78 protein-coding genes and 2 tRNA genes (1 of these 80 cut by a window edge) are annotated in these 84088 nt (G+C 40.7%); 34 read left to right on the forward strand and 46 right to left on the reverse strand.

The window, feature by feature from the left end; translation table 11 throughout:
• From V7K79_RS21735 to V7K79_RS21755, 5 genes are all read right to left on the reverse strand, one after another.
• On the reverse strand, positions 1-87 hold the beginning of the coding sequence (locus tag V7K79_RS21735; protein ID WP_335050287.1) for a helix-turn-helix domain-containing protein. The gene continues 207 nt to the left of window position 1, outside the view; 87 of the gene's 294 nt are visible here — the first part of the coding sequence; it begins with the start codon at positions 85-87; the stop codon falls past the left edge of the window.
• An 85-nt stretch (positions 88-172) separates the two neighbouring features.
• Positions 173-469 (reverse strand): type II toxin-antitoxin system RelE/ParE family toxin, encoded by a 297-nt coding sequence (locus V7K79_RS21740; protein ID WP_335050289.1) that lies wholly within the window; start codon positions 467-469, stop codon positions 173-175.
• Positions 470-514: 45 nt separating this feature from the next.
• Positions 515-1843, reverse strand: coding sequence for an ATP-binding protein (locus V7K79_RS21745; protein WP_335050291.1), 1329 nt, complete (start codon positions 1841-1843; stop codon positions 515-517).
• Positions 1844-1936: 93 nt separating this feature from the next.
• The gene (locus tag V7K79_RS21750; RefSeq protein WP_335050293.1) at positions 1937-3274 is read right to left on the reverse strand and encodes a tellurite resistance TerB C-terminal domain-containing protein; all 1338 of its coding nucleotides are present in this window, start codon (positions 3272-3274) and stop codon (positions 1937-1939) included.
• A gap of 62 nt (positions 3275-3336) precedes the next feature.
• Positions 3337-4686, reverse strand: coding sequence for an ATP-binding protein (locus tag V7K79_RS21755; RefSeq protein ID WP_335050295.1), 1350 nt, complete (start codon positions 4684-4686; stop codon positions 3337-3339).
• Between the two features lie 87 nt (positions 4687-4773).
• Here V7K79_RS21755 and V7K79_RS21760 point away from each other — a divergent pair, with 87 nt between their 5' ends.
• From V7K79_RS21760 to V7K79_RS21775, 4 genes are all read left to right on the forward strand, one after another.
• The gene (locus V7K79_RS21760) at positions 4774-5094 is read left to right on the forward strand and encodes a TMEM14 family protein (protein ID WP_335050297.1); all 321 of its coding nucleotides are present in this window, start codon (positions 4774-4776) and stop codon (positions 5092-5094) included.
• 646 nt (positions 5095-5740) lie between these two features.
• The gene (locus tag V7K79_RS21765; RefSeq protein WP_335050299.1) at positions 5741-5938 is read left to right on the forward strand and encodes a hypothetical protein; all 198 of its coding nucleotides are present in this window, start codon (positions 5741-5743) and stop codon (positions 5936-5938) included.
• 255 nt (positions 5939-6193) lie between these two features.
• Entirely contained in the window at positions 6194-7435 is a 1242-nt protein-coding gene (locus V7K79_RS21770; protein ID WP_335050301.1) for a phosphotransferase family protein, read from the forward strand.
• A gap of 111 nt (positions 7436-7546) precedes the next feature.
• The gene (locus V7K79_RS21775) at positions 7547-8635 is read left to right on the forward strand and encodes a T3SS effector HopA1 family protein (RefSeq protein WP_335050303.1); all 1089 of its coding nucleotides are present in this window, start codon (positions 7547-7549) and stop codon (positions 8633-8635) included.
• Between the two features lie 4 nt (positions 8636-8639).
• Here V7K79_RS21775 and V7K79_RS21780 read toward each other — a convergent pair whose 3' ends face one another.
• Positions 8640-8834 (reverse strand): hypothetical protein, encoded by a 195-nt coding sequence (locus V7K79_RS21780; protein ID WP_335050304.1) that lies wholly within the window; start codon positions 8832-8834, stop codon positions 8640-8642.
• The gene (xth, locus tag V7K79_RS21785) at positions 8809-9591 is read right to left on the reverse strand and encodes an exodeoxyribonuclease III (protein WP_335050306.1); all 783 of its coding nucleotides are present in this window, start codon (positions 9589-9591) and stop codon (positions 8809-8811) included. Before xth ends, V7K79_RS21780 begins: the two co-directional genes overlap by 26 nt.
• 458 nt (positions 9592-10049) lie before the next feature.
• On the opposite strand from xth, the gene V7K79_RS21790 reads away from it, so the two are divergent.
• From V7K79_RS21790 to V7K79_RS21800, 3 genes are all read left to right on the forward strand, one after another.
• Positions 10050-11120 (forward strand): glycosyltransferase family 4 protein, encoded by a 1071-nt coding sequence (locus V7K79_RS21790; protein WP_335050308.1) that lies wholly within the window; start codon positions 10050-10052, stop codon positions 11118-11120.
• A gap of 54 nt (positions 11121-11174) precedes the next feature.
• Positions 11175-11360 (forward strand): hypothetical protein, encoded by a 186-nt coding sequence (locus V7K79_RS21795; protein ID WP_335050310.1) that lies wholly within the window; start codon positions 11175-11177, stop codon positions 11358-11360.
• 107 nt (positions 11361-11467) lie between these two features.
• Positions 11468-12490 (forward strand): zinc-dependent alcohol dehydrogenase, encoded by a 1023-nt coding sequence (locus tag V7K79_RS21800; protein ID WP_335050312.1) that lies wholly within the window; start codon positions 11468-11470, stop codon positions 12488-12490.
• Here the strand turns inward: V7K79_RS21800 and V7K79_RS21805 are convergent.
• Positions 12487-12924: a hypothetical protein gene (locus tag V7K79_RS21805; protein WP_335050314.1), complete on the reverse strand. Its 438-nt coding sequence runs from the start codon at positions 12922-12924 to the stop codon at positions 12487-12489. The two genes, V7K79_RS21800 and V7K79_RS21805, sit on opposite strands and share 4 nt — an antisense overlap.
• Positions 12905-13357, reverse strand: coding sequence for a Panacea domain-containing protein (locus V7K79_RS21810; RefSeq protein WP_335050315.1), 453 nt, complete (start codon positions 13355-13357; stop codon positions 12905-12907). The genes V7K79_RS21805 and V7K79_RS21810 overlap by 20 nt, the downstream gene beginning before the upstream one ends.
• 388 nt (positions 13358-13745) lie before the next feature.
• Between V7K79_RS21810 and V7K79_RS21815 the strand changes: the two genes are divergently transcribed.
• Positions 13746-14510 carry an ABC transporter ATP-binding protein gene (locus V7K79_RS21815; RefSeq protein WP_335050317.1) on the forward strand — a complete coding sequence of 255 codons (765 nt, stop codon included), beginning with the start codon at positions 13746-13748 and terminating at the stop codon, positions 14508-14510.
• A 65-nt stretch (positions 14511-14575) separates the two neighbouring features.
• On the opposite strand, the gene V7K79_RS21820 is transcribed toward V7K79_RS21815, so the two are convergent.
• Complete coding sequence (locus V7K79_RS21820) at positions 14576-15106, reverse strand: orange carotenoid protein N-terminal domain-containing protein (protein WP_335050318.1); 531 nt, start codon at positions 15104-15106, stop codon at positions 14576-14578.
• A 216-nt stretch (positions 15107-15322) separates the two neighbouring features.
• Here V7K79_RS21820 and V7K79_RS21825 point away from each other — a divergent pair, with 216 nt between their 5' ends.
• Positions 15323-15700, forward strand: coding sequence for a hypothetical protein (locus V7K79_RS21825; RefSeq protein WP_335050320.1), 378 nt, complete (start codon positions 15323-15325; stop codon positions 15698-15700).
• A gap of 147 nt (positions 15701-15847) precedes the next feature.
• On the opposite strand, the gene V7K79_RS21830 is transcribed toward V7K79_RS21825, so the two are convergent.
• Together V7K79_RS21830 and queG are read right to left on the reverse strand one after the other, a co-directional pair.
• Positions 15848-16483: an HAD-IA family hydrolase gene (locus tag V7K79_RS21830; protein ID WP_335050322.1), complete on the reverse strand. Its 636-nt coding sequence runs from the start codon at positions 16481-16483 to the stop codon at positions 15848-15850.
• Entirely contained in the window at positions 16458-17432 is a 975-nt protein-coding gene (gene queG / locus V7K79_RS21835; RefSeq protein ID WP_335050324.1) for a tRNA epoxyqueuosine(34) reductase QueG, read from the reverse strand. The genes V7K79_RS21830 and queG overlap by 26 nt, the downstream gene beginning before the upstream one ends.
• A gap of 237 nt (positions 17433-17669) precedes the next feature.
• Here queG and V7K79_RS21840 point away from each other — a divergent pair, with 237 nt between their 5' ends.
• Positions 17670-18098, forward strand: a complete 429-nt coding sequence (locus V7K79_RS21840; RefSeq protein ID WP_335050326.1) for a ketosteroid isomerase family protein — start codon at positions 17670-17672, stop codon at positions 18096-18098.
• A gap of 431 nt (positions 18099-18529) precedes the next feature.
• On the opposite strand, the gene V7K79_RS21845 is transcribed toward V7K79_RS21840, so the two are convergent.
• The 3 genes from V7K79_RS21845 to V7K79_RS21855 all read right to left on the reverse strand — a co-directional run bounded on the left by V7K79_RS21845 (position 18530) and on the right by V7K79_RS21855 (position 21515).
• A complete protein-coding gene (locus V7K79_RS21845; RefSeq protein ID WP_335050328.1) occupies positions 18530-18955 on the reverse strand; it encodes an ATP-binding protein in 426 nt (141 codons plus the stop codon).
• 3 nt (positions 18956-18958) lie between these two features.
• Positions 18959-20632, reverse strand: coding sequence for a SpoIIE family protein phosphatase (locus V7K79_RS21850; RefSeq protein ID WP_335050330.1), 1674 nt, complete (start codon positions 20630-20632; stop codon positions 18959-18961).
• 163 nt (positions 20633-20795) lie between these two features.
• Positions 20796-21515, reverse strand: coding sequence for a response regulator transcription factor (locus V7K79_RS21855; protein WP_335050332.1), 720 nt, complete (start codon positions 21513-21515; stop codon positions 20796-20798).
• 424 nt (positions 21516-21939) lie between these two features.
• Here V7K79_RS21855 and V7K79_RS21860 point away from each other — a divergent pair, with 424 nt between their 5' ends.
• The gene (locus tag V7K79_RS21860; protein WP_335050334.1) at positions 21940-22695 is read left to right on the forward strand and encodes a WecB/TagA/CpsF family glycosyltransferase; all 756 of its coding nucleotides are present in this window, start codon (positions 21940-21942) and stop codon (positions 22693-22695) included.
• Positions 22696-22914: 219 nt separating this feature from the next.
• Positions 22915-23661 carry a cell division ATP-binding protein FtsE gene (gene ftsE / locus V7K79_RS21865; protein ID WP_335050336.1) on the forward strand — a complete coding sequence of 249 codons (747 nt, stop codon included), beginning with the start codon at positions 22915-22917 and terminating at the stop codon, positions 23659-23661.
• A gap of 70 nt (positions 23662-23731) precedes the next feature.
• On the opposite strand, the gene V7K79_RS21870 is transcribed toward ftsE, so the two are convergent.
• On the reverse strand, positions 23732-24505 hold the full coding sequence (locus V7K79_RS21870) for an armadillo-type fold-containing protein (RefSeq protein ID WP_335050338.1): 774 nt from the start codon (positions 24503-24505) through the stop codon (positions 23732-23734).
• Positions 24506-25292: 787 nt separating this feature from the next.
• On the opposite strand from V7K79_RS21870, the gene V7K79_RS21875 reads away from it, so the two are divergent.
• Positions 25293-26189 carry an alpha/beta fold hydrolase gene (locus tag V7K79_RS21875; RefSeq protein ID WP_335050339.1) on the forward strand — a complete coding sequence of 299 codons (897 nt, stop codon included), beginning with the start codon at positions 25293-25295 and terminating at the stop codon, positions 26187-26189.
• A gap of 112 nt (positions 26190-26301) precedes the next feature.
• On the opposite strand, the gene V7K79_RS21880 is transcribed toward V7K79_RS21875, so the two are convergent.
• A complete protein-coding gene (locus V7K79_RS21880; protein WP_335050341.1) occupies positions 26302-26835 on the reverse strand; it encodes a DUF4330 domain-containing protein in 534 nt (177 codons plus the stop codon).
• Positions 26836-27229: 394 nt separating this feature from the next.
• Between V7K79_RS21880 and V7K79_RS21885 the strand changes: the two genes are divergently transcribed.
• A complete protein-coding gene (locus V7K79_RS21885) occupies positions 27230-28093 on the forward strand; it encodes a M48 family metallopeptidase (RefSeq protein WP_335050343.1) in 864 nt (287 codons plus the stop codon).
• Between the two features lie 91 nt (positions 28094-28184).
• Here the strand turns inward: V7K79_RS21885 and V7K79_RS21890 are convergent, their stop codons facing one another.
• The gene (locus V7K79_RS21890; protein ID WP_335050345.1) at positions 28185-28940 is read right to left on the reverse strand and encodes a metallophosphoesterase family protein; all 756 of its coding nucleotides are present in this window, start codon (positions 28938-28940) and stop codon (positions 28185-28187) included.
• Positions 28941-29190: 250 nt separating this feature from the next.
• Here V7K79_RS21890 and V7K79_RS21895 point away from each other — a divergent pair, with 250 nt between their 5' ends.
• The gene (locus V7K79_RS21895) at positions 29191-29475 is read left to right on the forward strand and encodes a DUF2470 domain-containing protein (RefSeq protein ID WP_335050347.1); all 285 of its coding nucleotides are present in this window, start codon (positions 29191-29193) and stop codon (positions 29473-29475) included.
• 23 nt (positions 29476-29498) lie between these two features.
• Here V7K79_RS21895 and V7K79_RS21900 read toward each other — a convergent pair whose 3' ends face one another.
• Complete coding sequence (locus tag V7K79_RS21900; protein ID WP_335050349.1) at positions 29499-31874, reverse strand: hypothetical protein; 2376 nt, start codon at positions 31872-31874, stop codon at positions 29499-29501.
• A gap of 540 nt (positions 31875-32414) precedes the next feature.
• Between V7K79_RS21900 and V7K79_RS21905 the strand changes: the two genes are divergently transcribed.
• Both V7K79_RS21905 and V7K79_RS21910 read left to right on the forward strand, forming a co-directional pair.
• Positions 32415-33587, forward strand: coding sequence for a glycosyltransferase family 4 protein (locus tag V7K79_RS21905; RefSeq protein ID WP_335050351.1), 1173 nt, complete (start codon positions 32415-32417; stop codon positions 33585-33587).
• Positions 33588-33650: 63 nt separating this feature from the next.
• Positions 33651-34790 (forward strand): glycosyltransferase family 4 protein, encoded by a 1140-nt coding sequence (locus V7K79_RS21910; protein WP_335050353.1) that lies wholly within the window; start codon positions 33651-33653, stop codon positions 34788-34790.
• A 73-nt stretch (positions 34791-34863) separates the two neighbouring features.
• Here V7K79_RS21910 and V7K79_RS21915 read toward each other — a convergent pair whose 3' ends face one another.
• Positions 34864-35235, reverse strand: a complete 372-nt coding sequence (locus tag V7K79_RS21915) for a hypothetical protein (protein ID WP_322698346.1) — start codon at positions 35233-35235, stop codon at positions 34864-34866.
• Between the two features lie 818 nt (positions 35236-36053).
• Complete coding sequence (locus V7K79_RS21920; protein ID WP_069069307.1) at positions 36054-36323, reverse strand: hypothetical protein; 270 nt, start codon at positions 36321-36323, stop codon at positions 36054-36056.
• A 605-nt stretch (positions 36324-36928) separates the two neighbouring features.
• On the opposite strand from V7K79_RS21920, the gene V7K79_RS21925 reads away from it, so the two are divergent.
• Entirely contained in the window at positions 36929-38227 is a 1299-nt protein-coding gene (locus tag V7K79_RS21925; RefSeq protein ID WP_335050355.1) for a cation:proton antiporter, read from the forward strand.
• A gap of 186 nt (positions 38228-38413) precedes the next feature.
• Here the strand turns inward: V7K79_RS21925 and V7K79_RS21930 are convergent, their stop codons facing one another.
• The 4 genes from V7K79_RS21930 to V7K79_RS21945 form a co-directional block, all read right to left on the reverse strand.
• The gene (locus V7K79_RS21930; RefSeq protein ID WP_335050357.1) at positions 38414-38803 is read right to left on the reverse strand and encodes a hypothetical protein; all 390 of its coding nucleotides are present in this window, start codon (positions 38801-38803) and stop codon (positions 38414-38416) included.
• 481 nt (positions 38804-39284) lie between these two features.
• On the reverse strand, positions 39285-40391 hold the full coding sequence (locus tag V7K79_RS21935) for a saccharopine dehydrogenase family protein (RefSeq protein ID WP_335050358.1): 1107 nt from the start codon (positions 40389-40391) through the stop codon (positions 39285-39287).
• Positions 40392-40538: 147 nt separating this feature from the next.
• On the reverse strand, positions 40539-42053 hold the full coding sequence (gene crtD, locus V7K79_RS21940; protein ID WP_335050360.1) for a C-3',4' desaturase CrtD: 1515 nt from the start codon (positions 42051-42053) through the stop codon (positions 40539-40541).
• A gap of 435 nt (positions 42054-42488) precedes the next feature.
• Positions 42489-45032 (reverse strand): penicillin acylase family protein, encoded by a 2544-nt coding sequence (locus V7K79_RS21945; RefSeq protein WP_335050361.1) that lies wholly within the window; start codon positions 45030-45032, stop codon positions 42489-42491.
• A 121-nt stretch (positions 45033-45153) separates the two neighbouring features.
• Between V7K79_RS21945 and V7K79_RS21950 the strand changes: the two genes are divergently transcribed.
• Complete coding sequence (locus tag V7K79_RS21950) at positions 45154-45393, forward strand: hypothetical protein (protein WP_335050363.1); 240 nt, start codon at positions 45154-45156, stop codon at positions 45391-45393.
• 272 nt (positions 45394-45665) lie between these two features.
• On the opposite strand, the gene V7K79_RS21955 is transcribed toward V7K79_RS21950, so the two are convergent.
• The 3 genes from V7K79_RS21955 to V7K79_RS21965 form a co-directional block, all read right to left on the reverse strand.
• Positions 45666-46466 carry an ABC transporter permease gene (locus tag V7K79_RS21955; RefSeq protein ID WP_335050365.1) on the reverse strand — a complete coding sequence of 267 codons (801 nt, stop codon included), beginning with the start codon at positions 46464-46466 and terminating at the stop codon, positions 45666-45668.
• 79 nt (positions 46467-46545) lie between these two features.
• On the reverse strand, positions 46546-47364 hold the full coding sequence (locus V7K79_RS21960; RefSeq protein ID WP_335050367.1) for an ABC transporter permease: 819 nt from the start codon (positions 47362-47364) through the stop codon (positions 46546-46548).
• Positions 47361-48353, reverse strand: coding sequence for an ABC transporter ATP-binding protein (locus tag V7K79_RS21965; protein ID WP_335050369.1), 993 nt, complete (start codon positions 48351-48353; stop codon positions 47361-47363). Before V7K79_RS21965 ends, V7K79_RS21960 begins: the two co-directional genes overlap by 4 nt.
• 136 nt (positions 48354-48489) lie before the next feature.
• Between V7K79_RS21965 and V7K79_RS21970 the strand changes: the two genes are divergently transcribed.
• From V7K79_RS21970 to V7K79_RS21980, 3 genes are all read left to right on the forward strand, one after another.
• Positions 48490-49377, forward strand: coding sequence for a VOC family protein (locus tag V7K79_RS21970; protein WP_335050371.1), 888 nt, complete (start codon positions 48490-48492; stop codon positions 49375-49377).
• 261 nt (positions 49378-49638) lie between these two features.
• Positions 49639-50379, forward strand: coding sequence for an RNA methyltransferase (locus V7K79_RS21975; protein ID WP_335050373.1), 741 nt, complete (start codon positions 49639-49641; stop codon positions 50377-50379).
• Positions 50380-50554: 175 nt separating this feature from the next.
• Positions 50555-52117, forward strand: a complete 1563-nt coding sequence (locus V7K79_RS21980; protein ID WP_335050375.1) for a serine hydrolase — start codon at positions 50555-50557, stop codon at positions 52115-52117.
• Positions 52118-52132: 15 nt separating this feature from the next.
• On the opposite strand, the gene dprA is transcribed toward V7K79_RS21980, so the two are convergent.
• A complete protein-coding gene (gene dprA / locus V7K79_RS21985) occupies positions 52133-53248 on the reverse strand; it encodes a DNA-processing protein DprA (protein WP_335050377.1) in 1116 nt (371 codons plus the stop codon).
• Here dprA and V7K79_RS21990 point away from each other — a divergent pair.
• The gene (locus tag V7K79_RS21990) at positions 53230-53448 is read left to right on the forward strand and encodes a hypothetical protein (RefSeq protein ID WP_335050379.1); all 219 of its coding nucleotides are present in this window, start codon (positions 53230-53232) and stop codon (positions 53446-53448) included. The genes dprA and V7K79_RS21990 overlap by 19 nt on opposite strands.
• Positions 53449-53580: 132 nt before the next feature.
• On the forward strand, positions 53581-54630 hold the full coding sequence (locus V7K79_RS21995; RefSeq protein ID WP_335050381.1) for an alpha/beta hydrolase: 1050 nt from the start codon (positions 53581-53583) through the stop codon (positions 54628-54630).
• A gap of 102 nt (positions 54631-54732) precedes the next feature.
• Here the strand turns inward: V7K79_RS21995 and V7K79_RS22000 are convergent, their stop codons facing one another.
• From V7K79_RS22000 to V7K79_RS22010, 3 genes are all read right to left on the reverse strand, one after another.
• The gene (locus tag V7K79_RS22000; protein ID WP_335050384.1) at positions 54733-55422 is read right to left on the reverse strand and encodes a YdcF family protein; all 690 of its coding nucleotides are present in this window, start codon (positions 55420-55422) and stop codon (positions 54733-54735) included.
• Positions 55422-56078 carry a DUF2301 domain-containing membrane protein gene (locus V7K79_RS22005; RefSeq protein ID WP_335050386.1) on the reverse strand — a complete coding sequence of 219 codons (657 nt, stop codon included), beginning with the start codon at positions 56076-56078 and terminating at the stop codon, positions 55422-55424. Before V7K79_RS22005 ends, V7K79_RS22000 begins: the two co-directional genes overlap by 1 nt.
• Positions 56079-56407: 329 nt before the next feature.
• On the reverse strand, positions 56408-57211 hold the full coding sequence (locus tag V7K79_RS22010) for an SAM hydrolase/SAM-dependent halogenase family protein (protein WP_335050388.1): 804 nt from the start codon (positions 57209-57211) through the stop codon (positions 56408-56410).
• A gap of 109 nt (positions 57212-57320) precedes the next feature.
• Between V7K79_RS22010 and pirA the strand changes: the two genes are divergently transcribed.
• Both pirA and V7K79_RS22020 read left to right on the forward strand, forming a co-directional pair.
• The gene (pirA, locus tag V7K79_RS22015; protein WP_334825987.1) at positions 57321-57476 is read left to right on the forward strand and encodes an arginine synthesis PII-interacting regulator PirA; all 156 of its coding nucleotides are present in this window, start codon (positions 57321-57323) and stop codon (positions 57474-57476) included.
• 504 nt (positions 57477-57980) lie between these two features.
• A tRNA-Ala gene (locus V7K79_RS22020) sits at positions 57981-58053 on the forward strand.
• Positions 58054-58810: 757 nt separating this feature from the next.
• Here V7K79_RS22020 and V7K79_RS22025 read toward each other — a convergent pair.
• Together V7K79_RS22025 and V7K79_RS22030 are read right to left on the reverse strand one after the other, a co-directional pair.
• Positions 58811-59818, reverse strand: a complete 1008-nt coding sequence (locus V7K79_RS22025; RefSeq protein WP_335050390.1) for an aldo/keto reductase — start codon at positions 59816-59818, stop codon at positions 58811-58813.
• Between the two features lie 104 nt (positions 59819-59922).
• On the reverse strand, positions 59923-60318 hold the full coding sequence (locus tag V7K79_RS22030; protein WP_335050392.1) for a (R)-mandelonitrile lyase: 396 nt from the start codon (positions 60316-60318) through the stop codon (positions 59923-59925).
• Positions 60319-60526: 208 nt separating this feature from the next.
• Here V7K79_RS22030 and V7K79_RS22035 point away from each other — a divergent pair, with 208 nt between their 5' ends.
• Entirely contained in the window at positions 60527-61507 is a 981-nt protein-coding gene (locus tag V7K79_RS22035; protein WP_442938963.1) for an AraC family transcriptional regulator, read from the forward strand.
• A gap of 25 nt (positions 61508-61532) precedes the next feature.
• Here V7K79_RS22035 and V7K79_RS22040 read toward each other — a convergent pair whose 3' ends face one another.
• Positions 61533-62699 (reverse strand): Fic family protein, encoded by a 1167-nt coding sequence (locus tag V7K79_RS22040; RefSeq protein WP_335050396.1) that lies wholly within the window; start codon positions 62697-62699, stop codon positions 61533-61535.
• Positions 62700-63210: 511 nt separating this feature from the next.
• On the opposite strand from V7K79_RS22040, the gene V7K79_RS22045 reads away from it, so the two are divergent.
• On the forward strand, positions 63211-64200 hold the full coding sequence (locus V7K79_RS22045; RefSeq protein ID WP_335050398.1) for a sulfate ABC transporter substrate-binding protein: 990 nt from the start codon (positions 63211-63213) through the stop codon (positions 64198-64200).
• 150 nt (positions 64201-64350) lie between these two features.
• Here V7K79_RS22045 and V7K79_RS22050 read toward each other — a convergent pair whose 3' ends face one another.
• The 3 genes from V7K79_RS22050 to V7K79_RS22060 form a co-directional block, all read right to left on the reverse strand.
• A complete protein-coding gene (locus tag V7K79_RS22050; RefSeq protein ID WP_335050400.1) occupies positions 64351-65778 on the reverse strand; it encodes a lysophospholipid acyltransferase family protein in 1428 nt (475 codons plus the stop codon).
• 166 nt (positions 65779-65944) lie between these two features.
• Positions 65945-66391 carry a DUF2127 domain-containing protein gene (locus tag V7K79_RS22055; protein WP_335050402.1) on the reverse strand — a complete coding sequence of 149 codons (447 nt, stop codon included), beginning with the start codon at positions 66389-66391 and terminating at the stop codon, positions 65945-65947.
• 277 nt (positions 66392-66668) lie between these two features.
• Positions 66669-66741 (reverse strand) — tRNA-Ala (locus V7K79_RS22060).
• A gap of 72 nt (positions 66742-66813) precedes the next feature.
• On the opposite strand from V7K79_RS22060, the gene trhO reads away from it, so the two are divergent.
• Entirely contained in the window at positions 66814-67728 is a 915-nt protein-coding gene (trhO, locus tag V7K79_RS22065) for an oxygen-dependent tRNA uridine(34) hydroxylase TrhO (protein ID WP_335050403.1), read from the forward strand.
• A 15-nt stretch (positions 67729-67743) separates the two neighbouring features.
• Here trhO and V7K79_RS22070 read toward each other — a convergent pair whose 3' ends face one another.
• The 5 genes from V7K79_RS22070 to V7K79_RS22090 all read right to left on the reverse strand — a co-directional run bounded on the left by V7K79_RS22070 (position 67744) and on the right by V7K79_RS22090 (position 74694).
• Entirely contained in the window at positions 67744-69243 is a 1500-nt protein-coding gene (locus V7K79_RS22070) for a hybrid sensor histidine kinase/response regulator (protein WP_335050405.1), read from the reverse strand.
• Positions 69244-69253: 10 nt separating this feature from the next.
• Positions 69254-70960, reverse strand: coding sequence for a histidine kinase dimerization/phosphoacceptor domain -containing protein (locus tag V7K79_RS22075; RefSeq protein WP_335050407.1), 1707 nt, complete (start codon positions 70958-70960; stop codon positions 69254-69256).
• A gap of 558 nt (positions 70961-71518) precedes the next feature.
• Positions 71519-72115 carry a molybdenum cofactor guanylyltransferase gene (locus V7K79_RS22080; RefSeq protein WP_335050409.1) on the reverse strand — a complete coding sequence of 199 codons (597 nt, stop codon included), beginning with the start codon at positions 72113-72115 and terminating at the stop codon, positions 71519-71521.
• 11 nt (positions 72116-72126) lie between these two features.
• On the reverse strand, positions 72127-74184 hold the full coding sequence (locus tag V7K79_RS22085; RefSeq protein ID WP_335050410.1) for a thioredoxin domain-containing protein: 2058 nt from the start codon (positions 74182-74184) through the stop codon (positions 72127-72129).
• 351 nt (positions 74185-74535) lie between these two features.
• On the reverse strand, positions 74536-74694 hold the full coding sequence (locus V7K79_RS22090) for a hypothetical protein (RefSeq protein WP_335050412.1): 159 nt from the start codon (positions 74692-74694) through the stop codon (positions 74536-74538).
• Positions 74695-75354: 660 nt separating this feature from the next.
• Between V7K79_RS22090 and clpP the strand changes: the two genes are divergently transcribed.
• A complete protein-coding gene (gene clpP, locus V7K79_RS22095; protein ID WP_335050414.1) occupies positions 75355-75966 on the forward strand; it encodes an ATP-dependent Clp endopeptidase proteolytic subunit ClpP in 612 nt (203 codons plus the stop codon).
• A 115-nt stretch (positions 75967-76081) separates the two neighbouring features.
• Here the strand turns inward: clpP and V7K79_RS22100 are convergent, their stop codons facing one another.
• Entirely contained in the window at positions 76082-76303 is a 222-nt protein-coding gene (locus V7K79_RS22100; protein WP_335050416.1) for a hypothetical protein, read from the reverse strand.
• A 190-nt stretch (positions 76304-76493) separates the two neighbouring features.
• Positions 76494-77381, reverse strand: a complete 888-nt coding sequence (locus tag V7K79_RS22105; RefSeq protein ID WP_335050418.1) for a hypothetical protein — start codon at positions 77379-77381, stop codon at positions 76494-76496.
• Positions 77382-78245: 864 nt separating this feature from the next.
• Between V7K79_RS22105 and V7K79_RS22110 the strand changes: the two genes are divergently transcribed.
• From V7K79_RS22110 to V7K79_RS22120, 3 genes are all read left to right on the forward strand, one after another.
• On the forward strand, positions 78246-80600 hold the full coding sequence (locus V7K79_RS22110; RefSeq protein WP_335050419.1) for a ribonuclease R family protein: 2355 nt from the start codon (positions 78246-78248) through the stop codon (positions 80598-80600).
• A 17-nt stretch (positions 80601-80617) separates the two neighbouring features.
• The gene (locus V7K79_RS22115) at positions 80618-81238 is read left to right on the forward strand and encodes a flavin prenyltransferase UbiX (RefSeq protein ID WP_335050421.1); all 621 of its coding nucleotides are present in this window, start codon (positions 80618-80620) and stop codon (positions 81236-81238) included.
• Between the two features lie 281 nt (positions 81239-81519).
• Positions 81520-82221, forward strand: a complete 702-nt coding sequence (locus tag V7K79_RS22120; RefSeq protein WP_335050432.1) for a LapA family protein — start codon at positions 81520-81522, stop codon at positions 82219-82221.
• 22 nt (positions 82222-82243) lie between these two features.
• Here the strand turns inward: V7K79_RS22120 and V7K79_RS22125 are convergent, their stop codons facing one another.
• A complete protein-coding gene (locus V7K79_RS22125; RefSeq protein WP_335050423.1) occupies positions 82244-82438 on the reverse strand; it encodes a hypothetical protein in 195 nt (64 codons plus the stop codon).
• A 930-nt stretch (positions 82439-83368) separates the two neighbouring features.
• Between V7K79_RS22125 and V7K79_RS22130 the strand changes: the two genes are divergently transcribed.
• Positions 83369-83914, forward strand: coding sequence for a shikimate kinase (locus V7K79_RS22130; protein ID WP_335050434.1), 546 nt, complete (start codon positions 83369-83371; stop codon positions 83912-83914).
• The last annotated feature ends 174 nt before the right edge of the window (positions 83915-84088 follow it).

Here is an 84088-nt window from a genome sequence, read left to right on the forward strand (position 1 = left end):
TTTCACAAGTAGTTCATCAGGGTTCGCTAGACCTAAATCTGCAAACACATTCCCGCTACTTGTTTGTACACTGATTTCTTCAGTCATTTTTCTCTTCCTTTTGTTTCGCACTATAGTTTTGTGCGTAATGCTCTTTTGCCCGCTTCAGCCTTGCTTCAATTAATTTGATATCTTATTTTGGTGTAGCAATACCGTGTTTATATTTCTTCTGAAAAGTATGTAAAACATAAATAACCTCTTCCAGTTTGACTGTATAAACAGCCCTGTAAGTGTCGCCATCAAAGTCTTCTACAACTTCCAACACTCCAGCACCCTTAAATCCTTTGAGGGGTTTTGCCGAATCATGCTTCTCACCACACTGAGGCAAGTACAAAGCATAACCCATTACTTGTTGAACTTCTTCTGGAAACTCTCTCAAATCATCCAGCGAGCTTCCAACCCACTCTAATAGCTTTAAGAAAGGACTCATCTTTTATAATATGCTAGTGTTTGGCATATTTAGTTAATGATATTATTACAAACTAAATTCTGCTGCACCATCCTCATCCACATCTGCATCTTTACCTACAGCAGTCGGTTTAAATTTAGAGCCATGAATTAATTCAGCAAGCCCAATTCCTGGATTTTGGTGAAGAATATTCAGCACACTCATAAAATCTCGCACAATTTCGCCTGGTGTAAGTAATGCTTCTGCACCCAGGCGATTAATAATTTCTTGCACAAACTCCTTCAACTCACGATTTGTCAAAGTCTGTTCATAGCCAAAATTGACTGCATGAATCTCAGCTAAACGTTGCAAAAGTGTCAAGATTTCTCCTTCACTCAACGGATTTAACCGAATTACTGGCCCCAAATACTCCTGAACATTAGCTTGTGCAATAAAACGACTTTCTTTTGTGCGTCTTTGCCAAGCTTGGTCTGCAAAAAGTCCCCGTTTGGGGTCTTCTAAAAACTTAGTTGTTCCACCAACAACAATGCCAAGATGTTCTGCTTTGCACTGCATGGTGTCGTTAAACATTGCTAAAAGTCGATTGTAATTCTTTTCTCGTGTAACGGTGGTAGATATTTGATATAAATGTACGGCTTCATCAAATAAAATTAGCAGTCCTTTATAGCCAATCTCAGCCACAAACTTCGCAAACAGTTTTATATAGTCATACCAACTATCATCATCAATAATAATGCGCACTCCTAAAGCTGCTTTTGCCTCAACTTTAGTAGTAAATTCTCCCCGCAACCAGCGCATCGCCGCATTTTTTAAATTATCATCATCCAATCGGTAGCCACGCCAATAAGCGATAATTATGCTACCAAAATCAAAACCGTGAACTAAATCTTCAATAGACTGAACTACTTCTCTAATTTTCGATTCAACTTGGTCATCAAAACCATCGTCATTCGGACGCATTTCAGTTTCTTTAACCACTTCTTGTTGAATTTTATTAATCCATCCTTCTAAAATAGAGACTAAAGCACCACCATCAGGACGAGTTTTTGTAGCTAGGTGGCTCATTAATTCTCGATAAGTGGCTACACCTTCATTGTTGCTTCCAGCTAATCGACGTTCAGAAGATAAATCAGCATCAGCTACTACAAAACCTTGCTCCATAGCCTGGTTGCGAATTAGTTGCAGTAAAAAACTTTTCCCAGAACCGTAATTACCAACTATGAAGCGAAATGCTGCGACACCTTCTGCAATATCATCAAGATTTTGTAATAGGCTTTTGAGTTCTTTTTCTCGCCCTACTGCTATATATTCAACTCCTACTCTTGGTACTACCCCCGCTCCAAGGGAATTGATTAAAGCAGTGGAGATTTTCTTTGAGATTTTGAGCTTTCCCATGTATTACATTCACTATATTCTAAACGCAGAAGCACGCAGTAAGTAGGTAAAGGATATTATTTTACTACTAAATCTTACGAGGACAATAACAATTTAATTTGACGAAGCATGTTTAGCTATGAGACCTTCATACATTGCAATCATTTTTTTGACATCTGTTATATGCTCCTGATAAACTTTTGGACTTTCCAAATCAAAATTGATTATTAACTCTCCAATAGTATCATTTGCGCGTTCATTTATAGAATCGATTAATAAATTTGGCATAGTGATATTTGCTTCGGCAATTTTTTTAATAGCACTATTAGGATTATCTTGTTCAAGTATAGCTTTTAATACTTGTAACTCATATCCTGGCATATTTCTGAAAAAATTATTCCATTCTTCAGAGATATTTTCCGATGTTTCAACTTCCGAACTTTCAATTATATTTGAAGATTCAATTATTTCAGAAAATGGAAACAACTCAGTATCATCTTCTTGGGAATTATTAGACAAAAGCTCTGAATTAAATGTTTCTACTTGTTGTAGTAATTCCCATACTTGATTTTGTAATGAGTCTCGTTCTTCTTGCAATAATGAAACTTCTGCTTGTAATTGTTGTAATTCGGCTTTGTGTTCTGCTAGTTGGGTTTTTGAAGAACTCAGGATAGCTTGGATATTTTCTCTTTCGGTTTTGGTTGCTACAAGCAATTGATTGTTTTGGGTTGTCTCAGCTTCTAGCTCTTGAATTGTAATTCGTAGTTCGTATAATTTTTCTTCTAATTGGGGTTTGAGTCTGCCTAAAAGAGTTAAATTACTTTCAACTTCTTGTTTTTCGTGTTGTAACTCAGAAATTTGACTTTGCAATTGGGTGATTTCAGCGCGAGATACATTACAATTTGACTCTAAACGGCGCTTTTCTGCTGCGAGTATAGAAAAAGTATTATTCAATTCATTTTGATTGTTTTGCAAATTATTAATTTCAGTTTGCAGATGATTAATTTCTGTTTCTAATTGCTTCTTTTGTCCTGCAAATGTTCTTAATTCTCGATGTATACTATCTCTTTGGCTACGGCTTTCTATAACTTGATTTTGCAACTGTTGTGATTCAATATATAATAAATTTCGATGTTCTTCAATTTGATTGATTTCTCTAACAACACGAGCCTTTAATCCCTCCATATCTTTAATTCTCTTGCGGAGAGAACCTAAAACAAACATTTCATAATTTCTGCGTCGCTTGTCTATGAATAATGCTGTTGTATGGATAGTAACGGCAGTAATTACACCTGTGAGAAAGGCTTTATTAAAATCCCAACTTGGAACAAGACTAAGACCAAAACTCACACTAAAGGCAACTATCACTAGTATAAATCTATTGCTGATCGTTACTGATTGCATATTGTTGGTTTTGAGCGTAGTTAAATTCTCTGAATAAGTAGCTATCATAGTAATTTCTAATTCGTAATTCGCAATTCGTAATTAAAAAAGATATAGACAAATATTTAATGCTAGGTGTTGGATGTATTGTTATTTTTATGCAAAAGTCTTAAATCAGCTTTTAAAAAATCAACAAACTGCCGTGCTGTACGTCCAGAACGACCATTATGACGAGTTGCCCATTGTAATGCCTGAAATTCCAAATCTTCTTGGGTAATATTAATTTCAGCTTGTGTCACTAAATGTTGTACAATTTTTAAATAAGTTTTCTGATTGGCTGGTTCAAAAGTCAAGGTTAAACCAAAGCGATCGCTAAACGAAAGCTTCTCCTGCATCGTATCCCAAGCATGGATTTCCTCGTTATCTTTAGGTGCAGGTCTATCCACAAAAAACTCCCGAATCAGATGGCGGCGATTAGACGTAGCGTACACCACTACATTTTGAGGGCGTGCCGTTAAATTACCTTCTAAAACTACCTTCAAGGCTTTAAAGGCATCATCATCTTCTTCAAATGAAAGGTCATCGACAAAGATAATAAATTTTTGTGACACACCCCGTAAATGTTCCACAATTTCTGGTAAGTCTTTTAAATCAGATTTTGCCACTTCCAATAAGCGGAGGCTGCGATCGCTATATTCATTCAACAAAGATTTTACTAAAGAAGATTTACCAGAACCGCGACTACCGTAAAGTAATACATGCAGTGCCATTTCTCCTAATAATAAAAACTCTGTATTTTTCAGCAAGGCATCTTTTTGAGATTCATAACCGACAAGCGCACTCAGTTTAATCGGGTCAGAATACTTGATACCGATAAACTGCCCTGATTGCCAGCGTAAGGCGCGATATTCTGCAAATAAACCAGAACCACATTGCCGATAATAAGCTGCTAACTCTTCTACAGCATCACCCCAATTATCTAACTCTTGTAGATATGTATTAAATTTTGTCTCTACTCCTACCAATTCTTGCCCTTTATACCACACTACTGGTGAAATCGGCATATAAGCTACATCTTGTACCCACTCACTCAAAGAAGCGCTGCTACACTCATAGAGACTTTGTAATGCTTGTAAATCATGCTGAACTGCTGTTACTAAAGCTGGGGGCAAATCTTCAAATTCTTGCACTCCCGCCAGCTTTGTAAAGGGATTCTCTAAGAAGAGAATTTGAGTAATTAAATAGTCTTCCCAGTTTTGATTTCTAGCAGCCAAAGCATGAAAGTAACTACCGTAGGCTTGGAGACAATTCTGTGCATCGGCTTGGGCGTAACGTATAGCTTGCAACAGTTCCAGAAATGCTATCCCCACTTCACCTTGCAGAACAGATTGGTACAGTAAAAGTGAGGCTGCTTGGCGCTGGAGATATTGAACCTTTGTATATGAAGAAGTATTTGCCATTGGCATCGCTTGATTATCCATTAATCAATTGTGTGGTATAGCTAAATAGCTATGGTAAATTGTCTGCTGACCCTGGCAGTAAAGTCAAAGTCTACATAGGTTTTAACAATGAATTTAAGTATAATTGCTGCTTTTGCTTACGGCATATTAGCGATTGTTGGTGGCATTATTGGCTACATTCAGGCTACAAGTAGAGTTTCACTCCTAAGTGGTAGCATTAGCGGTTTATTATTAATACTTGCCGCTTACTTTCAACTCCAAGGACAAACTTGGGGTACGATTTTAGCACTGTTAGTTACTGTTGTTTTAGTTGTTGTCTTTGCAGTTAGACTGGTAAAAACACGCAAGTTTATGCCTGCGGGATTGATGACGATTTTGGGTCTGCTGGCATTGGGGTTAATGGTGAATCAAATTGTGGCTTTAAGGTAGCATTAGTTTCTAAGCAATAACCACCCTCCTGTTTTTTTGATATGGCATGACTTTCCCTGGTTTGAATTAAGTTAGTACATTTATATTACTTTAACTTGCTACCCTTGCCTAATAACTTCCTGCTTTCTCAATGAGTTATGGCGATTTTTGTTTAAATAAGGTAAACAGTTAGGGCTGCACAATATCTTTATCAAGGTGAGTAAAATTCTTGCCAAAGAATTCCTTTTTAATCTGTGTTCTCTGCGCATTTGCGGTTAAATAAATTACTTTTTAATCACAGACGCATAGAGAGTGTTTTCCAAAGGGGGAAAGTAATTCTTCTAAATATTGTTTCGCAAATTGGTCGTGTGGTTGTCGGTCATGGGTAGACGTATTTGCGGAGCGTCTCGTAGAACAGTGGCTTGTCACTAGATATTGCTAACACATGATCACAAATCATACTTGAAAATGCTCTGTTTCAACTTTGACAAAAGTGCAGTTTCATAAGGTGCGCTCATGTAGGCTTTGTTTGCGATCGCCTATAGTCATCTACAATTTGTATGTGACGTAAATAACGTAATAACAAGGTTTACAGACATCAATTCTGAAAATTAAATCAAAAAATAATTATTGATTGCCGAAAAACTCCGGTTTTTTTGGCTTTGTGATGATAAATAAAAGTAATAGTGTTGAATCTCGTGCTTCGTACCGCGAAGGATTACTGAAATTCTTCGCTGCTTTGAGGATGACTACTGAACATCAAACAACATCTGCTGCCAATCAGTTTTTTGCCGGGGATGCTTCTTTGCTACAAAAAAAGAAGATGAAGCCACATAAAAAGACTCTACAACAAAACTTACTGTAGATGTATCTAAGTAACTATGCTGATAAAGTGTAAAGATGTCAAGGTATCTCGGAGCAAATTTTAAAGGAATTACAAAGGACTTGGTGCCATTTTGGCAGGTTTTTCTCCCAAATATGGGATATTAGTAGATTGTAGAAATCTTTATTGTTATTCACATTTCTCTTCTTGCATTAGTTCCTATCTACTGAAAACTCTTAAGACCAAGCAAATTTGAGACGATAAGTTTAAGTAATTTAATGAAGTAGGAAATAATACATGGTATTATCACTGTCTTCTCATAACGTTATCCAGTATCTGCAAGACGCAGGTTTGTGTAGCTCAGAAGATGGCTCATCAGACAAATCTGAGTTGCCAGGAAGTAGTCAGAACAATTTCAATTTGCTAGTTACTTTACCAGATAATCGCCAACTGCTCTTGAAACAAGAACGTAACGTTAATAACAATGACGGCGTGCCTCACGAATTGTTTCAGGAGTGGCTGTTTCACCAGTTGCTACAACAGTTTCCAGTTCTAGGTAATACTTCGGCAATCGCACCCTTGCTAGTGCATTTTGACGAAGAAAATTCGATTCTCGTCCGTAGCTACTTGAGTGAATATCTAGATATTGCAAAATTTTACCACAACAATGAGATTTTTCCACAAGAAATTGCCTCTGCCATCGGCACGACTTTGGCGGGACTGCATCGCGCCACCTACAACCGTCGAGAATATCGGGATTTTATGGCAACTGCTCCCCAAGGAGAGTTTCGCTATGGGTTTTACAATCCAGCCCAAGGGGTAGGGTCAATTGGGCCGGAGATTTTTGGGACTGTTCCCACGGATGCACTGAAATTCTATGTTCTCTATCAACAATACGAGAGTTTGTCATCTGCGATCGCAGATTTGGCATATAGCTGGAATCCTTGCTGCTTAACTCACAACGACCTGAAATTGAACAATATTTTGGTTCATTCCAGGTGGGAGCAACTAGACAATTGTCTTGTACGACTAATTGACTGGGAAGCTTGTTCTTGGGGAGACCCAGCTTTTGATTTAGGAACTTTACTGGCAAGCTATTTAGGAATTTGGCTAAAAAGTCTGGTTGTAGATCCCACTATTGAGTTAGAAGAATCTCTACATTTGGCGTTAACACCGTTAGATATTTTACAACCTTCAATGATTGCCTTAATTAGGGCTTATATAAATGCTTTCCCGATGATTTTGGAATACCGCACTGACTTTATTTCGCGGGTTATCCAGTTTGCAGGGCTGGCACTAATTCATCAAATTCAGGAAATGATTACGTGCCGGAAACACTTTAATAATGCTGAACTCTGTATGCTGCAAGTAGCTAAAAGTTTACTTGTAATGCCAGAACAAGCTCTACTGACCATTTTTGGGATATCAGAGTCAGAAATCCTGAATCCTGTGGCAAAGATTCATAAATTTCCTCAGCTTATAAAGGAACAGCAGTTACTTCGGATTTATTACGAAAAAACTCGGCTACGTGGTTGTTAATACTAAAGGATAAGACCACGCGACTAAACCAGTCACACATACTTAAATTCTGAATTCTGAATTCTGACTCCTGAATTCTATTTTATTAAAGTTTGATTTATGAATTGATTAATGCTAAATTCCTCTATCAATCAATCGCTTAATTCTTTGTTTGATATTGCTCAGAATATCCAGATTGAGTCCAATTTTTGTATTTATCATCCTAATTATCAACCCTTCACTCTGCCGACTAAAATAGCCAATAGATTTCAGCAAAATTCCGTAGATTTACAACATAAGTATCTTACTCTCCTGCTGCGGAATTTTCTCTATGGAATCTATTACAATGGCTCTCTGCAAACTACTTTGGCAATCAATACTGATAGTACTAATCGACTGCCAAAGCATAATTTAGCAGATAATTCTATTTTGGAGATTGACTGGGACTTTTACGAACAGCTGCACGCTAGTAATCACGGCATAGGTTACTTTGACTCTCAATGGCAGGTGTTGCGGAAAGAACCTGATGGGACTATGGCAGTGACTAAAGGTGGTTTAACACTTTATGTTGAGCCAGACTGCCATCTAGAATCCAGTCAGAAATCTACCAAAGTGGGTGATATGGTAGCAATCTGGATGCCTAAAAATCGACTGCAAAACGGCTGTTACTTAGCAGTTAGCAATGTCGGACAAGAACGGCAGAGTAACCCAGACGCAGATTTAGGAGGAGGGCGAATCTACTTTAACTTTACGGCATCTGGTGCGATCGCTCTCATGGAAAGTTTGACACTGCAACTAAATGCAGCCTCGATTCCCTTTAGCTTTCAGGTTCTCTACAACCCCTCTGCATACGGACGCTATGATTCGGGGCTACTCTACTTTGAACTCCCCGACTATCCAGCAATCCGCACAATCCTTCAGACTGTTTATATCGAAAATCAATTTCATTTCCAGCCCGAAATTCCTTTGTTTACCAAATTTTTAGCCCCAGGGTTAGGTTTAGCCGAAGAACCAACCCAAAAATTTGCGGCTCAAGAAAGTTTTGGGATGAACCGTTGCCAAATCGTCGCTAATGCTTTATTAGAAGCTTGGCAAAAAGGTAAAAATGCAATGGAGGAACGGATGAAGACGATTGACCAACACTTTGCACGCCATCTAATAGATTTGCAGCGTCCTTATCTCAATCCTAGTTCTAAGGATATATATAACCCGTTAAATTGATTGATTAATTGGGCATGGAGCATTGGGCATGGGGTATGGGAGCATGGGGCATGAAGATGAGGGATGAGGGAGTATAGGAGAAGTTGCAGCAAGTTTTTCCCAATCCCCAATCCCCAATCCCCAATCCCCAATCCCCAATCCCCAATCCCCAATCCCCAATCCCCAATCCCCATTCAAAATTCCACAAGAACTGGCACATGGTCGCTAGGTTGAGTTAACTTTCTGGGTGCAACATCAATGATGCAACTTATCGCACGCTCATACAGGATGGGTGTGAGATAGTGATGGTCAATTCGCCAACCTAAGTTACGACGGAAGGCGGCGGCGCGATAATCCCACCAGCTATAATTTCCACCTTCTGTGGTGAATTTGCGAAAAGCATCGTCAAATCCCAGTTTTAGAATCTCCCGTAAGGCTTGGCGCTCTGTTTCTGTTGCCATAATGTGATTTTCTGTACTCACTTGCTCGTGAATATCCTTATCTTCTGGGGCAATATTGAAGTCGCCGCACACACAAATTGCGGGTTGTGACAGCACGAGCAATCGCAAGTACTCGTGTAGCGCTGTCAACCAGCGCAGTTTGTATTCGTATTTCTCAGTTCCTACCGCTGCACCATTAGGAACATATAAGTTTACAATCTGAACACCATCAATTACACCTGTAATCACGCGCTTTTGCTCGTCCCATTCGTGATGTAAATCTGGCAAAATCGCCCTAAACCCGCTACTGACATTGAGGAGTGGCTGGCGGCTAATCAAGGCTACGCCGTTATAAGATTTTTGTCCTGACATATAAAGGTTATAGCCTAATTGCTCAAAAGGCGATCGCGGAAATTCAGCATCCACAACTTTGGTTTCTTGCAAGCAGAGAACATCAACGGGATTTAGGGTTAACCAATCGATAACCTGTTCAAGGCGAGTGCGAATTGAGTTGACGTTCCAAGTGGCGATTTTCATTACTTAATTATCAGGATTTTTGTAAATTACTAATTACAAATGATGTAATTATTGTACAATTACTTAATATTTATAATTTTTGTTATATTTGCTAATTACCTTTAAACGAAGCTTTAATGACTTGATTCCATTAAATATTTTAGTGTTTTCAGCTACAAAGTATTCAATTTTGTAAGTTCTGCTACAAAACATTCTACTTCTTTATGATCCCCAAGACAGATGCAACAACTAATAGATTAGCTATAAGTTAGAAATGTAGCTCAGGGTTGACTTTTGGCGATAATTCGTTAAATTTGTCGGTAGAAAATTTCCGGTACGGTTAATCGTTATTGCGCTTTTGTTAGCCTGTTAGGTTAATTTAAATGTCAAAAGAGTAAGTACAAATGCTCTTTACTCATAGAATAATGATGTCACTCATTATATTGAGGACAATTTCATAGACTGAACCAGAAAAACTTATGAAAATCGCTCAAGTTGCCCCCTTATGGGAAAGGGTTCCACCTCCTAATTATGGAGGAATCGAACTGGTAGTGAGTCGCTTGACTGATGAACTTGTTCGTCGCGGTCATGAGGTAACTTTATTTGCCTCTGGCGATTCTCAAACTTTGGCTCATTTAGAAGCAATTTATCCACGTGCATTACGCTTAGACCCAAATGTGAAAGAGTATGCAGTGTATGAAATGTTAGAACTAAGCCAAGTTTACCAACATGCTGCCCAATTCGATATTATCCATTCTCATGTAGGGATGTCGGCATTACCTTTAGCGAGTTTGATAACAGTAACCTCTACAGTCCACACGCTGCACAATAATTTTACAACTGACAACCGTCACGCATTTAGCTACTACCAAAAGCAACCATACATCAGCATTAGTAACTCGCAGCGTCAAATCGAGCTTAATTATGTTGGCACGGTTTATAACGGAATTGAACTAGCAGATTACCCATTTGTAGCCCAACCGTTAGAACCTCCATATTTAGCATTTTTAGGTCGCTTTTCGCCAGATAAAGGTCCGCAACATGCGATCGCCATTGCTAAACAGAGTGGTTGGTGCTTGAAGATGGCAGGAAAGGTTGATGCAATATACTCTGAGTTTTTTGAACAAGAGATTGCTCCCCATATAGATGGTCAGCAAATTGAATATCTCGGTGAAATTAACCACACTGAAAAAATTGAACTTCTGGGCAATGCTGCCATAACTCTTTTTCCCATTAGCTGGCAAGAACCTTTTGGGTTAGTAATGATTGAATCAATGGCAACTGGTACGCCAGTGATTGCTATAAATTTAGGTTCTGTACCTGAAGTTATTGCCCACGGTGAAACAGGTTTTATTTGCAATAGCCATGCAGAAATGGTAGCAGTGATTCCACTAGCTTTGAAACTCAATCGTCAAACCTGTAGAAAACACGTAGAAAACAACTTTAGTGTTAGCCAAATGGTTAACGGATATGAAACTGTTTACAGACAAATTATTAAAGACCGCATAGAATCGAATGGACGAATTCATGCAGCTAACATTCAGTTTTAATCAACTGCTTTTTTAATGAGCTTAAAACAACAATTTTTTAAGGAGAATATTGCTATGAGTACGAGAGCTAACACCTGCCCATGCTGCGCTGGTTCCCTTCTGCGTCATGTCCGTCATGGTGAACTATATTGGTTTTGCCAGTCATGCCGACAAGAAGTACCGCTATTAACTGCAACTCGCTTGCCTAATGTGGAAACTCGGAACACCGGAGTGGTTCCCCAGCCAGCGGTGAATAGCTAGTTTTTCAACATATAAAATCTACTAAAAATCAATCCTGATTTAGTTTAGATTTATCAATAAGCCCCAACTGGTAAAATTGGATCGAGCTAATTGATAGGTTTAAAGTTTTGTTAGCAGCGTTACTTTATGGTCAAGAAGATTTACGCCTAGAACAAGTTCCTGACCCCACTCCGGCGGCTGGGGAAGTTGCCATCGAAGTAGGGGCAGCAACAACTTGTGGTACAGATTTGAAAGTCTGGCGGCGTGGTGGTCATGCCAGGATGCTGATACCACCAACGCTGTTTGGTCACGAAGCGGCTGGGCGAATTGTTGCTGTGGGTGCAGGGGTGACAAATTGGCAAGTAGGCGATCGCGTCGTCGCCAATAATTCTGCACCATGCTACCATTGTTTTTTCTGTCAACGTCAAGAATATTCCTTATGTCCAAATTTGACATGGAATAATGGGACTTTTGCTCAATACCTAAAAATTCCCGCAGCGATCGTAGAGCATAATTTATTGCAGATTCCGGATGAGTTGCCGTGGGAATTGGCAGCGATGACAGAACCTCTAGCTTGTGTGTTGCATGGTGTAGCCCGTTCAAACGTTAAGTCTCAAGATAAAGTAGTCGTCTTAGGAGATGGGGCGATCGGGCTAATGTTTGTAGCAGCTTTGAGCGAGAAAGCTGAGGTTTTACTGTGGGGAGGTAATAATGATAGACTAGAAATTGGTCAGAAATTTGGTGCAACCCAGACCTTTAATTATCATCAAATTCCAGAGATTCCCAGTGTAGTGAAAGAACTTACCCAAGGATGGGGTGCAGATGTAGTAATTGAAGCCACTGGTGTCCCAAGTGTTTGGGAAAGTGCCATCGCCTGTGCTCGTCCTGGTGCAACAGTCAACTTATTCGGTGGATGTCCACGGGATACGAGCATTACCGTGAATACTGAACAGCTACACTATAGCGAACTTACCATCAAAGGCGTGTTTCATAATACACCAGAATATGTGCGATCGGCCCTTGCACTCATAGCTAGTCGTAAAATTCCCTTTGAGTTACTTATTAGCGAACAGCGACCATTAAAAGATTTAGAACAGGTGTTTTCTGATATGAAGGCGCGTAAAGTAATAAAGGTGGCAATGATTCCTTAATTTTTTGCGGCGTACAGCAAATGATTTGGGTCTAGCCAAACAATGTAGAAAATCTCATCAAGAAAGAATCCATGAACCCTACCATGTTCATTTGAGGAGATGGAAAACTGGTATGGTATGTCAACCGATTGTTCTTCATTTGGCAAACCAAATGCCCTCTCGCTGGTATCTTCCCACTTGATGGGATGACATCTGAGGGTACTGCCACGATTTACTAACAACTCTTGAGCCGTTAGACTAGATAGAGCTTTTAATCGATCAACCAAGGTCAGCCAGTAGATTGCTTCTTTTTGGCTACAAGAAAACTTGTTGTGATTGTCTTGATAATATTTAAACGAAAAGCTGATGCCTTGAAGCGGCTTCAGCTTTGTTGGTTTAATACCTGATGTGCCGTCTTTGACAACCTCAGTCTTTTTAATCTTTTTCTTCGGCACGAGATCCGTAATACTCCATCATCCACTGTTTCTGAATAACTTCGCTAGAAGCTTCATCAGGCGGTAGATTTCCTCTAGCCAAATTCCAGGGTGTCTCAGCATGAGTCATCTGCTCTAGTTCATAAGCATCACAAGCAAAGTACTCTTGTGCAACCTCATCTAGAAACCCTTGAACCTCTTGCGGGAATTTTGGGTTGACATCTTCTAAAATTGGTTGCCATCCAAAAAGCCTATACTTCTGGTACAAAGCAGGTATTACAGGCCCATGTATCCAGGCTTGAAAATCCTCTGGGAATAAAGGAGTGTCATTGAGTGCAAGATGCCAAGCCTGAGCATAGTACACAAGCTTTTGCAGCTTTAGATTACTAATAAAAGAACCTGTTTCATTTGCTAACCAGATAAAGTAATCTGCTACGTTAAAACATGACAACACTACAATCACCCCCTCTTCAGTCTGTTAGATAATAGCTAGCTTTTATTTGCTCTAACATAGATCATCTGACAGAGTTATCACTAACAAGAGCTAGGAAGAATTTTTTTGCTTTTTATAGTTTAATTGTACTAAAAAAATCCACGTGCATACAATAGTTGCCAACTCACTAAAAAATTAGAAGGCTTAGGCGTAGCCCAAGCCAAGCATTGCCTATAATGCTGCGTTGGAAGTTTATACCTGCATTGCTTTTCTTTACAACCATGCCCAAACTTTATTGGCATAGGTTAGCTGATAACTAAGCGTATTATCCTAGAGATAAGAAGTAAAAAGCAGTTTGTTTTAAGACATCCCTATAATTGCATCTCTACCAACTAATAACTAAATCCTTATGGCAAACACTATTTCAATTACCGATTCTCTACTTCCTAATTCCGTCCCAAAATCAACAATTATTCGTTTGGAGAATATCTTTAAAATATATGGCAGTGGCGAAACTGAAGTTAAAGCACTTAACGATGTGAATTTGACTATCCACGAGGGCGAATATTGTTCAATTATGGGGCCATCTGGTTCAGGTAAATCTACAGCTATGAATATTATTGGCTGTTTAGACCGACCCACAGGCGGACATTATTACTTAGATAACATTGATGTAGCGCAAATGGATGATAAATCCTTGGCACACATCCGTAACAAAAAGCTGGGTTTTGTTTTCCAACAATTTCATTTATTACCCCAACTCACAGCATTAGAAAATGTGATGCTACCAATGGTATATGCTAGTGTCAATCCAAAAGAAAGAAGCGATCGCGCAACAGAAGCCTTGACGCGAGTAGGTTTAGCAAATCGCCTCAACAACAAACCAACTCAACTATCTGGTGGACAACAACAAAGAGTAGCGATCGCCCGCGCGATCGTTAATCGTCCCGTAGTACTTCTCGCCGATGAACCCACAGGCGCACTTGATTCGCGTACAACCCAAGAAGTCTTAGATATTTTTGGCGAACTCAATGCCAGTGGAATCACCGTTGTGATGGTAACACATGAACCAGAAGTTGCTCGTCAAACTCATCGCATCGTTTGGTTCCGTGATGGTCAAATAGTACACTCCAACCTCACTCCAGCCGACTTGAGTCAGTTAACTGTCTCGTAGATTAAAAAAGTCCGCCTGTGCGGACTTTAGGTTGTGTAGGAGCGACTTTTAGTCGCTAAAGCTGATTACAGACTTGAGGTTTTCCCAGTTTCTGCTTGCGTTGGGATTGGCTTAATATCGGTGTAACCTACTTCACCAGCTATTGTCCGAAACACTGACATTTGCTCTTCAAAATCTACTCCTTCAATTTCGGAAAGCAGATCGTTAACTGCCTTACTTGCCTGGTAACTGGCCGGTATTCCAACCACCGTATCCCCCATAGCTACAGCCCAAGCATACCAAACTAACAGCTGGTTGTTTTCTTTTATCGCCCCATAAGCACGAGAATATTCTGTATCTTTGCGGTTAACAATATCCCGCATAATATCTAATTGCTGCTCATCGGATAATTTAAAATAATCTCCTAGCAGAAGTGGTGCTAATTCTGGTTCGGCCGCAGCAGGAGCAGCTGGTGTGATCGAATCACCCATCTTTTTATAAACAAAATAAAACCAGGCTAATTTGGCATCAGTATCTAAGGCGTTAAACGCATCTACCAATTTTTGAGTTTCATCGCTCTGAGCTTGAGAAATATTTTTATCGTAACTTGCAGTCATAAATTTATTTCCAAGGAAATTTAACAGGCCAAGATAACTCGTACCAGAGTTAGAGTATCAGATGCTACTATCCCTAGAAATAGTTAAATTAATTGGAAATTGCCGCTTTAATCTACCTTTTAATAGAGGTAAAAGTCTCCCCCAGGAAGCAAGAAAGCAGCACATTACTTCGCTATGATTGCCCTAGAAATAAAAATTTTACCTAAGGTTTTAATTATGCCTGATCAAGAAGTGAAGCCCAATTTAAATGAAGCTTCCACCCATGAAGCACAATTAGCTGCCGAAAACATAGCTAGTGGTGAAGAAGAAGCGCCAACGGTGAATTTTGATGCTGATTATGCAGCTGCACAAAAATTCAGCGTTAGTGAAGTTGATCGCACAGGTGAAGGTGCAGCAGCAGCCGAAGCAGCGACTGCATCTAACCAGAAAACCTTTCAGCCACAAGAGACAAAAACTCAAACTCAGTCAACTGGCAATCCTGATGATTTTCTAGAGTTAGCAAAAGAAGTTGGAAATTCTCAGAATGACGTTGTAAGCAATGTCAGCGATGATTTAGTAAAACAAGCTTTGGAAAAGGGAGAACGGAAAAATTAGGTTTTCCTGATATTTTGCTATTTTGGAAGATGGGCAATGTCACAAAATAAGATTATTGAAATTATCGGCATTGGTAGCTATTGCCCACTTTACTATTTTATCGATTGTCAATTGTTAAAATTCTCACTATCGACTTTTGATTATTAATTAATGACTATTCATCACTTCTAGTAGTTCGCTAGGTTGCTGAATTAAATAATCTGGATTTTGCTTGGCTAGTACTTCCGGTGAATTAAAGCCCCAAGTGACTGCAATCACTTGGACATTTGCTTTTTTTGATGCTTCTATATCTCTGGTTTCATCTCCAACATAAATAACTTCTTGAGGTTTAAGTTGCTTTTGCCTCAAGACATTATTGATAATAGTTGTTTTGCCAAAAATTGTAATTCCTGAGTAGATAAAATCAAATAGGTGATTTAAATCATTGATTGTAAGGAATTGTGTAACGTTTTCTTTAGAATTAGAAGTGATAATACCGAGTTTATATCCTTGATTTTGGAGTTCTATTAATGCTTCTTTAATTCCCGGAATTGGCTTTAATTCTGGGATTTTGTTTTTTAATTCCCCTTTCACTTTTTTAACTAGAAAAGGTATTTTAAATAAAGAAACTCCTGAGTACTTAATGATTTCCCTAGATGTTAAGTTCTTGAGGAAGGCTAATTGTTCTGGGCTTATTTGTCTATAACCAAAGTCTCCAGCTAAACGATTAGCAATACTTACAAGGGCATCTACTGTATCAGCAATAGTGCCATCAAAATCAAAAATAATTACTTTCTGGGTCATTCTTGTGCCTGGATGCGTCAAGATTAGCTAGGGCGTTGCGTCGTAACATTTCTGGCTTAATCCGCCGCAAGGCAGATGCTGGAAAACGTTTATCCCACTCCCGATCTGAGATTTGGGCTAATTCTAGCAGGTGGGGAGCAATATTCCCAGGATAAGGCTGAAACTCTGCAATATCAGTTGTTTGAGCAAAACGTTGATTCCAAGGACAAACATCTTGGCAAATATCACAACCAGCAACCCAGCCTTGCAAATGAGGTGCGATCGCCTCTGGCAATTCCTTGTCACGATTTTCAATGGTATGATAAGCAATGCAACGATTAGCATCGACAACAAAAGGCTGAGTAATTGCACCTGTGGGACAAGCCTGAAGACAACGAGTACAGCTACCACAGTGTTCTGTGTGTGGGCGATCGCTCTCTAATTCTAAATTAGTCAACACTTCTCCCAAAAATACCCAAGAGCCATATTCCCGTGTAATTACATTACCATTCTTGGCAATCCAACCAATTCCGGCAAGTTGAGCCAACACTTTATCTGGTACTGGGCCAGTATCTGCATAATAAAGAGCTAATACGCCTGCATCAAGTGATTTTAGCCATACAGATAGCTGCTTGAGTTTTTTATGCATTACTTTGTGATAATCTCTTCCCCAACCATAACGGGAAATTTTGGCGTATTCCTCACTTTCAGGACGTTGATGTGGTGTGTAGTAATTTAGAGCTACACACACTAGCGATCGCACCTCTGGCATCACTAAGCGCATATCCTGACGCTTCGGGTTAGCCATCCATTTCATATCAGCGTGATAACCCAGTTCAATCCATGCTTGCAACCTCTGCGCTTGTGTGGCATTTACCCGATCTACAGCAGTAATTCCAACTTTGTGAAAGCCCAACTCGCTGGCTTTTTCTTTCACCAGACTGCTACTCGTTAGAGGATACTGATTCATTTTTTATCTGGTTTTTGCCTAATTTAAGGCGTCTTGATTATACATTATTTAGCTAGTATCTTTAATTAAGATTTGTTACTTTACCAACATCTAGCTTGTTTTAAGCTGTGTGGCAAATCAAGACTTCTATCGTCAGGAAGATTTATTAAGATGTAGCAATATATCTCAACAGCAGCTTTTTTTTTACCTCTTTTTGTATTGAAATTAATATTCAGATAGCATCATACAGGTAATTTTATGACCTCTGCTGAATTTATATCGCCAGCGCAGTTTGAAGAATTCCAGATTGAGGGAATTACAGAAGCAAGTGTACTGAGTTATTTTGAAACCTTAAATGCAGGAGAATTTGAGGCAACTGCTGCCTTGTTTGCGCTAAATGGTGTGATGCGTCCGCCATTTGAATCTGATATTGTGGGGACAGATGCGATCGCAGCCTACTTAAAACAAGAAGGTCAAAACATTAAAGCTTACCCGAACACAGGAATAGCCGAGACTTTAGAAAATGGTGATATCCAAGTCCAGGTAACAGGCAAAGCACAAACTTCGTGGTGTAGTGTCAATGTCTTGTGGCTATTTATCCTCAACCAACAACGGCAAATTATATATACTAGAATCAAACTTTTAGCTTCCCCCAAAGAGTTACTTTCTTTACGTCCTGAAAAGTAAGTAGCAAATAACTACAAAGGGCAAAGTTTTAAACCAGTATTTATCACCCAATCACACAGGATTTATGACTTTATTCTGAATTCTTCTTCATAAATAGCATGACTTGAAAAATAGTAATACCAATTTGAAAAAAGAATGCGACAGATATAGTAGGAGGCAGGAGGCAGGAGGCAGAAGGCAGCTATGCTGGAGGTAAAACTATTACTATTCCTAGCTTTCACCCTTTCAAAATGTCCTAACCTGTGTGACTACGGCTATACATACGGACATAGCTTTGTTATGTCTGGCTTTGTTAATGCATGAATTTTGTTAGCGCAGCGTAAAGCCTTTGGCATGGCTTCGCTTAGAGCGAGTCCGCTTACTCTGTAAGAGTTGCAAGCTACACGTAGCGTGTGGTAGAGAGCGTCATTTTGAATTGGTATAACTTTTGTCTATTGGGCTAATTCGGGTAAAGTAGCTTCTAACTTCAGACAGTTGGCACCATTCACTTGCAACTTGTAATCTACTTTATCCATGAGACGATTCATAATCAGCCAACCATAACCACCTTCTTGCTTTTCCATCGGGTTTGGAGCATAGTAGTTAGACATATCAAAGCCTTCGCCATAGTCCCAAATTTCTAGGGCAAAATCCCGGTCTTTCACTTCTAAACGCAGTAAAATTGGTAAATTTGGTTGCTCCTTATGAGCATGACGGACTGCATTAGAGTAGGCTTCTACTAAAGCCAGTCTCAAACGACTTGATTGCCGCGACCAATCTACAGATTCCCCTAGCTGAATTTTCAAACATCCCAACAACCAGTTTTCAACAATATTCAGAAAATTCAAGTCGCTTGGTACATGAAGCTCACTTTTCATGACTTACAAAATCTCCAGTGAAAGTATAGTTTGGTCGTCTTCTTGAACGTGATTATCTGCCTGGATGCGAGCTAGTAAATGGTTAAGAGAAAGTGGTTGTTGCTCTTGTTGTAAGAGTTGCCAAAGACCATCTTGATTCAGCATTGAGCGGTTCACAGTTTCAACCCCAGCCTCAATTTTTCCTGTTAAATCATGATTATTTGATACCATTGCTTCTGTAATTCCATCGCTGGCTAGTAACAATGTGTCTCCAGCAGTTAGAACCAGGCGACCAGACTGTGCCTGCCACTTAGGCAAAATCCCCAAAGGAACGCTGCGAACTTTCAGGTAATTGGGATTTTCAGCTAAAGTCGAGCAACGCGACCATAATATTGGATAAATATGACCGGCATTAGTGTAAACCAGTTCCTTAGTGCTAGGGGTATAACAAGCTAATACAAGAGTGACAAAATAATTGTTGCTAATTAAATCTTCACTGAGAGCGTGGTTGAGGTTCTGCATGACCACATTCGGCTCTGCTGGTGTCTCTTGAGATAATTCTCGGCGCAAAACTGAAATAATACTAGCCATAAATAAAGCTGCTGGGACGCCCTTGCCAGAAACATCACCCACTGCTACCCACAAATCGCCTTTGGGATGGACAAAAACTTCAAAAAAATCACCTCCTACTTCTCGCGCTGGGTAGCAGCAAGCTTGTACCTTCACACCTTTAATGTCAGGTAAACTTTGGCGTAGCAGGTTGTATTGAATTTGGCGAGCCACCTCTAGCTCAGTATGAATCTGCTGTTGCTTTTCTTGGAGGCGTTGGTAGAGTTTTGCTTGGGAGAGGGCTAAGGCTGCTTGTTCGGCAACACCTGCAATTAGTTGAATGTCTTCGTCTTCCCAAGAGCGATCGCGTCCCCATTGGTGGAGTGTCAGCACAGCTAATAAATGCTGATGATAGCTAAGTGGCACAACTAAGTGGTGACTAGGATTACCATTGTATATATCTTGAGCGAGTTGATAATGACGGCTTTCCAACACCTTTTCGATTAAATCACTAGAGTCGAAAAAGCAATCTAATACATCGGATTTCGGATCGCGGTAGAAAAACTCGTCTTGTGTGAGGCGATCGCTCTCTACTGGTTTGAGCAAGCAACTGGTAGCTTCAAATGTTTCTCCAATAGTTGCGACAATTTTTTGCAGCATACTACCGTAGTCTAAAGATTCCCGAATTGCTGTTGTTACCGCATTAAACAAAGATTCTCGTCGTAGGGCCCGACGTAACTCTTGGGTGCGCTTCTTAACTAGGCGATATGTATCAGTAGCTTGCTCAACTAAGCTTCTCAGCCGTTCTGGATTCCAGGGTTTGGTAATGTACTTGAATACCTGACCGGAGTTAATCGCATCTACTAAATCTTCGACATCAGTAAAGCCAGTTAACAAAATCCGAATCGTGTCTGGAAAGCGCTCTACGGTGCGACTAAAAAATTCAGTCCCATTCATTTCTGGCATTCTTTGGTCAGAAATAATTACCGCCATTTCGCCAAATTGATCCAAAATTTCCAGAGCACCAAAAGCATGATTAGCTTTATATACTTGAAAATCTCGCCTAAAAGTGCGGTAGAGTAAATCTAGGTTATCTGGTTCATCATCTACCACCATCAGTTTAAGTTTGTCTGTACCAATCTCAGCCATATTTGACTTTTGTTTTTATATATTTGAATGGCGAGATAATATGATGTTTATCTCACCTAATAAATAAGAGAAAATCAGAGAAGCCATTTCCTTTGAAAAGTTATATTTTCAAAGTTGCGAGTTTCCCTTGATTATCCTCAATTGATCCACACCAAAATTAAATTTATCCAACTAACCCAGAACGCAAGGCGCGGACTGCTGCTTGGGTACGGTCATCGGCACATAGCTTATTTAAAATATTGCGAACGTGAGTTTTAACAGTGCCAACTGTGATGTAAAGTCTTTCCGCAATTACTGCATTACTACAACCTTCGACAATCAACTGTAACACTTCCAATTCCCTTTCTGTCAGGGTGTAAGGTGGAATTTCTGCCAAATTCTCAAAAGAATCTGGGTTGGGAGCAATAGTCTTAGAATCGACTAAAGCCGATTCTAACTTTTGAGGATTTTGTTGCGCTTGTTGCAATACAATCCGAGCGATCGCTGGATCGATCCAGGCGTTGCCATTGTAAGTTACTCGTACTGCTTCCAGCAAATTATCAAATTTGATATCTTTCATACAGTAAGAGTCTGCACCAGCAGCAAAAGCTGCCAACACCGCTTCTTTATTATCCCGCAACGTCAAAATTAACACTTTTGTAAGTAGCTGCTGTGTATTAGTAGTAGATTTTACCTCTCGTGTTAATTCAATACCATCCTTATCTGGTAAACCAATATCTACAATGGCGATATCTGGTTGTAGCATTTTTAACATTTTTAGACCCTCAACAGCATTAGCAGCTTCACCTACAACTTCAATTTCGTTCTTTTGCTGTAGTGCTGTACGAATACCCACACGAGTTAGATCGTGATCTTCAATTAGAGCGATACGAATTTTACTCATAGCCAACTTCAGCCCGTTACACTATAACCATAAAGTCGAGTTTTGTGACATACTCCTACACTAACTGCAAGCAGTATAGTGGAGGCTTTTATTCCCGCAACCAAAGTTATGATTTGAGCGTTTTATACTGAGTGAATATTACACTTTAACAATCAAAGTTAGAGTGGTTTCAGCCCAAGCACAAGCGCCCAAGATTAATAGACAGAGGAGTGAAATTAATTATGTGTTATCTAAAATCCTTATATATACGTATCAGTGCTAGGTATATACATTCTTGTTCACTCTTATGTCTATTTAGTTTAATTATGGTTTCTCTGGTTGCAGGGCAAAGGGGAATCTCTTTTGCCTAAGTTCTAATATAAAAAAATTTGATAAACTTAACATTCATGCAAAATCTGGTGTGAGTATTACTTAAGAATAGGCTATGTCCAAAGGCAATCAAGCATTTTCAGTGTTGGGAATACCAGTTCATGTGATGGCTGACTATCCAGGCTGGTTGTTAGAATGCCTGCACACAGGCAAAGGAACTCATGTAGTAACGCTCAATGCAGAAATGACTATGCAGGCAGAGCGAAATCAATTATTAGCTCAAGTAATTAGAAATGCTGAACTCGTGATTCCAGATGGAGCCGGGGTTGTTCTGTATTTACGATGGCTGTTATGGCAAAAAGTGCAGCGTTTTCCAGGAATTGAATTAGCTGAAAAACTTTTGCAAGTCCTTGGACAACAAAAGACAGGGACAAAGATATTTTTTTATGGAGGAGCGCCTGGAGTGGCTGCAAAAACGGCAGATTTTTGGCAGCAGCAAATTCCAGATTTGAGTATAGTCGGCACTCACTCAGGCTACCATTCCCCAGAAGAAGAAGCACAATTGCGAAAAACTCTGGCTCAATTACAGCCACAAGTGATTTTTGTCGGTTTGGGAGTGCCGCGTCAAGAATTATGGATTGCTGAAAACCGCCATTTGTGTCCCCAAGCAATTTGGATTGGTGTTGGTGGCAGTTTTGATATTTGGTCAGGAACTAAAACTCGCGCTCCCGCGTGGTTAGGAAATAATAATTTGGAATGGTTGTATCGCCTTTATCAAGAACCTTGGCGCTGGCGGCGGATGTTGGCTTTGCCAGCGTTTGCTATAAAAGCGTTTGTTTATCGTTTAACAGCAAGGGGTGCAATTAGTTAAGAGTGCTGTTAGCGGAAAGCTCAGGTTTAGCCCGTGCTGAGTGCTAAGTTCATAATTCTGAGTGTTATTACTTAGTTAATATTAAAGTTTTGAAAAAATTTTAACTTTTCTTTGTTGAATTTTAAATTTCCAGGTGAAACCTGGGAATCCTGATTTTGGGGAGAATTTCACATTTAAGCAGGCAAACTGTTTGGTTGTGGGTATGAGGAAAATTTAACAATGCCAGTATTAACAACTCAAGTTAAGACAGATAAATCCGTTCATCGAGAGGACAGTGAAACTCAACAGCACGGTAGCAATACTACTACGAAGGTACAATTGCAATCTGTAACCAAGACTTATGCTAACGGCACTCACGCCTTATTGAATGCAAACCTTGAGGTAAAAAAGGGAGAATTTTTGTTTATCACGGGGCCAAGTGGTTCTGGTAAATCAACGCTTTTGAAATTGCTATATGGTCAGGAATTACCTACAAAAGGAGAAGTAATTGTTGATGAATGTAATGTAGCGGATTTGCGGGGCGATCGCTTGTCATTATTGCGGCGACGAATTGGTATTGTGTTTCAAGACTATAAACTCATTAGCCAACGAACAGTAGCAGAAAATGTCACTTTTGTACTACAAGCTCAAGGGTATACCCGTAAAGAAATTCAACGACGTTTAGAACCAACCTTAAAGTTGGTAGGTTTACTGAGTAAAGCTGACTGTTTTCCAGATCAACTGTCTGGGGGAGAACAACAACGGGTGAGTATTGCCCGTGCAATTGTTGGTACACCACCCCTACTGTTAGCGGATGAGCCTACTGGAAATCTCGATCCAGATAATTCTTGGCAAGTAATCCAGATTCTCCAGAAGTTAAATTCCTTTGGGGCTACGGTAATTGTCACCACCCACGATGAACAATTGGTACGGCGGTACAATCATCCGGTAGTGCAAGTTCGTAATGGCAGGTTGTCTCGAAAATAGTTATTTGTCATTAATCATTAGTCATTAGTCATTAGTCATTGGTCATTTGCAAAGGACAAAGGACAAATAACTAATATACGTGGTGCTTGATTTTTGCGGATATCGGTGTGAAAATTGTTGCTGTTTTCGGGGGTAACGCTTGTAGGCGATCGCAAGCTTGTAAACTCTTAAAAGCTGCCTCTCGCACTATAACTTCTTCCTCTCGACTGAGTAAGAGTTGCAAGCATTGGACAATATCTTGCTGCACTGAAAAATCAACTCGCTTACGGCTGATCAATTTAGTTAGTTGACCTAGAGCAATCAACCGCTTCAATGGATCTTTTTCTGTCAAATTCACCAACAAGCGATCAAGGTAGTCTTCTTCTCGATTTTCATAGAAGTTGACAATTTGCCATCCTAATAAAATTAAAGTTAACAAGGTTCCCACACCTTGCACAATGGCACCAGCAGCAATCCAATGACTGTGAGAGTCAACCCATATTGCCGCTGCCATGTAAGTGCTGACAGTAGCAAGACCACCACTGATGACTGCTAAAACTAATCGACGATTTGAACTATTTAAGAAATTACGTATTTTTGACCAGCGCAATTGCCAGTCCCACTCTTGCATTGAGTAAACCAATACCATTACTCCAATGCCGATAAAAAGAGCCAGTAGCAGTTTCCAGTTCCACAACAACATAGCAATGATAATTGTCAGGAACCCAAGAAAGCCCCCAGGGCCAGAGAAACGTTTAAATGTTTGCTGCTTTATGGCTCCCTTTGTCTTAAATTTTGTCAGCGACCAGTTCCAGTTGAGGATTTGATTGATCAATTGCTGCCAAGAAGACGAAGCCTGTGCCACAGTGTTTACCTACTTGATTACGAAATTACCTATTGTATAAGTTTTATCAAAAAGAATTCAGAACTCAGGAGTCAGAATTCAGTATTAATTCTGTACGACTCTTTGATGAATATTGGTTTAAAACCTTGCTCCTTGTGGGCAAACTTTTTTAAACATTATTCATTATTAAAACTCTATCCCTTTATGGGTAGAGTGTTCTGACTTCTGACTTCTGACTTCTGACTTCTGACTCCTGTTTATTATGGATGAAGGCTTAAATCACAAAATGCCCAATTTTATAGACGGATAGTAGACTAATACAGCACAGCGCAAATTAAGATACCATTTTCAATCGCTCAGAGCAAGGGCATTTTGTACGTAAGTCTTAGTTAAAGACAAAAACGAAAGTTATCAAGGGTGAATTGACCATCAAAAGTACAAAAGGTAACACTGTAAATGTTATTCACATTTATAGATAATAAGGTATTGGGAGAAATTGGCGAGTCGGAATTGGTGAGATTAGAGCCTGGTAGTGCAGTTTGAGCGAGTAATTGCCGATCGCGATCGCAAGTTTCAACTATACAGATGAAGAGTGCTGAGTTAAAGGACTGCCTACAAAGGACGTTATTTTTACTAAGTACACAGATATTAGGTGCTTTTTAATTTACTCAGCACTGAGTGCGGTAAACATTTAGGGTGACTAAAAAGGAGGCAGATAAATTATTAAATCTTCTCTTCCTGTGCTTGCGTCCCAGATATTGTGTCTTACTTGTGCCAACGAATCACTACAGTCAACACAAAAATACTTATGTTTCAACCACTAGGATTTGAACAACGTTCTATAGATACCTCACTAGGTAGAATGGTATATTACACTGCTACTGGAGCACCTTGGCAGGATGATGGAACTGCCAAAGACAATCGGGAAACTTTGGTATTCCTGCACGGCTTTGGTGGTGGGTCTTCTGCTTATGAGTGGTCGAAAGTTTATCCGGCTTTTGCGGCTGAATATCGAGTCATTGCGCCAGATTTGCTCGGTTGGGGTAGGTCTGAACATCCAGCACGGAGTTACAAGATTGAGGATTATTTGACCACGATTCGGGAGTTTTTCGAGCAGACTTGTACTGGGCCAGTAACAGCGATCGCTTCTTCTTTAACCGCAGGATTTATAATTCGGGTAGCAGCAGCTCGTCCTGATTTATTCAAGTCTTTAATTCTTACCACCCCCGCCGGACTTTCTGACTTTGGTGAAGACTACTCCCGTAGTTTTTTTGCCCAGTTAGTTAGCGTTCCCATTGTCGATCGTTTACTTTACAGCACTGGAGTTGCTACTAGTGGTGGTATTCGCAGCTTCTTAGAACAAAGACAATTTGCTAAATCAAATCGAGTCTACGAAGAAATTGTAGATGCTTATTTACAATCTGCCCAACAGCCTAATGCTGAATATGCAGCACTGTCCTTTGTTCGTGGCGATTTGTGCTTTGATTTATCCCTTTATATTCAACAATTAACTACTCCCAGCGCCATTATTTGGGGACAAAAGTCAGAATTTACAGGCCCCTCAATTGGTCGCCGCCTTGCTGAAATCAATCCTCAAGCAATCCGATTTTTTCAACAGTTGGAAGATGTCGGATTAACACCACAGTTGGAATTGCCAGCAGTGACAATCGGGTTAATTCGCAAGTTTTTGCCTTTGCTTAATTAACATGAGTCGTAGAGACGCGTTTGTTTTGCAAAGCGAACGCGTCTCTACGTTCTTTTTTACCAGATGTTTAATAAGATTGCTAAAGAAAATATTCTCAACAAAAGTGACAATACTATTTGTCTTTCAATCTAATATCAATAACAGTTGCATTGAAGTTGTAGTTAAAGCCTTCTAACTCAAATGGCATCCCAATTTTCACTTTACTGTTACCCAAAACTGGCCCGCTTTCAGTAACTTGGGCTTTGCCATCTAAAGTCAAAAGAAAATCTGCACTATAATTGTTTCTTTTTGGATCTGGCAGTTCTTTAACAGTACCATCTGGTTGGAAGACATTGATTGTTCTAGGTAGCTGTTGAATAGATTTAATTTCAATTTCTCCGTATGGTTGATTGCGGATAATTACATTGGTTTTTTCACCTTTTTTGAACCCATTATCGATTAATCTTTCTGGGTCGCGTACATTCAACCCACGAACTACTAAGTCTACTTCTATAGGCACTGTTTTCGCACCGACTTGGGCAACGGAACCAGAAGTACCAGGAAAAACAAAGATGCCAAAGATGACTAGTAAAATTACCAGCGCCGCACCTAAATCTAGGAGATTGATTTTGCCAAATAAGCGACCTTTTGAATCTAAAATAGCCATAAAAAGTTTTCCAAGGTAATAGCGAAGTAATGGATTGTAGCAAGAAAGTTTTCGATGGGAACGGTAATTTTCCCTATCTGGTAATAAAGGAAAAGTACTCGGGGTTGAGGTTATGCGACAGTTTATCACAAGTTCGTAATTTCTGAAGAATGGCAGCTAATCCTCAAATTTTTACCAGTTAATACTGAAGCACCTAGAAATTAAAATCTAGTGTTTTAAGCTTATCTCTAGAGAGAATCCTTAGCCTCCCGCAGCTAGGTAGATTTGAGTCCAGATTATCTGTATGACAACTCCTTTAGTCTTGAGTTAAGAATGCAACTTAGAATACTCTAAATCCGTCTCATAATTTGTCCCCTCATTTTATGTTCTCCCGAAATAATCTTCAAAGCGTATTATGTTCAATTGGAAAGGTTTTACTGCAAATTACCGTGTATGGCGGCGTCGCTGGTTTTATCCTTTAATTTCAGTGGTAGTCGCCCTGAGTCTGTGCCTGAGTACACCCTTGCCGGGAAGAACTTTAGATTTCTTGCCTCTTCTACTCCAAGGATTTCAGGCATTTCAGCTTTCTAATATATCCCCTAATCAAGAAGTTGATCTTGGTAAGCAGATTAATCAGGAATTAGTCGGTAGTCAAGTCCGACTTTACCGTAATCCCGAAGTGAATCGTTATGTAGAGCAAGTTGGTCGGCGTTTAGCAGCAAATAGCGATCGCCCCGATCTCCCCTATAATTTCCAGATAGTTCAGGATGACTCTATTAACGCTTTTGCGACTTTGGGCGGCTATGTATATGTCCATACGGGTTTGCTGAAAACCGCAGACAATGAAGCGGAACTAGCAAGTGTACTCGCTCATGAAATTGGTCACATTGGTGGGAAACACGTAGTCAAGCAGATGCAGCAAAAAGCCCTCGAAAGTGGTCTATTAACGGCGGCTGGCTTAGATCGAAATTCCGCAGTGCAAATTGGTGTCCAGGTAGCACGAGACTTACCACGTAGTCGTAAAAACGAATTTGAAGCCGATCAAAGAGGACTACGAACTTTGACACGTACTGGTTATGCCCAGTCGGCAATGGTCTCTTTTATGCAAAAGCTGCTGAAAAAGGGTGGTTCTACTCCAACATTTTTGAGTACACACCCCGGAACTAGCGATCGCATTGAAGCCCTCAGACGTGCAATTAACTCTCAACCTAGTAATGGAAAATATGGCTTGGATAAAGCTAGTTATAAAGCTAATATTCAACCATTGGCAAGGTCTTGAGGCAAGAAGAGGCAGGAGGCAGGAGGTTCTTTAATTTTTAATTTTTAATTTTTAATTAATTTCTCCCACTCCCCCTCATTTCAAATATTGCTCAATTCTTATCGCGGCGAGCGACTTTAATTTTGGCTGGATCGACCGTACTTACAACCTCTTCTAAAGGCAGCATACGGATATAATTTTTAAAAATATTAACTTGATAAACCAACTGATTTGTGACATCTAATCCAGTCAACCAGCCACTCCGAGGATGATAAGCGCCAGTATCTATGTCTAGCCATCCCTTGCCTTGAGCCAGTTTCCCAGGAGAAACACCCGGCAGGGTAAAGGTAATGGTATGACCAATGATAATTTGTTTATCTGGAAAGTAGGGTTTTTCAATGCTGTGAAATTCCTCTCGTATCCAGCACAGTTCATCGGCAGTTTGTTCTATCACCGACTTGCAAGGGTCAACACCAGCATGAGTTAACCAAATATCCCCCAAGTCAAGGTATGTAGGCAAAGCTTTTAACCAATCCAGATGGTCACTAGGAATTGGAGCCTCTTGGTAACTGGCCACGGTAGCTTGCCCTCCACCAAACAGCCATGCTTGCATTGTCGAGGAGGAAGTCCTTTCATTAGTCAGAATGCTTAGTAACATCTGCTCATGATTTCCCAATAAACAGGAGTAGTTATTTTGCTTGACAAAATTAACTACTTGTGCGCTATGAGGTCCGCGATCTATTAAGTCTCCCAGAAAATAGACTCGATCTTCTGAGGTGGGGGCGATCGCCTCCAACAATGTCATTAAACCTTCATAGTGTCCATGCACATCCCCAATTACAATTCGTCTGGGGCTAGTTTCGCTCATTGTCTCTTAGCTGCAATAGTTTTGGCTAATACTCCTGCTACAGTTTACGCTGTCTGCTTTCCGCAATGAAAGGTAAAAATACTGGATAATGGTTATTTTAATTTAATTTTTGTACAAGTAATAAACCTAACTTATCAAATATATACAATAACTTATAATAAGGATGGCGTAAGACTAGCTTTTTCTGCTAATTTGAACTATTTAGCCGATAATTTAGGTTGTTGCCATATTCATCACTTTTAAGTTCACAATGTCTAATGGTTTCTCTGCTGAAATTAGTTCGCGCATCTGCAAGCACATGAATGACGATCATGCTGATGCTGTAGTTATTTATGCTAAAGCTTTTGGTGGTGTAAAAGATGCGATCGCAGCCGAAATGCTGTCAATTGATGGACAGGGTATGGATTTAACAGCGCAAGTAAATGGGGAAACTGTACTAGTTCGCATTCAATTTGATCATGTTTTAGTAGATGCGGAAGATGCCCATCAAACTTTGATTGCAATGGTGAAGCAGGCGCGGGTAAAGGCTAAATAGGAAATGACAATTGCTGTAAATACTCACTTTGCCAGCTGATACATAATCACTTTTCCTTTCCAATTTTCTTCCACAAATACCAGATGTTCACCATTAGAACGCCGAAAAGCGCGAATACCGTAGGGTATATCAATCCAGCCACTTTCGCTGCCAACTTCTGGGCCTGGCTTTAACTTTTGTACTTGCGTTCCTGTCTTGGCATTGTAGACATATACTTCTGCGGTTTTGACTGTGACGGCAAATACATAATCTCCCGCCACACTGATTGCTGCTGTAGACACTTCACGTTTCCCGGTACTGTCGTAGGGAATTACAATCCGCCATTTGGGAGTGCGATTTCCTTTACTCCAATTGTCAAAACGGGCAATTTCAGATCCAGCAACTCCAGCATCGTCACTAAATGCAGGGCGATCTCCCGTAAAACCTGACAAATACATACTATCTGTTTCTGGGAAATATTCGATCCGCCGCAAGTCGTTAAATATTTTGGGAGTAGTTTGTTTTTCCATCGAACTATAGCTGTAGATGGGGTTGCCTTTAGAATCTATTCCCTGTAAAGGATAATGTCGAATGCCATCTTCTGTTCGCAAAGCTTTCCAAACATCTCCTTTGCTGTCTACCCACCAACCACCGAGATAAGGATAATCTTTGCTGCGATCGTATTCGTTCTTTTCAAATTTGCCATTACCGTTGCGATCACGCCAGATCCATTCCCCTTTTTCTGGTTGATAGGGTGGCCAATTTCCGGTGATAAATGGTTTCTCGGCGCTATTAGTACCGACAAACATTCCGGCGGGTATGGCGACTTTACCATCTGTGGCGGAATTAAAACGATATATTTGCAGAAAGCTGTTATACATATCTGTGAGGAACAAAAACGGCTTCCCTTGGATGCGGCGAACAAAAGTTCCATCTGGGGATGTATGCAGACGTGGATCTTGAGGATATTTGAAAGCATTTAAGGTGTAGGCTTTGTAAGTCCATTGCTTACCAGCAGGCTTACTGTAATCCATCAGATAGTGTTCTTGTTTGGTGAATAAATCGACACCATCGGTTTTCGGATCGGCATCTGCATTATCGACGAATATCAATCCCAGCGATCGCCACATTAGTTTTCCCGATGGCGAAAATTTCCGCAAATCTGTTCCTGATTTGTTGAAACCATTACTATTTATATAAATATTACCCGAAGCATCTGTACCGACTCCGGTAAGTCCGTAAAGTTTCAAATCTCGAACTTCACCAGGAACTCCCGCATAGATACCGCCTTTAGAACCAAAACTACCCACTTGTACAGGTTTATCTTTGATGTCATAAGTCAACATTTGCTGACGTGGGCCATTTTCTGCTATTAACAGCTTACCTTGATGATTAATTGCGATCGCTGTTGGTTCGACGATATCTGCAATCTGTTGCGGTAATTGCTTTCCACTTTGGGAGTAATGTAAAATTTTTGCAGGCTTACTACCATTTTTACTTTGAATAATCCACAGATTTTTTTGTGAATCAATAGTTATTGCTCCCGGATTAGCAACAGTAAAGCTACGGAGTTCCTTCATCATATCAGTATCATAAACGCGAATCCGGTTAGCAGCAAAATCACTCACATACAACTCGCTTCCTATAGTTGCTAATCCAGTAACTTCACTTTTAGTACTGGTAATGAACATACTTTTATCCCAGCCACGCCCATTCGGAAATGGTGCAGGTTTTCCTGACAAATCATAGCGTCTAACGCTATACCAAGTTGTTCCTTCTGGTGGGTAATCTTCTTTTATATTGCCCCTCGAACCTTGAGTCATGGCAATGTAAACATATTTACTATTTGCTGTTACAGCTTTACCACCACCACGACTCCAACCGTGAGTATCCCCAAGGGCAGCAATAACCTTACCATCTTTATATATTCCTGCCTCCATTGCTGCTTCATCCCAATGGCTGTTGGTATAAACTGTGCCATCATGGGCAACATACATGGCCTCAATATTGTTTTGTACTCGCAGATTTCCACTGCCAATAGTATTACCTATCCACGATGTTTTGTAATTAGATGTGGGTGTTTCAGTATTGTTTTCTACTAGCAAATTTTTACTGTTAATAGTATTACTTCTCAACGATGCTTTGTAGTTAAGCTTGGATATTTCAATATTGTTTTGTATTCGCAGATTGGTACTATCAGTATTACTTATCGATGATGCTTCGTATGTATTTGTCGGTATTTTTATTTTTGCCCAGTTTGTTGTCATTCCGATGCTAGTAATGATGACTGCAACAGTCATAATGAGCAAAAAAATTAAAGATTTACTTCTTTGTAAATATCTAGTATTAAATAATTTTTTTATCTGCTGATTGAGTTTATGACAAAGTTTTACTAACTTCGTCAGTAGTTTATTTCTCATATATTTTTGAGTTTTTAATTATTTATATACAATTAGTTTTTATGAAATCCGCATAAAATATGACTATTTTTTAATTCGCCAGTAAACATTTTTTTTGCAACAAGATATCTGATGATATATCAATAAAAGACTATCAGGATGAAAAATGCACTATTCATATAAACTTTATCAAAAACACATTATTATTTAAAATATTAAGTAATACTGTAAGCATCGTAAGATTTATTTTACTGATTGCAAAAAGTAATACAGTATTTGTTATTAATCAGTATTTTCTTAGTGGCATATCTAGCATACAGCTTGATGATTTTTAAGTACAATATCTATCGTAGTCAGTATTATTTAGTTAACAAGAGTACAGATTTAAATTCATTATTGACGTTGGCATATAAATAGTTTATAAATTGGTGTTCAATAAAAAAACTATTATTAGTAATGTGTATTCCAAAATTATAGTGATTCGGGTTTGGCTACAACACGCAGTAGGGGCGCACAGCTGTGTGTCACTACAGTTTTAATATATTTATAGGAGATATATCAATGGAAGCTAATAAAAAAATAAGTTTAAATTCATCATCTGCATCTATTCTCACCCTTGGATTAGGCTGGTTTCCCAAAAGTCCCGGAGGACTAGAAAGGTATATTTATGAACTAACTCATAAATTAGCTGCAAATCAAGATCAAATTGAATTATGTGGAGTCGGTTTACCTGAGACTGAACTAAATTCACCGATTAAACTAACTAACTTAGCTTCTCCCAATAGTGCTATTTGGCAAAGATTATGGTCGATTCGTAATAATTTTCAGAAAACAAGAATGAGCAAACCAGATGCTATTAATTTGCACTTTGCATTATACAGCTTTCCTATTTTAGATATTTTGCCAACGCAAGTACCAGTTACTTTTAACTTTCATGGCCCTTGGGCTTCTGAGAGTCAGCAAGAGGTAGTTAATAAAAACCTCAGTCTTTTAATTAAGCATTGGTTAATAGAAAAAAATACTTATAATCGCTGCGATCGCTTCATTGTTTTGAGCAAAGCTTTTGGAAAAGTTTTGCATGATAAATATCAAATACCGTGGAGCAAAATTAATGTTATTCCCGGTGGAGTTGATATTAATTGGTTTCAACCAAATTTATCACCCCAGGAGGCTTGTGCAAAGCTAGACTGGCCTAATAATCGCCGGATTATATTTACATCACGCCGCTTAGTGCATCGAACGGGAGTTGACAAATTATTGCAAGCTCTAGCTATAATTAAGCCCAGAATACCAGATGTTTGGTTAGCGATCGCAGGTCGTGGTCACATTCAAGCTGCACTACAACAACAGGCTACAGAATTAGGACTAGAAGACAACGTTAAATTTTTAGGTTTTCTCCCTGATGAGCAATTACCTATGGCTTATCAAGCTGCTGAATTGACTATTATGCCTAGTCAATCCTTTGAAGGATTTGGATTAGTAATAGTTGAGTCTCTAGCCTGTGGTACTCCTGTTTTATGTACTCCAGTTGGCGGAATGCCAGAAATTTTATCAGAATTTTCACCCGATTTAATTACGACTTCAACAGAAGCCTCAGCGATTGCTGAAAAATTAGAACAAGTGCTTTTGGGAAATATCCCCATACCTTCACGATCGGCCTGTCGCCAATACGCCACCACACACTACGACTGGAATCAAATTGCCCAGCAAGTACGGAATGTTTTATTAGCTTAAATAAGTGAATCTTATAAATTTTAGGTGTGCTACATGAATAAAACTAGATAAAGTACAGGTTAAATGAGAATTCTTTTCTTAGATCAAAGCGGTAAACCCGGCGGTGCGGAATTATGTTTAATAGATATTGCTAAACCTTATGGCGATCGGGCTTTAGTAGGTTTATTTGCAGATGGCTCATTTAAACATTTATTACAGCAAAATCATATTCCAGTAGAAGTCTTCACAACTCAAGCCATCCAAGTTCATAAAGAAAGTAGTTTGGTACAAGGATTCAAGAGTCTCGGACAACTTGCACCTTTGATTAGTAAGGTAGTTAAAAAAGCACGTGAATACGATTTAATCTACGCTAACACCCAAAAAGCATTAGTTGTCGGAGCATTGGCAAGTTTTTTCAGTCGTCGTCCTTTAGTTTATCATTTACACGATATTCTTTCCAAAGAACATTTTAGCCAAACTAATCTTCGCATTGCTATTAATTTAGCTAATCGTTTTGCATCATTAGTAATTGCGAATTCTCAAGCTAGTCAAATAGCCTTTGTGCAAGCAGGAGGGCGCTCAGATATCATCGAAGTTGTTTATAACGGCTTTAATCCAAAAATTTATCAACTTGATGAATATGACATTAATAAATTACAACAACAGTTAGGATTAGAAGGAAAATTTGTTGTTGGACACTTTAGCCGTCTTGCACCTTGGAAAGGACAGCATATTTTAATTGATGCCCTTGCTAAGTGTCCGCTAGAGGTGATAGCAATTTTAGTGGGTGATGCACTATTTGGTGAACAAGATTATGTCCAAAAGTTACACCAACAAGTTAGTGAACTGGGGCTAGAAAACCGTGTCAAATTTTTAGGATTTCGTTCTGATATTCCCCAGTTAATGGCAGTTTGTAACTTGGTGGCACATACCTCTACTTCACCAGAACCCTTTGGTAGAGTGATTGTAGAGGCGATGCTATGTGAAAAACCTGTAGTTGCAGCCAAAGCCGGGGGTGTAATGGAATTAGTAGAACATGGACTTAATGGTTTTTTAGTCACACCAGGAGAATCCCAGGAACTTGCACAAGTAATTAGCACTTGTTTACAGGAGACGGAAATAACTGCAACTATTGCCAATAATGCCCGAACTACTGCTAGTCAGCGTTTTGATATTGCAATTATTAACCAGCAAATTGCCCAACTGCTATCCCACAGATTATAGTTACTTGGCTAATCTACAATCACCGATTTTATTTGGATAACGCCAAATTCACGTCTGGGTTTTGTGGGTGTGATTATAAACCAACTAATTCACGAGACTCAAAATCAGAGAGTTGTTGAGCGATCGCTAATCTTGCTTCCAACTTAGCTACACTAAACTGGTTACGCAGATATTCCAAATGAGCGATGGCATTTGCTTTATCGACAGTTAATCGAATTTGGGTATCTATTGCTTTTTGATATTCCTGATTTACAAGCAGCACCTCAAAGCGACGAGCCTTGCGTTGAGCATCATTTTTCAAATCCATCTCAAAGGCGGCGGTGCGGTCTGCATTGCCTTCAAATCGGTTAACTTGATGCTGCACTGCCATCAACTGAGAGTCTATTTCATTAGCCCGTTGAGCAGCTTGTGCGATCGCACCTGGATAATGACTCAGTTGCATCATTTAATAATTTTCCTCTAAGGTCAATAATGTAGTGTTTAAGTATAAAGCCAACCTTTGAATTCATTTACCGAAAGGCTGTCACATAGCAGTTTTACACTTAACTCAGCTTGGTGGACGCTATATATATATTATAGTCTAAATGTAAATAATTAGGGGAGAAAAAGCGATGTCTTAAGTGCAGCTATGCCGATTATTTTCCACTAATTATTTCCAGTCATTTTTCAAAATTTTAACGATAATCAAGTTCAAATAAACTCTTGATATAATTTGAAATTTAAATCTCATTCATCTTTATATATACTCTATATCAGCCAAATTTTTAAATTTTCAAATTAGCTTTAGACATAAGAGTAAAAATGAATCTAGATCGTCATTACAGCAGTTTTGATGTATTTGAACTACATCTGTTGTAGGGGCGTAAGGTCTTCCGCCCTTACCGCATGGTCTATTTACCTGAAAATAGCTGTAATGTCTAGAGATGTTTTTTGAATAACACCATTAATTTTATCTTTAATAGGACTTACGCAAAATATCTCTCAAACTCTTATTTCTCCGTGCCGCGCCAGTTGCTTCTCCCTTGGCGCTAGCCTCTCCCTTTGGGAGAAGGGGAGACGCTGCGCGAACAAGTCTCTTAACCGCAAGGGCGCACTGGCTTCTCTCTGCGGTTCGTTATTCCGTAACTTGTGCTTAAGTCCTATTTAAAACTAAGTCCGCCCATATACCCATAACTTATTTGGCCATCAGACTGAAGTCTGCGGCTAATAAAGTAAGCCTGCTTATGCAGGCTAATTATTTTCTGCTAAATTCTGTACTTTAGCTCAAGCCGCTTCCCGCAGTTGTGGTTGTGACGGCACACTCACTTCTGGAAATGAAAGCGAGAGTTGTTCGGCTTGAGGTACTGCCGCTTGCTGCAAAACTTGAACTTCAATATTTACGCTGACCAAATAACTACCTGTATCAGCACCAACTGCTTCGGCAATTAGTTTAGCAATGTCTGGACGTTTGGCAGTCAACGGGTCACGTAAAATACACCGATCCCATTCATGCTTGGCAGTCGGATTGAGGTTGAGAATATAATGCTTCATCATCGAACTAACCCTTGAATCCATCTTCCAGAAGGTTTTCACAGAGCCATTATGCATTTGGCTAGGCTTTGTGGACGCTATACATATTATAGTATATTTGTACTAAATTGGGCGATATCTGAGTCAGAAAGTAGGAAATATATCATGTTCGGCTAATTAGCTATATTCCCGAATCTATGCAGAAAGCCCAAAATCCCTCCCTTGGGCGGTCTTAATCATAAGTCTTTAATCGGACATGATTAAGCTATTAAGCTGTTCCATCTTTAACTTGCATAATTAGCGTAGGCTTTTCGGCCTATGCCACAAGAGTTATATAAATTTTGGATTAAATGTCGTTTAGCTTATAAACCATTGCTAAAAGCATATAGGTGTGTCTTAGCTATATTCCTGTGCTACATCCGATTGTTTAAAGGACTTCTAACAAATAATCAAAGCGCGATTTCTACGATGGGCAAAGCCAACGCCAAATTTATCTATTCCTTTCTTCTTCGATTTGGTGGTGTCTCTGAATTCCTAATCCCAGAAAATCTGCCCATAGGTAAATTCTAATACAAACGTATTGCAACTAAGCTTACAAAGCAATACCTTATATTTATGTAAATCGCTATATGATAGATGCCTATATTATTGACCTATTTGTAATTGGTCTACTTTTGCTGATGGTAACGTTAGGATCAGGTTGGATTGCTCGCTTACCTCTTTCTTTTGCCATCATCTACCTATTGGTTGGTATTTTTCTAGGCCCTTATGGATTTGGGCTGATTCAATTACGTCGAGATGACGTTTTCAACACCGAACTACTGGAGAAAATAACAGAACTTGTAGTAATTATTTCTGTGTTTAGCTGCGGCTTAAGAATTATTCGGCCTCTAAAGTTGGGTGTTTGGGATATTACGGTGAGATTGATTGCATTTCTGATGCCAATTTCAATTTTTGCTCTGGCTGTTGTAGGTAAATTGTTTTTAGGAATGAATTGGGGGGAAGCAATTTTATTAGGAGCAATTCTCGCACCTACCGACCCAGTATTAGCATCAGAGGTACAACTCACCAGTACAAATGACCAAGATGAATTGAGATTTGGTTTAACTTCTGAAGGTGGGTTAAATGATGCTTTAGCTTTTCCCTTCGTTTATTTTGGTCTTCACGCCTTAGAAAATGGCAACTGGAGCAACTGGTTTAAACAGTGGATTGCGGTTGATTTAGTTTGGGCGATCGCAAGTGGTATTGTTATGGGAATTGTTGTTGCAAAATCTATAGTTTGGATTGAAGAAAAAGTTCAAAAACGCCGTGCTGCTGATAAGTTAATGGAAGACTTTGTTGCTATCAGCACAATTTTCCTAACTTATTCCTTAACAGAAATGGTTAATGGTTATGGATTTCTAGCAGTATTCGTTGCTGGATTAGTTGTCCAACGCAGTTACAGAAATCCTGAAAAACCGCTAGCAGAATTGGAATTTGTTGAGCAAATTGAGAAACTGCTAGAAGTTGGGACAATTTTACTATTAGGTTCAATATTATTATTGCGGCCAATGCTCAACTATGCTGGGCAATCTTTTTTAGTAATAATTTTGTTATTCTTAATAATCAGACCTGTAGGAGTTTGGATTAGCACAATAGGTAAACGTCCTTTAGAATCACACCGCCGAACCTTACATCCAGGAACTCGGTTATTATTTGGATGGTTTGGTATTCGTGGTGTTGGTTCTTTATATTATCTTGCCTACGCATTTGGTCATGGCTTAAAAGGTGAAGCAGGCGAAAAAATTGCTTGGATAACTTACACTACTATTGTAGTTTCGGTGATTGTGCATGGAATTAGTACAACTCCATTAATGAAGTGGTATGAGCGCAATTTTGCTAATCATAAAAAAAATACTCCTCCCACTACAATAGATGAATTTGAGTAAAAGTAATTTTTGGAAATTGCGTTATTGCATTAGCGCAACTCACCTAAAATTACTGATGGTGCGTTAGCCTTTGGCATAACACACCTGCAATTTAATTTTCTAAACCTGATTTTAAACTGGAGAGAGGCTTTGAATATTATTTTGCATCTCTTGTTGAGAAGAAGTTAGGGGGTTAGTTTCTATTTTCTATTTACCTGTCACCTTTTCAATAACTTCTTTCGCTTTTTCACCGAAACTTTCTGGAGAATTTTGTTCTCTCTCTACTTTCAAATTCCTTTCGTAAGCCTTCTCCATAGTATTAAGGTTTTCTCCATCCTTTATTGCTTCTTCATAAGCTTCTTCTCGCCCTTCTTCTTGAACGCCAACACCTGGGTCATATTCGTTAGCGCGATTAATTTTTTCTTGAGAATTTGGTTTATACTCTGGAGGTATTAGTTTTAATTCTTCAACAGTAGTTGCATAACTAGCTTGCTGAATGAAAATGAAGGAACCCGACAAGCTGATGAAAACCATCAAACCAATAATCAAAAAGCTTGAACGTAATGCTTGTTTCAAACTTAATAGAATTTTTTGCATGAAAAAACCTCCCAATCTTTTGTTATGAGCCTTTTTAGGTAGAAAATAAACTAAATATCTTAGGCTCACAGGCATCCTATGTGTTTAAGTACAGTTCTTTCTTCTACCTCAAGGTATATTAATTTTCAGTTATTGTAGTAATCTCACAAGACTAAAATCCCCGGCTTCTCTAAGAAGTCGGGGATTTTCTGGTTCATAAATAATTTAATAGTAGTATAAAGTTGTGTAATCTTAACCTGTATACCTGTTTAAAATGAGAATTGCTATAGTCCAAAATTGTTGTACTTATACTAATTCAATTAATGATTGCAATATATCTTTCGGTAAAGACGCGATAAATTACGTTGCTACAATTAGTCTATTTTTAGCATTCTTCTTTCAAATTGGTATTAATAACATACTGTCCAGAACTAAAATTATGAAATAATAACTCAAGTCTACTTAAATAAACTAATATTTGACTTTCTTATTGGATAAACATTTATGACCAACTATGATTAATTTTAATTCCTCGGCTTTGCATTACTTGTTCAAATAAATTTGTTGGTAAGGCTTCTTCTACAGGAAAAACTCCGGGTTTTTTGAGTTTACCTTCTAGCAATAATTGGGCAATACTACCTGTGCCGTAACCAGAAGCCACAGCTGTATTTTCATGCACTACGGTTGAGCAATAAACGGCTGTCTTACCATTTTTCTGCCCTGTCACCTCAGAACGAACAGCTACTCCAATTCCACTAAAATTATTAGTGACATCTGTCATTGAATGGCTAACATGAGACAGAAATTCAATCATGTAACGACGCTGCATTAACCACTTGGGAAAAATGTGTGCCGCAATCCAAGTTAGATGATTATAAAAATCTGGAACAGAGCCAAACTTAGTAATTACAGTTTTAACTGATGGAAATGCATGGGGCAGTGTAAAGGTTTCTGGCATATCAAACCAGTAAACTCCGCTACGTTTATATGGAGATGGAAACTCAATTACTTCTCTTTCACTGTAAGGCTTGACTATTTCCCATTTTCCATCTATCCAAGCCTCAAAAGGAAATTGTAACCCTAAAAAAGTTGTCCGCATCACTGTAATACCAGCACCCCCAGAACCTGAAACCAAATAACTTAAATGGATCTTTTCTGGTCGCTCGAATTGTTCAACTCCCTGGCGTACCATGCTATTAGAAATACCAGGAAAAATGCCAGTATTAATAATTGCTGTCACACCAGCAGCAGCAGCTTTTTCATGATAATTAAGAGCTTTGCTGGTATAAGACCGATGGTCACTAACATCTAGATAATTAACGCCTTCAGCAATACAGGTTTCGAGAACATTAGCATCTCGATAGTGAAATGGCCCAGCACAATGGATGACTAAGTTAGAGTTTGCGATCGCATCTCGCAGCTTGTCAACTTCTGCCAAGTCTAATACCAAAAACTGTACTCGTCCTCCCGAAGACAAGTTCACAGCCTTGCCAAACTCCGCAGAACGTCCAGTAATCGTAATTTGAGCTTGCGTATGGGTAGCTATATCCTGAGCAACACTGCTACCAATCCGCCCTCGTCCACCAAGAATTAAAACGCTGTCTCTCATTACTCCAAATTCGCAACACTAACCTTATTTCATCAGTTTTGCGTCCTATTTAGCATCGGTTATAAGTATGATTTATAGTATTTAATAAAATTTCTGTTCTATCTAAATACTTGTAAACAGGTTTCTCAAAACTAAGTTTACAAAGTACTACATTTGCGCTTCAATTTGCCTAACTACCGTTAGTGCCGAATAACTCACCCCAGCAGTACCTTCCCCTGGATGGGTGGAGTCACCAACTAACCACAAATTCTGGATTGGTGTGCGATTGGCGAACCCAAAGGGGCCAAAAGTGGGTATTCTTTGACCAATACCACCAACTATACCGCGATCGCGGGCTGTGTAATGAGCAAAGGTGCGCGGTGTTGCGGCTTCTTGATGAATAATAGTTTCTGGTTTGAGATAAAAGTATTGGGCAAGACGAGCGATCGCTTGCAGGGTAAACTTTTCTTTTAGTCCTTCATAATCATCAGTCTGCCACCACTGTCCAGGATCGACAAATGAAGAAGCGATAATTGTTGCTTTCCCCTCCGGGGCGCGGCCGTCTCCAGGATGACTCACGGAAACAAATAGGGAATTATTCTCGCCAATGGGGCCATTGACATCATACATAAATTGTAGATGGGGAGGACATTCCGGCGGAATTGCGCTGGCATCTACACCTAAATAGACCACAAAAGCACCCGATGCTTGGGGCAATTTTTCCACCCGATTTTTATATCCAGATGGCGCTTGTTCTCCTAATAACTGCACCAAATTTTGTACGGTGACGTTGCTAACTATGTGGTTGGCTGCTTCTGTCAAAACTTCGCCAGTTTTCTGATTTCTAATAACTACAGCACTGGCTTTACCGTTTTCTACTTTGATTTGTTCTACTGTATGGCGCATCAATAGTTTGCCGCCATCTCTCTCTAGGGATTGTACCAAGCGATCGCTTAATACTTGCATACTTCCTTGGAGGTGAAATAATCCTTGAGGCAGTTGGGATACACTCAACGCTGTTGCTGCATAAAGCAATGCTGTCTCGTCTGCATCCACCTGGGAGTATAGCTTTAGTTGCAAATCTAAAAAAGTTCTCAATCGTTGGTCATTTCCCAGTCCATATAACCGTAAAGCATCTCCTACTGTAAACAAGGTGAAGGGTACGGTAATTAATGTACTGGGACGCACCGCCTGAGTTAGCTGCCACAAATCCCATAAATTACGCGGTGGTAGTACCGGGTCACGTCCTTGAAATTCCCAACTAGCAGCAAATAAAGTTGCCATCAACTGCCAAAACGGTTCGCTACCAGGAAACTGTTTTTGTCGTTCCTCTTGCCATTTCTCTTGGTCGCGCCAAACGTTGATGGGTGTGGTTTCTCCAGGTAAATACACCGCACAAGCAGGATCGCAAGGCGTTGCTTGTGGCAAATCTATTGACAATTCTGAGAAAATGCGGTGGTGAATTCCCCCTGGTTCCAACCCCGCCACCTGAGTTGCTCCCACATCAAAGGTAAATCCCTGGCGTTTAAAGGTTGAAGCACAGCCTCCTGGTACGAGGGCTTGATCCAAAATTAAGACTCTGTAACCTCTATGAGCTAATAATGCTCCAGCAGTCAATCCACCTATTCCTGCACCGATAATGACGATATGAGAGTTACTTTTGTCAATAGAAATGCTGAACATTGATTGTTTTGTTGAAAATTATTAACATTTCTTTATAATTATAATTTTACCTTAATCTCACTACTTTTCAAATCAGAAGGGTGTATCACAGTATGGCTGGGCGGTTTGTTTGCGAAGCGTTCCGCAGGAAAGGATTAACGGACTTAGAGTGGAGGCTGTTTAAACTACACTGCGTTGTTGCGCCCATAGACAAATACTCATGAACAACGCGATTAAAACCTACAATTCAATATCCGAAATTTATACTTAATTTTTGCGACAAAGTATATGTAATTACACGCAAAGTGATTATTTAAGTTATATAAATTACTCAATATATAAAACCAAACTATGTGAATAAAAATTAACTAGGTTAAAACCCTCTTCCCTCCTGCCCCCTGCCTCCTCTCAACGATAAATTTTTCCACCCACCTACTTAAATAATCATGTTGTCCTTTACTCTGCAATTTTTGGAATTAGCCTTAGTGTGGCAATAGTATTTGCTGTAACATTCTTTGATTCCCATAACATCTGGTGGTATTCAATTTTGCGCCAAGGTTCAACCATATCGTTGTAGTGGTTATGGAAAGCATGGCCTGATTGTCCAGGAGTGTGAATTGCTACTGACTTATCCAAATTTCCCAAATCTACAATCATCCGTAGTGAAGGAATATCACTCACCTCAAAGGATTTATTTGCTATCCAGCGGTTAGCATTCACTGTTTCACCGTTACCCGATGTCGCAAAAGCACCACGATTAAATAAAGCTTCAATCGGTGCTACCCCAGATTTACCCAAGGTGGCATTCCGAAAAGTAATGGTATGCAGCTTGCCCCAATTCCAGTTTTTCGGATTTTTGCTTTGAATTCGTTCTAGTTCATCTACAGCTTCTATAAAAGACTGTCGCAGGATTTGGTCGCGGTTTTCAACTTTTGAGGTATTGCGATTATCCCACCAAGAACTATTGGGCTGTTTGACCAGATTTGCCACCACAGCATACCAGCGATCGCCTCCATTAGGAAAGTATTTCTCAGGTAACTGATCGTGAAATGTATCTGTTAACAAGTGTTTCCAGAATACTTCAAACAGAGCAGCAGCAGGCGATGTCATTCCTAACTGTAAATTCCAATCTTGCAACAGTTTTTGGGCTGCTTGTAAACGAGGGGTATCAATAGTGATAGATTGCTGTAGTGGTACTAATGTTTGGGCATTTAAATTGCGATCGTCACCCTGTATCTGCTGCACATCCTTTAGGGAAATCGGTTCGGTTTGTTGTGAAATCATTTCAACAATTCGCTTTGCTCGGTAGCCATAAACCCAGTCTGCGGTAATTAGGTAAGGATATTTACGGTTAACTAAATTATTAGCAGTAGCAATATAACCTTGGGATGGATTAAAACTTTTGGGCAATTTCTCAAAGTCAATATAGCCTTGCCACTCATATTCATCCGTCCAACCAGGAACGGGATAACGCCCATCTCCCTTAGCGCGGATGGGAAATTTACCAGGCATTTGGTAGCCAATATTGCCATCAATATCAGCGTAGACCAAGTTTTGAGCTGGGACATCATAATTGCTGGCAGCAGTGCGGAATTCCTGCCAGTTTTGGGCGCGATTGATTTGGGGAATAGCATACCCTAGCTTGGAAGGTGCTAAGGCTGTCCAGCGCAGGGCTACGGCGTAATTTTGCGGTAATTTTAGCAGCTGACTTGATTTGAATTGCTTCAGATTGGGCGAAACATCAGAGAGAATCGGCCCATGTCGGGTATAGCGCACCGTTTGCACAATCGATTGACTTCCGGCTACTTGAATCGTCTCTTGTACGAGTTGCATATCAACCCACTTGCCATTGACCTCATACTGATTAAGGTTTTTTGGGTTGATTTTCTCAATGTATAAATCCATCACATCAGATTGTACATTGGTGACACCCCAGGCAATGCGATCGCTATGACCGATAATTACCCCAATCATTCCTGCAAAGGAAAAGCCAGAAACGTTGTAGGGACATTCTGCACTCTTTGGTGTGCAATGCAGACCAACCTCATACCATATAGAGGGAATTTGCACACCTAAGTGGGGGTCATTCGCCAAGATTGGCTTACCTGTCGCCGTTCGCTGACCAGATATCACCCAGTTGTTCGAGCCAATACCTATTCCTGTGGGCCCGATGAGTTCTTCTAAAGCCATCATTGGCTTAGTAATTGACTCTAAAGCAGGTAATACATCTGGAGAATTGAGAAGTACTTCAACATTATTGTCCCTTTCTTCTTCTGCTTCCCCTGTTTCTCGCTGCAACTCAGGTAAAATAACCGGCAAGTCTTGAGGGTATGGTGGAAAAAGTTCCTCTACTTGATTTGGGTTAAGAGTTTTGAGCAAAACAGCACGTTCAATTTCACTCTCGAAATTTCTCCCCAAGTCGTAAGCCATTACCTTACCCCAAGTCAGAGAATGCAGTATTTGCCAAGGTTCTGGCTTATACCCAGGATTGAGGAATTTTAGCACAGCGTATTCTAGACTCAGGGCGCTGCCTTGATGCTCTCCCAGATAGGCATTAACACCATCGGCGTATGCTTCCAAGTATGCCTTCATCTCTGCATTTATTTCCAGAATTTCTTGCTGTGCCACCCTTGCCCAACCCATAGTCCGCAGATATTTATCAGTGTCAACTTGAGAAGAACCGAACATTTCTGAGAGTCGCCCAGAACCGATGTGTCGCCAAAAGTCCATTTGCCAAAAGCGGTCTTGGGCGTGGATATAACCTTGCGCCATAAATAAATCGTGGGAGTTGGCAGCATAAATATGGGGAATCCCCCATTTATCGCGTTGGACAGTTACTTCAGCTTTCAGTTCAGGTAATTGAATTGTGCCACTCTCTTGCGGAAAGGATTGACGCACAGTGTAGGTGGCAAATCCCACTAACAATAGCCCTAGCACTAACAGGAAAATCAGAGTAATTTTGAGTCTTTTACGTAACCAACCCTTCCTGGAGTTTTTCATTTGAGCTTTCCGTGGCATTGTTTAGTGAAATTAGGCAATCTTACAAGGTATTTAATCAGAATCTTTAAAAAAAAAGTGCGATCTGCCCATTTAAAATACATCTGAGTGCACAGTTAAAATTTTGGGCGTTGCTGAATTGAGGGATGATTTAGCAAGTTATAAAATTTCTCTTCCTGCTTTAAAAGCCTGTCTAAATTCATCCCCCTGTTCTGCAACGCCAAATTTTGTTGTTTTAGTACGCCACGGCATAAATAGCACAAAGTCTGAGCGGCTGTTCCCGTCGTTGGTGCAGCCCGCCGCAGGTATCAGAACTTTGCAAGACGAGCAACCATTTAAAATCTCTAAAGAGCTTATTCCATAATATTTTTGTAAGAATTCAGGAGTCAGAACTCAGAATTGGTGAATAGTTAAAAAATCAGCAGAGCTTTTGATGAATAAATATAGCCGTAGTCACATAGGTTAGGACATTTGAAAAGAGTGAAAGCTAGGAATAGTAATAGTTTTACCTCCTGCCTTCTGCCTTCTGCCTCCTGCTATATACCAATCATTCTAGATTCCTGATAAATTCTGACTCCTGACTCCTGGGTGCTGAATTCTTACATATTTTTGACTTTTGACTTTTGCTTTGCGGTACTAGCTGCCAGTAGAACAATAGTATCGCTCTCCTATTTTCCAAAGCTTCAGCACAACCATCAGAAAGAGAATACCTGCGATTGGCGAGATATAACAAAACCACAAAGGCACTAAAAACGCATCTTCTTTTTCAAGTACTGCAAGCAAAGGAAAATAACTGACGCAAGCAAGCGGTATCAAAAAAGTAAAAAATCGCTGAAACCATTTGCTATAAATTGCAAGTGGGTACTGAGCCGTTTCGACTCCTCCATAAGTGAGGACATTCATAATTTCAAGAGATTCAATAGTCCAGAATGTCAGTGTTGCTTGCATAATGACAATGCCAACAAAGAGTGCAACTCCACCAATAAATGAAATACCCAAAAGCCATACAATTTTAAAATTTAAAGGAATGTGGAGTGATGAAAGTGACCATCCCATAACAACAATTCCTTGAACAAATCTTCCGATTCGTTTCAAAGTAAACTCTTGACCTAAAAGCTGAAGTGCTGTAGTGCGTGGACGAAGAAGTAAACGGTCGAAGTCTCCACTTTTAATTATTGTTGTAAATGAGTCAAATCCTTTCCCAAGGGCATCAGCACAGGCGAAAGAAATATTAACTATTCCATAAAATAGAGCAACTTCATTTAAAGTCCACGTACCAATACTATGAAAACGAGTAAAAAGTGCCCAGACTCCAAAAAATTCAATAGCAGTTCCTAAAAACTGCCCTATAATTTGCAGCCAGAAAGAAACTTTGTACTGCATTTGCGACTTAAAAGATACAGAAATATATCGAAGGTAAAGAAAAAAATCATTCATAGTCGCTTTGTGATTTTTATCTAAAATCAATTATCTATATAATTTAGCTTCCTGCTTGACAAAATTACGAATTATTCACTCATCCCCCTTGAATTACAAGCTTTCTGATGCCATGTTTCACAAGGAAACGCCCAAGCATAATAATGACAACTATCCAGAAAGTTTGATGCAGCAAAACATTAAGCAGCGCGGTTGCTTGAAGATTACCAGTAAAAAGACGAAAAGGTTTGTCGATTAGTCCTGAAAAAGGAAGTACATTCAAAAAAGGCTTGCTCCACTCAGGAAAAAGTGGCAAAGGAACAATCATGCCAGAGAAAACAATCACAAGAGTGGGTAAAATACTATTAATTCCCTCACCAGAAATTGTCCACATCATTGATACAGTAAAAAGCATTGTCAATGCAGATGAAAGTAAAATTGCACCAATAAAAGAGAGAAAAAAGGCAATAAAAGAAGTAAAGGAGGGTGGAATAGAAAGCGACCATTCATAAAACCCTAAAAAGGGAAAAATAAAAATTGTGATACTAAGAAGTGGAATAGCACGAAGTATTAGGGGCGTTGTGCGAAGTGCCAAAGCGCGAGTAAACCAAAAATTATAAAGGTCTGTGGGTCGGAGAAGATCGTATCCTACAGCACCAGATCGTATAAGTTCTTGAATATCTCTATCACCTCCCCAAGGGACAATCGCCATCAGAAACGCCTGTTCCAGCCACACATATCCTACAGCCTGTTGAAAAGTCATCGGTTGAGCAGAGGTTGCATTAGTAAAGAATGCCTGTAAAACCATTACTTTCACGAACCCCCAAAAAAGCTGAGTTACAACGCCTGCCAATGCAGCAGTACGGTATTGCAACAGCAGGGTAAATCTAGCAACAAACAATGACCAATATGCTTTCATGTAACAATTCCTGCTGAAATTGCATAAAGTTCAGCAATTATCTCCTCAATGGGTGGATTTTCCACAAAAAGATCCTCTACTTCATGTAGCGAGGTAACTTGACTAATCAAAGACGCAGCAGAAAGCTTTGTGGGATCGAAGGCGAGAGTTACGGTGCGACCTTCTTTAGAGATAATACTGACTCCTGCTTCTTCAAAAAAGAAATCATCGTTAGCTAAATCGATTCTTAAGTACCGACGCGAGGAAACCTGAGAACGCAGTGCTGCTAGAGATCCATCACAAAGGATCTCACCTCCACCAATAATAATTATGCGATCGCACAATGCCTCGATATCATCCATATCATGGGTAGTCAGGATGGTGGTTACTTGATGAGTTTTATTCAGCGCTTTGATAAATTTTCTGACTGCAAGCTTGGAAACTGCATCAAGCCCAATAGTTGGTTCATCAAGAAAAAGAATTTCTGGTCTGTGAAGCATTGCGGCAGCAAAGTCACATCGCATCCTTTGACCAAGGCTTAATTGCCTCACGGGAGTCGAGAGAAAGCTTTCAAGACCAAGCAAATCAATCATTTCTTCGCGTGTCTGGCGATACTCTGATTGGGGAACGCGATAAATATCCCGCAGCAAATCGAAAGACTCAATCACTGGCAAATCCCACCAGAGTTGCGTTCTTTGACCAAACACTACACCAATACGATTAACGTGCTTGATTCGATCTTTCCAAGGAGTTCGGCCGCTAATTAGGCATTTTCCACTGGAAGGTACGAGAATACCGCTTAAAATTTTAATCGTAGTCGATTTACCAGCTCCATTTGGGCCAATGTATCCTACAAGTTCTCCCCGCTCCAGGGAAAATGAAACTCCTTTAAGGGCATAAACTTCTCTAGTTTTTCGCTGCACAAGCCCTCGTATTGAACCGAAAAGCCCAGAAGAACGTTCAGACACAAAGAAAGTTTTCCTCAGATTTTCGACCAGGATGTGAGACATATTTTGTTAGTCTGTTATCGCTTATAGAAGTGTTTTTTACTTAGAATACATCTACTAAAGAGTTTTCAATACTCTTACTGCAAGTGAATAAAGCTATTTTGAGGCTGTCGGTGAGGTAAACGCAAAGGATAAAAAAATGGTACAAGTAGCAAAGATAGGTCATGCTGGATTTCAAACGCCAGATGTAGAAGCTATGCTGGCATACTATACAGAAATTCTGGGATTTACTCTGACCGAACGAGGCTCTGATGGAGCCGTCTATTTAAGCTGTGTAGTAGATCATCATACAATCATTCTCTATCCGTCTACAGAAAGCGGTCATAATCACCTTGCTTTTCAAATTGATAGTAGTCAGACATTGAAAGAGGCAGCCAAACAACTGTGTGACGCAGGCATCCAGGTAGAGCAAAAAACAGATGCCCAACCAGGGATACCGGAACTGCTTGAGTTTTGCGATCCGGAAGGACATACTCTCCAGCTATATTCAACCATTCAACAAGTCACTCATGGGTTTCGAGAAACAGGCATCGTTCCTGAAAAATTAGGACACGTCGCCATGTACGTGCATGATGTCCATAAATGTGTTGATTTTTATCAGAATATGTTAGGCTTCCGCGTGTCTGACTGGCTTGAAGATAGCTTTGTCTTCATGCGATGCAATCAGGATCACCATACTATGAATTTTTTGCAGTCTAAACAGCAAAAAATGTTCCATATTGCCTTTCAATTACGAGACTGGGCACAGATGCAAACTGCTTGTGATTTTTTGGCAAAGCATAACATTACCCCTCTTTGGGGACCGGTACGCCACGGAATCGGACATAACATCGCTACGTATCATAAAGATCCTGACAAAAACATAGTTGAACTATTTACCGAAATAGATATCATGCTCAACGAAGTAGGATATTTTGAACCCCGACCCTGGCACGAAGATTTTCCTCAAAAACCGAAAGTATGGAAGGATACTCCGCAAGCCGTGGCTCACTGGGGCGGATTGCCACCTAAGGAATTAATGGAATAAGTTGATGGGCAAAAAACACCTAAATATGTGAAGACATAAGTTTCTTCAGCGCTGAAGAAACTTATGTCTTTAAAGCCTCTTGTCAATAGCATTTGAGGTATGAACGACTAGCCCAACGGCAAAGATTGCGCTGAACTGTTCAGACCTGACGCAGGCGTTCACTTACACAGCTAAAATGATTTCAAGGAAACTCTTCAGCAGAACCACAACGCTGAAAATTAGCCTGTAAGTATTATCTGGTGCGATCGCAGGAGGCAAAAAATGGGCTTGGCTGGATTAAGAATTGTGTTGGTAGAACCAGCTGGACCGATAAATATCGGCGCGATCGCCAGAGTGATGAAAAATTTCGGGCTATATAATTTAGTATTAGTGAACCCCCAATGCGATCCACTATCGACGGAAGCTTTGATGATGGCTGTTCACGCTCAGGAAATTTTAGAATCTGCGGTATTCGTGGCGACCTTACCAGAAGCATTGCATGGATGTGTACGGGCGATCGCTACCACTGGTCGCGTTCGCAGTTGGGAAACACCCTTAGAAAATCCCCGCACTGCACTACCCTGGTTACTGGAGGAACCTGAAAAACCCACAGCACTGATTTTTGGTAGAGAAGACCGGGGATTAAGCAATGAAGAATTAAATTATGCCCAGAGGTTTGTTGGCATTCCCACAAGTCAAGATTATGTTGCCCTGAATTTGGCTACTGCTGTAGCAATCTGTTGTTATGAATTGTCACAATCTGCCCAAAAACTTGACATTCAAACCTTACCTCAAACTGAACTTGCACCAATAGAAGTTGTGGAAGGATACTACCAGCAATTAGAATCACTATTACTGAAAATTGGTTATGTATATCCCCATACGGCAGCTAGTCGGATGGGAAAATTTCGCCAATTGTATAATCGCGCTCACTTGAAAACTGGGGAGGTAGCCATGCTGCGAGGAATTTTGCAGCAGGTAGAATGGGCCCTGAAAAACCAGAACAATAGTGAAAACTTGTAATTATTCGTTTAATATATATGCAATCAATCTCCCCAAAATAATTAATATCGCTTAAACTAAACACAAAAATGCTACTAAGTAGCAAAGTGGAATTTGAGTATTAATATTGCTTAAAAATTAAGTTTGGGGTCAAAAGTCTGCAAGAAAACAGTCAAGTGGGTCACAAGGAGTAACGGTGTCAGAATCAAGTGGCGAACTAACAGCTTTCTCGCGGCGTCAACCCTTAAATCGCCGCCAGCAGCCACAAAAAGTTCAAAAAGTGGTAAAGAAAGTTAAAGCTAACAGCCAGCAGCAAACTACAAATGCAAAAGAAGGGGCACTAACACGCCCAAAAAATCAAATCAGTCCTCCCTCAATCCCTGGCGCTACACGTAGGGTAAAATCGGGGTTAGTCATGCCAACAGCAGTAAAACCAATACCTAGTGTCAAGGGAAAAATTCCTGCCTTCCGACCAGGTGCTGTGATGGTTAAAACAGTACGGATGGAAAAGCCAAAAATGGGTAGGCGTTCATCGCGGAAAACGCGGTTAAAGCCAACGGCCAAAACCATATTGTATGTTTTACGGTTATTGATTGTGGGTATTGGGATGGGTGCAATTGTGGGCACGGTGTTGTCAATATTAGACCCAGCTAATCGCATCAGCACAAACTCGGCGTCGCAATCTAATAGTAATGTGGCGCGATCGCAGCCACAACCTACCCAAACTCCCCCAAGCACGACTTCGAGTCTATACCTATCTCAGGAAATTACCTCTTTGAAAAATGCCGTGCAAAATTTGGTGGCCACCAACCCAAATCTTACACCTGGAATTTTCTTAGTAGATTTAGATACTGGTAATTATGTAGATATCAATGCCTCTACCAGTTTTCCGGCGGCTAGCACGATTAAAGTGCCGATTTTGATTGCCTTTTTCCAGGATGTGGATGCGGGAAAAATTCGCCTAGATGAAATGCTGACCATGCAACAGGATATGGTAGCTGGCGGTTCGGGAAATCTGCAATACAAACCACCAGGAACTCAGTACGCTGCTTTGGAAGTCGTCACTAAGATGATTACAATCAGCGACAATACGGCGACAAATATGCTGATTGCTCGACTGGGAGGAATCGATGCTTTAAACCAACGTTTTCGTAGTTGGGGATTGACAACCACCACAATTCGTAATCAACTCCCAGATTTACAAGGCACAAATACCACCAGTCCCAAGGAACTAGGGAATTTGATGGCGATTGTGAGTCAGGGAAATTTAGTCAGTATGCCATCACGCGATCTCATGCTCGATATCTTGCGTCGCACCCAAAAAGACACTCTGCTACCAGCAGGTTTGGGAACAGGTGCAAGAGCATACCACAAAACGGGTGATATCGGCACAATGTTGGCAGATGCAGGTTTAATTGTTGTTCCAACTGGCAAGCGCTACATAGCCTCTGTTATGGTACAACGCCCCGAAAACGATCCTCGTGCGGAAAAGTTGATTAGCTCAATTTCTCGTGCTGCCTACCAAGAGTTTAGTCAAAATCCTGTCACACCCAATACCATTACAAACACTGTACCTGCAAATGGTTATCAGCCCCAGGTTACGAATCCTGGTCTACCCAACAGTACAACAGGCACTGCGCCCATAAGTATTTATCAGTCTCCTGTTGTCACTCCTGTACCCAACGGCATGGGAAGTACAGTACCAACGAGCGGTTATCAATCTCCAGTAATGAATCCTCAGTATTATCCTCCAAGATAATTATGAATTTTTTAATTACTTTTTTTGATAGCGCATTCCTGGTAGTTGCGAAACTAAACCCATAAGTTCCAGCTGTAACAACACGCCGGAAACTAAGCCAGCAGCCATGCCGGTTTGTTGGACAATAAAATCGAAGGGTAAAGCTTCACTTGCGAACGCATTCATTACTGTTTGTAACTCTGGCGATAAAGTTGGCATTAACTGTTCTGGTGCTGTAGAAGCCTCAATTGCATCAATTTGTGGTATTGCTCCTAACATTGTTAACAGTTCGTCTAGTTCTTTAACAATAAAGGAAGCTCCCTGACTTAGTAATTTTAAGCACCCTTGGGATGGATAATCGTCTAGTCTTCCAGGTAATGCATAGACATCTCTACCAAATTCATTTGCGTAGGTAGCTGTTATTAAAGCACCAGATTTTAATGGCGCTTCTATTACTAAGATGGCGCGGCTTAAGCCTGCAATAATTCGGTTGCGACGGGGAAAGTGAGTGCGATCGGGTGGGGTTTTTGTGGGGTACTCACTTACGACTAACCCAGCCGTCAAAATTTGCTTGTACAAATCCCGATTTTTATGTGGATAAATTACATCAACGCCAGTCCCCAAAACTGCGATCGTCCGTCCACCAGCTTTCATCGCGGCGATATGGCTTTCGGTGTCAATTCCCTCTGCCATCCCAGAAACGACTGTAAAGCCATTTTTAGCCAAAGCTGTACTAATTTGGCGAGTCCAACGGATACCATATTCTGAGGGTTGACGGGTTCCGACAATCCCAACCATTGGTTTTTGTCCGAGATTTTCTTGAAGTTCGACTTCACCGCGATAGTATAAAATTGGCGGTGGACTGGGAGTTTCTAGCAGTAAGCGGGGATAATCTGCATCTGCTGGTGTCCAGAAATGAGAGTTTTCCTGCTGGTGCTTGGTGAATAGTTGTTCTGGGTGCAAACGCGATCGCTGTTGTACTACTTTTTCTAGTGTTTGGAAACCCAAGCCTTCCACCTCTCCCAACTGTACCTTAGTAGCGTTCCAAGCTGTTGCCAGCGTGCCAAAATGCTGTTGCAGCCGTCGCAGTAATACTGGCCCAATTCCCGAAATTTGCGCCCAAGCTAGCCAATATGCGTTTTCTTCTACCACCGTTCTATCCTCACACCACTGGATTGAGTATTCCCAAATTGAGGTTGACTGTTGATGGCGAGGGAGAGTGGGGGCAATACTATGCGGTTAAGGCAAGAGACGCGATAAATCGCCGTCTCTACAAGGAACTTTTGCTTCTCTACGACACACTGGGCGATCTGCCTCCTCTTTCCCAATTCCCCTTGACTTTTGACCCTTGACTCTTGACTATTAACTATTGACTATCTATCTTCTTATCTTGTGTGATGAAATATTTCTATCGTCTTCTAATAAGCCTATGTGGGTGCTTAATATTTTTACTGCTGCATAGTGGCCTTGGTTTATTGCCTAGTTTGGCAGCTGAAAAAGTTACCGCCAGGTACGGATTGTTTGAGCAATCAATCCCGGTGGCAGATATACGCAACTATGGGGAAACACAAAAGGTTTCTGGCGATTTGCAATCTTTCCTACATTACCTCAGCGCTAAGGACAAACAGAAGTTTCAAGAAGCCCTTCAGGTGAAAATGTCGCTTGATATTGTGGCTTTAGATAAGCTGATAAATACAGGAATGGGCAAGCAAATTTTATCTTTTGCTTCTGGTGCGATCGCTCGTCGCGATCAAGCTAGTATACAAGCGCTACGATCTGCCATTATCATCGGAGCAAAATCGCCCGAAGGTTTAGGAATAGCCAGCTTTCTACAAGCCTATCCCAGTAATCAATTAGTTATTGACGTGTCAAAAATTCAGAAGCTAGTCGGCATGGCAAATTTCTCTTCTGGTTCTGCTGATGCGCCGCCGAAAGATGACGTAAGTTCTTCGCCTTTAGGAAAAATTGCCCTACAATATCAAACACTCGCTGCTCAGGATAAACAATTCTCAGGTTGCTTATTTGGCGATTCTATTTCGGCTGGACTTGGCAATACTCTTGGGAGTGGTACTTTTAATTTTGGATTAAATGGTCTGAGTACAATCTCGTTACTAGAACAACTCAAAAGTTTAATTCCTACCAAGGTGAAATGCGAAAAAGCCATTATTGCCATCGGTGGAAATGATGCTTTGTATAAAATTAGTGATGAGTTATTTAACAAAAATCTCCAAGAAGCGATCGCAATTCTTCGCACAATGGGAACTAAAGAGATTTTTCTGATTCCGGCTTTTTACTCGACAGTGGCAGCAAGCTCAGATCCAACTGTAGCAGCCCCACTTGCTAGAGTTGAACAAATTAATGTTCTGATTAATCAAGTGGCTGAAACAGAAAAAGTACCAGTTGCCGCAGCAGGACTAGCACCATTGTATGAAAATAATGTTCTTAAAGAAAATTTGACCACTGATGGCGACCATCTGAATGCAGATGGTCTGAAAATTTATCGGCAAGCATTATTACAAATCTTGGCTAAGTAGGTCAACTTAATTAAACATAAAACCTTTAGTTAATAGCTCCCCAAATTATTTTAAAAGTTAGGGAGCTATAAATTACGAATTACGAATTACGAATTACGACTGTTAGGCTTTCCAACTCAAAAACCGTGCATAAATATAAGCGATGCCTTCATCAAGAACTGTTCGCACACCTTCGCTATAACTCCACCATTTGTTTGGATTATAATCTTGCGTTTTAGCGGCAATTACGCCAACATTAATTCGAGGAGTAAGTATTTTTTTAAAAAGAAACCAGCTCCTACGGGCATGAACGTCCAAGGAAAAAAGATTAATCGATTCGATCTTTAAATTTGAATTGGATAGCCAACGCTCAAATTCAGCAGCAGATGCATAACTACGATCCTTAACTACAAAAGGTGTGGGAACAGCTACTACTTTTTCTGCTTCTAAACCGAGTTTGATGAAGGTGGCTGCTGACACGTCTGCAAAGTTCTTGTATCCGGTTAGATAACTTCCTTTTTGTAATGTGCCTCCGGTAGTAATTATTTGATGATAAGAACCGGTTTTAAATTCAGTCAAAGCTTCTTTTATAGCGTAATCTGGTAGCCATCCTTCAACAATTAATACTTCTGCTGATTCGATCGGGGAAGTTACGGCGAGAAATGAGTGTACATGAGTAATAATGAAAAATATTAAATAAACAATCAAAGCGATCGCAATCGCCCACCCCTGAGCCGTAAGTGTCCACATTTCTTGGCGTTTGGTTAGTTTGATTTTGGGAAATTTTTGACACCGACGATTTTTTGTCTGCATTAAACCTTAGCTAAACGTTGTTCTTTCAAGTAGGTAAACACAGATTTATCTCCAATATCAGCAGGAATTGCTTGTACTGTCTTTCGCAAGGCAAACACTAAAAATAATATCGCCCAAGTTCCTAATAAAATACTTTCTGCCTGAGTTGGTAAAATTCCCACTAAATGTCCTAACAACAATAGCGGTACAATTGGGGTTAATACTTTGGTTTCCAGGCGATTGAAGCAAAAAGCCTCTTTAAAATAAATACCTGTCAGAGCTACAAAAATAAAACCAACTCCAAATAAAGTAATCGGCTGATTGTAAACAGCAAGAGCTAAAGGTTCACTACTAGTGATTGCCAGAATTACTGATGCGATACTACCGATCGCCCAAAAAACTTGCAATGTTCGGTGCAATGATGCCATGTAAATATGAATAGTAAATAAACTTACACCAAGAGCGAGACTAAAACAAGCATATAAAGGTGTAAGTGCAGTTACAACACTTGGATTATTGTTGAGTAAAACTAAAACGCTGCCGATGGCAAAGCTCAGTGCTGCTACCATTAACCCAGCGCGATAGATAATTACGCCAGTGCGATCGCTCTGAGTAATTGTAAATTCTCCAAACTGACCTTGATAAACTTCTGGTGCAGAGAGTGTTTGTGTAGTCATAGATAAAAATATAATTATGATTCTCTAGTAGAGTACAACGGGAAATTGCTTAAAGGTTACTTTTATTATTATGAGCAATAAGGCGAAGTTGATGTCACCATTACTAAACTTACGTCTTTTAGCAGTTGCTTTCTGGAAATTTTGTCAGATTCACACTATCTCCAGTGAGTTCAAATGCCTGTTTTTAGGTAGTGTACAGTGTCCACACTCCATTTTATATCTATAGATTTTCCCCTTTTTTGTCTTTTTCATAAATCACCAACAGGCATTTTGCAGCCTAGTAATTTTTAACTGTCTTAACTTTAGCAATATTCACTTGTCTGATTTTCTTAAAAAAACAAGACTTCTAGCGCATCTTGTAAATTAATCTGTAATTGTGAGCCAGCATGTCCGCAATTAATGGCAATTTCTACCCAGCCGTGACTGCCAACTAAAGCTATTATTTCTCCCACTTTGACCTCACTGTAAGTTTCGTAGCTTGGTACACTCAATCCAGTAACTTGCACATACCAAATTTTGCCTTGCACGTAACTCGCTGGAATGTTACTCACTAGGTTACCGAAGTGGTCAATATATTGAATGCAACCCACTACACCAATGGTTGTCTGCTTGCAGTCACCTATATCCAGCTTTGCCAAACTTACTAAATCGATTTCTTGTCCTAGCTGTTTGAGAGGCACACCACTAGCAAGATGAGCCGCCACTGGTGCAAAGATATCCCTACCGTGAAAAGTCTTGCTTGGTTCAGGAGTTCGCCAATAATTAAGATTTGTAAGTTCGACGGCTGCGATCGCCAGACTTTGACTGAGTACGCCGCTGAATATACCATTATCTGGCCCGACCAAAAACCCTTGAGTAAATTCTACTGCGATCGCCCGTCGCTTGCTTCCCACACCTGGATCTACTACTGCCAGATGCACTGTCCCAATTGGAAAATGGCTATAAGCATTCATCAGGCTAAACCTGGCTGCGGCGATGTCTTGCGGCGGAATTTGGTGCGTTAAGTCTACCACCGTCAGTTTAGAGTTGATTTGGGCTATAACCCCCTTCATTATGCCTACATAAACATCGCGATCGCCGAAATCGCTCAGTAAGGTCACGAGTGCTTGTCCATCTATCCGGTTATTAGACATATTTTGGTATATCTATATAAACAATATAATTTCTGTAGCAAAAACTACAAAATGTGTGTTATGTTAAGAATACAAGATATAAATTTAAAGATTAAACCAGGTAATCGCTATGAATCAAAATAGACTACAAAGCATAAGCAAATCACGAGAAGCTCACAGAGCCAATATTCAAAAAAGCCTAGAGCATCGCTTGGAAATAGCTAGAGCAAAAGGCGACGAACAGCTAATTCGTCAACTCGAAGCTGAAATGAGGTATTCCAGCTAAATCAAGTTTTCATTGTTCATAGTTTTGTTGTGTAACCCGCTACGGCGGGTTTTTTCTTTTTAGAGGGTTTGCTGGCAGTTTCGCTCTGAGAGTGTTTTGCAATTAATTGAATTATTCCACTCCCTAATCCCATCTTCACCCTTTTGCACATCTTTTCCCACAAACAAACATCAACCTAACTCAAATTCTGTCAGTCATTGTTCGCTTATGAGTATGTTGCATCCATGCTTAATCTTATAGCAATATATATGTACTACTAAATAGCTATTGTTTTTCTGTGCCATAAGCGATCGCCGTCCAAGCTGCGTAGTCCTGTGTGTTTCATGCCTACAGCCGAAGACGGCAACATCTGTCGCAATCTATCTACATTAAGTTGTACTACAAATGGTATATAACTTAATATAGTTATCTTGACTTAAGTTGCATAAAATTGCATAATAGTTAAGGTAGTACAATTTATATGACTAATTAGTAAGCTTAAAAAGCTTATCAAGTAAGGGTTCTGGGGTTATAGCGCAGTTGGTAGCGCACCTCAATGGCATTGAGGGGGTCAGCGGTTCGAATCCGCTTAGCTCCATTATTAAAACCTACCTACTCAAAACCTGTCATTGCGACAATAAGCACTAGTTGTCCAAAAAGGTCACTTGGCTCGAAGCAAATTTAAGTTAGCATTTGCCTAATTGGCATTGTATCTCTTGCAATGCTGTACAGACTTCTATGTATCTTAAGTATTCTTGCATTTTGCATAAAACAAACAAATAATAGTTTGCGTATGTCATTCGCGAACTATTTTCTCCTCATCAAAGCCAGAACCGAGGAAATTTAATCACCGCAGGGACGAAGAGTGTCCCAAGTTTGCCACCCATCAAATCTGAACCTAGAATGCCAACTTGGATACTACTCTCCCTCGTCTATCGCTGCTAGCTATCTGCCTTGCTTAGTACACGTCACCATAAAAAAGGTTCAGAATTCGATTTTCTGTAGGTTAGAGAGTCACTGCTCGACTAGGGTTTCCCGGCTTAAAGCAAGTGGTGTTTGAGGAACAAAACCCAACAAACGCAAGAATGTTGGGTTAAGCAAAGCAAAACTCAACAAAGAGTTAGTAAGCTGTTATGCAAAGAAAATTGCACATTAATTAGTGAGGATTGTTCTTTGTCAAAAGTTCTGTCTTACAAAGTTTTGAGCGCCGGAAGCCGGCGCTCAACGCCAGTGACGCTCCTGCGTCGCTACCGTTTCGCTAACACCCAAGTCGGGAAACCCTTCCTGTGCGACTGGCTCGACTTTGGGCTTTGTGCTTAGAAATACTTCTAACCAGAGAACACATTTTTTACCATTCAGCGACCAGTCATTTGCTCCAGCTTTTCGGGGTATCTAGCCCCTTGCACTGTGATCTTTGAGGCAGCATCGTCGATGTTATACAAATCGTCGGGTGTAAGTTCGACTGAGACTGCTCCGATGTTTTCGTCCAAGCGATGCAACTTCGTGGTGCCTGGGATCGGAACAATCCAGGGTTTCTGAGCAAGTAGCCAGGCGATCGCAATCTGAGCAGGTGTCGCCTGCTTCTGTTCTGCAATGCTGCCGAGGAGATTAATCAGGGCTTGATTTGCCTTGAGAGCCTCTGGCGTGAAGCGAGGTAGGGTGCTGCGAAAGTCGGAGCTGTCGAAGGTCGTGCTTTCGTCTATCTTGCCAGTGAGAAAGCCCTTGCCCAAGGGGCTGTACGGGACAAAGCCGATTCCGAGTTCCTCAAGGGTCGGTATCACTTCCTTCTCAGGAGTCCTCGTCCACAACGAGTATTCGCTTTGGAGAGCAGTGATCGGCTGAACTGCGTGCGCACGACGGATCGTTTGCACTCCTGCTTCAGAGAGTCCAAAGTGCTTCACCTTACCTGACTCGATCAGTTCTTTCACCGCTCCTGCCACGTCTTCAATCGGTACATTTGGGTCAACTCGATGCTGATAGAGCAGGTCAATTGTTTCAATCTTGAGTCGCTTGAGCGAACCCTCCACAACCTGCTTGATGTGCTCTGGGCGGCTGTTCAGTCCGGGTGAACCTTTCATTCCGCGGGGATCGGAATTAGGACTTACGTCGAACCCGAATTTGGTAGCAACCACCACTTGCCCGCGCAAGGGAGCGAGGGCTTCGCCTACAAGCTCTTCGTTCAAGAACGGACCGTAGACCTCAGCGGTGTCAAAGAATGTAACGCCACGTTCGACAGCGGCCCGCAGAAGAGCGGTCATCTCTTGGGTGTCTTTGGGCGGCCCATAAGAAAAGCTCATTCCCATGCAGCCAAGCCCGATAGCCGAGACTTCCAGATTACTGTTTCCAAGTTTGCGCTTTTGCATTTTTTGAACTCCTGTTTTTAAGTTAAAGGTTAGAACTGTTTTGCTCTACAATCGGGTTTGAACAGTCGGCGGTCTTGCCGCAGCAAACCACTTGGATGCAGAGATTACTTGTGATATTGTTCGTCGCTGACCTGTTCAAGCCAGTCCACGGGCTTGCCGTCGAGCCATTCCTGAATGGCGATGTGCGTCATGGCTGTGGTTGCTGTAGCACCGTGCCAATGCTTCTCACCCGGCTCAAACCAGATTACGTCCCCCGGTCGAATTTGCTCGATCGCACCACCCCAGCGTTGGACGAGACCGCAACCTGCCGTGACAATTAGGGTCTGTCCTAACGGATGCGTGTGCCATGCTGTCCAAGCACCGGGTTCAAACGTGACACTGGCTCCAGACGTGCGGGCTGGATTGTGCGCCTCGAATAGGGGATCAATGCGTACAGTGGCGGTAAAATACTCAGCCGATCCTTTGGTAGAAGGCTGTGAGCCACTTCTTTTAATGTCCATTTCTTAATTCCTTCACTTGATGCCATTTCGGTGGCTAGCAGGCGAGTCTCTTGCCCAATCAAAACTGAGTTTTCTCTTAAATAAAAATCCAGAATGCTTACAAGAAGCCGAAATCATTTTTCATTGCTTTAGCTTCATTCTAAGAATCCTCAAGGGCAAGCAATATGACGATCGTCTAAGATTGTTGTACAATCCTGCAAACTTAGAAATGAACGCTGCCAAAACGAGTGAAAAGTCCGATATAGATTTCATGAATGACCCGGCAAAGCGCGAGGCAGACAGAGCGCAAGCCAACAGAGACCAACTGACTGAGCGTATTGCACAGGCGATTCATCATGATGGGACGATTGAGCCGCACAAAGGATTGCACTTCAACCGCTCCTCCTCGCCTTCGGAATGCCTTCATAGTGTCTCCATCCCTGCATTTTGTGTGATTGCTCAGGGCAGCAAAGAAGTTTTTCTGGGTAACGAGCGTTATCAATACGACCCTATACATTATCTGCTTGCTACGGTTGAACTGCCGATTGTCAGCCGAATTCTGGAAGCATCCAAGGAGCAACCTTACCTTAGCCTTCGCCTCGATCTCGACCCCACCCTCGTTAGCTCAGTGATGGTCGAGGCAGGACATCCCTCATCGCGCAGCCGTGCTCATGTGAAAGCGATTGACGTAAGTCCGTTGGATGCAAATCTGTTGGACGCTGTGGTGCGGCTCGTCAGGCTTCTAGATTCCCCGGCTGAAGCTCATGTTCTCGCACCACTGATTAAGCGGGAAATTATTTACCGACTCCTAATGGGAGAGCAAGGTAATCGGCTTTGTCATATTGCAGTTCTCGGTGGCTACACCTACTACATCGCCAGAGCCGTGGAGCGACTTCGTAAAGACTTTAAGGAGCCAATCAAGATTGAAAGCATCGCCAGAGAGCTGGGAATGAGTGTCTCAGGCTTTCACCATCACTTCAAGTCTGTCACTGCAATGAGTCCCTTGCAGTTCCAGAAGCAATTGCGGCTCCAGGAGGCTCGCCGTCTGATGCTGGGGGAAAATCTTGACGCTACCAGTGCTGCTTACCAAGTGGGGTACGACGATGCCTCACACTTCAACCGAGAGTACAAGCGGCTCTTTGGTGCCCCACCGATGCGCGATGTGGAGCGGCTGCGAGAAACTGTTAAGGAGACTGTTAGTTCAATATGATCTCTTCAATATGCCCAGTATCTTGCTAAGGATCGTTCTGTGGAGGTGTAACTATTTTTAACGGTTGAAAAAGAGCGAGGTATGGTTCATAACGATATAAACGATTTCGTTGCCAGCCAGTAATTTCTCTGAGAAGTCCAAGTTCTACAAACTGCTCTATTGTTTTGCTGGCTGTAACGTAAGCACACTGAAGATTATCTTCTACTAACCTGACAGTAACTATGGGTTGCTTAAAAAGACAGTCTAACAAGCGCAAACCGTAATTACTGCTGGAAATTTTCTGACCAATGATTTCCCGATGAGCTTCACGTAGGTTGAGAATTGAGCGAGCAGTTGCAGTTGCAGACTGACTAACTTCAAAAATGCCTCGAAGGAAAAATTTTAACCATCCTTCCCAATCTCCATCTGTGCGGATAGCCATGAGTCGGTCATAGTATTCCATCCTATGAGCTTTTAAGTAATGGCTGAGGTATAAAAGAGGACGCTGTAAAATTCCTCGCTCACAGAGTAAAAAGGTAATTAGCAAGCGTCCAATACGCCCATTACCATCTAAAAAAGGGTGAATAGTCTCAAACTGAGAGTGAGCTAACCCACAAAGTATAAGCACAGGAAAAGATGTTGTATCATGCAAAAACTTTTCCAGGTTGTCTAAAGCTTGGTTCATTTCTGCAACTGGTGGTGGAACGAATGAAGCGGTAGCTAGGCTACAACCTGTTGCGCCAATCCAGTTTTGACTTTTTCGGAATTCGCCAGGAGTTCTATCGCCTCCCCTTACTCCGTCAACTAGATGAGCATGGATTTCTCGAATCAAGCGCAAACACAATGGAAATTCCTTTAGGCGTTCCAACCCATAATTCATTGCCCGGATATAATTGACTACCTCTTCTACATCTTTGGGAATTTCCTGACCTTTGACATCTATTTCAAACTGAAGCACATCTTCTAAGGTGCTTTGAGTACCTTCAATCTGTGAACTAAGTACTGCTTCTTGACGGACATACATTGCTACAAACAGGTCAGGATTAGGCAGAATGGAGGTAGAACCATCTAGTCTACCTAAAGCGCGATCAGCATCCGATAGCAGGCAGATAAGTTCTGGATCATCCATTTTTAGAGGCGGATCTGGAGGTAATGGAGCAGGGATAAATGCACTATAGCCTTCAACTTGTTTTACATATTGACCACTTCGCATAATATAACTGGTGAGTTAGGAATCTTATTTTAGCACCGTGAAATAAGGCAGCGAATTCTGAATCTTATTTTATCAAATTGCATTTAAATAAAATAAGATTTGCGATCGTTGATCATCCTCCTTTCTCAATCTCCCAATACCCCACCTACTCAATACCTGGCAAGGTTAGTTGAACTGCTTCTGTTTCTTGCTCGTTGATTTTGGTAGGAAGATAATTTGTTTAAATTTAGGTTAATCAAAAGTTATTTATCCTTAACCACTGTTTTATAATGCGCCTTAACCACAGTATTTGGATCGGTTTACCGCAGATTCAGGGGAAAATTTGATGAACCAGGGGCAACGTACTTTTAAATCAAGGAGATATTTGACTGAATTAGTTCAGACTTATATTGCTAAAGCTTTACATAATACAAGACAGTGGCGCGTACAACTAATACGAAATTGGTTGTACAAATATTCTTCATTGGGTGTTGCGTCTCTATTCTTATTCGGAGTTAGCTTGAGTATAATAATGGCTGCCTGCTCTCCACGTGATATCAATAATACTGGTAATGCTAGTGCAGTTTCCCAAAATGATGTAACACTAACCTTTGTTTCTTACTCAGTTACTAGTGCAGCATACCAGCAGATTATTCCTAAATTTATTGAACAGTGGAAGAAAGAACATAAGCAAAATGTCACTTTCAATCAAAGCTATGATGGGTCGGGTTCCCAGACCCTTGCTGTGATTGATGGTAAAGAAGCTGATGTAGTACACCTGTCACTTGCCCTTGATATTAATAAACTTGTTCAGGCAGGTTTTATTCAACCGGGGTGGGAAAAAGAAGCGCCTAATGATGCAATTGTTACCAAATCTCTAGAGGCGATCGCTGTTCGTGAAGGTAATCCCAAAAATATCAAAACTTGGGCAGATTTGGCACGAGATGGTGTAAATGTGGTTACACCAGACCCTAGAACCTCTGGGGGTGCTCGCTGGAATTTTCTTAGTCTCTGGGGTTCTGTAACAGAAACTGGCAAAAATGAAAATCAAGCAATAGACTTTACCTCCAAAGTCTATAACAATGCACCTTTGTTACCTAAAACGGCTCGAAATGCTACTGAATTATTCTACAACGATAATCAAGGAGATGTTCTGCTCAACTACGAAAATGAGATGATTTTGCTAGCAAAAAATGGCAAAAAAATCTCATATATTGTGCCTGATATTAATATCTCCATCGACAATCCTGTTGCTGTTGTAGACAAAAATGCTGATAAACATGGTACTCGCCCGATTGCCGAAGCATTTATCAAATTTCTTTACACCCCAGAGTCGCAAAGAGAGTTTACCAAATTAGGATTTCGTCCTGTTGACTTGACTGTTTTAAAAGAAACGGAAGGCAATTTTCCTAAAATTAAAACAATCTTCAAAGCTCAAGATTTAGGAGGATGGGACGAAATTCAAAAGAAATTTTTTGATGAAGGTGCAATCTTTGACAAAATTCGAGCGAAAAAGTCTTAGAATTTCTGTAAGAATTCAGCACCCAGGAGTCAGAAGCCAGAATATATAAAGAGTTTATTAAAACTAGGATATTTATTTATCAAGTCTTTATTTGATTCTTTAACTATTCTGAATTTTGAATTCTTACTCCTGAATTCTTACGAATTTCTGTTATTTAATCATCTTCTCTAAAGCGATTTGCAAATCTTGTGTCAAATTGCTCACAGCCTGTTTAGACGCTTGGCGATCGCCTTGACAATTTCTGAAGCGTTCTGTAACTGAAATTGGCTCTCCCACAGTGATTTGTGTCTGTCGCGAACCTAACTGAGGTCGCCCCGGAAGTGTTGTATCCTGAATTCGAGAAAGCATATCGAATACAAGCAAAGCTGTTTGTGCAAACCGATCTGCCGTTGGTTGTTCCTGAATATAAGTAGCTGTGACTGCAACAAAACTTTCTACTATCCGCATGTGCCGCATTCGCAAGTCGGCTTCTTCTGCAATCCAGTCTGCCAAACCGCGTTTAAAGGGTGCTAAAGCATTGATATCTGGCAAATCGTCTCGGTATATGTAACTCCAGCCAGCCTCTTCCAAACGGCGACAACGGTCAATAAAATTACCCTGCGCTTGAACTCCAAAATATTGTTCGCTAACTTGTAAAGCCTTATCCAGTAGGCGATGGAGTCGGGCAATTAATACCTGATTAGCACTATTAGATTCATCATTTGAAATGGTTTTTGGGATGTCTTGATGATAGAAGCGACGATAAAACTCTTCCATCTCGGTAATCAGGTATTCAGCCAACCTAAAGAGGCGTTGATGGTAAATTTCTTCGCGTAGGCTTTGCCCGCCGCAGGCATCGCCAGAATCAATTTCCAAAGCTTTCAAGCCACTATCAGCTTCTAACTTACTTAAGAGCCAATCTATTTTAGACCAAGGTGGCTCAACGTAACGATACTGGATGGCAATTGGCACAACGATCACAGTCTCAGAACGGTTAGCTTTTTCTAAGTCTTCTACACACCAGAACCCCATTTGAGCAACACCAGGTTCTAAGGGGCTAACAATCCCACTATGACCATTAGTACCGCCTTCCGGCGCTACTGCGATCGGTAGTGCGCCATTAGCAAACAACTCCCGTGCATTTTGGATAGCTTGCCTATCTAGTCGCCTACCACGACGAACCGGCACACCCCCCAGCAGAGAGAACAGCCAACCTAGCCACTTTCCAGCCCAAACTGTCATACCTCGGTCATAAAGAAAATAGCTGTGAACCAGGGATTTTAAGGTAATACCTTTTTGACGAGCAACTTGTGGCACAATCCAAGAAAGCAAATACAACATACAAAGAGGATCTTCCACCTCTGGGTGGCGAAATGCCAACAAAAAGCGAATTTTTCCAGCCTGAAATTGTTGATAGAGTTCAGCTAATACTTCAACATTCTTGGCTTCAACCTTGACAATTCCAGCCGGCAGCCAAGGGCGAACACGAAACCGTAGTGCAATCGGCAGTAACCACCGAAAAATCTGTAGTACCAGCGGATTCAATCGTTGGGGAATAAATTTCAATGGTTGTTGAGTAGACTGAATCGATCTAGGCAAGTCGCTCTCCAGATGGTATTTCTAGCGATTGTACAACGTGGGGTCTTGGTTTTGCGTAAACCCTGAGCCTTTTGTGGTCAAGCTTTTTAATCACTACATTTCGCTCTCTTGGTTCCTTAGCACTCATTAACTTTTCAACGATAGACTCTAAGTATCGAATCAAAAATTAGTTGGGATGTTTAGGAAAACTTTGGAATAAATAGACAAATACAGCTACATTTAACACAAAAACTAATATTTTAATCAGAGATATTTCCCGAATTAATTCATAAATCTCTGGTGGAATACTGATACCGACAAGTCCCAATACTAAGATATGTGCCCAACGCTTTTCATACCATAAACCAACGGCTTCAGTAGCAGTAACAATAGCATAGATTCCGGTTCCGATACCGCTAAATGCCAGAGTTCTAGGATTTAAGTTAACAACTTTCTTTAAAAGCCAATCAATGATTATTGATTTACCTTCTAAAACATAATTTTCTGAAAGCACCTGTAGAGTTTGATAATTTTTTAATGTCAATAATAAAGCGATCGAAGTAACCATAAGCAGCAAGGCGGTAAATGATTTGTAGACAACAATTGCCACTAACCCCAATGGACGCTTTTCCAAACAACCTCCTAAGTATAGATCAATCAAATTTTAACTATTAAAATTACGTGATTACTGTTAAATTAGAGTTTACCTTCTTATCTAGAGATTCCTCTAACTAAGCACGGCTTTGAATCGGTGCAATGGATGCAATTACCATACTTTTTTCTCCTTTAATCCCTCGCCTAACAAAGAAAATGACCCCATTATTTAATAATAAATGGGATTTTAATTGATTTAAATGTGCGTAGGCTACTAATAACCGCAGGCATAGCACATTTTAATCTAACATTTCCAATGGAGGTTAGCGGACTCGAACCGCTGACATCCTGCTTGCAAAGCAGGCGCTCTACCAACTGAGCTAAACCCCCATAAACTTAAAATAGTAGATAGACTTTGATTATCGTTGTTATTGTAACTTATATTATTCTATTACCAAAGGAATGAAGCCAGAAAATACTCAAGTTGTCGCAGCACTGTATAAATTTGTTAAGCTGCCAGATTTTGCCGAAAAACGAGTTCCTCTGCTGTCTTACTGTCAAGCGCAAAGTGTCAAGGGGACGATTTTGCTGGCACTTGAAGGGATTAATGGTACAATTGTCGGTTCGCGTCAGGCCATTGACTCAGTTCTCTGGTTTCTACGTTCTGACCCACGTTTAGCAGACTTAGAATCCAAAGAGTCATATACCGAAACCCCACCCTTTGAGCGGATGAAGGTACGGTTGAAGCAAGAAATTGTCACTTTGGGGTTGCCAGAAATCGACCCAAATGAGCAAGTTGGTATCTATGTCAATCCCCAAGAATGGAATGATTTAATTGCCAATCCAGAAGTAACCGTGATTGACACGCGCAATGATTATGAGGTGAAAATCGGTACTTTCCAAGGGGCAGAAAATCCTCAAACTGAATCATTCCGCGAATTTCCCGATTATGTGCGCCACCATCTTAACCCAACTAAACACAAAAAGGTTGCTCTGTTTTGTACAGGCGGCATTCGCTGTGAAAAAGCTTCATCCTTCATGCTTGCTCAAGGCTTTGCAGAAGTTTATCATCTCAAGGGCGGCATTCTTAAGTATTTGCAGGAAGTTCCAGCGCAAGAAAGTTTATGGGAAGGAGAATGTTTTGTTTTTGATGAGCGGGTAGCCGTTAGTCATGGGTTAGAGAAAGGAAGTTATGAGTTGTGCCTCTGTTGTGGGCATCCGATTTCTGAGGAAGATAAGATGTCTCCCAAATATGAGCAAAATATCTCCTGTCCCTATTGTTTCGATAGCCTCAACGAAGACAAAAGAGCGCGTCAGCAAGAAAAATGGCGTCACTACCAAACCCATGTTGGTAAAAAAAATCAGGATATAAGTTGAAGAAGAATTTATAACTTATAATTCGGAATTTAAGGGCAAAATTACTGTAAATCTAGTACCAACTCCAACTTCGCTCGTAACACTGATTTGACCTCTATGAGCATCAACGCACCTTTTAACGATTACTAACCCCAATCCAGTACCCTGAATTGATTTGACATTTGAGGCTCGGTAGAATGATTCAAACAGTCGAGATTGGTCTGGTTTGGGAATGCCCATACCTCGATCTTGAATAGAAAAAATTGCTACTTTCTCAATTGGGTCGCATATTAAATCAAACTGGATATTGCCACCTTGGGGAGAATATTTAACCGCGTTTGAGAGAAGATTTGTAAACAAGTAATGTAAAAGTCCTTCATCCATTACAGCAGACGTATTCTCACTATGACAGGTAAAAACAATTTCACACACGCTGCTTTTAACAATCAAAAAATCTTCAATTAACTCTCGACAAAATTGCTCTAGATTAAGAGTAGCAGGGTTGAATATGAGTTTTTCTGCTTCTGCTCGACCCATAAATAGCACTTCTTCCATGAGTTTTTCCATAGATTGCACAGCGCCTTGAATTCGCTTTAAATAGACACCTCTTTTTGTATCTGTTAAATTTGCTCCTCGCATTTCCATGAGTTCTACTGCCGTTTGCACAACAGTGAGGGGATTACGGAACTCATGAGACACAGTAGAGATAAATAGGGATTTAAGACGGTTAAGTTCTTGCTCCTTTTCCAATGCTTGCTCTAGCAATTTTGTTTGCCGTTGTTCGCTAAGATCCCAGAAAACAACTACTACACCGTTTATCTGGTCAGATTCTCGCTTCAGTGGTGAAGCACTATCACCAATTGGAACTCTTTTGCCGTTTTTTGTAATTAAAGATGTGAATTCCTTTAAATAAACAACCTGTTGCTCCCGCAGCACCTTTGTCACAGGGTTTTCTAATGTTGTCTCTGTCACTTCATCGACAATATGAAAAATTTTTGCTGCTTCATTTCCTAAAGCATCTTTTTGCTGCCAGCCAGTCAGCGCCTCAGCCGCAGGATTCATAAATGTTATTTTCCCCTGCTCATTTGCGGCAATTACAGCATCACTCATTGAGTTTAAAAGGATTGCTAACTGGTCTCGATTTTCTCGCAGTTCACGTTCTAAGCGGTGTTTTAACAGACCGATCTCGATCGCGATTTTTAAATCTTTTGTGGTAAATGGTTTAACGATGTATCCGAAAGGTTGGGTAATTTTGGCTCTTTCTAAAGTATGATCGTCGCCATAAGCGGTTAAATAAATTACAGGTACATCTAGCTGCTGGCGAATCTGAGTGGCGGTGGCAATACCGTCCATATCACCTTTAAGAATAATATCCATTAATACTAGTTCTGGTTGAGTTTCCGATGCCTTGGCAATGGCAACTTTTCCAGATGAAGCTGTACCTGTAACAATGTATCCTAGTTGACTGAGCTGATTAGCAATAGTTCTAGCCACAATCACTTCATCTTCAACGACCAAAATCTTAGCTTGACCCATTTGATATTTATTAATGCAAAGTTAACTGCGTAAATTTTATTTTGAATACTGTTCCATGATTGCGTTCTAAAGTAATGTCGCCTTCTAGTTGTTCTGTAACCAAGTCATGTACTAATGACAGACCCAAAGAATCAGTATTTCTCCAATCTAAATTATCTGGTAAACCAATCCCATTATCTCGGATAGTCATCTCGATACTATTGCCCACATTGTGTAAAGCAATACTGATTGTGCCTATTTGTTGATTGGGAAAAGCGTGTTTGAGGGCATTGGAGATTAATTCGTTAATCACCAATCCACAGGCAATAGCTTGATCGATATTCAAGCTTACTGAATCTATATCAGTTTCTAAAGCAATTTTACCAGGACATATTTGATAGGAAATTAGCAAGTTGGCTGCTAAATTACTGATATAATCAGCGACATTAATTTGTCCTATATTGGCGGAAGTATATAAATTTTTGTGAATTAGAGATATTGACTCAATTCGATTTTGACTTTCTCGAAAAACTTTGATTATTTCCGGGTCTTTGAGTGTTTGAGACTGAAGTTGTAATAAACTGGAGACAATTTGCAAATTATTTTTAACTCGATGATGAACTTCTTTTAAAAGAACTTCTTTTTCAGCTAAGGCCGTTTTTAACTTAGTTTGAGCTTTTTGTCTTTGAACAAGTTCAGTTTTAGCTTGCTCTAAGATGCTGGATTGTTGAATTGCGATCGCTAATTGGACTGTCACTTGATCGAGCAAATCTAATTGATTTTCTTCCCATTCACGAAAACCAGAGCATTGGTGAGCAATTAGTAAACCCCAAATGTGAGAGCCAGGGTTTTGAGAGCTTACTTCTAGTAAAATGGGCACAACTAAATTTGCTTTCACCTCAAACTGTTCTAACAGTCCAATATGGCAATCAGTTAGTCCAGCTTCATAAATATTAGCGATCGCTCGTTTGCATCCCTGATAATATTCCAATCCTGCACCTGTTTGAAAACACGTATCATGAATCTCTACACTTAAAGAAACCGTCCATCCAGGTTCCACAGATTCTGCCATAATTGTGCCGATCATCTTGGAGTCAAACTGATAAACTACGACTCGATCAACTTCAAGTAAATCTCGCACTTCTTGAACTGTTGCATTTAGAATATCTTGAAGATTCAAAGATTGACGAATCCGTTGAGAAACAGTTCGCATCAATTGCTCCCGCTCGGCTTGGGCTTTAAAAGCTAATTCAGTTTGCTTACGTTCTGTGATATCTTGCCCAATACTAATAATTTGACCATTTGAAAGGTAAACATTAGTCCAAGACGTATCCAGTAAACGACCATCCCGCACCTTTTTTTCTATTTGTTTGTGTTCTGTGATGTTTCGTATATGAACTAAGCGAGTCTGATAACTGTTATAGTCTATTGTCTGTGTGAAAATTTCAACATCAATAATCTTTCCGTCTTTTCGCTGATGTCGCCATCGCCCAGTCAAATCTAAGTTAGAGTGCTTTTGTTCTAAATATTCAAGTAAGATAGGCACATCTTCTGAAGGGTGAATGTCAGTTATTCGCATTTGCAAGAACTCTTCTCGTGAATAGCCGTAGTGAACAACAGCAGCTTCATTTACATCTAAAAATTTTAAATTATTCTGGTTATATACCCACATAGGGTTAGGATTTTTAGAGAAAAGTAAATTAAAACTCCTTTGGCTTTCATTTTCAGGAAATAGCATTGTGGTTATGTAATAAAAGTTTTTCTTATATACTATTTTTAAATAGTCTAAATTTCAAACAACTTTTAACTTTTATCGATAAAAATTATATTCTCTGTTGTCAATCACTAATTTCATATCCATCTTGATTTCTTATTTATCTAACAGGATATTTTACACAAAGTACTCCTACCAAAAAGTGATTAACAGAGAATTTTAATTTTCTTTTATTAAAATAGTTATTTAAATCTTTTATAAAATTTTCTACTAATTCAGAATTTCATGCATAAGCTCTTTTGATATTTAGGGATAAAAATTATTTTTTCATTAAAAAATAAAAACTGGGATACACCCCTTTCTATAGAGGTATATGTCGGTTCAATCTTCATACAAATCTTGTAGTAGAAAATATGTCTGATAGTTTACACTAAGAAAATATCACTTGCACAGCTTCAGCAAGACAAAATAGCCTGAAATGCCTACACATTAAAAAATATGGCATTTAATCAAGCATTACCAATTACTTTGTAGGTAGAGTTTTCGCAGGTTCAGTTCACGATTAAGTCCGCATTTTCCAACTCAACTTAAAGCCAAGTCCTCTGGTGTATTACAGTTAAACAACATTTCGGGTTCTGCTAAGGGCAAAACTTCTACAGGATATTGGCGAAGCCACTGTTGAAACGATCGCTCCCCTTGGTTGATAAACTCTAGGAGTTGTGGCAAACAGCTACGGCGATAGAAACCACACAGAGGTTCCCAACCTTTGGGATGACAAGCTAAAGCTGCGATCGCATTATCCTCCACGCTATCAAGTTTATTTGCCCAATCTTGCAACACCTCAACCCGCAACCTCGGCAAATCGCAAGCTAGCAACAGCACCCAATCTGTCTTGACTTTAGCTAGCCCTTGAGCAAACCCAACTAGAGGCCCGTGGGCTAGAGATTTTCCAGACAAAGGTACTTCCTCGATAAACTGACAACCAGGCAAAAGTAAATCTTGATAGCGTTCTGGCCAGGGAGTTACTACATAAACAGTATCAGCACAGCTTTGAGCAATTCCATAAACTCGCTGCAACAATGGTACCCCTTGAATGGGAATCAAGGCTTTATCGTGACCCATGCGAGAACTCTTACCGCCAGCTAATACAATCGCGGTTAATGTGCTTCGGCTCGTCATTAACCCATGCCCTATGCCCTATTTAGACTTTTCTGCACTTGCTGCAATAAATGCTCTACACTTTCTGCTGGTGCAAGACACTTCAAACCTTGGCAAACTAACCCAACGCTTCCCTCTGGAAAATCGGATGTGATGGCAAACACAGCCGCCGGTAAATACTTGGGAATCAAAGCGTTGATTTGCTCAGTGGTGCTACGAATCAAGGTAGAATTACGATACCAATCCAAAGCTGTAAACAAGCTGGGACAAGCTTGGGGAGCGCGATGCATTACACTTCTAAAAGCTTTCAAACCAAGTTCCGCTAAATCCAAATAATCTAGATTATCGGTGAGTAGGGCCAGACGCACAAGGTTAGCGATCGCAACTCCATTGGCTGATGGTGTCGCATTATCTGCATAACTACGCTCTCTAACAATTAAATCTTGACTAGAATCGCTTGATGTGTTATAGTAACCACCTAATTCTACACTCCAGAGAAATTCGTTAAATTCATCTTGGATAGCGATCGCATTTTCTAACCATTGCTTCTGCTCAGGGTTGGAAACTTGTAAATCCAAGAGAGCTTTAATAAACAAAGCATAGTCTTCAGACTGCGCTAAAACAGTTGGTTCTCCTTGATAGTTGAGTCTCTGGAAACGTCTATCGACAAACTGATTTTCCAAGATAAAATTCGCTGCTTGTGCTGCTAATTCCAGGTACAAAGGTTGTTGGAAAACTCCAGCAGCCCTAGCCAGCCCAGAAATCATCAAGCTATTCCAGGCGACAATCATTTTCGTATCTGTCACCGAGGGAATGCGACCTGGCCAGTTAGTAGTTTTTGCTTCCTGGTTGTTACAAGCAGCAGGAAAAGTTTCTAGTGACTCAGAATTAACGCCATAACGAGCGGAAAACATCTTGCTCAGTGATGTTTCTAGCGTTGCACTCAGCTGACCTGAATTCCTTCTTTGTAAAACATTAAGTCCTTCAAAGTTGCCGTTAGAGGTAACGGTAAATTGCTGTTGTAATTGGGTTAATTCTTCAGGCGTTAACAGTTGTTGTAATTCGCTGTAACTCCAGACGTAAAAAGCTCCTTCTTCTGGTTCTACCTCTGTGGATTCAGTGAAGCTATCGGCATCTTGAGCTGCATAAAAGTAACCTTCTGGCGCAGTCATTTCTCGCTTCAGCCATTGTACAGTCCCAGCAACCGCCCTCTCAAAGGCTGGCTCTTGTACTCCTGCACTCCATAAAGAAGCCAGATACTCCACAATTTGTCCATTGTCGTAGAGCATCTTTTCAAAGTGAGGTACTGTCCAAGTTTGGTCAACAGTATAGCGATGAAAACCACCAGCTACATGGTCATAAATGCCGCCCAGCGCTAAGTCTAATCCCCGCTGGGTACAAACTTGCTTGCCATCATCGCGAGATTCAAAATTAAATCGAGTTCCCCGCAGTGCTAATTCTGCATAGGGAATCATCGGAAAACGGTTGCCCGATTGACTAGGAGTAATTACGCCTGTACTGGTTTCCCAACCTTGGCGAAGTAATTCATGGTCTTCAAGCTCATCTGTTGTACCATCTTGTAACACCGCAGACGTGAGCAGCGACTCAATAATTAAGGCTTTGCGTTGCTGTAATTCTGCTTTTTCTGTATCGTAATAACGGCGAAGGGCTTGCAACACCTGCAAAAATCCCGGACGACCATAACGCGGGTCTACAGGGAAATAAGTACTAGCGTAAAACGGTACTAAATCTTCTGGAGAAAGAAAAATATTTAAAGGCCAACCCCCTTGACCACTCATCATCTGCAAAGCTTGCATATAGATGCTATCTAGGTCAGGTCTTTCTTCCCTGTCTACTTTGATGGGAAGATAATTAGTATTCATGTAGTCAGCGATCGCAATATCAGAAAAAGCTTCGCCTTCCATGACAGTACACCAGTGGCAACTAGAATAGCCAATGGAGAGAAAAATCGGTTTATTTTGCGCCCTTGCAGTTGCAAGTGCTTCATCACACCAAGGCCACCAATCAATTGGGTTTTCGGCGTGTTTGCGGAGATAGAGGCTCTTAGCTTCAGCAAGGCGATTAGTCATAATCAAACGCAAGTAGTTTGCCTTCTTTGCTCAGTCTACCCTGTTCTCAGAAGTGTGAGTTTAGCCAGCTATCTACATTACAGCAGAATTCAGAATTAAGGAGTTAGAATTCAGAAGTAAAATAGCCTTTATGCCTAGCTTTGAGACGAATGAAGTGTACTTCATCTACTTGAAATCTGCTATAAGTAAAAAACTCAACGAGCGAATTATACTTTTGTTTTTAATCTTGCCTAAGTAATTTCGTGCAAAAAATTGCAATTTTGTAGTCAGCGCTAACTACAAGGGGATCATCTAGATAATTGAGTTCATATACGCCGACTTACTTACATCTGTGCAACTTATGAAACATTCTTATTGAAAAGATCGCAATAGCAAGCTAACAATATTTGGTGGCATTTCTTGCTGCATAGGTGATACTGTCTTTGTTTGCATTAAAGTATTTGGGCTAAGTCCTGCTATCAGATGGAGCAAGAAGGTGATGATGGCAGCTTGTATGAGTTTTTCCAGCATGGCACGTCTCTCTCTGAGTGGATTAGCATTTCAACTGCGACTGGTTATTCTAAATACACCTTGTACTCTCGGTTAACCGAATTTAACAAAAATAACTCGATAAATGCCGAAAGAAATCCTAAAAAAATGTTTAATATGTTACTAATTGTTAATATAATTCCCTAAGCAAATCGGATTTCGGTTATCGGTATAATCAATACATCGCCAAGGTTGTGCAGCAAAGTCCAAAATATAAAGTTGGCGACAATTGAAGTTTTTTGATTTATTCTTCTCTAAACCGGGATATTCTCTTAGACAGCTTTTGTCGCTAAAAAGTGTCCTTAGAAGTTGAATTTATTGCAAAAGCATATTTTGCTCCTTTGTTAAATCAGACAGAATAGCCAAGATTTACTTATATCCAGGGACTTCCAGAAATTAAATTATTCAATTGTGAGAGCGAAGACTATTGTGAAATTCTTCCTCCCCTGCTTCCCCTGCTTCCCCTGCTTCCCCTGCTTCCCCTGCTTCCCCTGCTTCCCCTGCTTCCCCTGCCTCCCCTGGTCGCCAAAGGGATAGGATATTTTTTTAGTTGGAAGTCCCTAGCTGGGAATAGTAGAAATCAGCCCCAGTTTCGTGCTGTCACCGATAAAATGTATTTAAAGTAGCCACAAACACGCTTCCATGATTCCTATCGTTATTGAACAATCGGGTCGAGGTGAACGCGCCTTTGACATCTACTCACGGCTGTTACGTGAGCGCATCATCTTTTTGGGACAACAAGTTGATAATAATATTGCCAACTTGATTGTTGCCCAAATGCTGTATTTGGATGCTGAAGACCCGGAGAAAGACATTTATATGTACATCAATTCTCCCGGTGGTTCGGTGACGGCTGGTATGGGCATTTTTGACACTATGAAACATATTCGCCCTGATGTCTGTACAATTTGTACCGGATTGGCAGCGAGTATGGGTGCTTTTCTCCTCAGCGCGGGTACTAAGGGTAAGCGGATGAGTCTACCCCATTCTCGGATTATGATTCATCAACCTCTAGGTGGCGCTCAAGGACAGGCGACTGATATTGAAATTCAGGCGCGGGAAATTCTCTACCATAAGCGGCGGCTAAACGACTATTTAGCCGAACATACAGGTCAACCAATTGAGCGAATTGCTGAAGATACTGAACGTGACTTTTTTATGTCGCCAGAGGAAGCTAGGGAATACGGTTTGATTGACCAAGTGATTGACCGTCACTCCGCTGGTAGTCGCCCAGCTGTTGCTGTTCTTAATTAATAGTTACGATTGGTAAATGGTGATTTACCACTTTTAATTTTCTTAAACCCTAAAAATAACCCCTTTTCACTTATGAAGAGGGGTTATTTTTGGAATGGGTGGTCTGTTCAAGTACTTAATATTCCGCGTCAATATCCGTGGGGTATTCTACTGGATGTTGAGATTCTAGGTAGTTGAGGAATACTAGTAGTTCTTCTTTGGTAAGTAGATTTCTAATTTGCTTACTAGAAGTTTTTAGGAAAATTTCGTCTAATCGTGGTGTCCGTTGAAATACAAGGTATTGGAGGAAGTCTAGTAATTCTACTTCTGTCAGCAAAGGTATGCGATCGCTTCCCATAATTTTTTATGAGATGTTCCCGTCCCTGGTCTATTATCCACCCTAGTGGCTGCATTTCAACATCTGTTTGAGCAATTGCTTCAGAAAAATTCACAGATTCCATAACTTCGTTACTGTTTCAAGAGCCTATATTATTGGTCATTAGTCCTTACAAATGACAAATGACTAATGACAAATAACTAATGACAAATCAAAATCCTGCTATCGGGTCTGGCTGAGATTGCAGGTATTTGAGAAATCCGTGTAATTCTTCTTCAGTCAGCAAAGTCCGCCCGCGCTTTCCGTAGGTTTCAATCAGATGCTCCCGTCCCTGTTCTGGTGTCCAGCCTAAACGCTGAAGTTCAACATCTGTTTTTGCAATTACATCCGATAAATCCACGGGTTCAGCTTTTTTCTTTCTCTTTCCTGTTGCTGGCGGGGTAGTGATATTTTCTTGAGGGCTGTAACTCCGAGGTGTAAATGGTGTGACATTGTTGGCAGAAATTGCCGGAAAGGTTTGATTTTCTGGCTGGTAATCAAAATTTATTTCCAAATTCTCAACTGGAGGATTGAATTCTAGCTCTTGGTTGGCAGTCATCGGAAAGTTTTGACCTAAATCCTGGCCATAGGTATCGTTTGATAGGGGCGCACCATTGCTGTACCCGTATTGTTCGTTACTGCTTGTTACTACTTCTGGTTTGATGTTCCGTTCTTTGGAAGGCGGTATAGATATTTCTTTGTTACTGACTGCTGACCACTGACTACTAACAAAATCTTCCTCTTTTGCAGAGGAATAGGCAGCAGGCTCATTCAATCCACCTTTAGTATTCAAGTCAGGATTTAGCTGTGCTGGAGAAACTGGATTTGAGGTCAACGCTACTGATTCTGGTGGCGTGTTTGTAATACCCAAAACTATCAGCGCCCTGGTTCTGGCTTGGTCTTCTGCTGCTTCTACTGTTTCTGCTGCTGCCATACCCGTAGCACGGGTGACACCTTCAATTTGCACGCTTGCGCGGACAATATATTTTCCTTGAAAAATTTGCACTAATTCAGAAATCAAACTGCCTTTGGGATACAAGCTCTGGAATTGAGCCAACATAATACTGCTACCAATCTAAATCTTTTGGGGACTTGGGATTGGGGACTGGGGACTGGGAAAGAATCATTTTAATCCTAATCCCTAATACCCAATCCCCAGTCCCTTTTAATGCTTTGTGTTGTGTCCCAATTGTAGCAGTAGCTGTTTTTTGACGAAATTTTTGGTCAGTGCTAACTTATCTGGGTAGTCTTGCTTGCAATGCTATACTGATTACCCAAGTCTATATCTAGAACTATTTTCTGGAAGTGCCCTCTAAATCTACAATAATGGAGATAAGGTTCGCCTTCGCTGCTTATTAAGCTGCTTACCTAATTGTTACCGATTCTACATGTGGGAAAATTGGGTTCACCAGCAGTTCCTTTTAGTTAAAAATCAGAGTCTAATGGCGTAAAATTACCTTCTCTCTAGACAATCAAACACCTGTAGTTTCCACGCCACTTGTTCCTACTTGGGGAGACCCCAGGACTGTAGTGGCTCCCCTGCATAGCGCTTTTGGGCAGTATGGATTCTCTAAGCCCAGCTTCTCAAAAACCCGTCGCGTAATTAACTAGCGGGGCTAAATTTTAATCAGGCGTGCAATCTTAAGTTTGATTAGGTGAAGGGACTTGAACGCAGGCGAATTCTGAGAGCACCGTGCAGTGAGAAGTTCGTAAACGCCCAGAGTTGTCCGTGGGTCGGCTTCTTTGCAAAGGAACTGCGGGAGTAGTTTCCCGCTTTTACTGGGTCGGGCTTCCTTTCCTTAGAACTTAGGAAGCTTGCTTCAGGGCAATTAGTTTCCAGCTTATTTCTGTAAGCCGTGAGGATATACAGAAATGAACCAGATTAAACAACAAATGATGTTTTGACCAAAGGTCGGTTCACTGCATGGAATTTTCAATCGCTACACTCCTTGCCAATTTCACCGATGATAAATTGGTAGCTCGGAAGGTTTTAGAAAAGAAACTTGGCTGTGAAGATGAAAAAAGCTTACAAAAACTTCACATTGCTTTAGATATTCTGGAAAAAATCGGTATTTTAGTGAAGGAACGGGGCAAATACCGCCGTGTTTCAGAAGAGGGAATAATCGAGGCAAAACTCCGTTGTTCTAGTAAAGGCTTTTGCTTTGCTATTCAAGATGTGGAAGGAGCCGAGGATATTTACATCCGCGAAAGTCATCTGAGTAATGCTTGGAATGGCGATCGCGTTTTGGTGAGAGTTCTTAAAGAAGGCAGTCGCCGTCGCTCTCCTGAAGGGGAGGTGAAGCTGATTCTCGAACGTTCTAACCACACTTTACTAGCACGAATCAAGCAAGTAGAAACTGGTTTTCGGGCTGTGCCTTTAGACGATCGATTGCTGTTTGAACTCAAGATTCAACCGAACGGGGCAAAGTTAGAAGAAGCGATCGATCATCTGGTTCATGTGGAAGTTTTGCGTTACCCGTTGGCACAATATCCTCCCCTTGGTCGAGTGGTGCAAATCCTCGGCAGTGATGCCGAAGCCGCAGCTGATATAGATTTAGTTACGTGCAAACACGACCTTTCCCGGACTTTTCCAGATAATGTTTTAGAAGCAGCCGCCAAGTTGCCCAAAAAGCTGCTGAAAGCAGACCTGAAAAATCGGCTGGATTTACGTAATTTGTATACTCTCACGATTGAAGGGGTAAATAGTGATACCAAAGTTATAGAAAACGCTTTTAGTTTAGAAAAAAACTTAGCCGGAAATTGGCTTTTGGGCGTTCATATCACCGATGTTTCTCACTATGTCCAACCTGACGAAGCCCTAGATAGAGAAGCACTCAAACGGGGCAAATCAGTCTATCTAGGAGAATTGGTGTTGCCAATCTTGCCGCCAACTGTAGTAGAACGCTGTTCTTTAGTACCTGGGAGCGATCGCTTAACCATCTCTTTTTTAATTACCATCGATCCCCAATCGGGAGAAGTGCTGGAATGGGAAATTCAACCCAGTGTAATCAATGTCGAAACTGCACTGACTACAGAAGAAGCCCAAGCAATTCTCACTGGTGAAGCTCAAGATAAATCATCACAGGTTTCCCAAATACTGCACGACCTCCAAGCCTTGCAAACAGGCGTTAAACAGGTACGCTTGACTCGTGGTAGCCTCCAGTTGAATCTGCCGCCTAGCCAAAACGCCTATTATGATGAGGGGATTCTTGGCGCTGTGGTGGTAAATGATTTACCAGTGCGATCGCTACTCACGGAGTTGGTACTGTTAGTTAATCAACTATTTGCAACTCACTTAAATGCCCTTGGTGTTCCCGCTATCTGGCGAGTCCAAGGTACTCCCGATGTTGAAGATGTCCAGGAAATGCTGAAATTGGCAGTCAATTTAGGCGTTGACCTGACATTAGATCCAGAAGTTGATATCCAACCCTTAGATTACCAACATTTGACCACAGCTTTTGCTGAATCTCCTTCTGAGCAAGTTCTTACTTACTTATTACAAGATACCCTTAAGCCGTCTGCATACAGTACCACCAAAGGATCTCACTTTGGTCTGGCACTACCGCAATATGTCCATTTTAGCGCTCCCTTGCGGCGGTTCCCAGATTTGCTGATGCAGAGAGTGTATTACACGCTACTTGAAAACGGACGCGATCGCCGCAATACCCGTGTTAGAGAGCGCGTTAATTTACGCCATTCCTCCAGCCACGAGGAAATTAACTGGAACGTTTTACCCCCAGAATTGCAACAAGAACTGCAAAGCGATTTGACTAGGGTAATTGTCCAAATCAACGACCGAGAAAAAGAAGTCCAAGAAGCCGAAGCCGATTTAGCTGGACTGCAAAAAGCCCAACTGATGAAGCAACGTATCGGTCAGGTATTTCAAGGTGTGATTACTGGGGTTCAATCCTACGGTTTCTTTGTGGAAATTGAAGTACCAGCTGCTGAAGTGGAGTCTAGGAGTAATCCTGGTGTGCCTTTGAGAGTAGAGGGATTGGTACACGTCAGTTCTCTCAAAGATGATTGGTATGAATATCGCGCCAGACAACAGGCACTATTTGGGCGCAAAAATCGTGCTTCTTACAGATTAGGCGATCGCGTCGCTGTCCAAGTTAAAAGTGTCGATTACTACCGTCAGCAAATTGATTTAGTAACAGTTGGTAGCGATGGCTTTGCTAAAGGTTTAACTGGTAATGATTCCCGTGACGAGCTTTCAGACCTATACTTACCAAATGACATGGAGCCTGATGACCTAGATCCTTACTCTGAGGATGAGTAAAATCCACTAAAAACTACGTGTTAAATCACACTAAACCTTTAATTGTAGGCGTATCGGGTGCATCTGGACTGATTTACGCTGTTCGCGCGATCAAATTTTTGCTAGAAGCGGAGTATAGTATTGAATTGGTTGCCTCTAAATCAACTTACATGGTTTGGCAGTCAGAACAGGAAATTCGGATGCCACCAGAATCAACCGGGCAAGAATTATTCTGGCGAGAGCAAGCTGGAGTTCCACTTTTGGGTAAACTCCGCTGTCATCCTTGGAGCGATGTCGGAGCCGGAATTGCCAGCGGTTCCTTTGCAACTCTGGGGATGATGATTATTCCATGCAGTATGAGTACAGTGGCAAAGCTAGCGGTTGGCTTGAGTTCCGATTTACTAGAACGAGCAGCGGATGTCCAACTTAAAGAAGGGCGAAAGCTGGTTATTGTCCCGCGTGAAACTCCTTTTAGTCTCATCCATCTACGTAACTTAACTTCTTTAGCAGAAGTTGGAGTGAGAGTTGTCCCCGCTATTCCCGCCTGGTATCACAATCCCCAAACCATCGAGGATTTAGTTGATTTTGTAGTTGCCCGTGCTTTAGATCAACTAGATATTGACTGTATCCCAATTCAGCGGTGGCAAGGCAGGAAGTAAAAAGGTAAAAGTAAAAAGGTGAGCCACTGCTCGACTAGGGTTCCCCAGCATAAAGGAGCCAGCCGCACAGGAAGGGTCTCCCGACTTGGGCGGACTGGCGTCAAGTGGCCTTAGCGCAGCGTAAAGCCTTCGGTGTAGGTTCGCTTAGAGCGACTGTGCGTAGCGTCATCCGTTCGCGCAGCGTCTCGCACAGAAGGGTAAAAGTAAAGATAGAGTTACTTTTACCTTTTGCCTTTTGCTTTTTGCCTTTTGCCTTCTACCTTCTACCTTTTACCTTTTTTATGGCTGTAATTCGCTTAATTTTATTGGTGGCAGTACTGGGAGGACTAACGCTGTTATTAGTCCAAAATTTCTCACCTGCCCTATCGCTAGTATTCTTGGGCGTGCGAACTCAACCATTACCACTAGCGATATGGATTTTGTTCAGTACTGCCACTGGTGCTTTCACATCGATATTGATTGCTACCTTATTTAATTTATCCAATTATTTTGTGGCAGGACAACGCCAAACTCCTAACAGAGCAACCACTCCTTCAAGTCGTGCCAAAGCAACCCAAAGAGAAGAATTTACATCTCGCCCTGCCAGTTCTCCACCACCAGCTAGTAAAAATGAAGAGTCTAGCAGTGAGGTATTTGATGATTGGGAGACAAATAGCAGTAAAGATGATGATTGGAACTTTGATGAACAATCACAGTCAGCACCTACCCCTAATCCTCAAGCTCAACAGCCTAGAGATTCAACAACTTATGAACGTCAATCAGAAGCCAAAAGTAGTTCTCGGTCTGGTTCAGCTTACTCCTACAGCTACCGCGAACCAAAAAATACAGCTGCCGGAAAAACTGAATCAATTTACGATGCTGATTACCGGGTAATTATCCCCCCTTACCAGCCGCCAACTACCAATCAAACAGATGATGATGATTGGGAATTTTTTGAGGAGGATGATGATTTTGAAGATGATGGTAAACGCCCCCGTCGGTGAGATATAGTAGCAGGCTACATCTCTATTTAATGCCACACCGTTCTCTTGACTCCTGCTTGACCTTACCAGTCATGGCAGCTTCCTGCAAAGTCATGAAAGCATTAAAATCTTCCAAGTCATATCGGGTAGTCAACAGTTGTCGTAGTTGATCTTCAGCTTCAACTGTTAAATAGCCAGTTGCTAAAACTCTTTCTACAATGTCACGAATTCGAGTCATGGTTGACACCTCATTCATACAATATTTATTCATTCAGGCTTATTGGGGTGGAATATGCAGTAGTCTTTGTGTCGAAACTTCAATTTATTTACAAGCTTTTTTTGGGCGCTCACGGTAAATCAGTCATTATTTACACCTTTATCATAAACATTTAATTGAGCAGGTCTTGTTATAACTGAACTTTTAGAATAATCATCCTGTGCTGGGAGAAACACAGTATTGTGTATACTTAAAATTAGCCACCGGATTAAAAACTCTGATTATTTGGATAGACAGATATTATTTGGATAAAGTTTCAAACAAGCTACTTTAATTTTTTGGTTAAGCATAGCGATTATTATGCAGCAATTATCAAGTTACTACAGAAAATTTCTATATTCCTAAGAAATTCATCGGTTATTACTGATGGTAATTTCATAGAAAAATCGTTAATTTATTACCTAAAAGCAGAGTCGTCAAGAAAATCTTAGGGATACCCAATTCATTGCTGTGCATGACTTTCAGGGAATAAATGCTTTTCTGACTTAAATTACTGAAACCTTTACTAGACAAAGACTTTACTCTAGTTTCTCAATTAGCTCGAAGTTACTTTAAATACCATTAGTAACAGTAATAACAGCAGTTAATTCCTCTGAAATAGAAGATGAATTTGAAGGCAATATAGTTCAGTTAAGAAAAATTGTAGGTTGTTAAACACCTTATGAAGCTAGCAATGATATTTTTTTCCCAGCAGTGATAAGTAGATAGGCACAATTAAACTGAACTATATAAAATTTTGTATGGGTAAGGAGAAAAGGTTAAAGGTTTTTCCCTTATCTTTTTACCCTTTACTCTTTTTAATTTAGTTGTGTTTTTTTGCACCCACTTAGTTGTTTATAATTTAAAACTGTGACTCAGCACTCAGAACTTATAATTGGAGCGAAACAACTGGTGAGCAGTGTATTACAAGGAGTTAACCTGTACTTAATTGGTATTATGGGCGTTGGTAAGACGACAGTAGGGCGCTTACTAGCAAAAGAACTGGGTTATAAATTTGTAGATACCGATGATGTCATTGCCCAAGCAACAGGTAAATCTATCAATCAGTTATTTGCACAAGTTGGTGAAGCCGGGTTTCGTCAGTTAGAAAGCGACGTACTTTCACAAGTTTGTGCTTTTACAAAGTTGACTATCGCAACCGGTGGCGGAATTGTACTGCGGCGAGAAAATTGGGGTTACTTGCACCACGGTTTGATAGTGTGGCTAGATACGCCAGTGGAGATAATTTACAGCCGTTTAGCTGAGGATACCACAAGACCACTGCTGCAAGATGCCGATCCTAAAGGTAAGTTGCGATCGCTCCTTGAACAACGAACACCACTTTACTCTCAAGCCGATTTACACATCACCGAGGGAGAGGGAGATACACCTGAAGATGTTGCCAAGCGAGTACTTGAGGCAATTCCTAGTGTGCTGAAAAAACCTGTTTCTCATTAATAGGGAAGATTGAGCTAACTGTGTCTATAAAAGATATTTTTCCTGAATCAGTTAAAAAAGCTTTGCAAAAAGAATAATGTAGGACTTACGCATTGACAGAAAGAATGACCTATGGGTCTAGATGATGCCATCACTGCTAAGGTTTGCAAAAATATGCTCACGTACAACTAACGT

Source organism: Nostoc sp. (genome assembly GCF_036917575.1).
In the GTDB taxonomy this organism is placed as follows: Bacteria; Cyanobacteriota; Cyanobacteriia; order Cyanobacteriales; family Nostocaceae; genus Nostoc.

What these genes read in the sequence shown, in the direction of transcription:
- V7K79_RS21740 (WP_335050289.1), bottom strand. Translation starts at nt 469, where the DNA reads ATGAGTCCTTTCTTAAAGCTATTAGAGTGGGTTGGAAGCTCGCTGGAT.
- V7K79_RS21745 (WP_335050291.1), bottom strand. Translation starts at nt 1,843, where the DNA reads ATGGGAAAGCTCAAAATCTCAAAGAAAATCTCCACTGCTTTAATCAAT.
- V7K79_RS21750 (WP_335050293.1), bottom strand. Translation starts at nt 3,274, where the DNA reads ATGATAGCTACTTATTCAGAGAATTTAACTACGCTCAAAACCAACAAT.
- V7K79_RS21755 (WP_335050295.1), bottom strand. Translation starts at nt 4,686, where the DNA reads ATGGATAATCAAGCGATGCCAATGGCAAATACTTCTTCATATACAAAG.
- V7K79_RS21760 (WP_335050297.1), top strand. Translation starts at nt 4,774, where the DNA reads ATGAATTTAAGTATAATTGCTGCTTTTGCTTACGGCATATTAGCGATT.
- V7K79_RS21765 (WP_335050299.1), top strand. Translation starts at nt 5,741, where the DNA reads ATGATAAATAAAAGTAATAGTGTTGAATCTCGTGCTTCGTACCGCGAA.
- V7K79_RS21770 (WP_335050301.1), top strand. Translation starts at nt 6,194, where the DNA reads ATGGTATTATCACTGTCTTCTCATAACGTTATCCAGTATCTGCAAGAC.
- V7K79_RS21775 (WP_335050303.1), top strand. Translation starts at nt 7,547, where the DNA reads ATGCTAAATTCCTCTATCAATCAATCGCTTAATTCTTTGTTTGATATT.
- V7K79_RS21780 (WP_335050304.1), bottom strand. Translation starts at nt 8,834, where the DNA reads ATGTGCCAGTTCTTGTGGAATTTTGAATGGGGATTGGGGATTGGGGAT.
- xth (WP_335050306.1), bottom strand. Translation starts at nt 9,591, where the DNA reads ATGAAAATCGCCACTTGGAACGTCAACTCAATTCGCACTCGCCTTGAA.
- V7K79_RS21790 (WP_335050308.1), top strand. Translation starts at nt 10,050, where the DNA reads ATGAAAATCGCTCAAGTTGCCCCCTTATGGGAAAGGGTTCCACCTCCT.
- V7K79_RS21795 (WP_335050310.1), top strand. Translation starts at nt 11,175, where the DNA reads ATGAGTACGAGAGCTAACACCTGCCCATGCTGCGCTGGTTCCCTTCTG.
- V7K79_RS21815 (WP_335050317.1), top strand. Translation starts at nt 13,746, where the DNA reads ATGGCAAACACTATTTCAATTACCGATTCTCTACTTCCTAATTCCGTC.
- V7K79_RS21820 (WP_335050318.1), bottom strand. Translation starts at nt 15,106, where the DNA reads ATGACTGCAAGTTACGATAAAAATATTTCTCAAGCTCAGAGCGATGAA.
- V7K79_RS21825 (WP_335050320.1), top strand. Translation starts at nt 15,323, where the DNA reads ATGCCTGATCAAGAAGTGAAGCCCAATTTAAATGAAGCTTCCACCCAT.
- V7K79_RS21830 (WP_335050322.1), bottom strand. Translation starts at nt 16,483, where the DNA reads ATGACCCAGAAAGTAATTATTTTTGATTTTGATGGCACTATTGCTGAT.
- queG (WP_335050324.1), bottom strand. Translation starts at nt 17,432, where the DNA reads ATGAATCAGTATCCTCTAACGAGTAGCAGTCTGGTGAAAGAAAAAGCC.
- V7K79_RS21840 (WP_335050326.1), top strand. Translation starts at nt 17,670, where the DNA reads ATGACCTCTGCTGAATTTATATCGCCAGCGCAGTTTGAAGAATTCCAG.
- V7K79_RS21845 (WP_335050328.1), bottom strand. Translation starts at nt 18,955, where the DNA reads ATGAAAAGTGAGCTTCATGTACCAAGCGACTTGAATTTTCTGAATATT.
- V7K79_RS21850 (WP_335050330.1), bottom strand. Translation starts at nt 20,632, where the DNA reads ATGGCTGAGATTGGTACAGACAAACTTAAACTGATGGTGGTAGATGAT.
- V7K79_RS21855 (WP_335050332.1), bottom strand. Translation starts at nt 21,515, where the DNA reads ATGAGTAAAATTCGTATCGCTCTAATTGAAGATCACGATCTAACTCGT.
- V7K79_RS21860 (WP_335050334.1), top strand. Translation starts at nt 21,940, where the DNA reads ATGTCCAAAGGCAATCAAGCATTTTCAGTGTTGGGAATACCAGTTCAT.
- ftsE (WP_335050336.1), top strand. Translation starts at nt 22,915, where the DNA reads ATGCCAGTATTAACAACTCAAGTTAAGACAGATAAATCCGTTCATCGA.
- V7K79_RS21875 (WP_335050339.1), top strand. Translation starts at nt 25,293, where the DNA reads ATGTTTCAACCACTAGGATTTGAACAACGTTCTATAGATACCTCACTA.
- V7K79_RS21880 (WP_335050341.1), bottom strand. Translation starts at nt 26,835, where the DNA reads ATGGCTATTTTAGATTCAAAAGGTCGCTTATTTGGCAAAATCAATCTC.
- V7K79_RS21885 (WP_335050343.1), top strand. Translation starts at nt 27,230, where the DNA reads ATGTTCAATTGGAAAGGTTTTACTGCAAATTACCGTGTATGGCGGCGT.
- V7K79_RS21890 (WP_335050345.1), bottom strand. Translation starts at nt 28,940, where the DNA reads ATGAGCGAAACTAGCCCCAGACGAATTGTAATTGGGGATGTGCATGGA.
- V7K79_RS21895 (WP_335050347.1), top strand. Translation starts at nt 29,191, where the DNA reads ATGTCTAATGGTTTCTCTGCTGAAATTAGTTCGCGCATCTGCAAGCAC.
- V7K79_RS21900 (WP_335050349.1), bottom strand. Translation starts at nt 31,874, where the DNA reads ATGAGAAATAAACTACTGACGAAGTTAGTAAAACTTTGTCATAAACTC.
- V7K79_RS21905 (WP_335050351.1), top strand. Translation starts at nt 32,415, where the DNA reads ATGGAAGCTAATAAAAAAATAAGTTTAAATTCATCATCTGCATCTATT.
- V7K79_RS21910 (WP_335050353.1), top strand. Translation starts at nt 33,651, where the DNA reads ATGAGAATTCTTTTCTTAGATCAAAGCGGTAAACCCGGCGGTGCGGAA.
- V7K79_RS21915 (WP_322698346.1), bottom strand. Translation starts at nt 35,235, where the DNA reads ATGATGCAACTGAGTCATTATCCAGGTGCGATCGCACAAGCTGCTCAA.
- V7K79_RS21920 (WP_069069307.1), bottom strand. Translation starts at nt 36,323, where the DNA reads ATGATGAAGCATTATATTCTCAACCTCAATCCGACTGCCAAGCATGAA.
- V7K79_RS21925 (WP_335050355.1), top strand. Translation starts at nt 36,929, where the DNA reads ATGATAGATGCCTATATTATTGACCTATTTGTAATTGGTCTACTTTTG.
- V7K79_RS21930 (WP_335050357.1), bottom strand. Translation starts at nt 38,803, where the DNA reads ATGCAAAAAATTCTATTAAGTTTGAAACAAGCATTACGTTCAAGCTTT.
- V7K79_RS21935 (WP_335050358.1), bottom strand. Translation starts at nt 40,391, where the DNA reads ATGAGAGACAGCGTTTTAATTCTTGGTGGACGAGGGCGGATTGGTAGC.
- crtD (WP_335050360.1), bottom strand. Translation starts at nt 42,053, where the DNA reads ATGTTCAGCATTTCTATTGACAAAAGTAACTCTCATATCGTCATTATC.
- V7K79_RS21945 (WP_335050361.1), bottom strand. Translation starts at nt 45,032, where the DNA reads ATGAAAAACTCCAGGAAGGGTTGGTTACGTAAAAGACTCAAAATTACT.
- V7K79_RS21955 (WP_335050365.1), bottom strand. Translation starts at nt 46,466, where the DNA reads ATGAATGATTTTTTTCTTTACCTTCGATATATTTCTGTATCTTTTAAG.
- V7K79_RS21960 (WP_335050367.1), bottom strand. Translation starts at nt 47,364, where the DNA reads ATGAAAGCATATTGGTCATTGTTTGTTGCTAGATTTACCCTGCTGTTG.
- V7K79_RS21965 (WP_335050369.1), bottom strand. Translation starts at nt 48,353, where the DNA reads ATGTCTCACATCCTGGTCGAAAATCTGAGGAAAACTTTCTTTGTGTCT.
- V7K79_RS21970 (WP_335050371.1), top strand. Translation starts at nt 48,490, where the DNA reads ATGGTACAAGTAGCAAAGATAGGTCATGCTGGATTTCAAACGCCAGAT.
- V7K79_RS21975 (WP_335050373.1), top strand. Translation starts at nt 49,639, where the DNA reads ATGGGCTTGGCTGGATTAAGAATTGTGTTGGTAGAACCAGCTGGACCG.
- V7K79_RS21990 (WP_335050379.1), top strand. Translation starts at nt 53,230, where the DNA reads ATGCGTTTTCTTCTACCACCGTTCTATCCTCACACCACTGGATTGAGT.
- V7K79_RS22000 (WP_335050384.1), bottom strand. Translation starts at nt 55,422, where the DNA reads ATGCAGACAAAAAATCGTCGGTGTCAAAAATTTCCCAAAATCAAACTA.
- V7K79_RS22005 (WP_335050386.1), bottom strand. Translation starts at nt 56,078, where the DNA reads ATGACTACACAAACACTCTCTGCACCAGAAGTTTATCAAGGTCAGTTT.
- V7K79_RS22010 (WP_335050388.1), bottom strand. Translation starts at nt 57,211, where the DNA reads ATGTCTAATAACCGGATAGATGGACAAGCACTCGTGACCTTACTGAGC.
- pirA (WP_334825987.1), top strand. Translation starts at nt 57,321, where the DNA reads ATGAATCAAAATAGACTACAAAGCATAAGCAAATCACGAGAAGCTCAC.
- V7K79_RS22025 (WP_335050390.1), bottom strand. Translation starts at nt 59,818, where the DNA reads ATGCAAAAGCGCAAACTTGGAAACAGTAATCTGGAAGTCTCGGCTATC.
- V7K79_RS22030 (WP_335050392.1), bottom strand. Translation starts at nt 60,318, where the DNA reads ATGGACATTAAAAGAAGTGGCTCACAGCCTTCTACCAAAGGATCGGCT.
- V7K79_RS22035 (WP_442938963.1), top strand. Translation starts at nt 60,527, where the DNA reads ATGAACGCTGCCAAAACGAGTGAAAAGTCCGATATAGATTTCATGAAT.
- V7K79_RS22040 (WP_335050396.1), bottom strand. Translation starts at nt 62,699, where the DNA reads ATGCGAAGTGGTCAATATGTAAAACAAGTTGAAGGCTATAGTGCATTT.
- V7K79_RS22045 (WP_335050398.1), top strand. Translation starts at nt 63,211, where the DNA reads ATGGCTGCCTGCTCTCCACGTGATATCAATAATACTGGTAATGCTAGT.
- trhO (WP_335050403.1), top strand. Translation starts at nt 66,814, where the DNA reads ATGAAGCCAGAAAATACTCAAGTTGTCGCAGCACTGTATAAATTTGTT.
- V7K79_RS22070 (WP_335050405.1), bottom strand. Translation starts at nt 69,243, where the DNA reads ATGGGTCAAGCTAAGATTTTGGTCGTTGAAGATGAAGTGATTGTGGCT.
- V7K79_RS22075 (WP_335050407.1), bottom strand. Translation starts at nt 70,960, where the DNA reads ATGCTATTTCCTGAAAATGAAAGCCAAAGGAGTTTTAATTTACTTTTC.
- V7K79_RS22080 (WP_335050409.1), bottom strand. Translation starts at nt 72,115, where the DNA reads ATGACGAGCCGAAGCACATTAACCGCGATTGTATTAGCTGGCGGTAAG.
- V7K79_RS22085 (WP_335050410.1), bottom strand. Translation starts at nt 74,184, where the DNA reads ATGACTAATCGCCTTGCTGAAGCTAAGAGCCTCTATCTCCGCAAACAC.
- V7K79_RS22090 (WP_335050412.1), bottom strand. Translation starts at nt 74,694, where the DNA reads ATGCTGGAAAAACTCATACAAGCTGCCATCATCACCTTCTTGCTCCAT.
- clpP (WP_335050414.1), top strand. Translation starts at nt 75,355, where the DNA reads ATGATTCCTATCGTTATTGAACAATCGGGTCGAGGTGAACGCGCCTTT.
- V7K79_RS22100 (WP_335050416.1), bottom strand. Translation starts at nt 76,303, where the DNA reads ATGGGAAGCGATCGCATACCTTTGCTGACAGAAGTAGAATTACTAGAC.
- V7K79_RS22105 (WP_335050418.1), bottom strand. Translation starts at nt 77,381, where the DNA reads ATGTTGGCTCAATTCCAGAGCTTGTATCCCAAAGGCAGTTTGATTTCT.
- V7K79_RS22110 (WP_335050419.1), top strand. Translation starts at nt 78,246, where the DNA reads ATGGAATTTTCAATCGCTACACTCCTTGCCAATTTCACCGATGATAAA.
- V7K79_RS22120 (WP_335050432.1), top strand. Translation starts at nt 81,520, where the DNA reads ATGGCTGTAATTCGCTTAATTTTATTGGTGGCAGTACTGGGAGGACTA.
- V7K79_RS22125 (WP_335050423.1), bottom strand. Translation starts at nt 82,438, where the DNA reads ATGACTCGAATTCGTGACATTGTAGAAAGAGTTTTAGCAACTGGCTAT.